The sequence below is a fragment of the Streptomyces sp. NPDC030143 genome, from assembly GCF_055573695.1.
The window spans coordinates 1-115,343 of record NZ_JBVIAY010000019.1; the positions used below are offsets into that span (position 1 = coordinate 1).

Here is a 115,343-nt window from a genome sequence, read left to right on the forward strand (position 1 = left end):
AATCCTCTGCGGCCTCTTCGCCGACACCCTCACCCTCCCCCACCTCACCATCGACGACAACTTCTTCGACCTCGGCGGACACTCCCTCCTCGCCACCCGACTCACCAGCCGCATCCGCACCACCCTCGGCACCCACCTCACCGTCCGCGACCTCTTCGAAGCACCCACCGTCGCCGCACTCGCCGCACGTCTGGGCACCTCAGGTGAGGTACAGGCCGCACCGAGCCGGATGCCGAGGCCGGAGCGGCTGCCGCTGTCCTTCGCCCAGCAGCGGCTGTGGTTCCTGCACCGGCTGGAGGGCCCCAGCGCCACCTACAACGTTCCGCTGCACCTCCGGTTCGCCGGCGCCCTGGACACCGTCGCCCTGCGCACCGCGCTGCACGACCTGGTCGCCCGGCACGAGACCCTGCGCACCGTCTTCCCCGAGGCGGACGGCACCCCCTACCAGCGCGTCCTCGACGCCTCCGAGGCCGCGCCGGCCGTCGACATCGTCCGGACCACCGCGGAACGGCTGGACGACGACGTGGCCGCGGCCGCCCGCCACGCCTTCGACCTCACATCGGAAGTACCGCTGCGGGCCACCCTGTTCAGCCTGGGCCCGGAGGAACACGTCCTGCTGCTCCTGGTGCACCACATCGCGAGCGACGGTCTGTCGACAGGGCCGCTCGCCCATGACCTGTCGGTGGCCTATGCGGCCCGCCGGTCGGGTGGTGCCCCTGAGTGGGAGCCGCTGCCTCTCCAGTACGCGGACTACACGCTGTGGCAGCGGGAGGTGCTCGGCGACGAGACCGACCCCGACAGCGTGATCTCCCGGCAGATCGAGCACTGGCGCACCGCCCTGGCCGGCCTGCCCGAACAGCTCCAGCTGCCCACCGACCGGCCCCGCCCGGCCACCGCGAGCCATCACGGCGCCACCGTGCCCATCGCCTGGGACGCCGACCTGCACGAGGGCGTCGTCCGGCTGGCGCGGGAGCACCAGGTCACCGTGTTCATGGTGCTGCACGCCACGCTGTCCGCGCTGCTCACCCGGCTCGGTGCCGGGACCGACATCCCGATCGGCACCCCGGTCGCGGGCCGCGCCGACGACGCGCTGGAGGACCTGGTCGGGTTCTTCGTCAACACGCTGGTGCTGCGCACCGACACCTCCGGCGACCCGACGTTCGCCGAGCTGCTCGCCCGGGTGCGGGAGACGAACCTCGCCGCCTACGCCCACCAGGACGTGCCGTTCGAGCGGCTCGTGGAGATCGTCAACCCCACCCGCTCGCTCGCCCACCACCCGCTCTTCCAGGTGGCTCTGGGTCTGGAGGAGGCCTCCGACGGCGGCATGGCCATGCCCGGCCTGGTCGTGGAGGGCCGCAGCGTGGAGACGGGGGCGGCGAAGGTCGACCTCGCGGTGAACCTCCAGGAGACGTTCGACGCGGTGGACGGCGCGGCCGGCATCCACGGGGTGCTGGAGTACGCGACGGACCTGTTCGACCCGCAGACCGCGGCCGCCATCGCCACCCGCCTCGAACGCGTCCTGCGCGCCGCCACCACCGAGCCCGCACAACCGCTCAGCCGCCTCGCCCTCCTGTCCGCCGACGAGCGACGCCGCATCCTCACCGACTGGAACGACACCGGCCGGGAGGTGGCCGAAGCCACCTTCCCGACGCTCTTCGAAGCCCGGGCCGTCCGCACACCGGACGCCCCCGCCGTGGAACACGGCACCCACACGCTCACCTACGACCAGCTCAACACCCGCGCCAACCGGCTCGCCCACTACCTGATCGGCCAGGGCGTCGGCCCCGAGCAGCACGTCGCCCTCGCCCTGCCCCGGTCGACCGACCTGGTCGTCGCCATCCTCGCCGTCCTCAAGGCCGGCGCCGCCTACCTGCCCCTCGACCCCGATTACCCCGGCGACCGCATCGGGTACATGCTCCAGGACGCCCGTCCCGCGCTCCTGATCACCACCACACAGCTCACCGCCACCCTCCCCGCCACCGACACACCGTTGCTCACCCTCGACACGCACCGACTCGACGACCGGCCCGGCCACGCGCCGACCACCCGCCCGCACCCCGACCACCCCGCCTACCTCATCTACACCTCCGGCTCCACCGGCCGCCCCAAAGCCGTGGTCGTCTCCCACCGGGGCCTGGCCAACCTGTCGGAGCACCAGCGGGTGCGGCTGGGCGCGGGGCCGGGGTGCAGAGTCTCGCAGTTGGTCTCGCTCAGCTTCGACGCGTCGGTGGCCGAGCTGTGCATGGCCCTGCTGTCGGGTGCCTGCCTGGTGCTGCCGGACCGGACGCTGGTCGGTGAGGAACTGGGCGACTTCCTGGCGGACCGGGCGATCACCCACGCGCATCTCCCGCCGGCGCTGCTGGCGGGGGTCCCCCGCCGTCCGCTGCCCGCGCTGCGCTCCCTGATGGTCGGGGCGGAGGCGTGCCCGCCGGACGTGCGGGCGTTCTGGTCGGCGGGACGGCTGATGGTCAACGCCTACGGTCCCACGGAGGCGACGGTGGACACCTGCTTCGCCGTCTGCGGGCCGGACCTGGGTACGGGTCCGGCGCCGATCGGCCGTCCGGTGTTCAACACGCGGGTGTACGTGCTGGACGCGGCGCTGAGCCCGGTGGCTCCGGGTGTCCCCGGCGAGCTGTACATCGCGGGCCCGGGTCTCGCGCGCGGCTATCTGGGCCGACCGGACCTGACCGCGGGCCGCTTCGTGGCCGACCCCTTCGGCCCGCCCGGCGGACGCATGTACCGCACCGGCGACCTCGTCAGGTGGCGCCGCGACGGCCGGCTCGACTTCGTCGGCCGTGCCGACGACCAGGTCAAGATCCGCGGGTACCGCATCGAACTCGGCGAGATCGAAGGTGTGCTCACCGGCCACCCGGACGTCGCCCGCGTCGCCGTCGTCATCCGCGAGGACCGGCCCGGCGACAAGCGCGTCGTCGCCTATGTGGTGCCCTCGGCGGCGGCGCCGCAGGACGGGTTCGACACCACCGGTCTGCGGGTCCGGGCGGCGCGGGAGCTGCCCGAGTACATGGTGCCCTCGGCGTTCGTCGTCCTGGACCGGCTGCCGCTCACCCCCAACGGAAAGCTGGACCGGCGCGCTCTGCCCGTGCCGCGGACCGTCGGGGCGGACGGCGGCAGGGGCCCGCGCGACGCGCGCGAGGAGGTGCTGTGCGGGCTCTTCGCCGACGTGCTGGGGGCGGAACGCGTCGGCATCGACGACAACTTCTTCGATCTCGGCGGGCACTCGCTGCTCGCGACCCGGCTCACCAGCCGCATCCGGGCCGCCTTCGCCGTGGACCTGAGTCTGCGGGACCTGTTCGGCATGCCGTCGGTGGCGGAGGTGTCCGCCTGGCTCGGCCGCGCCGCCGACGACGACGCACGGGCGGGCGGCGCGGACCGGGGCCTGGAGCCGCTGTTGCGGCTGCGGTCCACGGGCGGCGGAGTCCCGCTGTTCTGTCTGCATCCGTCGGTGCCCCTGTGCTGGGCCTACAGCGGGCTCGCGGGTGAACTGGACTTGACGGCACCGGTGTTCGGGCTGCAGAGCCCGGCGCTCACGAACGACGGTCCGCTGCCGGCCGATGTCGACGCGCTGGTGGAGGACTACGCCACCCGCATCCAGGAGGCCTGGCCCACCGGGCCGTACCGGCTGCTGGGTTACTCGCTGGGCGGCTCGCTCGCCCACGCGATCGCCGCCCGGCTCCAGGAGCGGGGCGAGGAGGTGGATCTGGTCGCCGTGCTCGACGCCTACCCGGGCGTGGAGGCGCAGGGCGGCCCGCTCGACGAGGAGCAGGTGCTCGCGCGCCTGTACGCGGACCTGGTCCAGGACGCGACGGGCGTCCAGGACGCCTCGGGCACCGGCCCGCGGGCGCCCGGTGCCACCGCGTCCGGCTCCGTTCCCGCCCCGGCGGGCTCCCTTCCCGCCCCGGCCGGTCCGGGCGACCTCGCGGCACGGCGCGCGGCGGTGCTCGCCGCCCTGCGTGAGGGCTTCCCGGAGGGCTTCACCGACGCGCAGTTGTCCCGGATGCTCGATGTGATGGTGCACGCGGTCTCGGTCAGCAGCCGCCGGGAGCCCTCGCCGTTCAAGGGCGACCTGCTGCTGTTCACCTCGACGGCGGGCCGTGAGAACCCGGGCGCCATGGCCGACGCGTGGCGGCGGGTGGTGACCGGCACGGTGGACAGCCATCAAGTCGTCTGCACGCACGACGAGTTGCTCGGCGGGGAGCCGCTGCGGGCCGTGACCGCGGTGCTCGGCCGGCGGCTGCGGGACCTCGACACCGGTGCACCGGCCGGGAACGACGGTCGTCGATAACGAAACGGAAGCCCGCCCTCGTACGGTCTCTGCCACCTGTCGAACATCGATCCAGAGAGCGTGACGATGGCTGCTCGGAAATACCTCTCCGCGATACCCGAGATTCACCGCCGCAGGCTGCTGGGGCTGGGGGCGGCGGTGGCCGCCCCCGCCCTGCTCGGCGTGGGCACGGCCCGTGCCGCGGCCACCACCGAGCCCAGGGCGGGCCTGCGGTCCGGACGGTCCATGAGCCGGGGCGGGGGCGGGCTGGAGGAGCTGAGCCTGACCGAGCTGCGCGACCGGCTGGCCTCGGGGAAGCTCACGTCGGTGGAGCTCACCACCTTCTACCTGAACCGGATCGAGGAGCTGAACCACAAGGGACCGGGGCTGCACGCGGTCATCGAGACCAACCCCGACGCGTTGAAGCTCGCCGCCCAGCGGGACGCCGAGCGGCGGGCGGGCCGGATCCGGGGAGTGCTGCACGGGGTTCCCCTGCTGATCAAGGACAACATCGCCACCGCGGACCGGATGCACTCCACCAACGGCATGCGGGCGCTGCTGGGCGTCCGGCCGTCGCAGGACGCGACGGCGGTGGCGCGGCTGCGCGCGGCCGGCGCGATCCCGCTGGCCAAGGGCAATCTGACCTCGCTGGTCAGCGCGTCCAGCGGGTACAGCCAGCGGGGCGGGCAGACCCGCAACCCGTACAAGCTGGACCGCTCGCCCAACGGTTCCAGCGCGGGACCCGCCGCGGCGACCGCGGCCGGGCTGTGCGCGGCGGCGATCGGGACCGAGACCATCGGGTCGATCCTGGGCCCGTCGGGGTGCAACGGCATCGTGGGCATCCGGCCCACGACCGGGCTCACCAGCCGCGCGGGCATGTTCCCGGGCGCCCGCAGCTTCGACACCGTCGGCCCGCTGTGCCGTACGGTCGGGGACGCGGCGCTCCTCCTCGGGGTGCTCACCGGGGTGGACCCGGCGGACCCGGCCACGGCGGACAGCGAGGGTCACTTCCACCACGACTACACCCCGTACCTGAAGCCGGGCGGACTGCGCGGCGCCCGGATCGGCCTGCCCCGCACGGTCTTCACCGGGTACAGCGCGCACGCGGACGCGGTGGCGCAGCAGGCCGTCGAGGTGCTCCAGGACGCGGGTGCGGTCGTCGTCGACGGCGCCGACATCCCCACCGCCGAGAGCATGGTGTCGGACCTGGACGCGGCGTTCCTCGTGCAGATCACCGAGATGAAGAACGACGTCGAGGCGTACCTGGCGCGGACCCCGGGCGACCACCCGCGCAGTCTCGCCGAGCTGATCGCGTACAACGAGGCGCACGCCGACACGGAGCTGGAGTATTTCACCCAGGACATCCTGCGCATGATGGCCGACTTCCCCGGCACCCTGTCGGACCCGGACTACAAGGAGGCGGTGGCCACCGTGCGGCGGGTGGCCCGCGACGAGGGCGTCGACGCGGCGCTGAAGAAGGACCGGCTGGACGCGCTGATGATGCCGACCGGTGCGCCCGCGTGGAAGGTCGACCTGGTCAACGGCGACCCGGCCATCATGGGCAGCGCCATCGCCGTGGGCTACGCGGGCTACCCGGCGATCAGCGTTCCCGCCGGCCATGTGCACGGCCTTCCCGTGGGCGTCACCTTCGCCGGCACGGCCTGGAGCGAGCCGCAGCTGATCCGCTTCGCGAGCGCCTTCGAGCGTGCGCACCCGGTCCGGCGGGCGCCCTCGTTCACCCCGGCGAGTCCGGGTCTGTGAGCTGCCGGTGGTGGGGTTTTCCCCCAGGGATTTACGGCGTGTGAGTGGCTCGTGCGGGTGCCCCGCGCCGCCCTAGGGTCGCTGGTGTCGGCGCGCTCCGCCCCTCGGGGCGGACGGGCCGGCCCGCGCCCCCGAGATGGAGAGGAAGCCCCATGTTTCGTCGTTCCCGGCAGCCGCACCCCGAAGGTGGGGGGCGTGCCGCGACCGAGCCCGCGCTGGGCGGCGGGCGGGGCGCACGGGCCTTCGACGGCCCGCTCTCCGGCGCGGCGGTGACCCTGCGGGACGTGCACCGCAGCTACGGCCGGGGCAGTGCCGCGGTGCGTGCCCTGCGCGGCGTCAGCATCGCCCTGCCCCGGGGCAGTTTCACCGCGGTGATGGGGCCGTCGGGCTCCGGCAAGAGCACCTTCCTGCAGTGCGCCGCGGGGCTGGACCGGCCGACGTCCGGGACGGTGCTGCTCGGGGACACGGAGCTGACGAAGCTGCGGGAGAGCAAGCTGAGCGACATCCGGCTGAACCGGCTCGGATTCGTCTTCCAGCACTTCAACCTGCTGCCCGCGCTGAACGTGCACCAGAACGTGGAGCTGCCGCTGAAGCTCGCGGGCCGGCCCGTGGACCGGGCCCGGACCGAGCACATCCTCTCCCGGGTGGGGCTGCCCGACCGGGGGCGGCGCCGCCCAGGTGAGCTGTCGGGCGGTCAGCAGCAGCGTGTGGCCATCGCCCGCGCCCTGGTCACCGATCCCGATGTGATCTTCGCGGACGAGCCCACTGGGGCCCTGGACACCACCACGGCGGCGGAGGTCCTGGCGCTGCTGCGGGAGGCGGTGGACGACTTCGGCGCGACCGTGGTGATGGTGACGCACGAGCCGAACGCGGCGGCCTGGGCGGACCAGGTGCTGTTCCTGGTGGACGGTCAGAACACCGACGAACTGTCGCTGAGCGACCCGCAGGAGATCTCCGCCCGGCTGCGGGCGCTGACCTCGGCGGCCGACCGTCCCCGCTCGGCCGGCAGGATGCGGGGCCAATCATGAGCACCGGACTCGCGCGCGCCCAGATCCGCTCCCGCCCCTCCGCGTTCATCGGCACGTTCGTCGCCCTGCTCTTCGGCGCCCTGGTGATCATCTGCTGCGGTCATCTGATGTTCGCCGCCCTGGACGCGGACCAGGCGCCCGAGCGTTACGCGGCCGTGCCGGTGCTCGTCGTCGGCGACGACGAGGCGGGCGGCCGACCGGTGACCGACCGGGCCCGGGTGGACGCCTCCCTGGCGGCCCGGGTGGCGGCGCTGCCCCAGGTGAAGGCCGCTGTCGCGGACACGGCGTTCCCGGTGAGCGTGTCCGCCGGGAACCGTACGCCCGTGGTCGCGGACGGCCAGCCGGCGTCCACGGTCCGCTTCGCCACCGAGCGGGACACGACTGCGCCCGCGCTCGCCGCGGGCCGGGTGGCACTCGACGCGGGCACGGCGCGGGCGCTGGGCGTGGCGCCGGGGGCCGCGGTGCGGGTGACCGGCGCCGACGGCACCGTCTCGTACCGGCTCGCGGCCGTCGTCGACGCCCGGCAGCCCGGAGTCTGGTTCGCGGACGCGGAGGCCTGGCGGTTGTCCGGCCACCCGGGCCGGGCCGACGCGATCGCGGTGCTGCCCGAGCCCGGCGTCCCGGCCGAGCGGCTCGCCGACCAGGTCCGCACGGTGGCGGGCTCGGCCCGGGTGCTGACCGGCGCGGGGGACCGCAACGCCGTGGAGAATCCCGACTTCTCGACGCTGCAGGAGAACACCGTCGGCATGTTCGGGGCGATGGCCGGCCTGAGCCTGTACGTCGCGATCTTCGTGGTGGCGAACACCATGGCGCTGTCCATCTCGCAGCGCCAGCGGGAGACCGCCCTGCTGCGCGGCATCGGCGCGCGTCCCGGGCAGATCCGGCGGACGGCGGCCGCGGAGGCCTCGCTGGTGGCGGTGCTGGCCGTGGCCGTGGCCGTCGCGCCGGGGTATCTGCTGGCGCGGGTGCTGTTCGACGCCATGGACGCACGGGCGCTGATGCCGCCGGGCTCGCGGCTGGAGCTGAACTGGATCCCGGTGGCCGTAGCGGCCTTCGCCGGTCTGTTCGCCGCTGTGCCGGGCAGTCTGATCGCCTCCTTCCGGGCGTCCCGCAGCCGTCCCGCACAGGCCCTCGGCGAGGCCGCGGTGCCCCGGCGCGGCATCGGCCCGATCCGTCTGCTGGTCGGACTGGCGGCCCTCGGCGGCGCCGTGCTGCTGACCGTCACCGTGCTGGCCGACGGGGGCACGACGGCGAACAACGCCGCCCCGTTGGTCCTGCTGCTCTTCCTGGTGGCCGTGTCGCTGCTCGGTCCGCTCCTCGCCCGCTTCGCCACCGAGGTCCTGGGCCTGCCGCTGCGGCTGACCGGTGTCACCGGCGAACTGGCCACCCTCAACGGCCGGGCACGGGCGCGCCGCCTGTCCTCGGCGATCGTGCCGGTGGCGCTCGTGGTGGCCTTCGGGGTGACCAAGGTGGGCCAGCAGACCTCGCTGACGCACGAGTCCCGCGTCCAGAGCGAGGCGGCGCTGACCGCCGACCGTGTCGTGGAGGCGCCCGGCGGACTGCCGGACCGGATGGCGGAACGCGCCGCCCGGGCCCCCGGCGTGGGCGCGGCGACCGCCATCACCGACATGACCGTGCTGGTGGGCTCCGGCGAGAAGGACGCCCGGCCCGAGAAGGACGCCGTGCGGGGCCGCGCCTTCACCGGCGAGGGCGGGCGGCTGGCCCGCACCCTGGACCCGGGTGTGGTCACCGGATCGCTGGCCGGAGTCCGTCCGGCGGGCGGCGGGTCCCTCGCCGCCGGTACCGTCGCCGTCGAGCGGCGGGTGGCCGACCGGGTGCACACCGCGGTCGGGCGGCCGATCACCCTGTGGCTGGGCGACGGCACGCGGATCCGTCCCGTGGTCGCGGCGACCTACGAGCGCGGCGCCGGCATCGGTGACGTGCTGCTGCCCCGGGCCACCGTCGAGGGGCATCTGACCTCGCCGCTGGCCGACCGGATCCTGGTGCGCGCCGCCGCCGCGCCGTCCCCCGCGTTCGACCGGGCGCTGGCGTCGGTCGTGGCCGGCACCCCGGGGGCGAGCGTGCACACCGCGCGGGCGTTCACCCAGGCCGCGGAGGAGTCGACGAAGCAGTTCACCTGGCTGGAGACCATGGCGCTGGGCGTCATCACCGGTTTCGCCGGCATCGCCGCGGCGAACACCCTCACCATGGTGACCTTCGAGCGGCTGCGGGAGGTGTCGATGCTGCGGCTGATCGGCATGAGCCCGCGCCGGCTGCGCCGGGTGGTGCGACTGGAGGCGCTGACCGTGGTGCTGGCCGGGCTCGGCATCGGAACGGCGATCGCGCTGGTCATCCTTCGCCCGCTCGTCCAGGCCGCCACCGGGGCCTCCTTCCCCTACCTGCCGCTCGCGCTGCCGGCCGTGGTGACGGCGGTCGCGCTGGTGGTGGGGCTGTCGGCCACGATGCTGCCGCTGCGGCGACTGCTGCGGGTCCGGCCCACGGAAGGGGTCACGCGGCGCGCCTGACCACCGCGGGCGCGGGGCCGGTGGGGGCCGGGTGCCACGACGTGCGGGGCCCCCGGGACGCGTGTCCCGGGGGCCCCGCACGTTCCCGCGGGTGCGGACCGGCCGTCAGGTGCCGTCCGCCCGCGCGCCGAGGACCACGGCGGACAGTTCGCCGCCGTCCTCGACGGTGCGCAGGACGAGCCCGGCGTCCGCGGCCAGTTCGGCCCACTCGGCGCGGGTGCGCTCCCGGCCCCCGGTCATCGCCATCATCCACATGTCGCCCATGCGGCGCGGGTCGGCCCCGCTGTCGTCGAGCACCCGTTCCAGCAGGACGACGGTGGCGTCCGCGGAGGTCCGGCGGGCCGCTTCGGCGCAGCGGGCGAGGATCGCGGTGGCCACGTCGTCGGGCCAGTCGTGCAGGACGCTGCCGAGCACGTAGGTGTCGTACCCCTCGGGGACGAAGGTCCGCATGTCGCCGGGTTCGGCGCGGAACCGGCCGGGGTACCGGCGGAGCAGGTCCGCGGGGACGAGGTCGACCACGTCCGGCAGGTCGGTCAGGGTGACCCGGAGCCGGTCGTCGCCGGCCAGCAGCAGGTCGCCGAGTCCGCCGGTGCCGCCGCCCACGTCCAGCACGCGGGCGCCGCAGTGCCGCAGCAGCGCCGGGACGAGGGGCCGGTACAGCTGGAGGGCACGCATGCGCATGTGCTCGTGGAAGGTGCGCAGGGCCTCGCGGTCGTCGCCGAGTCTGTCGAAGACGGCGACGCCGTGGGCGAGTTCGTAGCCGGGGCGGCCGTCGGTGATCGTCTGCGCGAAGGGGGCCCAGGCCGTGAAGAGGGAGTTGTCGGAGAACTCGGCACGCAGGCTGCCCGGTCGGTCGGAGCGCAGCAGGGTGCCGGCGGGGGTGAGGCGGACCGTGCCGTCGGTGTCGACGCGGAGGACGCCGAGTGTCTCGGCGGCGCGGACCAGGCGGGTCAGGCGCTCCCGGTGCAGGCCGAGCGCGTCGGCCAGGGCGCCGGCGTCGATGCCGTCCTGCGGCACCTGGTCGGCGACGCGGAGGGCGCACAGCGCGTACAGCACGCGGCTGGGCGCGATGTCGAACAGTTCGGTGAGGCGGCGGCGCTCCTGCTCGAGCGGGTCAGACGCGGGCACGGGCGTCCTCCCCCGCCTGACCACGGGCAGGCTCCCCCGCCCGGCCGACGGCGCCGTCCCCGGCCGGGGCGGCGAGGTCCTCGCCCGCCCGGCCGCCGTGTTCCCGCTCGGCCTGCGCGCGGGCGCTCTCGTACAGCGCCGCCCAGGGGGCGACGGCCGAGTCGCCGAACCGGCTGTGCCAGACCTCGAGGTAGGCGAGCCGGTCGGCGGGCGGGATCGACGGGAAGACGAGGAAGAGGATGTCCGTGATGACCATGGCCCGGACGGCGAGCAGCGGGTGCGGGGCGGCGAGCGGCCGGAAGGACGGCTGGTGAATGCCCGGCATGGGATGGCCGGGATAGAACTCGCCGACCATCTTGCCGGCCGCTATCGCCTCCGCCTTCAGCTCCTGCTGGACGTCGAGCACCACTGCGGCACGGGTGCTTTCGTCCGCGCCGACGGGGACCATGACGAACGAGTTGTAGACGTTGTCGCCCGCTGCGTCCTCACCGAGCCGGGCGAGCGCGGAACGGGCTGTCGTCTCCAGTCGGCGCTGCCCCCGGGGGCCGCTGACGTCGACGGAACTCAGCGCCGTACGGCCTAGTTTCAGGGACTGTTCCATGAAGGGGCACACGGCTCCCTTGCGGCCGAGATCGGCATGTGGCCGCGTGAGAAAGGACCGCAGCCACGCCGCCGTCTCGCCGACGAGATCGCTCTGACTTTCCATCGCATTCATGACGAGTGCTGCACCCCATACGGACATCGGTTTCGGAACGTGGAACAGCCCGGGCTATTCACGCTTTCGAGGACGACGCTAGAAGGTGCCTTTATCGACGAGGTATCACTGATTTCGGCGGAACGCACCGGATCCGCGACGGGAATCGCCTCCGGGCGGGCCGCGGCGCGGTGTTCGTCGCGCCGCGCGCCGACCCCGGGCGCCTCTCCTGCGGCAGGGTGGTCCTGACCTCGCGGGGCCGCGAGGGAGCGGGGGCTCGTCCTCGGTCGGCGGGAGCGGCAGCCCGGTCGGCGCGACACCGTCGGTCAGGTGGGGCACGGGGACCACCGCGCGGCCGCTGCGGAGGCCGGCGTGGCGCCCGGCAGGTCGGCGCGGGCCTGCCCGAGGGCGGCGACGGCGTCCGGGATCGCGGCGCCGGGAACCGCCGCGCAGCCGATGACCAGGGCGGGCGGGGCGGGCCGGGTGCCGTGGCGGAAATGGGCGCCGCCCCGGATCAGGACCGAACGGCGCAGCGCGGCGGCGACGAGCCGGGGCTCGTCGACGTGCCGGGGCAGTTCGACGTAGGCGTGCAGCCCGGCCGCCGCGCCGAGGATGCGGGCGTCCGGGAGATGGGTGCGGACCGCGCGCTCCAGCAGGGCGCGGCGGGCCCGCAGCCGGACGCGCCGGCGGCGCAGGTGGCGGTCGAAGGCGCCGGAGGTGAGCAACTCGGCGAAGGCGAACTGGGTGAGGACCTCGGATCCGAGGTCGCGCCGGGCGCGCGCCCGCTCCAGTGGGGCCGTCAGGCGGGGCGGGAGGGCGATCCAGGCCAGCCGCAGCGCGGCCGACAGCGACTTGCTCGCGGTACCGGCGTACAACACCCGGTCCGGGCAGAGCCGTTGCAGGGCGAGCGGGCGGGGTGCGTCGTCGCACCAGAGGTCGCCGTCGTAGTCGTCCTCGATGACGAAGCCGTCGACGTCGTCCGCCCAGCGGACGAGGGCGGCCCGGCGCTCGGCGCTGAGGGTGACCCCGGTGGGGAACTGGTGCGCGGGGGTGACGAGCACCGCCCGGGCGCCGGTGCGGGCGAGCGCCGCCACGTCGATGCCGTCCTCGTCCACCGGCACGGAGCCGACCCGCAGACCGGCCTCGGCGACGAACTGCCGCTGCCGGTGGTGGCAGGGGTCCTCCATCACCAGCCCGTCGATGCCGAGCCGGGGCAGGGCCTCGCCGAGCAGGCTGAGGACCTGGGCGAAGCCGGACGTCACCATGATCTGCCGGGGTGTCGTGCGCACCCCCCGGGTGCGGCCGAGGTAGCCGGCCAGTTCGGTGCGCAGGACGGTCGCCCCCGACTGCGGGGGGTAGCCGAGCTCCCGCCGTCCCGCGCCGGCCAGCGCCCGCTGGTAGGCGGTCAGCCACTCCCGGTGGGGGAAGGCCCCGGGGTCGGTGGTGCCGGCCCGCAGGTCCCAGCGGACGTCGGGTACGACGCCGTCGTCGAGGAGGGTGGGGACGGCGGTGGGGGGCAGGTGCGGGGAGATGTAAGTGCCCGAGCCCCTCAGCGCCTCCAGATAGCCCTCTGCGATGAGCTGTCCGTAGGCCTCCACGACGACGCTGCGAGAGACGTTGAGGTCCTCCGCCAGCCGGCGGCTCGAGGGGAGCCGGGCGCCCGGGCGGAGGGTGCCGTCGGCGATCTCCTGCCGGATGGTGGACTGGATCTGCGCGGTGAGCGGCACCGGGGCGCCCCGGGTGACGTCGATCAGTGTCTGCCAGGGCACGCCGTGGCCTCCCGTCCCGGGGTGTCCGCCCGCGGCCGGTCAGCCGTGGTCACCGCCGGCCCGACGATGCTTCCGATCATGATGACCCCCCGAAGCGGGCCGGCTCCGGGTCTTTCCGAGGACGCCCGGCACTGCCCTCACGGAAAGAAAGACGATTCTGCGGGGATGCTATGGAGCCCCTTTATCGAGTCCGCATCGGCTGAACATCCGGCGGCCCCCGGGACGGGGCGGGAAATGCGGTGGTGTCAGTTCCGCATCATCTCTGCGACCGCGAAAGCGATTTCGAGGGACTGGCTGCGGTTCAGCCGCGGGTCACAGGCCGTTTCGTAGCGGCGCGGGAGGTGCTGTTCGAGGATGCCGACGCCGCCGCCGACGCACTCGGTGACGTCGTCGCCGCTGAGTTCCAGGTGCAGGCCCCCGGCGTGCGTGCCCAGGGCGCGATGAACGTCGAAGAAACCCCGCACCTCGGCCAGGACGTCGTCGAACCGGCGGGTCTTCAGGCCGCTGCCGGTGGTGACGGTGTTGCCGTGCACGGGGTCGCACACCCAACCGACCCGGATGCCCTCGGCGCGGGCTCGCTCCACCAGCGGTGGCAGCACGTCGCGCACCCGGTCCGCGCCGGCGCGGACGACGAACGTCAGCCGTCCCGGTTCCCGCCGCGGGTCGAGCCGGTCGGCGTAGGCGAGGACCTCGTCGGGGGTGGCGGTGGGTCCCAGTTTCACCGCGACGGGGTTGGCGATCCGCGCGGCGTGGGCGAGGTGAGCACCGTCCAGCGCCCGGGTGCGTTCGCCGATCCACAGCAGGTGGCCGCTGGTCGCGTAGTGGGCACCGGTGCGCTCGTCGCGCCGGGTCAGCGGCTCCTCGTAATCCAGCAGCAGGCCCTCGTGGCTGACGAAGAACTCGGCCGTGCGCAGTTCGGCGGGGGCGGCGCCGCTGGCGCGGAGGAACCGCAGCGCGCGGGTGATCTCGTCGGCCAGGCGCTCGTACCGCCGCCCCGCCGGGCCGGTGACGAAGCCGCGGCTCCAGCGGTGCACCTCGTGCAGGTCGGCCGGCCCGCCCGTGGAGTACGACCGGACCAGGTTGAGGACGCCGGCCGAGGCGGTGTACGCGCGCAACAGCCGCCCGGCGTCGGGGCGGCGGGCCTCGGCGGTGAAGTCGGTGCCGTTGACCGCGTCGCCCCGGTACACCGGCAGTGTCGTGCCGTCGCGCGTCTCCGTCGGCCGGGAGCGCGGCTTGGCGTACTGGCCGGCCATCCGGCCGACCTTGATCACCGGCACCCCGGCGCCGTAGCTGAGGGTCACCGCCATCTGCAGGAGCGTGGCGAGTTTGCCGACGACCGCGTCCGCCGTCGAGTCCGCGAAGGTCTCGGCGCAGTCGCCGCCCTGGAGCAGGAAGGCCTCGCCCCGGGCGACCGCCGCCATCCGGTCGCGCAGCCGGTCGCACTCGGGGGCGGCCACGAGGGGAGGCAGGACGGACAGTTCGCCCCGCACCCGGGCCAGATGCTCCGGGTCGGGCCAGTCGGGCTGTTGCTCCGCGACGGGCGCCGCGGGGCCGGGCCGCCGGTCGGGGCTCGCCGCGCGAGGGTCCGCGGGGGTGAGGACCGCGGGAGCGGGAGCGTTCATGGTGACCTCCAGGGGCCGGTACTCGGTACGGGACGTGTGCGGGCCGTCGGCCCGTCGGCCGGGCGGTGCGCGGACGGGTGGTAGGGCGTACGGGACGTGTGCGGGCCGTCGGCCCGTCGGCCGGGCGGTGCGCGGACGGGTGGTAGGGCGTACGGGGCGTGGGCGGGGCGCCGGCCGTCGGCCGGGCGGGGCGCGGGCGGGTGGGTGGGTGGGTGGGACGGGCGTACGGGGCGTCGGCCGGGTGGTACGCGGGCGACACGCGGGCGTAGGGGTGCCGGAACGCACCGGACCGTCGTTCCCGGCGCGCACGGCCGTGGCGGGGTCACCGAGGGCTGCCGGCCCGGAGGCCGGCCGTGCCGTGCCGGGAGGGGTGGCACGGGGGTGCGCGCCGAAGTGGTGCCGGCCCGCCCGGAAGGCGGTCGCAGGTGCCGTACCCGGCGGCTGGACGGGCCACGGCACGGGCGGGGCCGGCACGCGCGCCGGGACCGCTCGGCCCCGTGGCCCGGCGGCGACGGCGCCGACGGGGCGCCCCTCCCGGCACGGCACCGCCGGCGCGGGCCGGGTACGGCGATTGCACCGGCCGACGCACGAAAGCGTCAAGTAATTCCCGAGTGGTCCGGTGAAGCGGTGCCGAAGTGGTGTGGTCGCGGCCGCTCCGCGGCTGCTTTGCTGGGCCGGATCCTCCCTTCCTGACGATCTCGGACGGCTCACATGACGACCCATCCCGCCCCCGTCGCCCCCGCACGCGCCGCCCCGGCCCGCTCCCGCGGCCACCTCGCCGACCGGCGCCGGGTGGCCGAACCCCGCGGCGCGGACAGCCGACGCGGCCCGGACAGCCGACGCGGCCGGGACCCCCGCACCGTGTCGGACCGATGGCCGGGCGCGGACCCCCGCACCGCGTCGGCCCGACGGCTCGGCGTGGACCGGCCGTTCCCGCGGGAGGGCCTCTCCGGCGTCGGCCGGCCCGGCGGAGGCCCCGACCGGCCCGGCGGCGGTGCGGGGGGCTCCGCGGCCGGCCCGGTGTACGACGCCGTCCCGGCCGGTGCCGCGCCTGCCGGTGCCGTCCGCGTCCGGCGAGCGGGCAGAGCGGTGAGCAGATGGAGCGGGCGATGACCACGCGGCACGCGGAGCGGTCCTGGCCCGCGCTGGTCGACACGCTGCTCGCCGGGCGGGACCTGACGCCGGAGGACACCGCGTGGGCGCTGCGCCAGGTGATGTGCGGAGAGGTCCCGCCCACCCGGTTGGCCGGCCTGCTGGTGGCGCTGCGGGCGAAGGGCGAGGCACCCGGTGAGGTCGAGGGCCTGCTCCGGACCCTGGACGAACACGCGGTGCCGCTGCCGGTGGCGGGCCCGGTGCTCGACATCGCCGGCACGGGCGGGGGCCGCTCGGACCGGGTGAACATCTCGACGACGGCGGCGATCGTCGCGGCCGGCGCCGGGGCGCGCGTGGTCAAGCACGGCGGCCGCTCGGCGTCCTCCGTCTGCGGCTCGGCGGACGTGCTGGAAGCGCTCGGTGTCGTGCTGGACCTGCCGCCCGCGTGCCTGCCGGAGCTGCTCGAGGAGACCGGCATCGTCTTCTGTTTCGCCCCGGTCTTCCACCCGGCGCTGCGGCACGCGGCGCCGGTCCGCCGGGAGCTCGGCGTGCGGACGGTGTTCAACCTGCTCGGCCCGCTGGCCAACCCGGCCCGTCCCAGCGCCCAGACACTCGGCGTGGCCGATCCGCCGTGCGGTCCGCTCGCCGCCCGGGTCCTGGCCCGCCGCGGCACGTCGGGCCTGGTGTTCCGCGGCGACGACGGCACGGACGAGCTGAGCGTGGTCACCACCTCGACGGTGTGGACGGTTTCCGAGGGCCGGGTGGCGACGTCGGCGTTCGACCCGCGGGAGGTCGGCATCCCGTACGCGGCCGCGGGTGCGCTGCGCGGTGGCGACCGGGAGTACAACGCGCGGGTGGTGCGGGACGTGCTGGCCGGTGCGCGCGGGCCCGTCCGGGACGCGGTGCTGCTGTCCGCCGCGGCCGGACTGGCCGCGCTGCTCCCGGACGACCGCCCGGTCGCCGCACGGATCGCCGCCTGCCTGCCCGACGCGGAGCTGTCCATCGACTCCGGGGCGGCGGCGGAACTGCTGAACCACTGGGTGCGCATGTCGCGCGCGAAGGCCTCCGAGCGCCACACCGCCGTGTACGGACCGAGCTGACGCGACCGGCGTGCCGCCGCGCACGGCTGCCCCGACGCACCCACCGCATCACGGCACAACTCCCCCGACACACCCGCCGCGCCACCGCTCACGGGAGGACCCGACGCGCCCCGCACCACCGCGCACGGACCGACCCCCGGCACACCCCCGCACCGGCCGTTGCGTACCGCGGCTATTGGCCCCGTATTGGCCCCCGCGAGGCACATCGATAGGGCGGCGATAAAGACACCTCCTAACGTCGTCGACGCTCAGCGTGGAATCGGGTGAACGGTTTCACGGTCCGACGGACTTCCGGTGTGGGGGCAACGCTTGTGAGTGACAGCGCGACGGGCGCTACAGGCCATGGAGAATCACGGCCCGGATTTCTCCCCGCCGTGTCCGCGGACCTCGCGGCCGCTATCGGCCGCGTCGCCGGGGAATGCGGTGTCGGCACCGAAACGGTGTGGCTCGCGGCACGAGCCAAAGTGGCGGCCACGGTCACCGGTTTCCACGAGGGCGCCGTCGCCGAGGGCACCTGGCGGGACCTGATCGCCCGCACGGCCACCCCGGCCGGCCGGACGGAGGCCCTCGTGGCCTGGCAGGGCGCCGAGGCACAGCGTTACGTCTCCCCCGAGCGGGTCGCCGGTTACCTGCGCACGGCGCTCGGGCTGCTGACCTCCACCCCGGACGCGTCGCACCACGCGCGCGGACTGCTCCCGGCCGACGAGACGCGGACGCTGCTGGAGGAGTTCGCGGGGCCGGTCCGGGACCTGCCCGACCGCCGGTTCCACGAGCTCTTCGAGGAGCGGGTGCGCCGGCATCCCGACGCGGTCGCCGCCGTCCGGGGCGAGCACCGGTGGACCTATCGCGAGCTGAACGCCCGGGCCAACCGGATCGCGTGGTCGCTGCACCACCGCGGTCTGCGCCCGGAGGACGTGGTCGCGGTGGTGACCGAGCGCACCCTGGAGTGGCTGGCGGCGGTGATCGGCGTCTTCAAGGCCGGCGGCTGCTACCTGCCGCTGGAGCCGTCGTTCCCGGCCGACCGGATCGCCACCGTGCTGGCGCGCAGCGGCAGCCGCTGGGTGCTCTCCGAGCGCGGCGTGCCGCACCTGGCCGCGGCCCTCGCCGAGAGCCCCGGTGTCCGGCGGGCGTACCTGGACGAGGTTCTGGACGAGGACCGCTCCGAGGACGACCTCGGGCTGCCGGTCGCCGCCGGCGGGCTCGCGTACATCTACTTCACGTCCGGTTCCACGGGCGAGCCCAAGGGCGCGATGTGCGAGCACGCCGGCTTCCTCAACCATCTGTACGCCAAGATCGAGGACCTCGGCATGACGGAGGGCGAGGTGGTCGCCCAGACCGCCCCGCAGTGCTTCGACATCTCGCTGTGGCAGCTGCTGTCGGCGCTGCTGGTGGGCGGCCGGACGCACATCGTCGAGCAGGAGGCCGTCCTCGACGTGCACCGCTTCCTGGACACGCTGGAGAGCGGCGGGGTCCAGGTGGCGCAACTGGTCCCCTCCTACCTGGAGGTGGTGCTCTCCGCGCTGGCCGAGCGGCCACGCCCGCTGCCCCGGCTGCGCTGTGTGTCGGCGACCGGCGAGGCGCTGAAGAAGGAGCTGGTGCAGCGCTGGTTCGACGTGCTGCCGTCGGTGCTGCTCGTGAACGCCTACGGGCTCACCGAGACCTCCGACGACACCAATCACGAGGTCATGGACCGGGTGCCCGACGGCCGCTCGGTGCCGCTCGGCCGGGCGGTGCGCAACGTCCGGGTGTACGTGGTGGACGAGCGCCTCGCCCTGGCGCCGTTCGGCGTCCCCGGTGAGATCGTCTTCTCGGGGGTGTGCGTCGGCCGCGGCTACGTCAACGACGAGGCCCGCACCAAGGCCGCCTTCGGGCTCGACCCCCACCGGCCCGGCGAACGCCTGTACCGCTCGGGCGACTTCGGACGCTGGCTGCCCGGCGGCACCCTCGAGTTCCTGGGCCGGCGCGACGCCCAGGTGAAGGTCAACGGCTTCCGCATCGAGATCGGCGAGATCGAGAACCGGCTGCTGCAGGTCCCGGGCGTCCGGGACGGCGCGGTCGTCGTCGCGGGCCCCGACGGGCGGCCGTACCTGGCCGGCTTCTACACCGGCGGCGAGGCGGTGACCGCCGACGACGTGCGGACCGCCCTGGCCGCGGTGCTGCCGGGCTACATGGTGCCGCAGCGCCTGTACCGGCGCGCCGCGCTACCGCTGACGGCGAACGGCAAGACCGACCGGAAGGCGCTGGCACGGCAGGCCACCGAGGCGGAGCGGACCGCGGGTGCGGACGGCTTCGAGGCCCCGGTGACGGACGCCGAACGCCGGGTCGCCGCCCTGTGGGCGCAGTTGCTCCGGGTTCCGCCGGAGCGGATCGGGCGCGGTTCGAGGTTCACCGACCTCGGCGGCACCTCCCTCACCGCCATCAAGCTCGCCGTCGCGCTGGACCGGGTCGTGTCGGTGGGGGAGCTGGCGCGGACCCCGACCGTCGCCGAGGTGGCGGCGCTGCTGGAGCGCAAGACCGCCGAGAGAGGCATATGAGATGACTTCCCTGTCCGTGCACGAACCCTCCGCCCCCGCGGCGGACCCGACCGCCGCCGGCCCGGCCGCGCCGGCGCGCGCCCTGCCGGTGCTGTCGGCGGTCCCCCCGGCGGGCTCCGCCGCCCGGTGGGCGGCCCAACGCCGGGACGAGGTACACGCACTGGTCGCCGAGCACGGCGCCGTGCTGCTGCGCGGCCTCGGCATCGGCTCACCTGCCGAGGTGGCCGAGGCCGCGGCGGCCCTGGGCATCGAGCCGATGACCGAGCGGGAGCGGTTCGCACCGCGCCGGTCGCACGCCCCGGACGTCTACACGTCGTCCGAATGGCCCGCCGACGAGCCGATGTGCATGCACCACGAGCTGAGTTACGCGGCCGAGGTGCCCGGCCTGATCCTCTTCGGCTGCGTCACCGCGCCGGCGCGCGGCGGCCTCACCCGGGTCGCCGACTCGACGCGGGTGCTGCGAACGCTGCCGCCGGAACTGGTCGCGCGCTTCGAGCGGGACGGCTGGCTGCTGACCCGGATGTACCACGACATCGGTGTGCCCTGGACGGAGGCGTTCGGCACCGAGGACCGGGCGGAGGTCGACGCGTACTGCGCGGCGGCCGGCCTGGACCACGAGTGGCTGGCGGACGGACGGCTGCGCACCCGGCAGCGCCGGGCCGCCGTGCTGCCCCATCCGCGCACCGGGGTCCCCGTCTGGTTCAACCAGGCCGCTTTCCTGAACGAGCGGACCATGGACCCGGCCGTCCGCGACTACCTGGTCGACGTGTACGGGCCCGACGGCCTGCCGTTCAACACGGCCTACGGGGACGGCACGCCGCTCACCGCCGAGACCGTGGAGACGATCAACGCCGCCTACCGGGCGGCCTCGGTCGGGGAGCCCTGGCAGAGCGGCGACCTGCTGCTGGTGGACAACCTCCGCATGGCCCACAGCCGCGATCCGTACGAGGGGGACCGCGACGTCGTGGTGATCCTCGGCGATCCGGTCCGGCTCACCGGTCACGTTCTGCCCTGACCCCCTTCCTGCCCCTTCTTCACCCCTCTCGTGGAGCTTTCATGTCCGTTTCCGACGCCGCACCGTCGTTCGCGGTGATTTCCGGCAGCCAGGTGCAGCGTGCCCTCACGGGGCGGCATCGGGATGTCGTCGGCCTGGTCGAGGCCGCCTACCGCGCCCATGGCGCGGGCGACACCGTCAATCCGCCGTCCTACTTCCTGCGCTTCCCCGACCGCCCCACCGCCCGCATCATCGCGCTTCCCGCGTCGTTGGGCGGCGACACCGGGGTGGACGGTCTGAAGTGGATCTCCAGCTTCCCGGAGAACGTGGCCGCCGGGATCCCGCGCGCCTCGGCCGTGCTGATCCTCAACGACCGGGACACGGGCTACCCGCTGGCGTGCCTGGAGAGCTCCATCATCAGCGCGAGCCGTACGGCGGCCTCGGCGGCACTGGCCGCCGACCGGCTCACCGCGGACGGGCAACGCCCGGTGCGTGTCGGCATCTTCGGCGCGGGGCTCATCGCCCGGTACGTGTACGACTATCTGGCGGGCACCGGCTGGTCGTTCGACGAGATCGGCGTGTACGACCTGTCCGCGGAGCACGCCGACGGGTTCGCGCGGTATCTGCGGGACGCGTCCGGCGGGGCGGCGAAGGTGACCGTGCACGACCGTGCCGAGGACGCGGTCCGCGGCTCGGACCTGCTGGTCTTCGCGACGACGGCGGCCACGCCGCACATCACCGACCCCGCCTGGTTCGCCCACCGCCCGCTGGTGCTGCACCTGTCGCTGCGAGACCTGTCGCCCGAGGTGATCCTCGCCTCGTCGAACATCGTCGACGACGTCGAGCACTGCCTGAAGGCGAACACCTCCGTGCACCTGACCGAACAGCGGCTGGGCCACCGCGACTTCGTGGACGGCACTCTCGACGACGTGCTGGCCGGCCGGGTGCGCCCGGACCGGGACCGGCCGGTCGTCTTCTCCCCGTTCGGCCTGGGAGTGCTCGACCTGGCGGTCGGCAAGCACGTGTACGACACGGTACGCGCCGCCGGGGAGCTTGCCGTGGTCGAGGACTTCTTCCACGAGATGCGTCGGTACGGCTGAGCGGACCGCATCCCCCCAACCGTGCACACCCGCGGGAGGCACAGTGCCGATCATCTCGGCTCCGCATGAATTCAACGAGGACGATCTCTACGTCGATCTGGGACCGTCCGTCGGCGTCCCTCTGTATCTCAAGTGCGAGGGGTTCAATTTCTCGGGCTCGATCAAACAGAAGGCCGCTCTCGAAATGATCGAGAACGCCGAGAAATCGGGCCTGCTCACCTTCGATTCGATCCTGGTGGAGTCCTCCTCGGGCAATCTCGGGGTCGCGCTCAGCACGATCGCCGCGAGCAAGGGCCTTCGGTTCGTGTGCGTCACCGACTCGCGCTGCAACATCACCGCCCGGCAGACGATGGAGGCGCTCGGCGCCGAGGTGCACATCATCACCGAGCCCCATCCCGAGGACGGTTACCTCGGGGCGCGCCTCGAACACGTCCGGAAGCTGTGCGCGGGCGACGACCGGTACGTGTGGCTGAACCAGTACGTGAACGCCGACAACTGGCGGGCGCACCACCGGCTGACGGCGCCGCAGATCGCGCGGCGGTTCCCCGATCTGGACGTGCTGTTCGTCGGCGCGGGGACCACCGGCACGCTGATGGGCTGCGCGCGCTGGTTCCGGGTGCACCGGCCCGAAGTGCGGATCGTCGCGGTGGACAGCGTCGGCTCGGTCATCTTCGGCGGCACCCCGCAGACCCGGATGATTCCCGGGCTGGGCGCCGGGGTCCGGCCGCCCCTGCTGGACGAGTCGTTCGTGGACGACGTCGTCCACGTGCCCGAGATCAGCACCATCCGGGCCTGCCGGCGGCTGGTCGAGCGGGGGTTCTTGTTCGGCGGCTCCACCGGGACGGTGGTCGCGGGCGCGCAGCGCTGGTTCGCCGAGCAGGACCGCGACCGTCGCGGCGGCACCGCCGTGGCGATCGCTCCCGACCTCGGCGAGCGCTATCTCGACACGATCTACCAGACCACGTGGGTGCACCGGCTGTACGGCGCGGACGCCCTCGACCTGGACGGGGCCATGGCCGCCGGGGCGCCCTGACCCCCCGCCGCCGCCCGCCCCGCACGGGGCGGCCCCAGGCCTCGTTCCCCGGGAGAAATCCCCGGTCCCGCCCCTGCGGGGCCACTCGCGAAAGACCCGAGAGCATCACGGAAAGAGGTACCCCCATGACCAATCCGTTCGAGAACCCGGACGGACGCTACCTGGTCCTGATCAACGACGAGGGCCAGTACTCCCTGTGGCCGGCCTTCGCGGAGGTCCCGGCCGGCTGGACGGTGGCCCAGCAGGAGGCCGGCCACGCGGAGAGCCTCGCCTACATCAACGAGCACTGGACCGACATGCGCCCGCGCAGTGTCGTCGAGGCGATGGGCTGACCGGGATGACGACGACAACGGCGAGTGACGCGCAGCCGGTCGTCCTGACGACGGGCGCCGACGACCGGCTCCTGACCGAGCGGCTGGCGGGCTGGCTGGCCGACCGGCCGGGCGGCGGCGTGGACGACCCGGCGTGGCTGGCCGCGGCCCGGCGGGCCTGGCCCGAACTGCCGGCCGGACTCATCAACGGGGTGCGGGAGTTCCGCCGTGACTCCGGCCCGACCGGCACCATGGTGATCCGGGGACTGCCGGTCGGCGAGGAGACCCTGCCGCCGACGCCCTCCCGGCCCGGATCCGTGCAACGGGAGCCCACCCTGGGCGCCGCCGTGCTCACCCTGATCGCCGGCGGCCTCGGGGATCCGGGGGCCTTCCGGGCGGAGAAGAGCGGCGCGATCGTGCAGGACGTCGTCCCCGTACCGGGGAAGGAGGAGGACCAGAGCAATGCGGGATCGGTGGTGCTCAGCTTCCACACGGAGAACGCCTTCCACCCGCACCGGCCGGACTTCGTGCTGCTGCTGTGCCTGCGGGCCGACCACGAGCGGGTGGCCGAGCTGCGCACCGTCTGCGTCCGGCAGGTCCTTCCGCTGCTGACGGAGGAGTCGCGGGAGGCCCTGTTCAGCAGGGAGTTCGTCACCGCGCCGCCGCCGTCGTTCGGCGTGCACGGCGGCGGCGCGGAGCCGCACGCGGTCGTGTACGGCGCCCGGGAGGACCCGGACCTGTGCGTCGACCTGGCGGCCACCCAGCCGCTGACGGCGCGCGCCCGGGCCGCCCTGGCCGAGCTGGGCGAACTCTTCGCGCGCACGGCGCGCGGCGTGCGGCTGGTCCCGGGCGATCTGGCGATCGTGGACAACCGGGTCACCGTGCACGGACGGTCGTCGTTCCGGCCCCGGTACGACGGCGGGGACCGCTGGCTCCAGCGCACCTTCGTCTTCACCGATCTGCGCAGGTCGCGCGGTCACCGAAGGGACGACGGCCACGTGCTGGACTGAGGACGCCGGGGAGCCCCGGAGCGGCCGCCGCGGGCGGCTGCTTCCGGGGCACCCCTGCCCGGCGTGCGGGCGCGCGCCGACCGGTGCGGCCGGGCCCCGGTCAGGCGGCGGGGGCCTGCGGTGGGCATCCGCCGGCGACGCACGTCTCGGGACGGTCCAGCATCAGGGCGGAGAGCGCCTTGCCGACCCCGTCCATGCCGTGCCGGGTCGCCTGGTCGATGACCGAGATGAGGGCCTGCCGCTCGGCGCGCAGCCAGTTCGACGGGGACCGCGTCAGCCTGCCGTACAGCGTGGCGTCGGCGGGGCCGCCCGGCACGGTGCCCTGGGTGAGGGGAACCTCGACGCCGCGCCCCGCGCGCCGGGCGTGCTCGGCGAAGGCGAGCCAGCCGTCGAAGGCCCGGCCCAGCGCCTCGCGCCGGTCCCGGACGCTCTCGTGCCGGTGGGCGAGCTCCTTGGCGTACAGCCGGGAGAGGGTCCGCAGGCGGTAGCGGGGCTCTCCCGTGGCGTCGAACCCCGCGACGGCGAGGAGCTGGGCGGCGAGGAGCTCGTCGATCAGCGGCTCGGTGCCGGCCGGGGCCCGGCCCAGCAGCGCCGCGCCGACCCAGGTGGCGAAGTCCGGTACCTCCAGCAGGCCGAGTCTGCGGTAGAGGACGGCGGCGTCCGGGGACAGGGCACGGCAGCTGAGTGCGAAGGCGGAGCGGATCTGCGTGCCGGCGATGCTGAGTTCGTCGAGCCGGGACTGCTCCGGGGAGAGCCGGGAGACCAGATAGCCGATCGGCCAGTGCGGTTTGGCCGCCAGGCGGGCGGCGGCGACGCGGACCGTCAGGGGCAGCCGGTCGCACAGCTCGACGAGCTGGACGGCGTCGGAGCGGGCGGCGTTGACCCTGGCCTCGCCGATGACGCGTCCGAGCAGGCTGACCGCCTCCTGTACCGGCAGGGCGTCGGTGCTGATGCGGACGGCGCCGTGCCGGACCAGGAGCTGTTCCAGCTCCCCCCGGCTGGTGACCAGGACGCAGCAGCGCGAGCCACCGGGTATGAGGGTGCGGATCTGGTCGAAGGTCTGGACGTTGTCGAGCACGATCAGGACCCGCCGGCCGGCGAGGACACTGCGGTAGAGGGCGACCCGCTCGGCGGGAGCGGTGGGGATCTCGTGGGCGGAGACGCCCAGGGAGGACAGAAACCTGCCCAGCACGGCGTCGGCCGTGGGCGGTTCCTGGTGTTCCTGCTGGGGGTCCAGGTCGGCGAAGAGCAGCCCGTCGGGGAAGCGCTCGGCGATCCGGTAGGCCCAGTGGACGGCCAGGCCGCTCTTGCCGGCGCCCGCGGGGCCGGTGACGAGTCCGACGGCGAGCGGGGTGTTGGCGTCCCCGTCGTCGCCGACCAGCCGGTCCAGCGCCGCGAGCTGCGGGCCGCGGCCGACGAAGTCGGGGATGTCGGCGGGCAGTTCCATCGGCATGCGGCGTTCGACGGCGGGCGCCTTGGGGACGGTGGCGGCAGGAGTGATCAGGCCGGGGTCGTCCTGCAGGATCGCGGTGTGCAACTCCTGGAGATCCGGGCCGGGTTCCAGGCCGAGCCCCTCGACGGACTGCTCCCATCCCTCGCGGAAGGTCTCCATCGCCTCAGCCCGCCGGCCGACCCGGTACTGGGCCAGCATCAGGGCGTGGCGGGAGCGTTCGCGCAGGGGGTGGTCGCGGACCACCGAGACGAGTCCGGGGATGATGTCACGGTGGTGGCCGAGCTCCAGCTGGACCTCCACGTAGCTGTCGTAGGTCGCGAGGCGCAGCTCCTCCAGGCGCCGGATCTCGTCCTCGACCTGGGTGCCGACAACGCCCGCCAGCGCGAGCCCCTGCCACAGGCCGAGGGCCTCCTCGTAGAGGGCGGCGGCGTCGGTCAGCCGCTGCTGCCGGACGGCGTCCTGGGCGTCGGCGACGAGCCGGTCGAACTCCGTGACGTCCAGGTAGTGGTGGTCGAGGGCGAGGACGTAGCCGGGGTGGGTGGTGAGGATCACCTCCTCGTCGCAGCCCTCGGCCTTGAACCGCTTGCGCAGCGCGGCGATGCAGATGGCCACCTGGGTGCGCGCCGTGGCCGGTGGTCTGCCGTTCCACACCGCCTCCACCAGCGCGTCGACGGAGACGACGTTGCCCGGATGCAGCAACAGCATCGCGAGGATGGTCCGCTGCCGTGAGCCTCCGATGGGAATCGGTCGGCCCCGCACCGAGATGGAGAGGGCGCCGAGTATTTTGAAGTGTAGTTGCTCTGTTTCTGAGCCCATATATCCCCCGTTATTCCCTACTTTGTTTCTTCTGCGGCGGCCGGCAGCCGGTGCCGCGGCGGAGTCACCCGCCCTGAAGAGATTGTTCAACCCGTGCCGGACCGGCACCCGTTAGTCCACCGGTCGGGCATCGGTCGGTAAGTGCTTCTCAGGTCGATCGAAGCAGCGAGAATTTTACGACATGCCACCGAGGTCCGCGCCCCCGGTTTACCCCGGGCGGCAGTGCGCGCACCGGGCGTCAGGTGCGGCGCGCGTACCGCCGCACGGCCAGTGGTGCGAACACCAGCAGGATTCCGCATGTCCACGCCAATGCGCCCAGCAGATTACCGGCGACCGGCCCTCCCACCAACAGTCCACGACAGGCGTCGACCACCAGCGTGGTGGGGTTCACCTGGGCGAACGCCTGGAGCCAGCCGGGCATCGTCCCCGGATCGGCGAACATCGAACTGCCGAATTGCAGGGGGATCATCCACAGGAATCCCATCGACTGAACGGCCTGGGGGCTCCGGATGACCAGACCGACGAAAGCGGCGATCCAGGACAGCGACAACCCATAGAGCATGAGCAGTGCAAGGGCACCCAGGACGGACAAGGGATTCGTATGCGTCCGGAACCCGATGACGAATGCGAAAATCAGGATGACAGCCTGACCGAGCACCAATCGGCACAGGTCGGCGAGAATCCGCCCGGACAGTACCGCCGAGCGCGCAATCGGCAGAGAACGGAACCGGTCCATGACCCCGGTGCTGAAGTCCAGGTTGAGCGCCACTCCGGTGACCTGGGCGGCGAAACCGGCCACTTGCACCATGATACCGGGAATCAAATACTGCCGGTATTCGGCCTGATTTCCTCCGATGGCCCCACCGAAGACGTACACGAATATCAGCGTGAACACCATCGGCATCAACGTGGCGTCGAGCAGCTGCGAGGGGTCGTGGCGCAACTGGAGGAGATTGCGTCGGGCGATCGCCAGGGCCTGGCCGACGGCCGCCCGCGGCTTCACCCGGCGGGCTCCGGCGCGGGCCCCCTCCTTCCCGGCTCGGTCCTGCGAGGGCAGCAGCGTCGCGGTCATCCGGCCGTCCGTTCTTCCCGGGGGCCCCCGGTGAGGGTCAGGAACACCTCGTCGAGGCTGGGGGTGTGGGTGTCGAGGGCGTCCACGGCCACGCCCGAGGCGGTGAGGGCGTGGACGGCGGCCGTCAGGTCGCCCTCACGGGCGAGCGGCAGGCACACCAGCCCCTCCGCGTGGTCCACGGTGGCGGTGCCCTCCCCGGCGGCGCTGAGCCGCCGGGCGACCTCGGCGAGGTCGGCGCCGCCGCCCGGACGGACCCGCAGCATCTGCCCCCCGACCCGCGCCCGCAGTTCGGCGGCCGTGCCGCCGGCGATCATCCGGCCCCGGTCGATCACGGCGATCCGGTCGGCCAGGGCCTCCGCCTCCTCCATGTACTGCGTGGTGAGCAACACCGTCGTCCCGCGGGCGACCAGCTCGCGGACCATGTCCCACAGTTCGTTGCGGCTGCGCGGATCCAGTCCGGTGGTGGGCTCGTCCAGGCAGAGCACCTCCGGTTCGCCGACGAGACTCGCGGCGAGGTCGAGGCGGCGGCGCATGCCCCCGGAGTAGTCGCGCGGAAGCCGGCGCGCCGCTTCGGTCAGCCGGAACCGCTCCAGCAGCTCGTCCGCCAGGGCCCGGGCACGCTGCCGCGGAAGCCGCAGCAGACGGCCGATCAGATAGAGGTTGTCCCAACCGGGGATGCCCTCGTCCACCGAGGCGTACTGGCCGGTGAGGCCGATGCGGGTCCGCACCTCGAGCGCGTCCTCGACCACGTCGTAGCCCGCGACGCGGGCCCGCCCGCCGTCCGGGCGGACGAGCGTGGCGAGCATGCGGACGATGGTGGTCTTCCCGGCACCGTTGGGCCCCAGCAGGCCGAGCACGGTGCCCGCCGGTACCGCCATGCTGACGCCGTCCACGGCCCGGTTCCCGTCGAACTCCTTGATGAGGCCGTCGATCTCGATGGCAGCGGTCATGGGGATCTCCTGACGGACGGCCGGGTCTCGGGTCCGTCCGAAAGATCACGAAGGCGCATCTGCATGCCTTTCAGACATCCTTCGAACTTGCTGGCGACGCTAATTGACACTCTTATCGCCGCTCTATTGAGCCTCTTTCACTCGGTGCACTCCCGTCCCACCCGCCCCCCGACGCGCCCCGGGACGTGGGGGAAACCCCACCATCAAGCCTCTACCTAGCCCCGCTGCGGTCGGGACCCCGACTCGCCTGGAATGAAAGGGTGTCCATACAAGACAGCAGCAGGGCAGGGGCGGGGTCCGCGGCACGTTCCGGCCACCGCTGGAACATCGGGGTGACCCGTCGGTGGAGCCGACGGGCGGTATGGGTGACCGGCTGGGCGCTCGCCGCCGTGTGGGCCGGCTTCTTCCCCCTCATCTCCGACAAGGCCGCACACCGCGCCTGGGGCCTGTGCGCCGCCGTGGCCTACCTGTGCGCGGCGGGCGCCGCGTGCCTGCTGCCCCGGCCCAGCGCCAGAGGGCTGTCGGTGGCCCTCGCGCTGACCGGAGCAGTCGCCCTGCCGCTCGGGTACCTCTCGCTGACCGGCCAGGCGCAGAGCGAGGTAGGGGTGATCGAGCGGGCGGGCGCCCTGCTGCTGCACCACGGCACCCCCTATCTCCCCCACCCCCGCACCGTCCTCGACTACACCCCCTACCTGCCGGGCATGGCGCTGTTCGGGATGCCCCGCACGCTGCTCGGCGACCACCACGCGGCGGCACGGCTGTTCGGGGACGCGCGCCTGTGGTGCGCTGCCGCGTTCCTCCTCTGCCTGTACGCGGGCCGCGTGGTCCTGCGCGGCCCGCGTCCCCGGACCGGTCCCGGCCCCCGCGAGGGCGGCGGCCCCTCCCCGTACACGACGGGCATGGCGGTGCTGACCGCCTCCCCCGTCGTCGCGATGCCCCTGTGCGTCAGCGGGGTCGACCTGCCGCTGATCGGACTGTGCTGTCTCGCCCTGGCGCTCGCCGCCCGCGACCGCCCGGCCGCGGCCGGTCTCGTGCTCGCTGCCGCGTGCTCCCTGAAGTGGACCGCACTGCCCGCGATCGCGGTCGCGGTGGTGCTGCTCGCCCGGGTCGGGGGCGGCCGGGCCGCGGTGCGCGGCGGGGTCACGGCGCTCGCCGGGACGGCGGCTCTCGTCCTGCCGTGCGCGCTGGTCTCGCCGTCCGCCATGGTCCAGCAGGTACTGGCGTTCCCCACCGGCCGGGGCGCCCTGCCCACTCCGGCGGCCGGCCCGATGCCCGGTCAGCTGCTGGCGGGCGCGGGGCCGGTCGGCTGGTACCTGGCCGTCGGTCTGCTGCTGTGCGGAGGGCTGGCCGTGAGCGCCTGGCTCGTGCTGCGGCCGCCCGCCGGCACGGTCGCAGCGGCCGACCGGCTGGCCACCGGGCTGTGCGTGGCGTTCCTGCTGGCTCCGGCCGGACGGTTCGGGTACTTCGCGCTGCCGCTGGTCCTCGTGCTGTGGACCCGCGGCGCCGACCCCGCGCACTCCGTCGCGGCCCGCCCGGCCACCCTGCCGGTGGCGTTCTCCGCGCGCCCCCGCCCCCTGCCCACCGCATCCCTCACCCACGACTGAAGGCGGCGCCTCCCGTGAGCACCACCCTGGTCATCACCAACGACTTCCCGCCCAGGCAGGGCGGCATCGAGACCTTCGTGCACGAGGTGGCCACCCGGCTCCCCGGTGACCTCGTGGTGTACACGTCGAGGGAGCCGGGCGCGGCGGCCTTCGACCGCGGCCTGCCCTTCCCGGTGGTCCGCGATCCGTCCCGGACCCTGCTGCCCACACCCCGAACGACCCGGCGCGCGGTGGAGCTGGCCCGCGCCCACGGCTGCGACCGGGTGTGGTTCGGCGCGGCGGCCCCGCTCGCCGCCATGGCGCCGGACCTGCGCCGCGCCGGTGTCCGGCGGATCGTGGCCACCACGCACGGGCACGAGATCTGGTGGGCCCGCACGCCCGGGGCGCGTCGGCTGCTGCGGCGGATCGGCGACAGCGCGGACACCGTCACCTTCCTCGGCGAGTACACCCGGTCGCGGATCGCGCCGGCGCTGGGGCCGCACGCCCGCCTCGCCCGGCTGACCCCGGGAGTCGACGCCGGGCAGTTCCGTCCCGGACGCGACGCGCCGAGCCGGCGCGCCGTCCGCGAGCGGTACGGGATCGGGGAGGACCGCAAGGTCGTGCTCTGCGCCGCGCGCCTCGTGCCGCGCAAGGGACAGGACGCCCTGCTGCGCGCTCTGCCGCACATCCTGCGCGTGATACCCGAGGCGGTGCTGCTGATCGTGGGCCGCGGCCCGGACGAGCGGCGGCTGCGCCGCCTGGCGCGCTCCCTCCCGTCGCGCTCGGTCCACTTCGCGGGCGGCGTGAGCCATGCCGAGATGGCGGACCACTACGCCGCCGCGGACGTGTTCGCGATGCCCTGCCGCACCCGCAGGGGCGGCCTGGAGGCGGAGGGGCTCGGCATCGTCTTCCTCGAGGCGGCGGCCAGCGGCCTGCCCGTCGTCGTCGGGAACTCCGGCGGCGCCCCCGACACGGTGCTGGACGGACGGACGGGACACGTCGTCGACGGCCGCGACGCCGTGGCCGTGGCACGGGCGGTCACCTCCACCCTGCTGTCGGCGGACCGGGCGGCGATGGGCGAGGCGGGACGGCGGTGGGTCGAGACGGAGTGGTCCTGGGACCTGACGGTCCGCCGTCTGACGCGGCTGCTCACCCCGGAGCCCGATCGACACCCCGAGTCCACGCACCACGGCTGAACCGGCCGCCCGGGGAAACACCCACGTCCGGGAAGACCCCCGGCTCGTGCGCGCAGGGGTCGCCGCGCTCCCCCGCCGGGCGACGCCCCCGCCCGGGGAGACGTCCTACTCGGGCGAGCCGCCCCGCAGATGGGCGAGTACGGCGAGAACGCGCCGGTTGCCCGCGGTCGGGTCGAGGTCGAGCTTCATGAAGATGTTGCTGGCGTGCTTGACCACGGAGGACTCGGTGATGGTGAGCCGCCGCGCGATCGCCTGGTTGTTGAGTCCCTCCGCCATCAGCCCGAGCACTTCCTTCTCCCGGGAGGTGAGCCGGCGCAGTGTCTCGGCCTCCGCCTGCTGAACCAGCAGCACACGCACCACCTCCGGGTCGATGACCGTGTGCCCGTCGGCGACGCGGGCCAGCGCGTCCAGGAACTCGGACACCTCGCCGACCCGGTCCTTGAGCAGGTAGCCGAGCCCGCCCGTGCCCGCGCCGCCGCCGCTGAGCAGCTGGGTCGCGTAGACGGTGGCCACGTACTGGGACAGGACCAGCACGGGCAGGTCGGCGTAGCGGCGGCGCAGCGCCAGGGCCGCTCTGAGGCCCTCGTCATGGTGGCCCGGCGGCATCCGCACGTCCGTCACCACCACGTCCGGGCGGTCCTCGTCCACCGCCCGGACGAGCGCCTCGGCGTCTCCCACGGCGGCGACCACCTCGTGGCCGCCGCTGGTCAGCAGCTCGACCAGCCCCGCACGCAGCAGTACGGAGTCCTCGGCGAGAACTACTCGGAACACGGAACCTCCACCCTGAGTTCGGTAGGCCCCCCGACAGGGCTGACGACGGTGAGCCGGCCTCTGAGGATCGCCACCCGGTCGGCGAGCCCCCGCAGACCGGCCCCGCTGTCGGGGTCGGCGCCGCCACGGCCGTCGTCGGTGACGGCGAGGTGCAGCCGGTCGTGGCGGAGCCGGCCGGTGATGGTGATGCGGGACGCTCCGCTGTGCTTGACGGCGTTGGTGAGGGCCTCCGTGACGGTGAAGTACGCCGTGGTCTCCACCGGGGCGGGCAGCCGGTGCGGCAGGTCGATGTCGACGGCGACGGGGACGGGGTTGCGCAGCGCGACCTCCGCCACGGCCGCCGCCAGCCCGTGATCGGTGAGCACCTGCGGATGGATGTCGCGGACCAGTCGGCGCAACTGCTCGAGGGCGAGCCGGGCCTCGCCGCGCGCACGTGCGATCAGCTCGCGGGCGCGGGCGTTGTCCTCGCGGACCTGCAACTCGGCGAGTCCGAGCGTCATGGACAGTGCGACCAACTGCTGCTGGGCGCCGTCGTGCAGGTCGCGTTCGATGCGGCGCCGCTCGGCCTCGAAGGCGTCGATGAGCCGGGCCCGGGACCTCGTGAGCTCGATGACACGGGTGCTGAGGCCCTCGTCGCGGGGTGAGAGCAGGAAGCGGGCGCCCTTCGCCTGGGCGCCGGCGAGGCAGCCCGCCGCGTACGCGGACAGGACCAGACCGACGAGCCCCGCCGCACTGGCGGGCAGGGCCTCGCCGGGGCTGCCGACCGGGCTGCCGGGCAACAGCGTCACCATGTCGGGCGCGACGGCCCAGACCAGCAGGGGCGCCGCCGTCAGGAAGGCGGAGAAACCGAGCAGCAGGGCGAGGCCTGCGCCCGAGGCGGTGCCGAGGACACCGAGTGCCACCGCGTATCCCAGTTCGCGCCAGGTGGCCCGCTCCTCCAGCCGGGCGCGGAACCAGCCCTTGATCCCGACGCCGGACAGCAGGATGTGCGGGTCCGCGATCGGTTCCGGTTCGACGAGCCGGAGCCGGCGCCGCTCCAGGGCCGCCACGGGCACCCCCGACGCCGCGGTGGCCACCAGGATCAGCAGCCCGACACCGAACACGGAGAGCGTGACGCCGGCGAGGAGGAGGACGGTCAGGAGCATCAGCACCGCGTAGCCGAGGAGGGCCCCGCTCAGTACGTACGCCAGGCAGCGCAGCGGCCAGGGCGACAGCAGGTAGCGCAGTGGCCGGTCGCGCAGGACGTCCCAGACTCTCACGCCGTGCCGTTCGTGATCCTCCGCCGGCATCCGGCCGTCTCCCGCAGCCTCCGGCCGCCCGCTCTCGTCGCTCCACTGTTCCGGCATGGTCCCCCCGGTCGCCCACGCCCGGTCCGAGGCCGGTCCCCCCGCCGGACGCGGTCACCAACATACCTGTTCGGGCGGGCCGGGCCGGCGCGGCCGAGCTGAGCCGCGGGCACACGTGTCCGGGCCGCGTGAGCTGGGCGGAAGGCGGCCCACCGGGCCCGTCGCCGGTCACGCGACGCCTGGTCCGCCCCCCGGCCCCGGCGGTCCGCGGTCCCCGGACGCCCAGTGCGCACCGGTGGTCAGGGAGCGCGCAGGAGAGATGCCCGGTCGACCTTGCCGTGCGCCGTCATGGGAATGCTGTCCATGAAGACGTAGTGCTGCGGCACCATTTCGGAGGGAAGGTTCCGGCGGACGAACTCCCTCAGTGCCGAGGGCGAGCGAGGGTCGTCGCCGTTCACCTCGCCGACGACGTAGGCGGTGAGGCGGGCCGCGTCCTGGTCCCAGTCGACCACGACGTCGTCCACGCCGGGATACCGGCCCAGCACTCCCTCGATCTCCCCCGGCTCCACCCGCACGCCGCGGACCTTGATCTGCCGGTCGATGCGTCCGAGGAACTCCAGCTCGCCCTCGTCGTTCCGGCGCACGAGATCACCGGTGCGGTACCACCTCCGGGCGTCGCCGGCGACGCGCACGAAACCGCGCTCGGTCGCCGCCCGGTTCCGCCAGTATCCGAGGGCCAGGCACCCGCCGCCGACGAGGAGTTCGCCGGCCGCGCCGCTCACGGTCTCTCGCTCACCGTCGAACACCAGGGTCCGGGCCGGGCCGATGGCCCGGCCGATCGGGACGGGGCCGGTGCTCGTCGGTGCCACCTCATGGCTGGTGGCCACCACCGTCGTCTCCGTGGGGCCGTAGTGATTGACGAAACGCCGCAGGGGGTGCCCGTCCCGCAGGCGCAGCCGGTCCCCTCCGGTCAGCAGGCAACGGAGCTGTCCGAAGTGGGTACCGTGCCGCAGATACGCCTCGGCCAGCGGTGTCGGCAGGAACGACAGGTCGATGGCCTGCGCCCGGTACCAGTCGCCGAGTTCCCACGGCGCCAACTTCAGTTCCGCGGGCGCGAAGTGGACCGAGGCGCCGTGGCAGAGGTACGGCCAGGTCTCCCACATGAAGGCGTCGAACGACATCGCGGCGATCGACGAAGCCCTGTCCCCGGGCGTCACGCCGTAGGTGTCGCCGTGCCACCGCGCGAGCAGCGCGAAGGAATCGTGCCCGACGAGCACGCCCTTGGGGACGCCCGAGGATCCCGAGGTGTAGATGAGGTACGCGCTGCCGCCGGGCGCGGGCCGGCCCGGCCCGGGTGCCGGCGCCCCGGGCGTCGGCGCGGCGAGCACGTCCGGCTCCACCGCGGCGCATGCCGCCAGGTCGATCACCTCGGACAGGCGGGGCAGGCCGGCTTCCGCGACGCCGGAGGAATCCCCGACGACCGCCTCCGGAGCGGCATCGGCCACCATCGCCTCCAGCCGACCACGCGGCATGCCGGGAGGCAGCGTGAGGCAGATGCCTCCCATGAGCCAGACGCCGAGCTGGGCCACCGGTACGCCGATGCCGCGCTCCATGTGGATCGCGACCACCGCGCCCGGCCGGACCCCGCTCCGGGTCAGGGCGAGGGCGACGCCGGCGGCCCGCCTCACCAGCTCGCGGTAGGTGACCCGGTTGCCGGCGCACTCCACGGCCTGCGCGTCCGGTCGCCGCCGCGCCTGGGCCAGGACCATCTCGGGAACGGAGCTGACGCCGTCGAGACTCGTCACGGCGCTCACTCGCTCTCGGCTGCCACACAGGCCGCGGCCACAGCCTCCGCGCGGGCGTCCGTCAGGAACTGCCGGGCGGGCACGCTCATCCCGTACTCCGTGCGCAGATGCGCGATGACCTCCATGACCAGAAGGGAATGGCCGCCGATCTCGAAGAAATCGGACTCCGCGCCGACCTCGGCGGTACCGACGACCTTCCCGTAGGTGTCGATCACCGCGACGAGCATGTTGTCCATTTCGTTTCTCTCTTCCTTCGCTTTTCTCGGGCGGGGTTCAGCCAGGCTTGACGAGGGCGGATTCGAGCCTCCGGTATCCGGTACCGACCGCCCATCGAACGGTTTCCGGTGAGAGCCGGGCCGCGGGGAAGGCGGTCACCCACTCCGCAATCGCCGTCATGGCGGCCCCACGCGCTATCGGAGCGCCGAGGCAGTAGTGAATTCCGACCCCGAAGGCCATGTGCCTCTGCTTCCGGGCGAAGTGGAAGACGTCGGCGTCCTCCGTGTTCTGCCAGTCCCGGTTGGCCGCGGCGAGGATCACCAGGATGCGGTCGCCGGCCCGAATGGTGTTCCCCTCCACCACCAGGTCGGCGAGTGCGACGCGGGGGACCTGCGGTACGGGCGTGTCGAAGCGCAGCAACTCCTCGACGACTGCCTCGAGTTCGGCCTGTCCGGCGGCCACTTCCTTGTAGAGGACGGGTTCGCGCAGCAGGTGCAGCAGCCCGCTCGCGATGAGCCCCGCCGTGGTCTCCTGGCCGGCGAAGGAGAGGAGGTGGGCCGTGTGCAGGTAGGTGTCCCGAGGTGTTGCCGGGTCGTCGCCGACGAGCGGGGACAGGGCGCTGTCCGGCGAGAGTTCGACGGCGAGCGCGCGGTACAGGTCGTCGAGCCGGCCGACCGCGGCGGCGGCCTGTGCGGCGAATTCCCTTTTGTGTGGCTGGGCCAGGAAGCTCGCGATCGCGGCCATGTGCACGGCAGCCGCCGATATGACGTCGACCGGCACATCGAGCACGCGGGCGAGAACGCCACTGGCGACCGGGCTCGCGAAGTCGTGCGCGACATCCACGTCGTCGAGCGGGCGGATCAGCTCCAGTTGCTGTCGGACGATGTCCTGGAATTCCTCGGCCAGGCCCTCCACGCGGCTGCGGGTGAAGAAGGACTGCATGGTCCGGCGCAGCGCTGTGTGATCCGGTGGGTCCATGAGCATGAACCAGCCGCGCAGCATCCGCTCCAGGGCGGGGAACTCGCGCGAGGTTGACTCGCCGATGTTCAGCCTGAGCCAGTCCGAGGACACCGCCGGAGAACGCAGAACGGTGTTCACTGCGTTTCTTCCGGTGACCACCCAGACTTCCAGCATCTCGTCCCAGAAAACGCCGGAGCGTTTCTGAAAGGATCTGTAGACAGGATAAGGATCTTCCCAGAACGAAGCCCCCACGGCCGCTCCTCCCTAATGCGCTGTGTCACGTCGTGCGGTGGTCTCCGATGCGGCGACCACCCTGGTGAGGAGTTGCTGGAAAGCCGTCCGCACCGCCTGGACGGTCTGCGCGCTGACGCGTTCCGGCTGCCAGGCGAACGTGACCTCCACGGTGCCGTCGGGCCGCGGCCAGGCCTCCGCGACGAGCTCGTGCACGGAACGAGGGTGTTCGACGTCGATGCCGGTGACCTCGCAGTCCAGGAGGTCGAGGCCCTCCTGGTCGACGTCCTGGAGGGCGAACATCGTCTGGAACAGCGGGTTGCGGTCCGAGCGTGCCGTCCGGACCGTTCCGACCACCTCGGAGAACGGCACGTCCTGGGCGGCGAACGCCTTCATGACGGTGTCGTGGGTGGCGTGCAGCACCGAGGGAAGGTCGTGGCCCAGGCCGCCGAACGGGATGCACAGCGTGTTGATCAGGCAGCCCACGAAGTGATCGGCGGAGGGGATGTCGCGCTTGGCGACCGGGACGCCGATGCCGAATCGGTCCTGTCCGAGGGTCCCGTGGAGTGCGGAGGCGTAGGCGGCGAGGAGCACGGTGAACAACGTCGTGCCGGCGTCGACCGCTGCCTTTTCGAGCGTGGTGACGTCCGGTGCCGTCAGCGAGAAGGACGCCTCGGCGCGGCTGAGGGCGTGGCCCGACGATGTCGGCCGGGGGCCGAAGTCGAGCGGGGGAAGGTCCGCGAGCGCCTCCGCCCAGAACTCGAGCTGCCGGGTCAGCCGGTGCGGGGCGAGTTGCAGCGTGCGTTCCCGGACGACGTCCGCGAGGAGGGCCGGGGCCCGGCCGAAGTCCGGCTCCACCCCCGCACGGCGGGCCGCGTACGCGAGGCCCACCTCCCTGACGAGGATCCGCTGCGACCAGGCGTCGAAGGCGACGTGGTGCACACAGAGCGCGAAGAAGGTCGTGGACGCGCACGAGACGGACGCGCTCCTCCACACCTCCCCGCTCTCGATGCGCAGCGGAGTGAACAGGTACTCGCTCAGGAGACGGACGGCCTCCTCCTCGTCGGCCGCCGGGGGCAGGACGCGCAAGGTCGCCGGTGAACCGTGGGCGCGCACGCGGGCATGAGGCCGGGGGACGGCCAGGTAGGCGGCGCGCAGGGCGTCATGACGCAGCCCCACGTCGTCCAGGGCCTGGGCCAGGGCATCGAGGTCCAGTGGGCCGTCGATCCTCCAGAAGGAGGGGCACAGCGGTGCCGGATCCTCGGGGTGGAACTCGTGCGCCATCGCGAACGCCCCCTGCATGCCGACGAGTTCCACCTCCTGATGGGAGGCGGGGTGCGGACCGGCCGGCGCGGGACGGAGCGGGCCCGGGCGTGAGCGGCGCAGTTCGTCCAGGAAGCCGCTGAGCGTGGGGTGCCCCATGAGCAGCGAGATGGGGACCGGCGCCGCCAGGAGCAGCCCCAGTTTGGTGCACAGCCGGCCGGCGTCCAGGGACGTGCCGCCGAGCGCGAAGAACGACGTGTCGGGCGGCACGCTCTCGCGGTGGAGCACCTCCGCGAAAGCGGACCGCACGACGGCTTCCAGCTGGTCGCGGGGCTCCCCGTCGTCCACCGCGGAGGGTGCTTCGGACGCTTCCCAGGGCGGCAGCGAGGCGGCGAGTCGCCGGTGGTCGACCTTGCCGTTCGCGGAGAGCGGGAACCTCTCGACGTGTGCGAAGTGGTCCGGGACGAGGTATCCCGGAGCGCGAGCGACGATGTCGCGCCGGAGCTCGCCGGAGCGCGGGCCCTCCGGGTGGTCCGTGGTGTAGAAGACCACGATGCCGTGGCAGGTGCCATCGCCGTCCGTGCGCGGGAGGGCGACGCAGTCCGTCACACCCGGCACCTGCCGGACCGTCGCCTCCACGCCCTCGAGTTCTATGCGGTGCCCGCGGAGTTTCACCTGACGGCCGATGCGTCCGTGGAAGTGGAGCAGTCCGTCCGCGTCGGCGGAGACCAGGTCGCCCGTTCTGTACATGCGGCGCGCGGGCCCCGGGCCGTCGACGTGGACGAACCTCGCCTCGGTGAGCTCGGGTTGCCCGAGATAGGACAGCGCCAGGCCGTCGCCGGCGACGAACAGCTCGCCGGGCTGTCCTGGCGGGCACGGCTTCCCCTCCCGGAGCACCTGGACCTGTCGGCCGGCCACGGCTCTGCCGATGGGGATTCCGCTCTGGCGTGCGCAGTCCTCGAACGTGATCTCGTGCACCGTCGCGAAGACCGTGCTCTCGACGGGCCCGTAGCCATTGACCAGGGTGATGCCGGGGTGCGCTTCCAGGAAGGTGCGCACATGCCCCGGCGAGAGCCGTTCGCCGCCGATGAAGAGATGGTCGAGGCCGCTGAAGCAGCCCGGGTCCTCCTCGACGAACATGTTGAAGAGCGAGGCGGTGAGCCACAGGACGTTCACCCGGTGGGCGGCGGTCAGCTTCCGGAGGGCGGGGGGAAGCAGGTAGGGGCCGTCGATCAGAACGGAGGTCCCGCCGGACAGCAGCATGCCCCACAGCTCGAGGCTGAAGGCGTCCCAGGGGAGCGCCGCGGCCAGCGGCATGACGCTTCCCGGTGCGAAGCCCCGGAACACCGGATCGCCGAGGAGGCCGACGGTCGCCCGGTGCGGTGACACCACCGCTTTCGGCTCACCCGTACTGCCGGAGGTGAAGAACACGGTGGCGGGCGCGTCACCGCGGACGGCGGGTGCGCCGGGGAACGCGCGCTGCCGCTCCGCCCGCTCGACGGGCGGGGGGACGAACGCGGGAAGGTCCCACTGCGCCGGCTCGGTGGTCATGACGACCGGGGCGGCCAGCAGCTCCACCAGCTCCTCCTGCCGGGCGCGCGGCCATTCCGGAGCGATGAGCGAGTACGCGGCGCCCGTCTTGAGGAGGGCGAGTATCACCGCGACCAGCTCCGCTGAACGCGGCATGATCACAGGAACGACGTCGCCCGCCGTCACGAGGCGGCGCCGGGTCAGCTCCTTGGCCCAGGCATTCGAGACCTCGTCCAGGGTGCGGTAGGAGTACCGCCTTCCGCTGTCGATCAGCGCGGTGCGCTCTCCGTGATCCCGTGCCCGCACGGCGAAAGCCCCGTGCAGGGTGGTGGGCGCCTCCCGCAACGTGTCGTTCCCCGCGGCCGGCACCTGAAGATCCACGCCCGGCGGTGGCGAACCGTGCCTCGATGTTCCAGCCATACCGCTGACTCCTCGTGCAGTCGCTAGTGATGCTCGTGGTGAGCCGAGCCGGACCGGCCCGCCGCGGCGCCCACCCGACGCCCCCGCACCTCCGCCTCGTGCTCACTCGCCCGGCGGGGCGGACAGTTCGGGGACCGGCGCGAGCACGCGGGGAAACCGGCGGCGGGCGAGAGGGGGTCCGTGCCGCCCGGGCCCCCTGACCACCGTCATCACGCCAGCTCAGAAGGTAGGTCGCGCAGCTTTCGTCTCGTTATCGCACACGCTTCGCACCGCGCCGCCCCCAGGGCGCGCGGGGCCACGGCTGCGGGTTGAGGACCTGATACGGCGTCGATAAGGCGCGCCTCTAGGGTTCCGCCCGTGTCCCCTTGCTCCGCCCCGTGGGGATCCCTCAGCCCTTCCTCGATCCCATACCGAGTAGTGGATGGACATGTCGAACGCTCACCCCGAGACCTCTCGGTCCGTAGTCCTGCGTGAATTCAACAAGCCCCTGGCCCTGGAAGAGCTCGACGTCCCCGCGGTCGGCCCCGGCGAAGTGCTGGTCAAGGTGGAGTACGGCGGTGTCTGCGGCACCGACGCCCACCTGTGGAGCGGGCGGCTGAACGTCCCCACGCCGGTGGTCCTCGGGCACGAGGGACTCGGCACGGTGGAACGGATCGGCTCCGACGGGCTGAGCGACGCCAACGGCGACCGGTTGGCTGTCGGCGACACCGTCATGTGGGCGTCCTCGATCTCCTGCGGATCCTGCGTGCCCTGCCGTATGCACGAGGAGCCGACGCTGTGCGAACGGCGCACCACCTACGGCGTCAACATCCCCGCGTCGGACTCCCGCGGGCCGTCCGGGTCGTGGTCCGAGCGCATGCTTCTGCGCACCGGGACCAGCATGGTCAAGATCCCCGCGGGCGTGGACCCGGTGTCGGCGATGTCCCTGGCCTGCGCCGGCCCCACCATGGTGCACGCCCTCTACGGCCGACGGCCCGTCAGGCTCGGCGAGACGGTCGTGGTCCAGGGCAGCGGACCCGTGGGCCTCGCCGCGGCCGCCATGGCCCAGGTGGCGGGGGCGGCCCGCGTGATCGTGGTGGGCGGACCCGAGGCCCGTCTCAAGGTCGCCGAACGACTGGGCATCGGTGACCATCACCTCGACATCGTCGACGGCCGGGGCGCCGCCGCCGTGCTCGACGAGGTGCGCGCCCTGACCGGCGGATACGGCGCCGATCTCGTCATCGAGTGCGCGGGAGCCCCGAACGCCATACCCCAGGGCATCGCCATGGCGCGGCGTGGCGGCTCCTACCTGGTCGTGGGGCAGTACACCGATCGTGGCGAGATCGACGTCAACCCGCACCAGCTCGTCCATCGCCAGTTGTCCCTCTTCGGCTCCTGGGGGTTCACCGGTGCGCACCTGGTCTCCTACGTGAATCTGATGCCGGCGCTGAGCGAACGGTTCGACCTCGCGAGCCTGGTGACCGAGTACCCGATGACCGGGTGCGAAGAGGCCCTGGCGCACGTCGGCGCGGGCTCCGTCCTCAAGGCCGTGCTGCGTCCGTAGCCGCCGTGCCGCCCCGCAGCACGCACCGCCACGGTCGGCGCACCGCGGAGAAGACCCCACCGGTCGGCCCCGCGGCGCTGATCTCCCGGCCGAACGCGGACCACGTCCGAAGGGAAGAACGCCTCCATGCGGCTGAGCACCGTCATCCTGCCCGTCCAGCGCTGGACCGAGGGCGGCAGCCGCAGATGGCGGCAGGCCGAGGAACTCGGCTTCCACGCTGCCTACACGTACGACCACCTGTCGTGGCGCAGCCTGCGCGACCGTGCCTGGTTCGGGGCCGTACCCACGCTCGCCGCGGCCGCGGCGACCACCCGGACCATCCGGCTGGGCACCCTCGTCGCCTCTCCCACCTTCCGTCACCCGGTGCCGTTCGCCAAGGAGCTCATGTCCCTCGACGACCTGTCAGGGGGGCGCACCGTCCTCGGGGTGGGTGCCGGGGCGAACGGGTTCGACGCGACGGCCCTGGGGCAGGATCCGTGGCCGCCACGTGAACGGGCAGCCCGCTTCGCGGAGTTCCTCGAGCTCCTCGACCGGCTCCTGAGGGACTCCGTCGTCTCGTACGACGGCGCCTTCTACCGCGCCCACGAGGCACACAACCTGCCCGGATGCCTCCAGCGTCCACGGCTGCCGTTCGCGGTGGCCGCCACCGGGCCGCTGGGCATGAGGCTGGCGGCACGGTACGGGCAGGCCTGGGTGACCTTGGGCGACCCCAGGCTGCCCGACGACGAGCAGCGGTTCCACTCCGTGATCGTCGAGCAGGTCGAGAACCTGGACAAGGCGCTTGCGGAGCAGGGGCGTGCGGCGCAGGACATCGACCGGATCCTGCTGACGGGCTTCACCGGCGGCGACCCGCTGCGGTCCGTGGACGCGTTCGTCGACTTCGCCGCACGCTACGCCGAGCTGGGCTTCACCGAGATCGTCGTCCACTGGCCCGTGGACGATTCCGTCTTCTCGGGCGACGAGAAGATCTTCGAGCGCATCGCGTCGGAAGCCCGGCCGCAGCTCGCCGCCTTCGCCGACCGGCGCGAGCGTGGGTCCGGGCCGCAGGACGCGGTCGGCTCGGACGGGCACGGGCCGGAGTGAACGATGGACGCGAAGAGAACCAATCCGATGACCGCCGAGAAGCAGGGGTTCGCCGTGCGCGATGACGTCCTCGGTCGACTGCCGTGCGCAGCGACCCACTTCGGCCACAGCGAGGTGGGTCGTGCCTGAGCCGCGCCGCGCAGACCCGGACCTCTCCTACACCCGCCGGGGCGCGGGCGAACCCGTCCTGCTCATCACGGGCAGCGGTGGAAGGGCCCGGACCTGGGACGCGTACCAGGTGCCGGCCCTGGTGCGGTGCGGCTACGAGACGGTGACCTTCGACAACCGGGGCAGTACACCGGGGCCCGTGGAGCCCTTCGGCCTGGACGACATGGTCGAGGACGCCGCCCACCTCATCGAGACCCTCGATCTGGCCCCCTGCCGGGTGGTGGGCGTGTCCCTGGGCGCCATCGTCGCGCAGGAACTCGCCCTGCGCCATCCCGGTCTGGTGCGTCAGGCCGTGTTCATGGCCACCCGCGGACGCACCGACGCCATGCGCCGGGCCATGGTGACGGCGGAGATCGAGCAGAGCCTCGGCCACCCCACCGTCTCGCCCGCCCACCGCGGAGTACTGCGGGCGATGCAGAACCTGTCCCAGTTCACCCTCGGCGACGACTCCCGGGCGCGGGACTGGATGGCCCTCATGGAGGGGCCGCTCGACACGGGAGACGGCTACCGGTACCAGCTGGAGAGCACGCTCATCCCGAACCGGCTCAAGGACTACGAGGGCATCCGGGTGCCCTGCGCGGTGATCTCCTTCGGCGACGACCTCGTCACCCCGCCCCACCTGGGCCGGGAGGTCGCCGACGCCGTCGCAGGCTGCCACTACGTCACCGTTCCGCGCTGCGGGCACTACGGGTACCTGGAGGACCCGAGGTCGGTGAACGACGCACTGACCGCGTTCTTCGCCGAGCAGCGGGAGCGGACGAGGCACTGAACGCCCGTTCAGCGCCCGGCACCGGCCGGCGCTGATCCCCTGGGGGTGAACCCTCCGGATCAGGCCTTTTTTCCGGCCTGCCGGCCAAGCTCCGCAGAGCCGACGAATGCCAATTGAGCGTCATTATTGATCATGCTTGTCCCCTGTGTTTCGAGCACCGGCCGTTCTTGTCCGTGACTCCTTGATCAGCGTCCGGGCCGACATCGCCCAGGTGCCGGGCGAGCCGCCGGAACACGCAGTGAGGTCGAGGCACTCGTATCCGGCCACCGATCGGCGGCAGGCTCAAAGCTTGAACACAAATTGCACACATCCTCTCTGCATACCGGCCCTGATGGTCTAGATTGACCGTGCTTCAGCTGTTCGGGCACAAGGCGACCAATAAATGATCTTCAGGTCCGGCGCCATGGAAAGCCAGCAGTCGCGTCTTCGGCGCCAGACGCGGAACTGATCGATTCTCGGAGCCCGGGAGAGGCATCGGGTGCGGGGAGCACCCGAGGTTCGACGGGATCCCACGCACCTCGCGAGTCTGGCAGGACAGGCGTGTCCGCTGCCGCCGGGGTGGGTTGTTCACGCGGCTCCGGAACAGCTGCGCGGTACGGGGGGCGGGGGCCTCCCGAGGGGAGGGACGGTACGGGGGGCGGGGGCCTCCCGGGCGGAGAACAGTGTGAGGCGAACACGTCGAACCACTGGGAACCTGGGGGGTTCTGTGCGGCAAGGGGGATTAGTCAGCCCGTTTCCGTCGGCCGGCGAGCGTGCGGCGAACGGGGCGATCAGCCAGACCGCGATCGACTGGGAACAGCGGTACCGCCGTACCGTGATCATCAGCGATACCGTCGCCACCGCCGTCGTGGTGGGGGCGATCGGCAACTTCTTCGGGGCCCGGGACGCGGCCAACTGGCACGAGAAGTGGGGAATTCTCGCATTCGGCACCGAATTCCTGGTGCTGGGGGCGCTCGCGGTGAGCCGGTCGTGGACTCCGGCCGTACTCGGGCAGGGCGCCGAGGAATTCCGCCGGCTCGGACGCTCACTGTTCACGGCGACCGTCGTCCTGGCACTCGGCGGGATCGCCCTCACCTCGCGCAACATCAAACTCTGGATCTTCGTCGCGATTCCCGCGATCGCGATCACCACCATGATCGCGCGATATCTGCTGCGCCTCTGGCTGCACAGACAGCGAAAGGAAGGACGGTGCCTGAGACCGGTGCTCGCCGCCGGGAGCCCGGCCACCGTACGCGACCTGATCACCCGGACCCGCAAGTTCCCGCATCTCGGCTGGCGGGTGGACGCCGTGTGCACGACGGACGGTGTCGGGCTCGACGGTGACCAACTGGACGGCGTTCCGGTCGTCGGCCGGCTGGCGGACGTCGCGCGCCACGTCCGCCGCGACGGCTACCGTGTCGTCGCGGTCACACCGGACCCGCACTGGTCACCGGACCGGCTGCAGCGGCTGGCCTGGAACCTCGAGGGAAGCGACGCCGAGATGATCGTCGCCCCCGTGCTGATGGAGGTGGCCGGCCCGCGGCTGCACGTCGACGCGGTGCTCGGGATCCCGCTGCTGCGGGTCAGCATGCCGGCCTTCACCGGTGGCCGCCGGGCGGTCAAAGAGGTCGTCGACCGGGTAGGCGCAACGATTCTGCTGATGCTGTTCGCGCCGCTGATGGTGGTCGTCGCACTGCTCGTGCTGGCGGACAGTCGGGGTGGGGCGTTCTACCGCCAGCGCAGGGTCGGCAAGGACGGCCGCGAGTTCACCATTCTCAAGTTCCGCACCATGGTCGCCGGGGCCCACGGGGCACGCGCCGAACTGGCCCATCGCAACGAGGGCGCCGGTGTGATGTTCAAGCTCCGCCGGGACCCGCGGGTGACCCGGTTGGGAGCAGTGCTGCGCCGGTACTCGATCGACGAGCTCCCGCAGCTGTTCAACGTGCTCACGGGATCGATGTCGCTCGTCGGTCCGCGGCCCCCGTTACCGGAGGAGTCCGCCGCGTACGGCCCGGACATCCGGCGCCGGCTGCTGGTCAAGCCCGGACTCACCGGTCTGTGGCAGATCAGCGGACGCAGCGATCTGTCGTGGGAGGAGGCGGTCCGGCTGGACCTGCGGTACGTGGAGGACTGGTCGCTCGCCCTGGACACAGTGATCTTGTGGAAGACGCTGCGTGCGGTGCTCCACGGGCAGGGCGCCTACTGATGCGCGGGGGTCGTCGTCCGGCCGACGCGCGGACCGCAGGCCGCGAGGGCCTGCCTGGGGGGAGGAACGGGTCATGAGAGTCAGCGTTTTCGGGCTCGGCTACGTGGGCTGCGTGTCGGCCGCGTGCCTGGCCAGCATGGGGCACGAGGTCATCGGGGTGGACGTGAACCGGGTGAAGGTCGACCTGGTCAACGACGGCAAGGCCCCGGTGGTCGAGGAGCGGATCGGCGAACTCATCGCCGACGTCGTGCGGACCGGGCGGTTACGCGCCACCGGCGACGTCCGCGAGGCGATCGAGGACAGCGAGATCTCGCTGGTCTGCGTGGGCACGCCGTCGGAGCCCAACGGCAGCCTGTGCACCACGTACTTGGAGCGGGTCACCGAGCAGATCGGCGCAGCGCTGGCCGAGCGGGGCGGCCGGCACACCGTCGTGTTCCGCAGCACCATGCTCCCGGGCACCTGCCTGAACCTGCTGGTGCCGATCCTGGAGAAGTACGTCGGCGGCACCGCCGGGGTGGACATCGGGGTCGCGGTCAACCCGGAGTTCCTGCGCGAGGGCACGAGCGTGCGGGACTTCTTCGACCCGCCCAAGACCGTGATCGGCGAGCTCGACCCGGCGAGCGGTGAGGCGGTGACGGCGCTGTACGACGGCCTGCCCGGCGAGGTGTTCCGGGTGCCGATCCCGACGGCCGAGGCGATCAAGTACGCGGACAACGCGTTCCACGGCCTCAAGATCGGCTTCGCGAACGAGCTGGGCGCGGTGTACCGGGCGCTCGGGGTGGACTCGCACCAGGTGATGGACGTGTTCCTGGCCGACCGCAAGCTGAACATCAGCTCCGCCTACCTGCGGCCCGGCTTCGCCTTCGGCGGGTCCTGCCTGCCCAAGGACCTGCGCAGCCTGGTCCACGCGGCGCGGCGGGCCGACGTCTCGGTGCCCATCCTCTCCCATGTGCTGCCCTCCAACTCCGACCACCTGCAACGTGCGGTGGAGCTGGTCGAGCGCACCGGCAAGCGCCGGGCGGGCCTGTTCGGGCTGTCCTTCAAACCGGGCACCGACGACCTCCGCGAGAGCCCGCTCGTCGAGCTGGCGGAGAGGCTCTTCGGCAAGGGCTACGACCTGAAGATCTTCGACGCCAACGTGAGTCTCTCCCGGCTGCTCGGCGCGAACCGCGAGTACATCGAGACCCGGCTGCCGCACCTCGCGCAGTTGCTCGCGGACTCCGTCGAGGAGGTGCTCGAGCACGCCGAGGTGTGCCTGGTGGGGACAAGGGACCCGGCCGTGCTGTCGGCGCTGCCCCATGGCGACGGCCCGCTGATCGTCGACCTCGTCCACCTTCCCGACGCCGAGGCGCGTCAGGCCGGACCGGGGTACGTGGGCCTTGCCTGGTGACGCGACAGGCCGCGACCGGCCGGGCCGGCGCGCGCTGATCCTGGTGGAGAACCTGTCGGTGCCGTTCGACCGGCGGGTGTGGCAGGAGTGCACGACGCTGCGCGACGCGGGCTGGGAGGTGCACGTCATCTGTCCCCGGGGGGAGAAGCGGGACACGGAGCCGGAGGCGGTGATCGACGGGGTGCGGATCCACCGCTACCCGTTGCGCGCGGCCACCGGAGGACCGTCCGGCTACCTGCGAGAGTACGGATCGGCGTTGTGGCACACCGCCCGGCTGGCCCGCAAGGTCGGCCCGGTCGACGTGGTCCACGCCTGCAACCCGCCCGACCTGCTGTTCCTGCCGGCACTGTGGCTGAAGCGGCGCGGAGCGCGGTTCGTCTTCGACCAGCACGACCTGGTACCCGAGCTGTACCTCTCCCGGTTCAGCCGCGGCGAAGACCTGCTCTACCGCGCCGTGTGCGCGCTGGAACGGCGGACCTACCGGGCCGCGGACATCGTGCTCGCCACGAACGAGAGCTACCGGGACGTCGCGGTGCGCCGTGGTGGTCGGCGGCCGGAGGACGTCTTCGTGGTGCGCAGCGCACCCGCGATCGACCGGTTCCGACCGGTGCCGCCCGAGCCGGAGCTGAAGCGCGGCAAGCCCCATCTGCTGTGCTACCTCGGCGTCATGGGCCCGCAGGACGGCGTCGACTACGCCTTGCGGGCCCTCGCGAAGCTGCGCGACGAGCTCGGGCGGACCGACTGGCATGCGGTGTTCGTCGGCGCCGGCGACGCCTTCGACGCGATGGTGGAGCTGTCCCGGCGGCTCGGGCTCTCGGAGCAGGTGCAGTTCACCGGGCGGATACCGGACGCCGACCTGGTGCGCTACCTGTCCACCGCGGACGTGTGCCTCTCCCCCGACCCGCGCAATCCGCTCAACGACGTGTCGACCATGAACAAGGTCCTGGAGTACATGGCGATGGGCCGTCCCATCGTCTCGTTCGACCTGAAGGAGGCGCGCGTCTCCGCCGGTGACGCCGCCGTCTACACCCCCGCCGACGACGAGGCCGAGTTCGCGGGGCTCATCGCGCTGTTGCTGGACGATCCGGAGAAGCGGGCCCGGATGGGCAGGATCGGCCAGGAGCGGGTCAGCGGACCGCTCTCCTGGCGGAACTCGCAAGCCGCCCTGCTCGCCGCCTACGCCGCTGCCTGCCGAGACCACGCTCCGGTGTCGGCGGTCCACCCGGACCGGGCAGCGAGGAGGCCTCGCCGTTGAGCGACGACACGATACGCCTGGTCACGATCGGGCGGCTGATCCGCCGGCGCCGGCGGCTGCTCACCTTCCTCGCCGTGCTGGGCGCGCTCGTCGGCTACGGCACCTCGTTGCTGTTTCCGCCGCGGTACACGACGTCGGCATCGGTTCTGCTGCCGGGGGCGTGGGAGGAGCGCGAGCTGCTGACCCAGGTGGAGATCGCGACCAGTTCGGTGGTGGTCGACCGCGCTGCCGCCACGCTCGGCTGGAGCGGGGTCGGCGGCAGGGAGCTGCGGGATCGGGTGAGCGCCGCGGCCGCCGACGGGAACATCGTCGAGATCTCGGGCACGGCCGAGACCCCGGAGCGCGCGCAGCGACTCTCCGACCAGGTGGCCCAGCAGTTCGTCACCTTCGCCGCACAGGTCGCGGGCGACGACACCGACCCCGAGACGGCGGCGCCGCCCGAGGCACTGCGGCAGACGGTGGCGCGGGCCGGCCGCCGCATCACGGAGCTGGCCGACGCGGCCGGTCCGGGGCGGACCGTGGAGAGCGTGCAGACCCGCACCGAGCTCGCGAAGCTGCGCACCGCGCTGCAGGAGGCCATCACCAAGCTCGACCGGGCCGACCCGGCTGCCCACCGGGCCCACATGGTCGTCATGGGGCCGGCGGCCCGGCCGGCCGGCGAGGCACCGCCCACGCGGGTGCAGCTCATCGCCGCCGGTGCGCTGCTGTTCTTCCTGCTCGCGGTCGTCGGCCACCTCACCGCCGCACGGATGAGTCGCCGACTGCGCACCGAACCGGAGATCGCCGCGGCGCTGGGCTCGGCGCTGCTGGGTGCCGTCGACGTACCTGGTGAACCGCCCGCGCACCGGCCGGAGGGCCGTGACCCGCGGGCCCGGATCCGCCGGCTGCTGGGCGTCGACGTCCGGTGGGACGTACCCACCCCGCGGACGTCCGGCGACGACGTCGGCAGCCGGATCCGCTCCCGGCGGGTGTGCGCCCGCCTCCGGGACCGGCTGCCGGCCCCCCGGCAGCTGCTGGTCGTCGTCCCGGACGGCGACGAGATCGCCCGCCGGGCCGCCGGGCAGCTCGTCGCCGAGGCCGGGAGCGACCCGCTGCTGCGGGTGGTGGGGGTTTCGGTGTCCCGTCCGATGGTGCCGGACCGCGACGACGAGTCCGGTGCCCTGGTCGTGCTCAGCCCGGGCGGCTGGACGGCGGGGGAGCTCGCCGGCATCGCGGAGGCGTGTGCGGACGCCGGGCACGAGGTCGTCGGCATCGTCCTCGCCGGCCCGGTCCGGGCCCGACCGACGCGGTCCGCCGGCCCTCCCCGGGACGCCGCCGCGCCCGCGCTCGCGGTCGGCGTCGACGCGACGGGAGGTCCGGGGTGACGACGAGCGCGATGTCGGAGTCGTCGGCCGCCGCTCCGCTGCTGGACCTGCAGGCACTGGTGGTGGCGGTGCGCAGGCGGCGCCGCCTGTGGTGCTCCGCGGCGCTGCTGGGGCTGCTCGTCGGCACGGCGGTCGCCGTCCTGCTGCCCCCGCCGCCGACCGCGGTGACCAAGGTGCTGGTCGCGCACCAGGAGGACCAGCCGAACGACCCCGGAACACTCATCCGCACCGACGTCGCGCTGCTGCAGACCACGCGCATCGCCGGCAAGGCCCTGCGCTCCCTCGGGTCCTCGCAGAAACCGGAGGACTTCATGCGGGACTACGAGGGTGTCGGCCTGACCAACAACCTGCTGCAGATCACGGTGACGGGTGACAGCGACGCGGAGGCGGTGGCCCGCGCCGGGGCGCTGGCCGACGCGTTCGTCGCGGACCATGTGCGGCGGATGCAGGAAGCCGCGAACGCCGAGGCCGAAGCCCTGCTCGACCAGCGTGACCGCATGCGGGGCGACCTCGCCGAGGTCGACGAGGCGATCGGAGACGGATCGTCGGAGAGCGGGCCGAAGGCGTCGGCGAACCTGGAGTCGCTCTTCGCCCGCCGGGCCGAGCTCACCTCGCGGATCGCCGACTTCGGCCGGCGCGCCGAGGAGGCGCGCGTCGGCACGCCCCGGCTCATCGCCGGCACACAGATCGTGGACGCCCCGCGCGCGGTGCGGCACTCCCTGCCCAGGACCGCTGCCACCAACGCCGCCCTCGGGCTCGCCCTCGGGCTCGCCCTCGGGCTCGCGGTCGCCGCGGTCGGCACGGTGGTGGCGGACCGCCCCGTGCTGCGCCGGGACATCGCGGCGAACCTCGGCGCCTCGGTCGTCGCGGAGCTTCCCCTCCGCTCGGCCACTCCGTGGCAGCGCCGACGGACCCGGGCGGCACGCGAACGGCTCTCCGCGTCCCTGGCCCGCACCGTGCGCGGCTGCGCGGAACCGGTGTCGCTGCTGGAACTGGGCTGCGCGCGCAGCACCAGCGTGATCGCCCTGGATCTCGCCGGGGCACTGGCGGCGGAGGGGCCGGTGGTCGTCGTCGACGGTCTGCCCGGCCCGCAGCTCGCGGGCGGCCGCGCCGAGGGCTCCGATCAGAAGGCGAGACCGATCGGCCGGCGGGGGCCGGTGCGTGCGATCGCCAGGCGGCGAGAACTCCTCGCGGCTGAGCTGCCGGGGGCTTCCGGCGACGCGGTGAGCGTGCGTGCCGGGCGCCGCGGGCCGGGCTCCCCTTCCGTCCGGAGCTCTGAGCCGGGGGATCCGACCGTGGTCGGCGGCGAGCGTGCCTCGGCCGTGGCGCACCAGGAGCGCCGCCTCGGCGTCGGCTCGGTGGCACCCGGCGCGGCGTGGACCGACCTCCCGCACCTCGGCACGTCGACCGTGCTCGTCGTGCGTGCCGGGCACAGCAGCGCCGCATGGCTGCACACCGTGGCGCGACACCTCGCGGACCAGCGCGTTTCGGTGATCGGCGTGGTGCTGATCGACCCCGATCCGCGTGACCGGACCGACGGCACGCTGTGGGACGGGCCGCACACCGTGCCGCGCGGCGAGAACGAGCGGCCGGCCCGGCCGAACGGCGGGGGTACCTCCCACGCCGTCCAGGCAGTGGAGGAGGGCCGGCGGCGGACGGAGCGGCTGCCGATGTGGGCGGCACGGGTCCCGGACAGCGACCAGGAGGCGCGGTAGGACATGTGTGGCATCGCAGGCACGTACCGATGGCCGGACGGAAAGGCCGTGACCGACCGGCTCACCGACACCCTCGCCCACCGCGGTCCGGACGGGGCGGGCCGGTACGGCCACCCGGCCGGTGACGGCGAAGTGCACCTCGGGCACCGGCGGCTGGCCGTCGTCGACCTGTCCGAGACCGGCGCCCAGCCGATGGTCTCGGACGGCCTCGTCCTGACGTACAACGGTGAGCTGTACAACGCGCCCGAGTTGCGTGCCGAGCTGGCAGCCGCCGGGGTGCGCTTCCGCGGTACCTCCGACACGGAGGTGCTGCTCGAGGCCTGGCGGCGCTGGGGCACGGACTGCCTGCCCCGGCTGCGCGGCATGTTCGCGTTCGGGATCTTCGACGAGCGGACCGGTGAGCTGGTGCTCGCCCGCGACCAGCTCGGCGTCAAGCCGCTGTTCCTGCTCCGGCGGGGCGAGGGCCTGGTGTTCGCCTCCGAGCTCAAGGCGCTCGCCGCCGTGACCGGCGGGTCGTTGCAGGTGGACCATGCGGCGCTGGTGGCCTCGCTGCTGTACTACTGGGTGCCGGACTCACGGTGCGCGTTCCGCGAGGCGGAGAAGCTGCCGCCGGGGACCTGGCTGCGGTGCCGGCCCGACGGCCGGGTGGAGCGCGGTCGGTACTGGCACCTGAGGGACGTCGCCGCCGAGGGGCGGGAGCGGGCCCGGAGCGGCGAACAGCCGGATCTGGCTGCCGTCGTCGAGGAGTCGACCCGGCGCCATCTGCTCTCGGACGTGCCCGTGGCGACGTTCCTCTCCGGCGGGCTGGACTCCAGCTACCTGACCGCGCTGGCGGCCCGCGACCGGCCCGGGATCTCCGCGTACACGATCGGGTTCCGCGCCGAGGACGCCAGGTTCGAGGCGATGCCGGACGACCTGCGCTACGCCCGGCAGGTGGCCGAGCGGTTCGGTGTCGACCTGCGGGAGATCGAGATCGCTCCGAACGTGCTCGACCTGCTGCCGCGGATGACGTACCACCTGGACGAGCCGATCGGCGACCCCGCCGCGATCAACACGTTCCTGATCTGCTCGGCCGCCCGGGAGGCCGGGGTCAAGGTGATGCTCTCGGGGATGGGTGCCGACGAGCTGTTCGCCGGGTACCGCAAGCACCTGGCCAACCTGATCGCGCTGCGCTACCAGCGTGTCCCGCGGCCCCTGCGGCGCGGCCTGTCCCGGGCCGTAGACCGGCTGCCGGTCGCGACGAGCCGCCGGGGGTACCGGTCGGTGCGCTTCGCGAAGCGGTTCCTCTCCTTCGCCGATCTGCCGGAGGAGACCGCGTTCCGGCGCAGCTACACCCTGTACGACCGGGACGAGCTGCTCGCCCTGGTCGATCCGGACCTGGCCGGGACGGTGGACGACGTACTGACCGAGCATGCGGACGTCTACCGGGACAACGACCTCGACGACTTCGTCAACCGCATGTGCCTGGGCGACGCCCGGATGTTCCTCCCGGGCCTGAACCTCGCCTACACGGACCGGTCGAGCATGGCCGCGTCGACCGAGGTGCGGGTGCCGTACGTGGACGTCGAGGTGGTCAGGGCGGCGTTCGCCGTGCCCGGTGATCGCAAGATCGTCGGACGGCAGGGCAAGGCCGTCCTCAAGGAGGCGGCCGGCTCGGTCCTGCCCCGGGAGGTCGTGTACCGGCCCAAGGGCCTGTTCAGCGCCCCGCTGCGCGCCTGGATGAGCCGGGATCTGGCACCGCTGGTGCGCGAGGTGGTGAACGACGGCGTGCTCGTGAAGTCCGGGTTGCTGCGCCGCGACGCGCTGGCGCGGATGGTCGCCGAGGACGCCGCCGGCCACCGGGACTTCTCCAAGCACCTGTGGCATGTGCTGACCCTCGAGTACTGGTACCGCGGCGCGACCTGCGGGTCCGGCCCGGCACTCGGTTGACGGCTTAGGAATGCAGAGGAGTTCGGGTGAAGCAGGTCGTACAGAACTACAAGAGCGGCGAGCTGGCGGTGCTCGACGTACCGGTGCCGGGGTGCAGGCCGGGCGGTGTGCTGGTCCGCAGCGCCTACTCGCTGATCTCCACCGGGACCGAGCTCATGAAGGTGTCCGAGGCCGGCATGTCGATGCTGGGCAAGGCCCGTTCCCGGCCGGACCAGGTGGCCAAGGTGGTGCAGAGCGTGGCCACCAACGGGGTGCCCGCCACCTACCGCAAGGTGATGGGCAAGCTTGACTCCTACACGCCGCTGGGCTACTCGCTGTGCGGGGTGGTCGAGCAGGTCGGCGCCGGGATCGACGACGTGAAGGTCGGCGACCTCGTGGCCTGCGCCGGCAACGAGCACGCGCTGCACGCCGAGCTGAACTGGGTGCCGAAGAACCTCTACGCCCCGGTGCCGGACGGCCTCGCGCCGCGGCACGCGGCCTTCGGCACCGTCGGGTCGATCGCGATGCAGGGCGTCCGCCAGGGCGGGTCACAGCTCGGCGAGGTGGCGCTCGTCATCGGCCTCGGGCTGATCGGGCAGCTGGTCGTGCAGCTTCTCGCCGCCTCGGGCGTCCGCGTCGTCGGGGTCGACCCCGACCCGGTGCGCTGCGAGCTCGCGGAGCGCCTGGGCGCGGCGGCCTGCGGCGATCCCGCCTCCCCGGCCGTCGAGAACTGCGTCGCCGAACTCACCGGCGGCCACGGCGTGGACCAGGTGTACCTGGCCGCCGGCGGCGGCAGCAACCAGCCCGTCGAGCTGGCCGCCCGGCTCTGCCGTGACCGCGGCCGGGTCGTCGACATCGGCAAGTGCCGCCTGGACCTGCCGTGGAACGCGTACTACGAGAAGGAGCTCGACGTCCGCTTCTCCCGCAGTTACGGCCCCGGGCGCTACGACCCGGAGTACGAGCTCGAGGGGCGGGACTACCCGATCGGCTACGTGCGCTGGACCGAGCGCCGCAACCTGGCGTGCTTCCTCGATCTCCTCGCCCGCGGCCGCGTCGACGTGGAGCCCCTGGTCTCCCACACGGCCGACTTCGACGACGCCGTCGAGACGTACCGGCGCCTGAAGGACGGCGACCTGAAGGCCGTGGCCGTGCTGTTCCGGTACCGCGAACACCCGGCGGAGGCGGCGGCCCCGGCGGTGGCCGTGCCCCCGGTGAAGCGTCGCGGCGGCGCGCGGTCCACGCCTGCCGTGGCCGCCGGGACGCCGGTGCGGCTCGCGTTCGTCGGCGCGGGAAACTACGCGACGTCCATGCTGCTGCCGCACCTGGCACAGCGCGACGGCGTCGCGTTGTCCGCGGTCGTCACCACGACGGCGCTGTCCGCGGCCAACGCGCAGCGGAAGTTCGGCTTCGCCCGGGCGACCACCGACCTCGACGCCGTGCTCGGCGACCCGTCCGTCGACGCGGTGTTCGTGGTCACCCGGCACAGCTCGCACGCCGAACTGACCCGACGGGCACTGCTGGCCGGCAAGACGGTGTTCGTGGAGAAGCCGTTGGCGCTCACCGAGGACGAGCTGGCCGGCGTGCTGGCGGCGGTGGAGGAGTCCGGCAACGACCGGTTGCAGGTGGGCTTCAACCGCCGGTTCGCGCCGCTGTTGCAGGAGGCCAGAAAGCAGTTCGGCACCCGCACCGGGCCGGCGAGCCTTCGCTACCTGGTCAACGCGGGCCGTCTCGATCACGGCAGCTGGTACCTCCAGCAGGGCACCGAGGGCTCGCGGTTCGCCGGCGAGGGCGGGCACTTCATCGACACGGCGAGCTGGCTGCTCGGGGCCGACCCGGTCTCGGTGTACGCGGTCGCCCCGTCCGGCAACGAAGACCTCCAGGTCGTGCTGCGCTACCCGGACGGGTCCACCGCCACCGTCAGCTACGTCACCACCGGCCCGGCCGGCTTCCCCAAGGAGACGCTGGACCTGGTCGCGGACGGCAGGGCGCTGCGGCTCGACGACTTCGTCCGGGCCACCGTGTACGACGGCCGCCGCAAGCGGTGGGTCGGTTCGCGCCTGCCCCGGGCGCGGGACAAGGGCCAGTCCGCCGAGCTGGCCGCGTTCGTCCGGGCCGTGCGGACCGGCGGGCCGATGCCGGTGCCGCTGGAGTCGCTGGTCGCCACCACGGCGGCCACCCTCGCCGTGCCGGCCGGACTGGCCGGCGGTGTGCCGGTGACGTTGGCGGGGGCGCGATGACCATGAGCGCGGGCTGGTACCTGCGACGACTGTCCCGGATGGGACCGCGCGAGGTCGGCGGCCGGGTGGGCGACGCGGTGCGCAGACGGCGGTGGCGGTCGGCGCGGCCCGACTGCCCGGGCGTGACCGGCGCCCGGTTCACCGCGGTACTGCCCGCGGGGGCGGTCGCCGCGGTGCCGCCGGACGCCGCGAAACGTCTCGTCGCCGAGGCGGACCGGCTGATGGCCGGGCACGCCGAGTACTTCGGGGTGGTCCGCGACGACCTGGCCGACCCGGACTGGTGGTACGACCCGAGGACCGGGCGCCGGGCCCCGTGGGGTTACGCCTTCGACGTGCCGTACCGGAACGAGGACGCGGTCGGGGACATCAAGCAGATCTGGGAGCTTTCCCGGCACCAGTACCTCACCGTGCTCGCCGCCGCCTACGCGGTCACCGGGAACGAGCGGTACGCCGAGCGCGTGGCCGAGCACCTGCGGTCGTGGTGGGCGGCCAACGCGCCGCTGCGCGGAGTGCACTGGACCAGCGGCATCGAGCTGGGGATCCGGCTGCTGTCCTGGGTGTGGATCCGCCGGCTGCTCGACGGCTGGCCGGGCGCGTCCGCGCTGTTCGAGGACAATCCGGTGGCGCTGAACCAGATCTGGCACCACCAGCGCTGGCTGGCCGCCTTCCCCAGCCGGGGGTCCTCGGCGAACAACCACGTCATCGCCGAGGCCGCCGGGCAGTACGCCGCGGCCTGCGCGTTCGGGTGGTTCCCCTCCTCGGCGCGCTGGCGGGCCGACGCGCTGCGGTCGCTGGAGCGGCATCTGCGGAGCAACACCTTCCGCTCCGGCCTCAACCGCGAGCTGGCCACCGAATACCACGGACTGGTGCTGGAACTCGGCCTGGCCGCGGTGGCCGAGGCGGATGCCGCAGGCAGACCGGTCCCCGCCTCGATCCGGCTGGTGCTGCTGCGGATGACCGACGCGCTCGCGGCCGTCGTGGACGGCCGGCTGCGGCCGCCGCGCCAGGGGGACGCGGACGACGGGCACGGTCTGGTCGTGGACGGCGCGGGCACCGACCGCTGGGCCTCTCTGCTGGCCACCGGGGACGCCGTGTTCGGCCGGCTCGCCTGGTGGCCGGCGGTGACCGGCACCGATGTGCGCACGCCGCTGCTGGCCGCGCTCATCCGGCCGTACGCGAACAGGGGAACCGCACCGGCCGTGTCCCGCCCGGCGAGCCGACCGGCCCACTTCGCCGACGCGGGCATGACCATCCTGCGCGGTCCTGGGGAGATCTGGTGCCGCTGCGACGGTGGTCCGCACGGCTTCCTGTCCATCGCCGCGCACGCCCACGCGGACGCGCTGTCCGTGGAGGTCCGGCACGACGGGGTCGACGTGCTCGCCGACCCGGGGACGTTCTGCTACCACGGGCAGCCCGCGTGGCGGCAGTACTTCCGGTCGACCCTCGGCCACAACACCCTGCAACTGGACGGCGGTGACCAGTCCGTCTCCGGCGGCCCGTTCCTGTGGACCCGGCATGCCCGCAGCCGCGTCCTGGCCGCGGACACCTCCGGCACCTCCGACAGGGGGACGGCCCGCTGGTGCGCCGAGCACGACGGTTACCGGCCCTCCGTGCACCGCCGCCGGGTGGAGCTGACGGCCGCGCGCCGGGAGCTGCGGGTGGTCGACGAGGTCCGCGGCCGACACGGTCCGCGCCGGGCCGTGCGCCTGGCGTTCCACCTCGGCCCGGCGATCGCCGCGGACCTGGTGGGGAACCGGGCGGTGCTCACCTGGACCCGGGACGGCGAGGACCGCTCCGCGGCGCTCGACCTGCCCGGGCAGCTGTCCTGGCGGGCGCACCGCGGCGAGAACGACCCGCCGCTGGGCTGGTACTCCGCCGGCTTCGGCCGCAGGGAGCCCGCCACCACGCTGGTCGGCACCGGCTTCGCCGACGGCACGGCGGAGTTCACGACCGTACTCGGGTTCCACGGCTAGGGAGGGAGGGCGCGTGGGGATCACGTGGCGGCACCGGGCGTTGCCGGCGGCACCGCTGGCGCTGGCCCTGCTGGCGGCGACCGGCTGTGAGAGCACGCCGGGCACGCGGCCGAAGCCGGCCGCTGCGCCGTCCTCGTCCGTGGCCCGGGTGTGCGCGGGGCCCGCGGCCGGGCCGGCGAAGGCGCCGGCGGGCGCGGTGACGGTCGACCCCTCGGTGGCCGGTGACCTGGCCGCGAAGACGAAGAGCAGCCCCCCGCACACCACGTTCTGGCTTCGACCGGGCGAGCACAGGCTCGAGCCGGACCGCTACGCCCAGGTCATCCCCAAGGAGGGGAACAGCTACCTCGGCGCGCCGGGCGCGGTGCTCGACGGCCGCAGGACCAACCAGTACGCGTTCGGCGGCACCGCCCGCGACGTCACCATCCGCCACCTGACCGTGCAGGGTTTCGTCGCGCCGCACGACGAGGGCGTGGTCAACCACGACTCGGCCGACGGATGGGTGATCGAGCACGCGACGATCCAGCACAACTCCGGCGCCGGGCTGATGGCCGGTGCCCGCCAGCGGGTCCGCGCCAGTTGCCTGCGCGGCAACGGCCAGTACGGCATGAACGCGTACAAGGCCACCGGCCGTATCAGCGGCCTGGTGGTCGAGGGCAACGAGATCGTGGGCAACAACACCGGCGACTGGGAGCGGCGGCGGCCGGGCTGCGGCTGCACCGGGGGCGTCAAGTTCTGGGCCGTGGACGGCGCCGACGTACGCGGCAACTGGGTGCACGACAACCGCGGAGCCGGGTTGTGGGCGGACACCAACAACAACGACTTCCGCATCGAGGACAACCTGCTCGAGGCCAACGACGGGGCCGCGCTGATCTACGAGACCAGCTACAACGCGGTGATCCGCAGGAACACGGTCCGGCGGAACAACTGGGTGGAGGGCCGCAGGAACGCCGAACGCGGCGACACCTTCCCGTTCGCGACCGTCTACCTGTCCGAGTCCGGCGGCGAACCACGGATCCGAGCGCGCACGGACAAGATCGACATCTACCGGAACGTGCTGGAGAACAACTGGTCCGGGATCACCCTGTGGGAGAACGCCGACCGGTTCTGCAACAGCCCGGCCAACACCTCGTCCGGTGACTGCACGCTGCTGGTGAAGCACACCGGCCGCTGCGCCCGGCCGGCGATCTCCGGCGCACCGCTCTACGCCGACTGCCGGTGGAAGACCCAGCGGGTGGACATCCACGGCAACCGCTTCGTACTGGACAAGTCCGTCGTCGGCTGCACGGCGAAGTGCGACCGGATGGCGGTGCTGGCCAACTACGGCACCTACCCGGACTGGTCGCCCTACCAGGGCGAGCGGGTGGCCGAGGCGATCACCCACAGGCAGCACAACCGCTGGCACGACAACGTCTACCTCGGACCATGGAGGTTCGTCGCCCACGACCCGAGCCGGACACTCGACCGCGGGCAGTGGCAGGGCGCGCCGTACCGGCAGGACGCGGGCAGCACCTTCCGCGCAGGGGACGGTGGTTGAGATGGGCGCGGACCACACGTCGAAGACCGTCGGGACCGTCTGGGGGCTGCTGGTCCTCAACACGCTCGGCTCCGCCGGGGCGAAGACCATCGTCCCGCTGCCCCGCTCCCTCATCCAGATGGTCACCATGGGGGCGCTGGTCGCCGCGTTCGCGCTGGCGCTCGCGGTCAACCTCCGGCTGCGCGTCCGGCCCAGCGCCTACCTGTTCCTGCTGACCCTGCTGCTGGTGCCGAGCGTGATCTCCAGCGCGGACCTGGGGTCCGGGTTCGGCGCGCTGTTCCGCTGCGCCCGGCTGGCTCTCTTCGTCGGCACGCTGTGGCTGCTCAGCCGCTGGTGGGACGGCGGACCGACGTTCGTCCGGCACCACATCCGGATGTACTTCGCGGTGCTCGGGTCGGTGGCCGCCGGCCTGGTCGTCTCACCGGGCGCGGCCCTGCCCGAGCTCTACGGCGGGCGGCTGGTCGGCGCGTTGTGGCCGCTCACTCCGCCGCAGATCGGCCAGTACGCCGCGGTGGTCATCGGGCTCACCGTGCTGCTCGTCCTGGGCCGGCGGACCGACAGGACCAGCGCGGCGGTGGTCATCGTGCCGTCACTCGTCCTGCTCGCGCTGACCCATACCCGGACGGCCACCCTCGGCCTGCTCATCGGGCTGTTGTCGGCGATCGGCTCGCTGGTCCTGACCAGCGCCGCCGCCCGCCGGTTCTTCGCCTGGGCGATGCTGTGCGCCGCCGTGGCCGCGGTGGCCTTCGGTTCCGCTCTGCGCGCGTGGTTCCTGCGCGGACAGAGCCAGGAGAACTTCACCAGCCTCACCGGTCGTGCCAAGGTCTGGGACGCCCTGCTGGCAGCGCCCCGGACGACCTCGGAGCACCTCTTCGGCGCGGGTCTGGGCGACAAGTCGTTCGGCGGGCTGCCGATCGACAACAGCTGGCTGGCCGTCTACCACGAGCAGGGCATGACCGGCGTCGTCCTGGTGGCGGCCTTCATCCTCGTGCTGGGCTGCGTCGCGGTGCTGCGGCCACCGTCGTTGCAGCGGGCCTGCGCGATCTTCCTGATCAGCTACTGCGCGATCGCGTCGTACACCGAGGCCGGACTGGGCGACGCCTCGCCGTATCTGCTGCATCTGGCCGTGGCCGCCTCGCTGCTTGCGGCACCTGCCGCGGCCACTCCCCTCCCGGCGCCCGACGTCCCTCGACGACGCGTTCCGCGATGGGCCCTGAGATCGGAGGTGACCTGAGCATGCACGTCCTCGTGGTGCACAACCACTACGCCTCGGCGCAGCCGAGCGGGGAGAACAAGGTCGTCGACCAGGAGGTGGCGCTGCTGCGCGGGGCCGGCCACCGGATCGAGGTGTTCGAGCGGCGCAGCGACGACATCGCCGCCCGGTCCCTGCCGGGCAAGGCCGCGCTCCCGCTGCTGGTGCCGTGGAACCCGGCGGTCCGTCGGGAGCTCGCGGGCCGGCTGCGCGCCGAGCGGCCGGACGTGGTGCACGTCCACAACGTCTTCCCGCTCCTGTCGCCGGCGGTGCTGGCCGCCTGCGCCGACGCCGGTGTGCCCGCCGTGGCCACGCTGCACAACTACACCCAGGTCTGTCCGCCCGGCACGCTGCAGCGGGACGGCCGGCCGTGCACCGAGTGCGTCGGGTCCGCGCCGCTGCCCGCCGTCCGGCACGGCTGCTACCGCAACTCCCGGCTGGCGACGGTGCCGCTCGCGGTCAGCCTGTCGGTCAACCGGCGGCGGTGGTGGTCCGGCGTGGAGCGGTTCTTCTGCATCTCCGCGGCGCAGCGCGACGTCCTGGTGCGGGCCGGCATGCCGGCCGAGCGGCTGGCGGTGAAGCACAACTTCGTGCCCGACCCGGGCGCCCGCCGAGAAGGCGCCGGTGAGCATCTGCTCTATCTCGGCCGGCTCGCCGAGGCCAAGGGCGTGCGGCTGCTCATGGCCGCGTGGGACGAGATCGCCGCTCACGGTGGGGTGGGCGTGCCGCTGGTGGTCGCCGGCACGGGGCCGCTGGAGCGGGAGGTGGCCGCCTGGGCGGCGGGCCGGGACGACGTGCGCTACGTCGGCCTGTACGACCCGGCGCAGTGCCGGCGGGCCGTCGCGCGGTCGGTCGCCGTGGTGGCCCCCTCGACTTGGCTGGAGGCGTTCGGCCTGGTCGTCGTGGAGGCGATGGCGGCGGGGGTCCCGGCCGTCGCCGCCGGTCACGGCGCCTTCGTCGAACTGGTCGAGGACGGGGTGACCGGGCTGCTGCACCGGCCGGGCGAGCCCGCCTCGCTCGCGTCCTGCATACGCCGGATCACGGCCGAGCCGGACCTGGGCCGGGAGATGGGCCGGGCGGCCCGGCTCCGTTACGAACGGGGTTTCAGCCCGGCCGTCGGGCTGGAGCGCCTGGTGGAGGGGTACCGCACCGCGATCGCGGGTCGGTCCGGCGGCCGGGACAGCCCGCCGCCGGTTGGGGACGCAAGCACTGGCTCGCGGCGGGGGCACCCGCGCGAACGGGATGGGGGCAGTACATGACAGGATGCCGACTCTGCGGATCGTCGGCGCTGGTGAGCGTCGTCGACCTGGGGGCGACCCCGCCGTGCGAGAGCTTTCTCGCCGCGGACGCGGTGGACCAGCCGGAGACGACGTACCCGCTGCACCTGCGGGTGTGCACCGACTGCTGGCTGGCGCAGATCCCTCCGCTGATCACACCGGAGGAGACGTTCGAGGAGTACGCGTACTTCTCCTCGTTCTCGACCTCCTGGGTGGAGCACGCACGCACCTTCGTCGCCGACGCCGCGGACCGGGTGGGCCTCGGCCCCGACGCCTTCGTGGTCGAGGTCGCGAGCAACGACGGGTACCTGCTGAGGCACGTGGTGGACCGGGGGATCCGCTGCCTCGGCATCGAGCCCTCGGTGAACGTGGGCGCCGCGGCACGGGACGCGGGTGTGCCCACGCTCACGGAGTTCCTGAGCCCGGACACCGGGACGGCCGTCCGCCGCGAGCACGGCCCGGCGGACCTCGTCGTGGCCAACAACGTGTACGCGCACATCCCCGACGTGGTCGGGTTCACCCGGGGGCTGCGCGCCCTGGTCGCCGACGACGGCTGGGTCTCCATCGAGGTGCAGCACCTGCTGACCCTGATCGAGGAGAACCAGTACGACACGATCTACCACGAGCACTTCCAGTACTACACGGTCGCGTCCGCGACCCGGGCGCTCGCGAGCGGCGGACTCACACTCGTGGACGTCGAGTTGCTGCCCACCCACGGCGGCTCCCTCCGGCTGTGGGCCCGGCCGGCCGAGGCGGCGGGCGAGCCGACCCGGCGGGTGGCCGACGTGCTGGACCGGGAGAAGGCCGCCGGGCTGCAGGAGCTGTCCGGGTACACCGAGTTCTCCGCCCGGGTGGCCAAGGTGCGCCGTGACCTGCTGCGGTTCCTCGTCGAGGCGGCCGAGCGCGGGGAGACGGTCGTCGGCTACGGCGCCCCGGGCAAGGGCAACACCCTGCTCAACCACTGCGGCATCCGGCCCGACCTGCTCCCGTACACGGTCGACCGCAACCCCTACAAGCACGGCAGGTTCACCCCGGGCACCCGCATCCCGATCCTGCCGCCCGAGCGGATAGCCGCCGACGAACCGGACTACGTCCTCGTCCTTCCGTGGAACCTGCGGGCCGAGCTGGTCGAGCAGTTGTCGTTCGTGCACACCTGGGGCGGCCGCCTGGTCTTTCCCATACCGGAACTCAGCATTGTCGAGGTCGAACGATGAAGGTCGTACTGTTCTGCGGCGGATACGGGCTGCGCATGCGCAACGGAGCCGCCGACGACATGCCCAAGCCGATGGCGATGGTCGGACCGCGGCCGCTGATCTGGCACGTCATGCGCTACTACGCGTACTTCGGGCACACGGAGTTCATCCTGTGTCTCGGGTACGGGGCGCGCCACATCAAGGACTTCTTCCTCAACTACGAGGAGACGGCGTCCAACGACTTCGTGCTGCGGGGCGGGAAGACCGAGCTGCTCTCCACCGACATCGCCTCCTGGACGATCACCTTCGCGCAGACCGGCGTCGATTCACCGATCGGGGAGCGGCTTCGCCGGGTGCGGCACCACCTGGACGGCGACGAGATGTTCCTCGCCAACTACGCCGACGTGCTCACCGACGCCCCGCTGCCGGAGATGATCGACCGGTTCGCCCGGCGCGACGCCGGTGCGTCGATGATGGTGGTGCCGCCGCAGTCCTCGTTCCACTGCGTGGACCTGGGCGACGACGGCCTGGTGGGGGGCATCACCGCGGTGAGCGAACTGCCGCTGTGGGAGAACGGCGGCTACTTCGTGCTCCGCCAGGAGGTCTTCGACCACATCCCGGAGGACGGGGACCTGGTCGCTGACGCGTGTGCCCAACTGGCCAAGCGCGGCCGGCTGGTGGCGCACCAGCACCGCGGCTTCTGGAAGCCCACGGACACCGTGAAGGAGCGGGCCGCGCTCGACGACGCCTACGCCCGGGGCGACCGCCCGTGGGCCGTGTGGGAGCGGGACGGCGCAGCGGCGAACGCCGGGGTGAGGACCGCGTGATCCGGCTCGGCGCCGGACGCCTGGACCGGGTCGTCGCGGTGGGCGCGCACTGCGACGACATCGCCATCGGCGCCGGCGGCACGCTGCTGACCGTGTGCCTGGCGCGGCCGGGTGTCCGCGTCGACGCGCTGGTGCTCTGCGGCGGTGGCAGCGAGCGGGAGCAGGAGGAGCAGGCCGCGCTCGCCGCCTTCTGCCCCGGTGCCGACCTGCGGCTGACCGTGCTCAAGCTGCCGGACGGCCGGCTGCCGGCGCACTGGGACGAGGCCAAGGCCGCGGTCGAGGAGCTGCGGGGGCGGACCGAGCCGGATCTCGTGCTGGCGCCGCGCACCGAGGACGCGCACCAGGATCACCGCGGCCTGGCCGAGCTGGTGTCCACCGCGTTCCGCGACCACCTCGTGCTCGGCTACGAGATCGTCAAGTGGGACGGTGATCTCGGCCGTCCCACGGCCTACCAGCCGCTGTCGCCGGAGATCGCCGACCAGAAGGTGCGGCTGCTGCAGGAGCACTACCCCTCGCAACGGCACCGGCCCTGGTACGACCGGGAGGCCTTCCTCGGTCTCGCGCGGATCCGCGGCATCGAATGCCACGCGCGCTACGCCGAGGCGTTCGCCGCCACCAAACTCACGCTCGACCTGGGGGAATGAACCGTGCGTGTACTGCTGACCGGACACCAGGGATACCTGGGCACCGTGATGGCCCCGGTCCTCGCGGCCGCCGGGCACGAGGTCGTCGGTCTCGACGCCGGCCTGTTCGCCGACTGCGTGCTGGGCCCGCCGCCCGCGGACCCGCCGGGGCACCGGGTGGACCTGCGCGACGTCACGGCGGACCACGTGGCCGGGGTGGACGCCGTGATCCACCTGGCCGCGCTGTCCAACGACCCGCTGGGAGCACTGGCACCGGACCTCACCTACGCCATCAACCACCACGCGTCCGTGCGGCTGGCCCGGCTGGCCCGCGACGCCGGGGTGCGGCGCTTCCTGTACGCGTCCACCTGCTCGGTCTACGGCGCGGCCGGCGGGGACGACCTGGTGGCCGAGGACGCCCCGCTGCGCCCGGTGACGCCGTACGCGGAGTCCAAGGTGCGGGTGGAGGACGACCTGCACGCGCTGGCCGACGGCGACTTCAGCCCGGTGTACCTGCGCAACGCCACCGCCTTCGGCCACTCGCCCCGGCTGCGCGCCGACATCGTGCTGAACAACCTGGTCGGCCACGCGCTCCTGTCCGGCGAGGTCCTTGTGCTCTCCGACGGCACCCCCTGGCGGCCGCTGGTGCACGCCGCCGACATCGCACGGGCCTTCGCGGCCGCGCTGACCGCGCCGCGGGAGGCGGTGCACGACCGGGCGTTCAACATCGGCAGCGAGACCAACAACGTCACGGTCGCCGAGATAGCCGGGCAGGTCGCCGAGGCGGTGTCCGGCTCGAAGGTGGTGATCACCGGGGAGACCGGTGCCGATCCGCGGTCGTACCGGGTGGACTTCTCCCGGTTCCGCGCCGCGGTGCCCGGCTTCGACTGCGAGTGGACGGTGAAGCGGGGCGCGCTCGAACTCGCCGACGCCTACCGCGAACACGGTTTGACCCGGGAGGACTTCGAGCGGCGCTTCACCCGGCTGGCCGTGCTGCGGGCGGCGTCCGACGCCGGCACGGTCGACGACACCCTGCGGCGGCGCCGGTGACCGCGGCCGGCGGACAGCCGGTGACCGCGGCCGGCGCGGAGACGCACGCGGCCGGCGCGGAGATGCACGCGGCCGGCGCGGAGATGCACGCGCTGGTGGAGCGGCTGTACCCGCTGTGCCGGAGCATCACCGGCGACGGGGTGCGCGCCACCCTGGAGATCGTCGGCGAGTACATCCCGCTGCGGGTGCACGAGGTGCCGACCGGGACCCAGGTGCTCGACTGGACGGTGCCGCAGGAGTGGAACATCCGCGACGCGTACATCGCCGACGGCGCCGGCCACCGGGTCGTCGACTTCGCCGCGTCCAGCCTGCACGTCCTCGGCTACAGCGTGCCGGTGTCGGCGACCATGCCGCTGTCCGAGCTGCGCGCACACCTGCACACCCTGCCGGACCACCCGAGCTGGGTGCCGTACCGCACCAGCTACTACAAGCCGGAATGGGGGTTCTGCCTGTCCCAGGAGACCCTGGACGCGATGCCGGACGGCGAGTACGAGGTGCGCGTCGACTCCACACTCGCCGACGGACACCTCACCTACGCCGAGCACGTGGTCCCCGGTCAGGTCGCCGACGAGGTGATCGTCTCCTGCCACGTCTGCCACCCGTCGCTGGCCAACGACAACCTGGCCGGCATCGCGGTGGCGACGTTCCTGGCCCGGGCGCTGGCCCGGCGGACGCCCTACTACACCTACCGGTTCCTGTTCGCGCCCGGCACCATCGGGGCGATCACCTGGCTGGCCCGCAACGCGGGGCGGGTGGACCGGGTCAAGCACGGCCTTGTGCTGGCCTGCGCCGGCGACACGGGCCGCCTGACGTACAAGCAGAGCAGGCGCGGCGACGCCGAGATCGACCGGGTGATGCGGTACGTGCTGGCCGCCTCCGAACGCCCGCACCGCGTCACCGAGTTCACTCCGTACGGCTACGACGAGCGGCAGTTCTGCTCGCCCGGGTTCGATCTCGGCGTGGGCTCGCTCAGCCGGACCCCGTACGCCGGCTACCCCGAGTACCACACCTCGGCGGACAACCCGGACTTCGTCTCCCCCGAGGCGATGGCCGACACCCTGGCCGTCTGCCGCGAGGCGTTCGACGTGCTGGACCGCAACCGGCGGTACGTCAACCTCAGTCCCCACGGCGAACCGCAGCTGGGCCGGCGTGGGCTGTACGACTCGCTCGGCGGCCGCAGCGACGCCCGGCAGGCCCAGATGGCCATGCTCTGGGTGCTCAGCCTCTCCGACGGCGAGCACGGTCTGCTGGACGTCGCCGAGCGGTCCGGGCTGCCGTTCGACGCCGTCGCCGCCGCGGCCGGCGCCCTGCACGGCGCCGGGCTGATCAAGGCATGACGCCGATGGCCACCGAGGGGGAGAAGACGACGACACCGGCCGGGTCCGCCCGGCGGGCCGTCGTCGGCCGGTTGTCGTGGGGACTGGCCGACCAGGCGGCCTCCAGCATGACCAACTTCGCCGTGGGGATCTACGTGGCACGCTCGCTCGGGCTGACCGCGTTCGGCGTGTTCAGCCTGGCCTGGGTGACCTACGGCGTGGTGCTCAGCGTCTCCCGCGGGCTGGCCACCGACCCGCTCGTGGTGCGCTTCAGCGGCGTGCCGGAGGCCTCCTGGCGCGCGGCGGTGGCCCGGTCCTCGGGTACCGCGCTCGGCGTCGGTGCCGTCATCGGCGCGGTGTGTCTGGTGGTCGGAGCGGCTCTCGGCGGCCGCGTGGGGCCGGCGTTCGCCTGCCTCGGCGTCATGCTGCCGGGGCTGCTGCTGCAGGACGCCTGGCGGTACTCGTTCTTCGCCGCCGGCACCGGGCGGAAGGCGTTCGCCAACGACGTCGTGTGGGGTGTCGCGCTCGTCCCGGCCATGGTGGTGGCGGCCCGCGTGGGCAGCGTGGCCGCTTTCGTGCTCGCCTGGGGCGCGTCCGCGGCGGTGGCCGCGGTGTACGGCTGCTTCCAGTCCGGGATCCGGCCCCGGACGACCGGAGTGCGCGCATGGGTGCGCGAGCACCGCGACCTCGGCTACCGGTACCTGGTCGAGAACACGTGCGTCAGCGGCGCGAGCCAGCTGCGGGCGTACGGGCTCGGCGCGATCGCCGGGGTCGGCGCGGTGGGTGTGGTCCGGGGCGCCGAACTGCTGCTCGGCCCGTTCCTCGCCGTGCTGATGGGGCTGTCGCTGGTCACCGTTACGGAGGCGGCACGGGTACTGCGGCGGGCCCCGCACCGGCTGGGCGCGTTCTGTCTCCTGCTGGGCGCCGCGCAGGCCGCCGCCGCGCTTCTCTGGGGCGCGGCGCTGCTGCTGGTGCCGGACCGGTTCGGCGAGCTCGTGCTCGGCGGCGTCTGGCACTCCGCCTCGCAGCTCGTCGTGCCGGCCGTGCTCGGCGTCGCGGGCGCCGGTCTCGGCACCGGCGCGACGGCCGGGCTGCGCGCGCTCGGCGCGGCCCGGCGCAGCCTGCGCAGCCAGCTGTTCGCCTCCGCCTGCTACGTCGGCGGCGGGCTCGGCGGGGCGGCCGTGGCCGGCACGGTCGGCTCGGCCTGGGGCGTCGCCGCCGCGACCGTCTGCGGCTCGGCCGTGTGGTGGCTGCACCTGCGGTCGGCCCTGCGCGAGCGCCACCCCGACCCCATCCCCGAAGTGAGGACGTCATGACCGCCCACCCCCGGTTGAGCATCGGCCTGCCCGTGTACAACGGTGAGGAATACCTCGCCGAGGCGCTCGACGCCCTGCTCGGCCAGACGTACGAGGACTTCGAGCTGGTCATCTCCGACAACGCCTCGACCGACGGCACCGAGGACATCTGCCGCCGGTACGCGGCGAAGGACTCGCGCATCCGCTACCTCCGGCTGCCCCGCAACATCGGCGCCGCGCCCAACCACAACCACGTGTTCACCGAGTGCCGCGGCGAGCTGTTCAAGTGGGCCTCGCACGACGACCTGTACGCCCGGGACCTGCTGCTGCGCTGTGTTCAGGCGCTGGACGAGCGGCCGGAGGTGATCCTCGCGCACAGCGGCCAGGCGGTCATCGACGGCGACGGCCGGGTGAAGGTCCCCTACGAGTACGGGCTCGCCACCGACTCGCCGCACGCGCCGGAGCGCTTCCGCAGCCTGCTGTTCGAGCCCGGCGGCGACGACTTCTACGGGGTGATGCGCGCCGACGTGCTGCGCCGGGTGAAGCCGCACGACAGCTACCACCACGCCGACCGCACGTTCGTCGCCGAGATCACCCTGCACGGGCCCTTCCACCAGGTGCCCGAGCTGCTGTACTTCCGCCGCGACCACCCCACCCGCGCCGAGCGGGCGAACCCCTCCAAGCGCTCCCGGTGCGTCAACCTGGACCCGCGCCGGGCAGGCCCGCTGCACCCGACGCCCCGGCTGCTCGCCGAGTACGTCTGGGGCTTCGTCGCCGCGATCCGGCGGGCGCCGTTGTCGTCGGCCGACCGGCGCGCGTGCTACCGCCACCTGGCCGCTTGGATGGCCGGCCGGGTCCGGCCGGGCGCCGGCGAGCGGGTCGAGGACCGCGCCCCGGTCGACCCGGGCCGGCTCACCGTCTCCGTCGACGCCCTCGTCGCCGGCCGCGAGGGGAGGACGGCGTGACCGCTGCCCGCGTCGGGGTGTTCGGCCTGCTCGGCTCCGGCAACCTCGGCAACGACGGGTCACTCGAGGCCGTGCTCGGGTACCTCCGCGCCGAGCACCCGGAGGCGGTGGTGGACGCCCTGTGCGGCGGACCCGAGGTGGTCGCGGCCCGGTACGGGATCCCCGCGACGCGGCTGCACTGGTACCGCGGGGAGTACCGGACCGCGTCACGTGCGGGCGCGGTCGCGGCGAAGGGCGTGGGCAAACTCGTCGACGCCTTCCGCACGGCTGCCTGGGTGCGCCGGCACGACGTGGTGATCGTGCCGGGCATGGGTGTCCTGGAGGCCACACTGCCGCTGCGGCCGTGGGGCTTCCCGTACTCGCTGTTCCTGCTCTGCGCGACCGGCCGGCTGTTCGGCACCCGGGTCGGGCTGGTCGGCGTCGGCGCGGCCCCGATCGGCAGCCGGCCGACCCGGACCCTGGTGCGCTGGTCGGCGCGGCTGGCCGCCTACCGGTCGTACCGTGACGCCCCGTCCCGCGACGCGATGCGGGCGATGGGCGTGGACACCGCGCGCGACGAGGTCCACCCGGACCTGGCGTTCGCCCTGCCGACGCCGGAGGCGGGCGCGCCCCCGGGCGGCCCGCCGGGCCCGGTCTGCGTCGGCGTCATGGACTTCCACGGCGGTGACGACGACCGCGCCCGGGCCGAGGAGATCCACCGGCGATACCTCGACGGGACGATCCGCTTCGTCCGAGCGCTGGCCGAGGACGGCAGGCCGGTCCGGCTGCTCACCGGCGACGCGTGCGATGCGCCGGTGGTCGCCGCGATCCTCGACGCGGTGGACTCGCCGCTGGTCAGCGCCGCCGAGGCGGCCTCGCTGACCGACCTGATGAAGGAGACGGCGGCTGCCGACTCCGTGGTGGCGACCCGGTACCACAACCTGGTCTGCGCGCTGAAGGCCGGCACGCCGACGCTCGCCCTCAGCTACGCGGCGAAGAGCGACGCGCTCATGGCTCGGATGGGGCTGGAGGAGTACTGCCACCCGGCTCGCGAGGTCGACGCCGGCCGGCTGCTCGAGCAGTTCCGGGCGCTGGAGCAGCGGTCGGCGGAGCTGCGGCGGACCCTCACCGAGCGGAACCAGGCCGTCGCCCGGCAACTCGAGGACGGGTTCACCGAGTTGACGGCGGCCCTGTTCCCGACGCCCGGCCACGCCCGAGCCCACGCCCAAGCCGACGCCCACGCCCAAGGCCGCACCCGCACTCGCACCCGCACCACCCGGCAGGAGGCTCCATGAAAGCGACCGAAGTCCCGCGGATCGCGGGCGCGTACCTCTTCGAGCCGACGCCGTACGCCGACGAGCGCGGCTTCTTCTGCCGCACCTTCGACGCCGACGTGGTCCGCTCGGTGGGCCTCGACCCGGACGCCTTCGTCCAGGACAGCGTGTCCCGCTCGGTCCGGGGTGTGCTGCGCGGCCTGCACCTGCGCTCCGGCGCCGGCGAGGCCAAGCTGGTGCGGTGCTCCTACGGGCGGATCTTCGACGTCGTCGTGGACCTGCGCCCCGACTCACCGACATACCGCAACCGGGCCTTCTTCGAGCTGTCCGACGAGACGCAGGCCACCCTGTACATCCCGGCGGGGTGCGCGCACGGCTTCCAGGCGCTGACCGACACCGCCGACACCTCGTACCGGATCGACCGCCCGCACGATCCGGCCGAGGACGTGACGATCGCCTTCGACGACCCGGAGCTCGCCGTTCCCTGGCCGCTGCCGGTCACATCGATGTCCCGGCGGGACCGGGAGGCGCCGGGCCTCGCCGAGGTCCTGAAGCAAAGGGAGAGGTGAAGTCGGCGTGGACCGAGAAGAGTTCATCCTGCCCCGGTCGCGGACGGCGAACGAACGGCTGCACGCCCTGATCCCCGGCGGCGCGCACACCTACGCCAAGGGCGACGACCAGTACCCCGAGAACCTGGCCCCCGTCATCAGCCACGGCCGCGGTGCCCACGTGTGGGACGTCGACGGCAACCGCTACGTCGAGTACGGCTCCGGCCTGCGGTCGGTCAGCCTCGGCCACGCCCACCCACGCGTGATCGAGGCGGTGCGACGGGAACTCGACCGCGGCAGCAACTTCGTCCGGCCGTCCGTCGTGGAGGTCGAGGCGGCGGAACGCTTCCTGGCCACGGTGCCGACCGCCGACATGGTGAAGTTCGCGAAGAACGGCTCCGACGCCACCACCGCCGCGGTGCGTCTCGCCCGCGCCGCCACCGGGCGCCCGCGGGTGGCGATCTGCGCCGGCCACCCGTTCTTCTCCGTCGACGACTGGTTCATCGGCACCACACCGATGTCGGCCGGTGTCCCGGTGGCGACCACCGAGCTCACCGTGTCCTTCCCCTACGGGGACCTGGCCGCCACGGAGGAGCTGCTCACCCGGTACCAGGGCGAGATCGCCTGTCTGATCCTGGAACCCGCCACCCACACCGAGCCGCCGCCCGGGTACCTCGCCGGCCTGCGCGGGCTGGCCGACCGGCACGGCTGCGTGCTGGTCTTCGACGAGATGATCACCGGCTTCCGCTGGTCCGAGGCGGGCGCCCAGGGCCTGTACGGCGTCGTCCCCGACCTCTCCACGTTCGGCAAGGCGCTGGGCAACGGGTTCGCCGTCTCCGCGCTGGCCGGGCGCCGCGAGCTGATGGAGCGGGGCGGGCTGCGTCACTCCGGCGACCGGGTGTTCCTGCTGTCCACCACGCACGGTGCGGAGACGCACTCGCTGGCCGCCGCGATGGCCGTGCAGACCACCTACGTCGAGGAGGGCGTCACCGCGCGGCTGCACGCCCTCGGCGAGCGGCTGGCCGCCGGGGTCCGTGACGCCGCGGCGAGCATGGGCGTCGGCGACCACGTCGTCGTCCGGGGCCGGGCCAGCAATCTGGTCTTCGCCACCCTCGACGAGCACCGGCAGCCGTCGCAGCGGTACCGCACCCTGTTCCTGCGCCGGCTCCTCGAGGGCGGGGTGCTGGCCCCGTCGTTCGTGGTGAGCAGCGCGCTCGACGACGCCGACATCGATCACACCGTCGAGGTGGTGGCCCAGGCGTGCGCGGTGTACCGGAAGGCACTGGACGCCGCCGACCCCACCCCCTGGCTGGCCGGACGACCGGTGAAGCCCGTGTTCCGCCGCTTGGCGTGACCTGACGTCAGCGAGGTTCCCGCCGACCGGTTTCGGACGGCCGGTCGGCCAGCCGGTCGGCCGCCCGGTCGGCCAGCCAAGCGGTCGCCGGTACCACCGCCAGCGCGGTGCACCAGCCGCCGAGGACGTCGGTCGCGTAGTGCGCGCCCAGGGCGACCTGCGCCCAGCCCATGGCGGCGCCGGCGACCAGCGCCGCGGCGAGCACGAGTGACGTGCCGGCCGTCCTGCCGAGGCCGAGCCGGCCGGTCGCGAGCAGCGCCACCACGAGGGCGAGAGCGGTGAGGAAGGCGGTGTGCCCGCTCGGGTAGGACAGGTTGCCGTCGCCGTGGATGGTGCGTCCCACCAGGGGCTTGAGCAGCTTCGTCGTCCCCACGCTCATCCCGGCGCCGGCGACGGCGAGCACCGCCGCGCGAGGACGCCCGAGCAGCAGGCAGCCCGTCACGGCGGCCACGACGAGCGCCGCCGCTCCCCCGGGCTCCCCCAGGAAGTCCGTGGCCAGAGCGACGTGCCGCCACGGCGACCCCACGCCGTCCACCGCCGCCGAGATCCGCGCGTCCACCGCGGCGGGCTCGCCGTCGCCGGCGTACAAGGCCCCGAGCCCGACGACCGCCGACGCGGCGAGGGCCGCGATCAGTCCGAGCCAGGCGCGCAGCGACGGGGGCAGCACCGCGGCCACCGGCCGGCCGGTCACCCGCCCACCGCGTCGCCACGCCAGCGGAACGCTGTTCCGGGACGACCGCGAAGACCGTGGGTCCGGGCCCGCCACGGCCTCCGTGTCACGTCGACACCTCGACTCCCGCCGACGATGCGCTGCACCTCGCCCTCCCGTCGGGGCCGACGCCATGTCACCCGCCGTTACCGCGACGCGCCCCGAGAACCGCTGGCCGGCGCCCGCCGAGACGGCGCGGGACCGTCGGATGTACGGCCCGCGCCACCCTAACCAACAACGCCGGCGGGCACACCGCCGCCGGAGAGCCCGTCCGCGCGAATCCGGTGACGGCTCATCCTCCGCTTCGGGAAGTCATCGTCGGCCCGTTGTTCCGTTGGTGACCTGTCAGCGGGCGTGACGTCCGGTTCTCGGCTCCGCGTGGTCGCGTTCTGCGGTGCCGTGGCTGCGGCCGGGGTCAGGCGGCCGCTGAACCCGACGACCCGGAGGGTGGGCCGCCGGGCCGGAGCAGGCTCGTCGCGCGGTGGGCGGTCTGGTCGGCGTCCTGCGGCAGGAAACGGCTGGCCTTGCCGCTCCATGTGACGATGAGCTCGTCACGAGCGCGGGTGGCGGCCACGAACACCAGGGAACGGGCGCGCTGTTCCTCCTGGCGGTAGCGGTCCGGGTTCGCGAGCCGGTACTGCTCGATGCGCTGATGCGGTACCTGGCCCTCACCGACGGACGTGAGGAAGACGCGCTGGAACTCCAGCCCCTTGAAGCGGTGCATGGTGCCGATGCGCACGGCGTCCCGGTCGGCACGGGGTCCCTCTCGTCCGAGTTCGTCCACCGGGATGTGGAAGGGCTCCCGGGCCAGAACGTTGGCGAACTCCTGAGCGGAGCTCCCGTCGGGCACGCTGACCGCCATCGCGGAGTACGGCGTGCCGTGGGTGTCGTGGCGTTCCCGGATGAGGGTCGCCACGGCACGCATCTCGGTGAGACGGTCGGGAGCACGCCAGAACTGCGGGGCCAGCCCGGTGAGAACGGAGCGGTAGCCGTCAAGGGTGTCCGGACCGTTGTCGAGGTCGTCGAACGTGGCACCGCTGATCAGGCCGTTCGCACTGCCGAGGATCTGCCTGGTCGTACGGTAGTTGAGGGTGAGACGTCGCGAGGCGCGGCCGCGGACCTCGATGCCCTGGTGGCCGAGAACCACCCGGTTGCCGTAGATGCGCTGGTGGGCGTCGCCGACGAGGAAGATGTCGTTCGGGCCTTTGCGGACCATGGCGCGCAGCATCCGCCAGTGCGAGGCGGACAGGTCCTGTGCCTCGTCGACGACGACGTGCTGGTAGCGCGGCTTGAGCCACATCCCGCTGCCCGTCTCGCGGTGGATGAGGTCGCGGCCCCCCACTTCCTCCTTGTACCGGGCCTGCTCCTCGGTCCGGGCCATCCGGCTCTGTTCGATGGCGGCCGCCTTCTCGGCGAGAAGTGCGTACGTGGTCTGCCGCGGCGGGGACTCCAAGTGGGCCTTGTAGGCGAGCACGAGCTGCCAGATGTCGTGGCGTTGGGCGGGGCTGACGCGGGGGCGCCCCGAGCGGCCGACGCGCCGGTAGGTGTCCCACGAGCCGCATCCGCCCGCGACGATCACGTGCTTGAACTCGGTGTCGAGGAAGTCGGCGTCGTACTCGAACCGACGCGTCTCGGTGATCACGGTGTGCCACAGGTTCATGGCGGCGTCGTCGTCGATCGGCCGGCCCAGATCGGCACGGGCCTCCTGGACGATCTCCCGGGCGAGCTGGTCGACGGACTTGACGTCGACACGGCGCAGCAGTTCGTCCCCGCCGAGACGGCTCAGGCGCTCCTTGAGATCGAGCGCGAGGTTGGTGTTGTACGTGGTGAGGAGAATGGGGCGGGAGTGGCCGGGCGGCAGCCTGTCGGCCAGGTGTCGCACGCGGTGGAGGGCCACGACGGTCTTGCCGGTGCCGGGACCGCCGGTCACCTTCGCCGAGCCCTTGAAGTCGCCGGTGGCGAGGCGCTTCTGCTCAGGGTGGAGGAACAGGCGCCAGGCGTCGAAGCTCTTGCCGAGTGCGCCGAGCACCGCGTCGTCGTCGGTCTCGGCCTGGGACACGGCGCGCTGGGCCGCACGGGCCCAGTCGCGGGGATTGACGTCCTCCTCGGGGCGCCACTTGTCCGTGATGTTCTGCCGCACGTCCTTCGGGTCCACGCGGTCGCGCAGTGCGAGGAGGACGTCACGGGTGAGCTCGGGAAGGTTGTGGGTGAGCAGCTGCTCGAACTGCTCGTCGGTGCGGACCTTCCGGAGCGGAGGCAGCAGCGAGGGGACGACCCCGAGGCCGAGGAGGACCTCGTCGTCGTAACGGGCGAAGAGCGGAGTGCGGAGGCTGCTGGTGGGGGTCGGTGCGGCGGCCTCGGGCCCGGGTGCGTCCGCCGTGGCGGCCGTCGCCGCACGGGGCGGCGGTTCATCGCCGGCGGCGGCTTCCGTCCGGTCCGGCAGGGAGACGACGTTGGCGCTGACCTCGCTCTGGTCGACGACCTCGATCGCGCCGGAGACCGGGTTGATCTCGACGGTGAGCCGGGCGAGTTCGGCACCGGCCAGGGCGCCGTCACGCACCGCGAGGACCCGCATCTCGTCCTCGCCGTCGGTCGACAGGAGCAGGACCATGCACTGGGTGTCGGCGTGCGCGAGGTACAGGTCTCCGTTGTCTCCCGCGGCCCTCAGGAAGGTCCGGCGCAGGGCCCGGTTGTTCCGGTCGGAGCGCAGCCGGTGGACGAAGGCCGCGACCGCGTCCCCCACGGCGCCGCCCCGACGCCGGATGTCCTCATGAGCCTGGAGCCCCACCTGGACCCGCGTCCTGGCCCGGCCCGCCGGACGGCCCGCCCCGTAGCTCATTCCGCGACCCCCTTCTCACCCAGCAGCCGGGCGAGTTCCTCCACGTCCCAGTCACCCGGCGCGCGCACGTGCCAGCCGGCTGACGCGCACTGGGCCATGTACTCCGTGTCCTCGGCGTCCTCCCCGAGGACGATGCCGATCTTATGGGCGGGCCAGGCGAGTTCGATGGTGCGGGAGACACCGTCGACATCCCAGCTCGTCTTGCCGGCCGGCACGTCCGCACGGGCCGACAGTTGCTCGGCGAGTGCCGCGACCTGCGGATCTCCCCATGCGGTGAGTTCCCCGACGACCAGCTGCCAAGCGGTTCGCTCTACGGGGGTCATGGCCTCACCCACAACTGGAATCCCTGATTCCGATCGATCTGCGGGTTCCGTCGGGTCGACGCCCCGTGGGCGGTCCCCGGCCTCGTCGTCGGCGTTTTCGGGAAGAGACAGTCCGGTGCCCGCCGCGTCGCTGCGCAGCGCGGGAAGCAGACCACTGCCCGGTCCAGCCGTGGCGGCGAGCAGAGAGGCGTCGAAGGCGTCGAGTGCCGAGCGGGCGAGGGCGAGGCCGTCGGCCTGACCCGCTCCGGTGGGGTCGAGGAACTGGAGGATGTTCCCCCAGCTCAGCCAGGCCTTCCAACGACGCCGGTGGTCGGGCCGGTCCCCTTCGACCGCCTCGGGCCGGTCGTCGAGCACGGCGAGGGCGCTCCACCGCAGCGCCTTGGCGTCGGCGCGCTGTGCTCCGGCGAGGACGAGGGGCAGTCCTGAACCGTCCTGGAACGCGAGCAGTTTGAGCCCCTGTCCCCTGACGGGTGGGGCGGACTCAGCACGGACGGCGGCCTCGATCCACCCGGCCGCGGTGCCCGGGTCGGCGTCGACGAGGTCGTTCCTGCGGAGGAAGGCGGGTGCGCTGACGGCGAGTTGGGCGAGCTGCTGCCACTTGTTCAGCCTCGGGTCGCGCAGGAAGCCCAGCAGGGAGGGGATCGCCCCGCCGTACAGGAGGGCGTCGGCCTCCGCGGGGTCCCGTCGTGCGTTGGCCCACTGCTTGCGCACCATGGCCCCCGGTCCCGCGGGGGAGGTCACGTCGTACGGCGGCCAGGCCGCGTCGGCCTCGGGTCCCGCGATGACGGGTGCCAGCGGGTCGCGGGGCTCGTCCGCGTCCTCGGCCGGCTCGCCCTTCGGAGTCTTCAGGGCCTTCTCCCAGGCCACCACGTCGTCCCAGGTGATCTGCCAGACGAGGATGCCGTCGGCGCGCAGCAGGGCGCGTTTGGCGGCGTCCGCGGCGATCCGGTTGGTGCGGGAGGAGGCGTGCCAGCGGTAGCCGTCGAGGTAGACGGCGATCGGCAGCGGTGGCGCGCCGTCGGTGGTGGTGTCCCCGGCGACCGGGCGGAAGAGGAGGTCGGGCCGGGTGCGGTAGCCGTGCAGGTCCTTCTGGGCCACGACCTCCCAGCGGACCCGGCCGCCGCCGGGCCGGGTGAGGGTGAACTGTTTGCCCTGCCGGCCGGTCGGGGTCTGCTCGTGCTCCGCCGGGGCGCCGTTCTCGGGCACCTCGAGCCAGCGGTCGAGGGCCTCGATGAAGCGCCGCTCCAGGTCGCTCTCCGCCTGAGCGGCGAAACGGATCTCGGCGTCGGCGGACTCCTTGCGGAAGTCCCATCCGCTGTGACCGTCGGCGCCCAGCAGATCGTCGAGCATCCACAGGGCTTCCTGCCGGTCCAGGTCCTTGTAGTCCCGTTCCGGGGCGTAGCCGAGCAGGCAGAGGTGGCAGGCGCGGCGGGTGTCCTTGCAGGGGCAGGCCCGCAGCGCGTCCTGGGCCTCGGCGAGCACGGCGCGGAACTCCTCGCCGTCGCGGTCCACCAGGCGCTGGAGGTACCCGGTGCCGCCGGGCAGGGCGTCGTACAGCACCAGGTAGTTGCGGGTGAGGTCGCTCTCCCGGTCCGGCTCGGTGGCGGGGGCGGAGCGGATGTGCGCGGGGTCGCCGCCGTAGCGCCGTGCCAGGCCCAGGTGGAGCGCGGCCGAGAAGGAGGCGAGGCGCTCCGGCACGTTCAGGGTGGCGGCGGGGAGCAGGATGCGCAGTGCCTCGGTGCGGTGCTCGGTGGCGGTGATCACCGGCACGTCCTCGGGGGCGGCTTGCTTGTCACGGCGGCGGGTGGGGCACCACGGACGGTGGTGCGCGAGCTCGGGCCGGCCGAGCAGGGACTGGCTGAGCGAGTCCTGGGTGGGGGTGTGACCGGGCTCCCGGTCGGTGGCGCCGCCGCACCGCGGGCACACGGTGAACCCGGTGGGGCTCGCCACCTCGGTGCCGGCGAAGTAGGTGTCCTTGGGGCGGCCGTGCCGGGCCTTGCCGAGGTTGAAGCGGCGGATGACCGCCTCGCGGACGTGGTCCACCCCGAAGGTCCTGTTGCCGTGCCGCCAGGTCTCCTTGATGTTCCGCGGGTCCACGTCGACGGCGGTCACGGTGGTGTAGGTGGTCCGGATCCGGTTCTCGTGGTCGTCGACGATCCGGGCGTCGTCCCGCTTGTCGTGCGCGGTCACCTTGCGGGGCACGACGACCTGGAAGACCGCGTTGCGTCCGCCGATGCCGTGGCCGCCGCAGCGCGGGCAGGGCGAGGTGTCCTGCTCGGCCCGCTCACCGGTGCGGACGTGGCCGCACTCCCGGCAGATCCGCCAGGTCCGCAGCCCGACGGGCCTGCCGGTCCGCGAGTCCTTCCTGGTGGGGCCGAGGTCGAAGCCGTCGACGACGTGCCGGTAGCCGCGTACGTAGTAGGCGTTGCCCGGGGCGAGTTCGGTGAGCGCGGCTTCGGCGGGCCGGTCGTAGACGCGCGGTTCGCTGCTCCACCTGGTCGTGGGCGCGTCCCCGGCGTCGGCCTTCTCAGTGGCCGTGCGACGCTTTCGCACGGGTTCCTTGAAGGAGAGCATCGCCTCCAGCCGTACGCCGTCCTCGACGAGGCTGTAGTTGGGCAGCAGTCCGTGCTCGACGAGGAAGCCCTGGGCGCCTGCCTGGGCCATCTCCGAGAGCCGCTTGCTGACGCCGGTCGCCTCCCGGATCAGGGTGCGCTTCTCACGTGCCTCGTCGTCCACGGCTTCCTGGAGCGCGTCCGCCGCGTCGTTGATCATGCTGCGGCGCTGGACGAGTTCCGCACACTCGGCCTGCCAGGCGCGCTCGGCGGCGTCCAGCGCCTGGCCCAGTTTCTCCGCTGCGAACCGCCGCAGCACCTTGCGGGCGTCGCTGGAGGTGCCGGAGCCGGGAACACCCTCGATCTCGGGGAACAGACGGAGGAATTCGTCCGCGAGGTCCAGGCGGCCGGCCGTCGCCTTGCGGAACTGCTTCAGCCAACCACTGCGGCCGACGAGTTGGGTCACCCGGTCCGGCAACGGAATGACACCCTCCAGGACGCCCCGCGCCGCCCGGTCGATCAGGAACGCCGTGTACTGACGGCACAGCAACTCGCCCGCCGAGAGGAAGCAGCCGGGCGGCAGGATCGGGCCGGCGATCAGGTGGCGTGGTTCGGCGAGGTGGTACAGGGCGCGGGGGCTGGTGTCGGCCAGGGACACCATGAGGGCGTTGCCGGTGGCCCGCCCGGCGCGGCCGGCCCGCTGGACGTAGCCGGCCGTGGACGGCGGCAGCGAGGCCAGGATGACGGACTCCAACTGGCCGATGTCGATGCCGAGTTCGAGCGTCGGGGTGCAGGACAGGACGTTCGGGTCGGTGTGCTTGACGCCACGCCGGAACCCCTTCTCCACCTCCTCGCGCTCCTTGCGTTTGAGGACACCGGTGTGTTCGGCGGCGACCACGCTGTACGGCTTGGCCTCCCTGTACAGGCGCCGGTAGTAGTTGGAGCGGGGGTCGCGGGCGGCCCGGCCGCCGACCTCGGCGGAGGGCCGGGTGATGGTTCCCTCGCAGCGCTTGAGCGGGCAGCGGGTGCCCTGCCACACGGAGGCCCGCTCCGGCGGCACGGTCTGCGTCCAGCCGCACTCCCGGCAGGTGAGGACGGCGTGTGGGGTCTGTTCGTCGTCGAGCGGGCGTACGCGCACATGGCCGGGTGTGAGCCCGTACACCCCGTGGCCCTGCTGCTTGTCGGCGGTGTCGGTCCGCCGCCGGGCGAGCGCGCCGACGTCCGCGTGGGCGAGCTGCTCCAGCAGCGCGGCCAGGTACTCCCCCGCGGTCTGCCGGTCCAGCCCCAGACACCGCTGGGTGAAGTCGACGTACCAGCTGTCCCGGGTGTCCACCCGTTCGAAGTCCGTGTTTCCGCTGCGGGCGCCGACCAGCACGAACGCGGGCGCTTCGGAGTTGCGGCCGAACGCGGGCATGCCCGGGGGGCGCCCCGTCCAGACCGGGTAGCGGTTGCGGCCCTCCTCGTCTATGAAGTCGTCCAGCCAGGTGTGGTGGATGCCGCCGATCTGGCGGATGTGCTCGAGGAGTCCGCGGACGTAGCCCTCGAAGTAGCGCAGCCGCTGGGCGTCTCCTCGGGCGGGTGGTCCGCCGGCCGCACCGGCGGCGGCGGGCAGGAGCTGCCCGTTGTGGAAGTCGAACAGGGCCTCGGCCGCCTTGGCGGCCTTTTCGGGCTCGGGCAGGTGAACCTCGGCGGCGACCGTGCGGGTCAGTTCGAGGGTGCGGCCGAGGCGGGAGTGCAGGCCGAACTCCAGCAGCGTGTTGAAGGCGAGGCGCTGGCCGACCAGCTCCCAGGTCGTCTCCGGGATGCGCTTGCGGCCTTCGAGGAGGCGCTTGACCGGGGGCACATCGTGCAGGTCGGGCGGGATGACGGAGGCGAGGACCCGCTTCTCCTCCACGGCGGCCCGGCTCACCAGGGACGCGATCAGCTCGTTGAGCGGGACGCCGTCGGCCGCGAAGGCGGGGTCCGTGCGGACCCGCTCGGACAGCTGCTGGTGGATCAGCGACCGGAGCGAGAACTTCCAGGCGCGGCTGGCCACGAAGCCGGCGCGGTGCGCCGCGTCCTGCACCGAGTCGTTGAAGATCAGCGTCTTGCGGCGGTCGCGCTTCTCCTCGTCCTCGTCCGGCAGTTCACCGCCGGTGAAGAGCTGGGTGACGACGACCGAGGCGAGCGGGGCCACGCCGGCGCCGAGGAAGCGGATGCCCTGGGCCTGTCCGCAGGCGGGACAGCGGTCCTGCTTGGAGTACTCGCTGCGCTCCTGGTGCTCGAACCACGTCCACACGTAGACGCCGTTGTCGGGGGCGGGAGAGACCGCGCCGCCGCCGCGGAGAACCTCGTCGGCGTCCAGCCTGCGCAGTGTCGTGCCGTTGTCCTCCAGGACCATCAGGGTCGCGTCGTGCGCGGCGCCCCGGCGGCCGCGCTGGGCGCGGCGCGCGTGTATGGCCCGGGCCTGTTCGGCGGCCTCCGCCGGGGTGGCCGCGATCATGGCCCGTACCCGGCCCTTGGCGGCGCCGCGCGTGGCGCTGGCGCGGTAGATCTCGTCCGGGGCGTGCACCAGGTTCTGCGGATTGCGGTCGGGACAGATCGCGGCCCATCCGGAGCGCCCGCAGTGTCGGCAGTAGGCGGCCGGGAGCCGCCCGGAGGACCGCGCCTTCCGCCGTCGTTCCGCCTGCGCGGCCACCGCCACCGCCCGCCGCTCGGCGTCCGCGCGGTCCTGATCGGCGAGGGCGGCCTGGTCGGCGTCCGACCAGGAGAACACCGGCTCGGGGCTGACGAACCTGAGCACGCGGGACAGCGCCCGCAGCCACAGGTGCGTCTCCACCAGCAGCAGGGGCCGTTCCTCACCGGCGGGAGCGTCGGGATCGCGGGCCATGGAGATCAGCGCGACGAAGCGCGCGAGGGCGGCGGCGGCCGTGTCCGGGTCCTGTGCGGCGACGGCGCGCCACGCCGACGTGGCGTCGAAGTCCTCCAGCACCTCCAGGGCCGTCAGCGGCGCGTCCTTCGTGCGCAGCAGTGCGCGCGTGAGGGGGTGGGCGAGCAGCCGCCGCCCCAGCTCACGCGGGTCGGCCGTGTCGCACCCGAGCGTGGCGCGCGCCACGGCGTCCATACCGCCGGGCGTGCGCACCGGGTCCGGGAGACCGGCCAGTTCCTCGGGGGACGGCAGGGGCAGCGAATGGTCGACGGGAGAGAGGAACTCGTCCGTGTCCCGCCGCTCCTCCCCCACGACCGCGTCGTCCGGGAACCGCACGCCGAACACCTGCGAGGCCACGTCCAGCATGGCCCGCGCCCCGCCCGCCCCGCCGCCGGAGCCGAGCGTCGCGGAGGTCGCCACGGGACAGATCGGCCCGAGCGGCCGCCCCTTCTCGGCGGCCCCGACCACGGCCGCGAGGCGGCGCAGCAGCATCGCCACATCGGTGCCCTGCGCGCCGTCGAAGGTGTGGAACTCGTCGATCACCACATAGGCGAGGTCGGCGTCCCGCCACAGGGAGGCGTCCTGCTGCCGCTGGAGCAGCAGGTCGAGCATCTTGTAGTTGGTGATCAGGATGTCCGGCGGGTTGCGGCGGATCTCGGCCCGGTCCACCATCACCCGCCCGTACGGCGGCTCCGACCCGCGCGCGGCCGAGGCCTCACCGATGTACAGCCCCGCCGTGACGTCGTCGAGCCGCTCGTCGCGTTCGAACAGGTCACCGAGCCGGCCCGCCTGGTCTCCGGCGAGCGCGTTCATCGGATACAGCAGTACGGCCTTGATCCCCGCCTTCCCCGCTGCCCGTTCGCGACGGCAGTGGTCGAGTACGGGGATGAGGAAGGACTCGGTCTTGCCGGAGCCCGTTCCGGTCGTCACGAGGGTCGGCTGGGGCCGGCGCCCGTCCTTGCTGGTCAGCCGGGCGAAGGACTCCGCCTGGTGCGCGTAGGGCCGGAAGCGCGCCGGAATCCAGTCCAGGTGCCGCTCCCAGCCGTCCGCCGCCGGCCGGAAGGGACGCCGGATGCGGAGGTAGGGGCCCCGGAAGAGCCCGTCGGCCGGGTCGGTGAGGAACTCCTCCAGGGCGTCCTGGGTGTCGGGCTCGGCCAGCGCGAAGGTCGTCGTCAGATACTCGACCGTGGTGTCGCGCAGCGTCCGCGCGGCGAGTGTGGGTCTCATGACGCGCCGTGGCCCCCGTCTCCCGTGTCCCGGCACCCGTCACCGCCTGGACTGATCACGTTCCACTCTACGACCGGCCACCGACAGTGGCCCTGGTTCCGCATGATCCGGCAGCGGAGCTCAGGGGATCTGCCGGCAGACCTCGCGCGGGTTGCCGACGGCCAGGACCCACACGATCAACCGGCCGTCCTCGACGGTGTGGACGACGCGGTGGTCACCGACCCTGAGCCGCCATCGGGCGCTGTGGCTCCGGAGGTCCGTGACGTCGAACGCCGTGGTGTCGCCCGCGTCGATGGCTTTCCGCAACTCGGCGAGGCGGTACAGGAGGCGCAGGGCGTGCGGGCGCGGGGCCCCGCGAGCATGTCGCGCTGCGCGTGGGGCGTGAAGCGCGTGACGCACCCACGGGTCAGCCCTGATCGGCGCGGAGCGGGGCGGCCATCTCCTCGAGCGAGACCGACCCTTGCGTGCCTTCGGACTCGGCCTCGTCGGCCGGCCGGTCGAGCCAGGCCTCCTCGGCGTCTTCGGCGATCCGACGCAGCCGCCGGTACTCCTCGACGTCGATCACGACGGCTTCCTGCTTGCCGCGCCGGGTGATGATCGTCGGGGTCCCCTCCCGGCGGGCACGGTCGATGACGTCGGCCCGGTGACTGCGGACCTCGGCCATCGATTCGACGATCGGCTCACTCATGTCACACATGTCGCAGATGTACATGTAGGCGCTTCGGTCAGTGCGTGTTCGGCCCAGACCGTCTTGCCCGGACCGTCGGGCCGGAGGTGCCAGCCCCAGCGGGTGGCGAGGCCGGCGACGAGGAGCAGACCCCGGCCGCCGGCGTCGTCGGCGGCCGGGGTGGGCAGGGCGTCCGGGCGGGGCGGCAGCCGTTCGGCGCGGGTGTCGGTGACCTCGATCCGGACGGTCTGGGTGTGGGCGGTCACCTGTAGGCGGAGGTGGAAGTCCCGGCCGGGCACGTGACCGTGCCGTACCGCGTTGGCGGTCAGCTCGGCGAGGACCAGCACGATCGCGTCGTGCCGGTACGTCTCGTACGGGATCCCCCAGGCGTCGAGCCGGTTCGCGGCGAGCCTCCGGGCGAGGCGGGCGCCGCGCGGGGTGGAGGTGAAGCACATCTCGAACGCGCGGTCGAGCGGAGCGTGAGGGGTGATCAAGTAGTCGGCGGGGCGGGTGGGTTGAGCGGTGCCGGTGGGGGCGCCGGGTTTGTTCGTCATGCCGACAACGGTGTCGCCGGTCGCGTAGCGTGACCAGTGGTGACGCACCGACGCGGGCCGGTTGTACGCGCGTTGTCGGTAGCAGTACGAGACACGCGGCGTGACGGCGCTCCTGGGCGGGCGTTGGGCCAGGGAGGCGGTAGTGGTGACCGACGGTGCGGGCGCGGAGGCGGGGACCGTGACAGCGGGCGAGGAGGTGACGGTGAGCTTCGGCGACAGCTGGGAGAACGACGGCGGCGACGCCGGCGGCGGTGGACAGGCCGGGGCGGACAAGTCCGGGCAGGGTGTCGTCACCGCGTTCGGGCAGAGCATGAAGACGCTGCGGGTGCGGGCGGGTCTTGAGCGGGAGGAGTTCGGGCGGCGGATCGGGTACTCGGCGTCCACGGTCGCGTCGTTCGAGCAAGGGCGGAGGATTCCGTCACCGAGGACGATCGAGCAGGCGGATGAGGCGTTGGGGGCGGGCGGGTTGCTGGCCTTGTGGAAGGAGCAGGTGGAACGGGCTCAGTATCCGGTCCGATTCCAGGGGATGGCGAAGCTGGAGAAGGAGTGCATCGAGCTGCTCATGTACGACGCGCTCGTCGTCAACGGCCTGCTTCAGACCGAGGAGTACATGCGGGCCCTGCTTGCCATGAGGCGTCCGCCCCTGGCGCAGGAGACGATCGATCAGCGGGTGACCGCACGGCTGGCCCGGCAGGACATCTTCGACCGGCAGCCCGCGCCACTGCTGGGGTTCGTGATGACCGAGGCAGTGTTGCGGCAATGCTATGGCGGCAAGGACGTACTACGCGGCCAGCTGGAGCACCTTCTTCTGATCGGGCAGAAGCGGAACGTCGAGATGCAGGTCATGCCGCTCCACTGCGAGGACAACGCGGGCGTGAACGGGCCTTTCACCGTCGTCACTCGGAAGGACGGCAAGAAGTTCGTCTACTCCGAAGCGCACGCAATCAGCACACTGGAGGCCGACCCTGAACAGGCGGTTCTCGCCGCCGCGCGCTATGGGATCATCCGATCACAGGCTCTCAGTCCGCGAGAGTCCTCGCAGTTCATCGAAAAGTTGCTGGGAGAGCTATGAACGCCACCGAGTCCGAACTCACCTGGTTCAAGAGCAGCTACAGCGACACTGAGGGTGGTCAGTGCGTCGAGGTCGCGGCCGGTACGGGAGTTGTGCACATCCGGGACTCCAAGGCCGTGGCCGGACCGGTCCTCCATGTGTCACGCGAAGCGTGGGCGGGCTTCGTCGGGGAGGCCTGACGGTCGTACGTACGCGGGAGCCCTGCCGGTCCTTGTCGGGCGGCAGGGCTCTCGCGCGTCAGGCTTCGCGCATGCGGCGGGTGAACTCTGCGTGGGCCGCACTCATCTCTTTCTTGCGGCGGGCCTGGTAGAGGGGGTCGGTGTAACCGTCGGGGAGTGTGTACTCGTCCGGGAACGCCTCATGTGAACTCAGGGTCTTCCAGGCATCCTTGGGCTGTCCGTAGCCGTGCTGCTGGTGCGCCTTCGCGATACGGCGGCCGGCCGCGTCGAACCACATGTTCTCCTCGTACTGCTGGAGTACGGGGAACCGGGCGTCGTACATGGCGACGAGTTCATCAGCGCTGATGCCTAGCCACACGGCGACCAGGGCGTCGATCTCGACGAGCGCCGCGCGACGGGCGAACTCCGTGCGGAGGGGGGTGTCTCGGGTCCAGGTACGGCCTACGCCTTCGGCGAGCGGGGGTGTGGACTCGGGCCAGGTTCCGGAGGCGGCCCAGGTGTCCTGCTCCCAGGCGGAGTCGTACAGCTCTTCCCAGAGGGGGGCATAGGCGTTGGTCTGGCAGTTGAGGCGGAGAGTGCGGAGAAGGAGGGCTGCTTCCAAGGGGTGGCCTGACGTGGGGACGGGGAGTCTCCTCGCCTCCGATGCATCGAGATTAGTCCTGTTCGTTGCGCGCAAGAAATAGTCGATCGGCAGTGCCGCAAAAAATCCCGAAACGAGCACGGTTTCACGATTCCCTACCAACGCGGCACTCCGGATTCCGTGAATGTGAGTGGGCCCTGGAGGAACGATGCAAGCAAATAGGCTGCGCTCGGTGTTTTGCGGGATCATTTGACGCCACGCCACTCGATAGAAATCCGAGTAAGGCCGTGTACTTGCCGCCCTCAGCCAAAGATGGACTGCCCGGTCGAGGTCGCTGTTCAGCTCAAGGGTCCCTGCCTTGACATCATTCTCCGCCGCCGAGATCGCTGCCGGGGCGCCGTAGAGTTGAGTGAGCCGGTCGTGATCAACCCAGCGATCCTGCGCCCCAATGAACCGCGAACGAGCTCCTGATCTGCGGTAATTGGTGGCTGGCACTGCGTCAACCTCCAGGCCTAGGTGATTCCAAGGCTCCATCTGAAGCGACGTACGGGCGCCCTCGGTCGGCCGCTTAGCGAAGGCTGTCGCAATGCCGATGAAGGGCCCCTGAAGGATCACGTCGTCCCACGTGTCGGCCGGTCCGGAGTCCCAAGTGAAGTAGCCCGCTGTGCGATCGTTCTTCTCATGGAAACCCGGGCTGATACGGGGCTTCAGTGCGGCAAGCCGGTGCGGCCACTTCGCAAGAGCATCGATGGCCGCGTCCTCGGCAGCAGTGACCGGAAACAGGAGTTTGGCCTGCTCGACCGGCGGTGGATTCTGCTCGCCTGCCAGAGCACGCCACTTCGTGAGTCGAGTCTTGTCTACTATGACAATCCGGTCCCGATGCGGACGCAAGTCCCACTTGCCCCCGTTCTTCACGCCCGGTACAGGACCTTCGCCAGCGTGACGCACTGAATTGACCAGCACACTGGGATGCAAGAGCCAGCTCACGTGTTGGAAGCAGACGTCGTCCTGCTCCCTTCCGTAGACGTTGAGGCTGAAATGCGTGCTGTGATCAACAGGCTTCGCGAAGAGATATAGCTCATTGACGAAGTCGGCGTGGAGCCGCAGATGCGCATATGCCCTCTTGCGAAGCACCCCTTCCTTCGGCCCCGTCAGATGCGTGGACGGATGAATGATTCCAGCCGTACCTCGTTCCCCAACAGCCCTCCACGCCAACAGCATGAACGCCCGATACAGATCCGGCTGCGTCCCCACAAGCTCCGGATAGGTGTCCACCGACGCAAGGAACCCGGACATCGCCGCATGGTCAGCCAACTCACCCAAAAACGTCGACCGAACCCCCGGCCACCCCACAACCTCGGCCTTACGCTCATCCCAGGCTTCATTGCTCGGCTTCTCCGCCAACTCGAACCACGGCTCGAACTCGGCGAGGACCCCACTCTCCTTCCACTCCTGCTTCACCCACGGCGGATTCCCCACCATCAAGTCGAACCCGCCCTCGGCAAACACATGGGCGAAGTCCAACTCCCAGTGGAAGAAGCCCCGTTCCTCCGCGATCCGCTGCACGGACTCGTACCAAGGGAACGTGTCCCCGAGATCCGCCGGCCGGGACCACGCCGTGGCCTCGGTCATCTTCTCGTCGAGTTCGGCTTCCTTCTCATCCAGCTCACGGAGGCCCTTCACACCCTCGAAGGACAGCAACGACACCTGCTGCCCTTCCCCGGTGTCCACATCCACCCGCCCGAGCACGGCCTCGGCGAACTCGATCCAGTCGTCGAGGGACTTGAGCGCGACCTTCCGCCTGGCGTGCCCCTTGGGCAGAGCCGTGCGGTCCTCCCCGTTCGGCCGGTATTGGAACTCGTCCGTGCCGTCGAGCAGCCCGATCTCCTCCAGCGGCCAGAACCACAGCGCGCACCAGGCGTCCATGACCTGCTTGAGCCGCCAGTACGGGGTGCCCTTCCGCTGGAGTGCCTTCAGGACGGCGTCCCGGTCCATCGCGGGACGACGACGACCCGCGCCGCCCTCCCCCTCCCGGGGAGCCGAAGCGCCCCACACGTCCACCTGCCGCGAGATCTCCTCCTCGGAGAGCCTCAGCCGCATCACGACGAGGTCCCACAGGTACTCGACCCGTCGGGCGAGCCCGATCAGCCGCCCGGTCTGCGTCCGAGCACCGGGCTCCTCCTCATCGTCCTGCGCGGACTTGGCCGGAGCCGCAGCCGCCGCACCCCTCGACGCACCGCCACCGCCGCCACTGCCCGCCGCCGCCGCTGAGGAAATCCCCAGCGTCGGCTGCTCCCAGATCTCCAGCCCGAGATCGAGCGTGCCCTGCCCCAGCGCCTCATCCCTCTCCGCCTGCTTCTCCGGAGTCGGCGCAGCCTTCTTCTTCGGCGCGGGCGCCCGCCGGGGGTCGCCCTTCGGGTTGCGCCGCATCGCCGACCGCCACTTGCGCAGCGCCTCGACCAGCTCCGGCTCCAGCCAGTCGACGGCCTTCCCGTCGACCACGGCCTTGACCGTCTCCTTTGAGGTCCCCTTGTTCAGCGTCCGGACGGAGACCTTCTCCCCGATCGCCCCCCACCCCATCGCGGGCAGCAGGAACTGGTGCACCTCCCGCGCCTTCAGCTTCTCCCCCAGCGGCACGTGCCGGGGCTTCTGCGGCTCCTTGGACGTCAGCCAGCCGCCCTTGCTCAGGCTGTTGCCGGGGTACACCTTGCGCGCGGCGCCGATCAGCGAGTTGCCCCGGTGGAGGTGAAGGCCGTACCAGGGTGCCTTCATGCCCCGGTGCATGGTGTTCAGCCACAGGGAGATCTCGGCGAGCTCCACCGCCGTCTCGTTCAGGTCGACGCCGTACGCGTTGTGCAGCGCGATGTACGCCTTCACCTTCTGCAGTTCGCGCTGGTAGTCCTCGGGGTCGATCTCCACGCCCCGCTCGCGCTGGGCGAGCTTCAGGTACAGCTCGGCGAGCTGGTTGACGGCCTCGTTGAGGAACGCGCCGGAGCCGAGGGCCGGTTCACACACCCGCCACTTCAGGACGTCCGCGGCATTGATCCAGGCCTTCTCCGGCTCCTTGGGGTCGACCTCGCCCTTCTCGTCGAGACGGAAACGCAGGGTCTGCTCGACCGTCGCCTCGGTGAGGGACTTGGGCGTGTAGTACGAGGCGCTGGTCTCGCGGTCACGGCCGGCGAGACGGTAGACGTACGAGTCGACCTTGCGCGGCACCGGCACCAGTTCGTTGCTCTGCGGGTCGCGCTCCGTCCCCACGAACACCTCGTTCGGGTAGCGCCCCGAGGCGACCTGACTCGCCTTGATCAGCCAGGAGCCGCCACTCGGGTCGCCGCCCTTGGCGACCTCGTACAGCGGCTCGTCGGCGATGAACCCGGTGTACGACATCAGGCCCTCGTACACCGCACCCAGGTGGTTGATGTCGAGGTTGGCGTACGAGATGAACCCGCCGCGCCCGCCACGGCCCCGGCCCTCCACCACCGTCAGGTTGCGCAGCACCTGGTGCAGGACCTTGTTCCGCAGGCGCAGGTCGAGGCGGCGGGCGGTGTCGGGGATCGTGCCGTCAGGAGCCTTGTCGGCGGGGTGGACGATGATCTGGTCGACGAGCTTGATCGACGCCGGGTCGAAGAGCCGGGAGCGCAGGGCCTCGATGCGGACACCCGCGTAGCCGTCGTCCTCGGCCAGCTCCGGGATCTCGCTGTCGACGCCGGCCGCGGAATCGCGCGAGGTGACCGTCTCGGCGACCGGATGTCCGGTGAAGACCTTCTCGAACAGCAGCGCCAGCGAGTCGTGGAAGTGGTGGCGGTCGCGCGAGGCGCTGGACAGCTTCTCCTGGACCACCAGTTCACGCAGCCGGCCCACGCTGTACCCGGAGGTGTACTCCGGGCTCTTCATCGGGAGGATGTCCAGCTCGGGGCGGGCCTCGGCGTAGAGGAGGAAGAGGATGCGGTACAGGTAGCGGAGCGACTCGTTGGTGAGGAGGCGGGGCAGGGCGCCGGGGTCCGCGAGGGGGCCCGGGAGCCACTCGGGGAGGTCGTCGGGCCTGACCCCCTTCTTCCCGGCCAGTTCCAGCACCTCGTTGGCGATCAGGTGGACCGACTTCTTGAGCCCCTCGCGCAGGTCGGAGGTCACTCCCACGGAGTGGTCCCGGGACTCCGCCACCAGGCGGGCGATGTCGTCGTCCCCGCCGTCCTCGGCCGGACGCAGCGACTGCGCCCCGAAGAGGGCGGCTATCACGTCCAGTTCGCCGGCGGTCGCGCCCTTGAGGCCCTTGCGGGGCAGCGCCACCTCCAGGCTGACGGCGAGGTGCCGGCCCCGGGCGAAGTTCTCCCGGTCCGCGAGGACGACGACCCCGCCGAAGAGGAGCAGCGCGTAGCGGGGCGCGTCGTCGGCGGACAGCAGCCAGGCGGCCAGGTCCGTGACCGTGGTGAGGGTCTTGCCGGAGGCCACCCGGACGGGGACGGCCAGGCGGTTGGCGGAGCCCTCGCCGCGTGTGGCGGCCACGTCGTCGGCGAAGCCGCCGGTGAGGACGACGATGCCGGGCTCGCTGTGGGCCACGGGCACCGCGACCGGGGCGGCCGCGCCGTGCACGGTGAGGTGCCCGGGGGCGGGGGTGAATCCCAGCGCCTTCAGGACCCGTGCGTGCCAGGCGTTCAGGTCCGCCCGCCAGGCGCCCTCCGGGGTGTCGTCGTAGACGCGCGGCGCGGTCGCGGGCTGGAACGCGGGCGGCCCGTCCGGGCCCGGGTGGGCCTTGAGTGCCTCCGTCGCCGACCGCTGGGCCGCGATCGCCCCGGCGTCGGGCAGCGGGTTGTACTTCTCGGCCTCGCCGCCCACGGTGAGGCGTACGTCGAGGTACGGGCCCGTGAGGTCCCGCAGGCCCTGGCGGGGGGTGGGCCGGCCCTGCCGCTCGTCGGCCGTCCACTCCTTCAGGCGGCCGGTCCTGAGCTGCTTGGGCAGGATCTCGTCCAGGTAGAAGGGCGGGAAGTACTCACCCTCGTTGGTCAGAGCGTCGAACTTCACCCGTGCTGCTCCTGCTGGATCGCGTCAGTGGTGGTGGACCGGTGGGAACGGGACGTCGTCATGAGCTCGGCTCCAGGGCTGCCAGGACCCGCACCATCGGCTCGCCCGTCGTACGGAGCCGGGCCGCCGCCTCCTCGAGGTTCTCGGCGGCGCGGTCGCGGGCGGTGCGGCCGCCGCTGAAACCGGGGAGGGTCTGCGCGCGCCAGAGGCCGACCCTCTTCTCGTACTCCAGCAGGGGGCGGTCGACGAGTTTCTCCGCGTCCTCGCGGCGCAGCCTCATCTCGCGGCGGGTGGCCTCCACGGCCTCGCGCACGTGGCGGCGGAGCGCCGCCGGGTCGCCCTCGGCGAAGTGGTCGGGCATGTCCGGGCCCAGGCCCAGGTCGGCGAGGAGAGCGCGGGTCAGCTCCCTGACCCGGGGCTCCCCGTCCGGGCGGCCGAGCCGGTCGACGGCCAGCCAGGCGACGACCGTGGGACGTCCGTCCTTGTTGGACCACACGCCCTGCGTGAGGAACACCGGCTCGGGCAGGCGGGTGCGGTCCACCTGGATCACCGGTGCCTGCTGACGGCCCAACTGGACCAGAACCTTGTCGGTGATCCACTCCATGACCGGGTGCAGCTCGCCGACGTAGTGCGCGTCCGGCCACAGCGAGGACGAGTCGGCGTCCTCACGGGCCCGCTTCAGGGAGTCGGCCGCGTCCCTCTTGCTGAAGGTGAGCTTCATACGGCGGGTGATGCCCTGGTCGCGCAGGTAGCCGGCGGGCAGCACGTCGAGCCGGTCGGCGAGGTCGTCCGGGGTGTCGAAGCTGAGGTCGGTGCCGTTCACGGTGGTGTCCAGGCGGAAGGGCTCCAGGTCCGCCAGTTCCGCGAGGCCGGCGAGGACGTACTCGCGGCGGTCCTCGAACAGGCGCAGTTCCTCGACATGGTGGAGGGGAGCCAGGGCGGCGGCCTGCGCGGCGGGGGCCGGCTCCTCCTGCGGGGCGCCCGTGGTGTCGGGGGCTTCGTCGAAGTCGAAGCCCGCGTCGCCGTCGTAGTCCGTGTCGAAGTCGAAGCCGGCGTCCTCGAACGGATCGCCGTCCGCGCCGAACTCGGCGTTCAGCTGTTGCGCGAGCGGCAGGTTCGCCGCCGTGACGCCCTCGTCCAGGGGAACGGACTCCAGGTCCGCGACGGCCTCCCGCGGCGCCTCGCCCTTGAGCAGCGCCTCCATGACGCGCTTCTCCTCCAGGTCGCCGTCGTTCTCCTTCGTCGCCGCCTCCACGGCGCCGAGGACGGCGTGCACCCGCGCCTCGCGGGCGAGAACCTTCTCGGCGATGTCGGTGTCGTCGAGCGCGCCCTCGACGGAGGACTCGAGGATCATCGCGCGGAACTCGGGCGGCTCGGTCTGCCCGTAGCGGTCGATGCGGCCGTTGCGCTGCTCGACCCTGATCAGGCTCCAGGGCAGGTCCCAGTGGATCAGGTGGTGGCACTGGCGGTGCAGGTTGACGCCCTCGGAGGCGCCGTCGCCGGTGAGCAGCAGACGGACGTCGCCGCCCGCGCGGGCGAACTCGTCGACGTACTCCATCTGCACCTTGTCCGAGACGCCGGTGCTGTGCAGCACCTTGACGGCGGCCTTGGCGTCGTCCTTCTTCTTCCAGCCCAGCAGTGGGGGGAGCACCTCGCCGAGCCAGTCGAGGGTCTCGCGGCGCTCGGAGAAGACGACCGCCCGGGGCGCGTTGCCCGCCCCCACGCCGATGCGGCGCAGCTCCTCGACCAGACCCGCGAGTTTGGAAGTGGCGGTCAGCCCGTTCTCCCCGCCGGCCGCGCGTTCGATGGCACGGGCGAGCTCCATGAGACGCAGGAGGGAGGCGGCCTCGGGCGTGCGTACCGCGATGTCGGCCGGGGGCGCGTCGAAGATCTTGTGTCCGTCGGGGAGGCGGTGCCCCGTCCTGGCGAGCCGCTCACGCACCGTGGAGAACAGGGCGCGGTGCGAGGAGAGGAACGACTTGAGCAGGACGTACGGGAAGAGCCTGTCCTCCGTGCCGGTCTGCGCGTCGGGCTGCTCGAGCCAGTGCCGGGCCAGCTCCTGGAAGACCTTCTCCTCCAGTTCGTTCGCCCGGCAGCGCACCGGGTGGGAGCCGCCGCGCGGGGCCCAGTGATCCTTCAGCTGGTCCGCGACCTCGGCGCTGACCTTGGTCCGGCGCAGCATCAGGTGGTCCAGCTCTTCGGCCTTGGGGTGGCGCGGGTCCTTGACCGCCATGGGATCGAGGAGGCGGATCAGGCCGGTGAAGGCCTGCATGTCGCCGTTGTGCGGGGTCGCGCTGGCCAGCACGAGGGCGTCGGTGCGCTCGGCCAGGAGGTCGGCGAGGGCGCGACGGTCGCTGCCCTGGTTGATGAGGTTGTGGGACTCGTCGATGACCACCGCGTCCCAGCGGATGTGCTCCAGCCACGGGCGGTAGCGCTTGGGGTTCTTGAGCGTGTCCATGGAGATGATCACGCGCTTGAAGTACGTGAACGGATTGCGTCCCGCCGGGATCTTCCGCTCGATCCGGGCGATGCCGGCGCTGTCGAGCCGCACCAGGGGCAGCGAGAAACGCGTCCACATCTCGTGCTGGAACTGTTCGAGCACCGGAGCGGGCGTGACCACGAGGATGCGCTCACCCCGGCCGCGCCGGATCAGCTCGCTGAGCAGCACCCCGATCTCCAGGGTCTTGCCGAGCCCCACGACGTCACCGATCAGCAGGCGCGGCCGCAGCGGGTTCGCCAGGGCCTTCGCGGCGGGCCGCAGCTGGTAGTCCATGCGGTCGAGGAGGAAGCCGTCGGCGAGTGCCAGACGGCGTTCGGTCTGGGGCAGCGGAGTCTTGCGCAGCACTGCCTCCAGGAAGAGGCGGCTGCGCCGGAAGTGCGGCGAACGGTCGCCGACGAGCTCGGTGTCCTCGGGGAGCAGGACCCGCGGCCGGTCCATCGTCGGCACGAGGAAGCGGGCCTCCTGGCCGCGCACCAGCTCGGACGCTCCGACCGCCTCGATCACGAACTCGCCGGGCCGCACCTCGTCACTGCTGCGGACCATCCACTCCTCGTCCCGCACCTCGATCACCGTGCCGGCGGGCGGAGCCCCCTCGGGGTGCGCCACGGCCTGGACTGCGGGGCGGTCCTCGGTGCTGCCGGGCACGGTGTCGCGCATGGTGTGCGGGTCCTTTCGGGTCGTACGGGGACGCCTGCGGCGACGAGTCGAGTGGTGGCCGATACCGCCGGGGCGCGGCGTCCCTCTGAAGCCTAGGGCTCCGGAGAGGTGAGGTGGGAGCATACGGAGGATGGCGTGGGGCATCGGCGACCGGCCGGGCCCCGCCTGAGCGTCCTCCCGTCGAGGCGGCTCCGCCCGCCCCCGGCCGCGCCGTCTCCGCTGCCTACAGCCTGCCGCTGTGCGCGTAGGCCTTCCGCAGCCGCTCCGCCACGCGCAGGGCGGCGGGGGGCGGAGCGGCAGCGGGCCGCTCCTCGGCCGGCCGCGGGGGCTGGAGGGGGTAGCTGGTGGGCTCGGGGGCTCTGACCGGGGGCGCCTCGGGGGTCACGCCGGACGGAGCCGGGGCGGGAAGCGTTGCGGCCGGCTGCGCCTGGGGCTGGTCGACGACCGTCGGCGTGTACCCGGCCGGCACGTCGGCCTCGGCGCCGCCCTCGGCCGGCTCCATGTCGTCGGCGTCGACGAGGCCGAAGAAACCCGCGCCACCGCTCGACAGGTCCACGGGCACGCCCCCGGCCCACGGGGCGTCGGGTGCCACCCCCGCGTCGACCGCGCGCTGGGCCAGGTCCCGGACCGCCGGATCGACACCGCCCGAGCGTGCCTCGGGGGGCAGTTCCGGAGCCAGGCCGGCCTCCGCCACGAGCACCCGCAGCTGCTCGAACGCCAGGTCCTGGGTCAGCCCCGCTTCATGGAGGAGGGCCCGCACCCCCATCTCCACCCTGTCCAGGTCCGGACGGAGGCCGGGGACGTCCACCAGTATCTGCGCGAGCAGCGGGCGGAAGTCCGCGCCGACACCGTTCCAGTTCGGCGGGGTGAGCAAGGGCTCCTTCGGGTAGGGCGGCCTGCCCGTCAGCGCGAAGAACAGCGTGGCGCCGAGCGCGTACACGTCCGTGGGTTCCTTGGCGCTGGGGAAGTCGTGCAGCTGCTCGTAGGACATGAACGGCTTGGTTCCCCACGCTTCACCGGGTCCGGTGATCGCCTGGCTGGTCCGTCGCTCGATCAGTGTGGCCAGCCCGAAGTCCAGGACGACCGGCCCGTCCGGGCCGAGCACCACGTTGTCCGGCTTGAGGTCCCGGTGCAGCAGTCCCGTCCCGTGGATGGCGCGCAGCGCGTCGACCAGGTGGAGAGCGAGGGCGGCGTACGGGCCCACGGAGAACGTCCCGGATCCCTGCACCATGCTGTGCAGCGACGGACCCTCGATGTAGTCCATCGCGAACCACGGTTCGGGCGCGTCGGTGTCGGCCGCGAGGAGTGCCGGTACACGGTCGCTGACCACGGCCCGGACGGTGTCGATCTCCCGGTCGAACCGCTGACGGGCCCCCGGCTGGTCCAGCAGGTGCGGCTGGATCATCTTGACCACGGCGAGCCTCGGTTCCGCGGCGCCCGCGCCCTCGTCGGGGTCGACCAGGTGGTACGTCGCGGTCAGTTCGTCCGTGAGGCCGTCCAGCGGGATCCGGCGAGCCAGATACGCCACGCCCATGCCGCCTTCTCCCAGCCGGGCGAGCAGTTCGAACGGCCCCAGCACACGAGGGTCCTTGTCGGCGTCCAGCGGCTTCATCGGCGCTCTCGTACCCCCACGCTCACGTTACGGCCCCCCGGCCGCACTGCTGTCGATCAGTTTACGGGCAGTGCCACGGCGGAGGCGGTCGGCGAGGGAGAGCCGTGGCCCTGTTCCTGACCTGGGCGGTCTTCGGGAGACCGGACGACATCGTGGTCCTGCTCGACGAAACCGGCGCCTGACGTTCGCCGGAACCCGGGCCATGGCTTGCCAGGGGTCGAGGGGCCGCGTACGCCCCGGTCGTGACGTGGAGCGCCCCGGCCTCCGTGGTCGTCCGGGCCGGGACCCGGCCGAGTCGGCGGGGCGCGGTGGGTGCCGGTCACTCCCTCCCCCCTGCCCTGCACGGACACCTCACAGATCAGGACCTGCGGCTGCCGTGTCCGTGCGCCCCGGTCTACAGCTGGACCGAAGGATCGACCGCCCTCACCACATGGCCGCCCGCAGGCCCGCCACCGCATTTCCAGACCGCGGTGTCGCGGACGTAATCCACGTGCAGACCGAAGGTGTGGAGGCCACAGACGGGCCAGACCGTCGAGTAATAATCCATGACGAATTCCTGCACCCCTTCCGCCACGACGCCCAGAACCTCCGCCCAATCCGGCGTCGCGACTTCCGTGGACTTGAAGCGGACTACTCCGACCGGCCCGAAATCCGGGTCGCGGAAATAATTGACGTAGTCAAACTCACCTCCGGTGATCCTTTTCCCTGTTTCATCGAAGACGGACTTCTCGATCACCTCGAAGGCTGATCTCGCCATGGAGAAGGTCCGCTCGGTCCAGAGTTCGCAGAATTCACCCTCGGACATTTCCCCGGATTGTGCATGCACCTCGGCCATCCAGGTCAGCACCTCCTCCGGGACGGACTCTCCTTGCCGCCAGACAGCTTGCAGCATCCTGTCCCGCCAGTCCGGGAAATTCGACATCTTCGCCAGCCCTCCGATGGGACTCACCTTCACTCATTGAAAGTTCGGCCCACAAAATAACATATCGCCGGAAGGGATTCCCTCCGGCGATATGTTATTTCATGTGATCACGTGGATCGAACCGGGGATCCTCAGGTGAACAGTGCGTAGATGCTCAGCCTCGGATTCCTCACGCAAATGTTCTGAACAGTGACGGTGCCGGCCCATTCGACATTGTCCGTCCAGTCGAACCATGTCGTGATGCCCATGACACTGTACTTCCCCCGCTCGGCCTCCGATCTGCCTCTCCCGTTGGGAACCCCCCAGGAGCCGTGGAAGAAGTAGTCACCCGCCTCGGCGTGGCCGTAGCTCTGGTTTCTCACGATCTCCTTGCCGGGAATGGTGATACTGAACACCAGTTTCACGGCGCCGTACTTCTTCCATACGCTCTTCAGCTTCAGGCGCCAGGCGAGACTGCACTTGGAACGCCCCGTGCAGGACCGCCTGAGATAGAGCGTGTAGTTCTTCGTCGCCTTCTGCTGATCGCGATAGTTCAGTCGACTGCCGGTGGTGTCCAGTTGCGAGATCGGATCGGCGGGGTAGACGTAGGCGTTGGCGTTGCCGCCGTAGACCGGGTCGGCCTGGAGGAAGCGGCCGGTGGTCGGGTCGTAGACGCGGACACCCATCAGGGTGTACCCGGCCAGGCCGTCGGTGGCGCGCTGGTAGGCGCCCAGGGATCCGTACTGTGCCGCGGCGGCTGTGACGTCCAGCGGGTTGCCGTACTCGTCAAAGCGTTGGACCGTGGCGGTGCTGCTCCCCAGATCCAGCTGGACGGAGATGTCACCGTGCAGGTTGGCCAGTTGGAGCACCGCGTCGCCGGTGGCGCTGGTGGTGACGGCCAGCCCGCCGGAGAGGTCGGAGACGTTGCGCCTGACGGTGGGAGCGGAGCCCGCCTGGGTGGTCACCGCCCACGAACTGGTGTCGCAGCCACAGCTGTAGTGGTTCACCGTGGTGCTCGTGGTCGACCACGTGGCGCCGCTGTCACTGGTGGTCGCGGCGGTCGAGGAGGCCAGCCGGCCGGCGGCGTCCAGGTCGAAGGTTTTGCGGCCGGCGCCGAGGGTCTCCGAGGCGACCAGGTCGTTGGTGTAGTAGGTGAGGCCGGTGTTGCCGCTGGTGGTGGTGCGGCCGAAGGCGTCGTAGGCGTAGCCGGAGTTCACCAGGCGGTCGACCGTGTCGTACGTGGACGACGTGGTGGCCGTGGTGGTGTCGGCGGTGCTGCTGTCGCAGTCGTCCGAACTCGCGGTCAGGGCCGTACGGTTGTTGTTCGCGTCGAAGGTGTAGGCGCGGGTGGTGCAGCCGTTGGCCGTGGTGTCGGCGGCCTTGGTGAGTCTGCCCTTGCCGTCGTAGGTGTAGTCGGCCTGGGTGGTGGTTCCGTCGGTCTGGGTGTGACCGGCCTGCTTCTCGTTGATCGTGTAGGTCGCGGCATCCGACAGCACGACGACGCCTGCGGAGTCCGTGTAGGTCACCAAGGTCTGGTTGCCCACCGTGTCGTAGGTCGTGGCCATGGTGTAGCCGCCGGGAAGGGACTGACCGATGAGAGCGCCGTCGGCGTCGTAGGCGGTGGCGGTGGCCGTACCGGCGACGGAGTCGGTGGCGGACAGGACCCGGCCGGTGGTGCCGTCGTAGGCGTAGGTGGAGGTGGAGGGCACCGAGTCGGACATCCTGACCACGCGGTCGAGGAGGTTGTACGCCGAGGTGGTGGTGTTGCCCGTGCCGTCGTTGTACGACGTCTGGCGCCCCAGGGCGTCATAGCCGTACGTGACGGTCTGGCCGTTCGACGTCTGGGTGGCGAGCTGTCCGGTGGTCGCGTCGTAGGTGTACGTGGTGGCGGGGGTGGCCTTGCCGGTGCCGCCGGTGACCGCCGTCTTCGTCGTGCGTCCGACGGCGTCCACCGTGTTGGTGGCCGTGCGGGTCACGCCGTTGGCGGTCTCCGTCTGGGTGGCGATCCGGCCCCAGCGGTCATAGGTGTACACGGTGGTCACCGACTGGGCGGGGTTGGCCCCGCCGCCGGTGATGGCGGCCGCGGGCGTGATCCGGCACAGCAGCCCGTCCCACTCGACGGAGGCACAGGCGCCGGTGGCGGCCGCGTCGTAGTACGTGTACCGCAGCGTGCCCGCGTCCGAGCCGGAAGAGCGGACGGTCCGGGTGCTGGCGACCTGGCCCGCGTCGTCGTACGACGTCACCAGGAAACCGGGCTCGGCGCCTTCGGTGGCCTTCACCTGGCCGGTCGACCAGTCATAGGTCGTGGTGACCGTGGTGGTGTCGGCGTCAGTGGCGTAGCCCAAGATGGCGGCGCCGGAGACCGTGGAGGTGACCAGGTCGGACACCGGCGCATCGCTGGGCCGGTTCTCGTCGTAGGTGTACGAGGTGTGGGCGCGAGCGGGGATCACGGTGCCGGCGGCCAGGGTGGACTCGGTCGTGGTGCCGGTGAGTTGCTTGGTGAGCGTGATCTCGTGCAGCGGACCGTACTCGTCGGTCAGGCGCTTCCCGTCGGAGGAGTACTCGGAGATCGAGCTGAGGAGCTGGGCACGTTCGGCCGTCGACAGGTTGGCCAGGCCCAGGGCCGTCAGCTGGTCGGAGCTGCTGCTCAGTGCCAGCTCACGGTTGCCGGCGGTGAGTTCGGAGACGATGTTGCCGGTCTCGTCGTACTCGGTCGCGGTGATCGAGCCACCCGGGCTCGCGCTGTTGATCTCCTGCCCGTTGGCGTTGATGTAGGTGATGGTGGCCCGGTCGTAGGCGGCGGCCGTCAGAGCGCTGCCGGTGTGGGAGGCGGGGACCGAGTTGGCCGGGAAGACGGCGGTCGCGTCGGTGGGTGCCTCGTCCTGCGCCCAGGTGGCGACGGTCGTGGCGTCCAACTGGTACGGCGCGGCCGTGCCGGAGAGCGGCACGTCGTAGACGACCGAGGTGGCCGCCGTACCGGACGTGGTGCTCGCGGAGCCCTCGGCCAGACCCGGACGGGAGGCCTTGAGCAGCATGCCCGCGCCTGCGGTCAGCGCGGAGCCGGCCGTGCCGTAGGTGAACGTCCAGGGCAGTTGACCCGGCTGGGTGAAGGTGACGACGCGGCCGTTGGTGTCGTAGGTGTACTCCTTCTTCAGCGCGGGGCTGATCCGGGGGTCCCAGACCTGGCGCAGCTGGCCGGAGGCGTTGTAGGCGTAGGAGGCGACCGTCTCGGCGGTTGAGGCGGAGGCGCCGGGGGTGGTGGCCCACAGCTTCACCGACGCGACCTGGTTCAGGTAGTCGCCGAGCGCGCTGGAGGTGGCGGTGGTGGCCGTCGCGTAGACGTACTCCAGGACGCGGCAGCCCTTGGTGGCCGGGGTGGCCTGGCAGGTGGCCGCGGTGACCGCGCCGGTCGGCGATATCACGTACTTCGGACGGGCCAGCGTCTTGCCGCCGACCGTGACCGTCTCCGAGGCGACGGTGACGGTGGTGTCGTCGACGGCGGTCGCGGAGGAGGCGAGCGTCCAGGTCGTCGCGGCGGCGGCCGCCTTGGTGAACACCGTGGTGTTCGCGCCGGTGTCGGTGAGCGTGAAGGACGTCCCGGACAGGGTGCCCGTCAGGGTCAGCGTCTCGGCGCCGGTCTCCGGCTGCCAGCCACCCGCGCTGTTGGCGGCGAAGGCGACCGAGCTGCCGTCCGAGGACAGCAGTTCCACGGACGTGTCGGAGGTCTTGCGCAGTTGCGTGTAGTCGCTGCCGGACGCGGTGACCGAGGAGGTCCAGCCGGGTCCGAAGACCGGCGCCTGACCCTCGGTGTCGGTGCTGTTGGCACGCGAGGAGTACGTCCGGTCCACACTCGCCGAGAAGGCGGAGGCGTCGCCGGCCGACAGGGTGTAGTCACCGGTCAGCTGGTTCACGTTGCCCGGACCGACCTGGGCGGTGGGTGCGGTGCCCGCGTCACGGTCGAGGGTGACCTCCGCGGTCTGGGAGTAGCCGGTGGTGGTGCCGTTGGTGAAGGCGGCCCGCAGCTGGATGACGCCGTCCTCGGTGAGGCTGTTGACGGTGTTCCACACGAGCTTGGTGGCGGTGCCGCCGCTGACGGCGACGGGCCAGGCGGACACGGCGGCGCCGGCGGCGGTCACGTCACCGACCGGTACGGTGCGCCAGGAGTCGGTCTCGCCGCGGCGGTACTGCCAGGTCACACCGGTGTAGGAGGTGAGGCCCCTGGCGGCGAGGGTCAGCCGGCGGGCGGTGTCGTCGCCGTCCTGCGGCGAGAGGATCGCGGCCCCGTCGGCACCGACACCGAAGCTGTAGGCGGTGGTCGCCGTCGAGAGGTTGCCGCCGGAGTCGATGGTGCGCGCGTACAGCGTGTGCCAGCCGTTGGCCGGGTTGATGCCGACCGTCTGCGCGTCGCCGCCGCTGCCGTCCGTCGTGTCCAGCTTCGTGTTCGGCAGCGAGGAGTCGTCCAGGCCCCACTGGAAGCCGGCTCCGTCGGTGGCGGCGGTGTCGAGGGTGCAGTTCACGGCGGCGGAGGCCTTGGCGGTCCAGCCGTTCTGCGTGTACGTGTCGCAGGTGACGGTCGGCGCGGCCGGCTTGGCCGTGTTCAGCACGAACGTCGTGTAACCGGACCAGGCGCCGAAGTCGGTGCCGTCGTAGGCGCGGGCCCGGTAGCGCAGATGACTGCCGGCCGGGAACGCGGACGCCGTCGGGATGGCGAGGGTCGAGGTGCTGCCCGAGGCCACCGTCGTGCCGTAGGCCGTGTACGCGTACGTGGTGTCCGCGTAGGCCGGGTCGGCGGTTATCTCGTACTGCGCCTGCGTTTTGGACCCGTCCGGATCGGTCACCTTCGACGACAGGGTCGGAGTGAGGGAGGTGACGTACCGCTTGCCGTTGTAGGAGTTGACCTGTGACGGGGCGATGGCCGTCGAACCGGGCACCGCGGGGTAGGAGTTGTAGGTGACGGTCAGGTGGGGCTCGGTGGAGCCGTCACCGGAGACGTAGTTGGCGGAGCGGAAGCGGCGCCAGGTGGTGGAGTCGGTCTCCGAGGCACCCGCGATCCGCACGCCCTGGTTGGTGGCACCGTCCGCCCATGCCTGCACGATGGCGTCGATGTCGAAGTTCATGGTGCCGGCCGGGCAGGACGTGTTGTACCCGAGCGCGGCCTTGTTGATGACGGCGCCGGTGGTCGTGGTGGCGGGCTGGACCGCCCAGGTGATGTCGGCCGACGTCCACGTCCCGGTGATCCGCCGTACCTCCGTGCCCGCGCCGGTGGTGTCGCAGGTCGAGGAGTAGTACGAGTACAGGGCGAGGTTCGTGTCGGTGATGTGCTTGCCCTTGAAGGGGGCGACATCGAACTTCATGTAGGAGCGGGCCTTGGTGGTCCCCGCGTCGTACGTACCCGACTTCAGCTCCTCGGAGGAGACCTGCGAGTCGGTGTAGTTGGTGGCCACCCAGGTGTCCGTGGTCACGGCGAGGGTGGTGGTCGGATCGACGGTGACCGGATAGACCAGCTCGTGGGTGGTGAAGTAGCCGGCGTCCGGGGTCAGGACGAGCGTCTGCGACCCGTCCTTCGCCGTCTCGACCTTCGACGCGATCCTGGCCTGATGCTTCGACTCACCGGACTTGCGGTCCTTGGAGGAGTCCCACATCATCGGCGCGGGCGCCTCCGCGACCAGCTTCCCCGCCGAGTCCTTCAGCAGGAGGTGACCGGAGGCGGCCACGGACAGCACAAGTCCCTTGAGCCGCATCGGAATCCGGTACTCCAGCGGACCGGTGGGCGCCTTGTCCAGGATCACGTTCTGGCTGAAACCCTGCGACAGCGCCGTGACCGTCAGCTTCTGCCCGTCACCCAGCGCGTAGGAGGCGGTGTCGTCCTTCACCGACGGTGTCGGCAGCTTCGACTTCCAGCCCATCCCGAACGACCGCGCGCCCTTGGTCACCGACGCCAGCGCGGTGTCCCCGCCGTCGGAGAGGGCGATGTCCGCCGCCGCCACCTCCGGCTCCAGCGACGCCCCCGCGTCCGACAGCGAGGTGTCGATGTTCCGCCAGGTGCCGTCGACCTTCTGCCGGATCGGCGCCACATACGTCGACGTCTGCATCTGCCCGTTCGGCAGCGCATACGTCGTCGAACTGGCCGAACGCTCCGACAGCACCTCGATCTTCCGGCCCTGCATCCGCGCCATCAACAACGCCGCAGCAGCCGAATCCGCCGACGACGCGGCCGACTTGGCGGCCGGCGACGTCACCTTCGCGGTGGCGAAGTCCGCGGCCGCGAAGGCCTGCCCGGTGCCCAGCGACACCAGCACCGTCTCGGCCGCCAGCACGACGGCGACCCCCAGCGCGGTCCGCCTGCGCGAGCCGGCAAACGCCGGCCTCCCCCGCTTTTTCGAGTGAGGGATCCCTCTCCCGGTAAGCCTCAAAGTACATCCCTGTGTTCAACCCGTCACGCAGAGTGCGTGACTTATGCGTAATTACACAGGAGAATTTGTGAAGCATATATGGCTGAATTCTTGCCGTTACCGGAAGGTAGCCCGAACGCGCCGCAGGCGGTCTTGACGGCTGCGGCCACCCCCTCCCGCCGGGCGTCCGGGTGAGGTGTCGACCGGTTCGTTTCGTCGGCGTATGCGCTTACACCGGGCAAAACGCCTGCCAGCGCATGTGTCGCCACCCTGGTTGCGATTGGGGTAGTTGTGATGGGGTTGTTATATCGAAATACCGCTGATAGGGGCCTTGTCGCCCGCGCGGCCCTTGTCGCCCGCGGGACTCGAAGGGGGCTACGGCGATCCCCACGCCCCGAGCAGCATCGTCCTGCCGCCGTTGCCCGGGCGGGCTGCCCAAGCCCTCGAGCTGGTCCAGGGTCAGCGGCCCGGGCACCGGCGCCGTCGTCATCGCCGACCGCTCCTCGGCCAGGACCTTCTACTCCCTGTGGGGCGCCATCGGCGGCGTCGGCGTCATCACCGGCGACCCCGACACCTACGGCCGCGTCTACGTCGGCACCGACGGACGCGGCCTGCCGTACGGCGCCCCGTCCCGACCCCGAGCGGGGCCGCAGGCACTACCGCCCGCGGCCCCGCCATGGCAGAGGTACCTCGTGGACCTGTCAAGCCGGCCCTGCGCGGCGCCGGGTGACGGGCTACGGGCTACGGGCTACGGGCTACGGGCTACGGGCTACGGGCTACGGGCTACGGGCTACGGGCTACGGGAGCGTGGTCCACTTCTGGTTGCTCTGGCCGTTGCAGCTCCACAGGATGACCGGGGTCCCGTTGGCGGAGCCGGCCTCCTTGGCGTCGAGGCACAGCCCGGCGCGGACGTTGCGGACCGACCCGTCGGAGCCGATCGTCCACTTCTGGTTGTCCTGGCCGTTGCAAGGCCAGATGACGACCGGCGTGCCATTGGTGGTGCCCTGGCCGGAGGCGTCCAGGCACTTGTCCCCGTAGACGCGGATCTCGCCTCCGGCCCAGCTGGTCCAGAGCTGGTTGGCGGCGGTGTGGCAGTCCCACAGCAGTGTCTTCGACCCGGCCGCGGTGGCGGCGCCGTCCACGTCCAGGCAGCGGCCGGAGCCGGTACCGCGCAGGCGGGCGGTGGTGGAGGCCAGCGGGCTTCCGCCGGTCATCTTGAACACGGCGACACCGTGTGCCGGGACGCTCGCGGAGATCTGCCCGGAGGTGCTCGACGTGCCGCCGGTCCACAGGTCGGTGAGGGTGAACGACCCTCCGGTCAGGCCGACCTGGGCGGCCGTGGCCGAGATCGTCGTGGTGCTGCTCCCCCGGTTGAACAGGCCCACGGCGACCGAGCCGTCGGACAGGCGCTTGGCGAACACCTCGGTGTCGCCGTCGTCGCGCACCCGGCGACCGCCCGCGCCCAGCGAGTCCTGGTTCACCGCCAGCAGACGCGGGTTGCGCAGGATCGCGCTCACGTCGGCGGACATGGTGCGGATGTCGTTGCCCGCGATGAGCGGGGCGCCCATCAGCGCCCACAGCGCGAAGTGGGAGCGGGACTCGGTCAGTGACAGACCGGGGCGGCCGACGACGAGCATGTCGGGGTCGTTCCAGTGTCCCGGGCCCGACTGGGCCGCCAGTGGCGCGGTGATGTCCAGGACGTTGCCGACGCCCATGGGGTAGCTGTTGGTGTTTCCGTTCTGCCAGATGTCGAGCAGGTCCTCCGTCGTCCGCCACAGGTCGGCGACCTGTCCCCAGTCGTAGGTGGCGCCGGTGGGGGCGTGGAAGCTGTTGGGGTTGATGCTGTAGACGATGGGACGGCCGGTGGCGCGCAGGGCGTCGCGCATGGTCGTGAACTGCGCGATCTGCTCGCTGAGGGTGCCGCTGCCGGAGCACCAGTCGTACTTGAGGTAGTCCACGCCCCAGGAGGCGAACGTGTTGGCGTCCTGGGCCTCGTGGCCCTTGCTGCCGGTGGAGCCGGGGTAGGTGCCCACGCCCTGGGCGCACGTCTTCTCGTTGGGCGCCTGGTAGATGCCGAACTTCAGGCCCTTGCTGTGGATGTAGTCCCCGAGGGCCTTCATCCCGCTGGGGAACTTGGTCGGATTGGACCGCAGGTTGCCCGCCGCGTCGCGCTGGGGGTCGAACCAGCAGTCGTCGACGACGACGTACTGGTAGCCCGCGGCCTTCATGCCCGAGGACGACATGGCGTCGGCGGCCTCGCGGACCTGCGCCTCGGTGATCCCGCACCCGAAGCTGTTCCAGCTGTTCCAGCCGAGCGGCGGGGTGAGCGCGGGGCTGCCCGGCGCGGCCTGGGCGGTGGTGCCGGCGGAGGCGGTGACGCAGGCGCTGAGCGTCAGTGCGGTGGTCGTGAGGAGACGCAGGAGGCGTCTGTGCACGGGGACCATGGGTAAGGGGTTCCTTCCTGGCCCGCACAGCGGAAGCCGCTGTGCGGGCCTTGTGTATACGGGCAGGAGCGCGTGACCAGGTGTCGCGGGTCAGCGCTTCGGGGTGAGCAGGCCCGGCCCCCTTGAGTGAGCGGTTCCGGTCGGCCTCGTCGGAGGCCGTCCGGACTGTCGATGCGCCACGACCCGACCTTGGCGGTCGCCCCGTCGAACGACTATGTTCGTCATTTCGAACAATGGTCGAAGTGGTGCGCAAGGGAGTGGGGAGGGCGATCACAATCTGCTTCCGGCGGGCGTCAGTTCCGCTGTGCCGATGGAGGAACCGGTGGCAGAGGTGGCGGCCGTGGCCCCGGCTGCTTGCAGGAGACGCCGTCTGCTGACGGGGGAAGGCATCTCGCACCTTTCGGCGGGGAAAGGTGACTGCTCGGTCTTCGGTGCGTTCGCTCACAGGTCACCGCTGCCGATGTTCTTCGGGATCCGAACCCCCGGAAAGGGCGCAGATCCCGGAGCGGGGTCATCCGGCGGTCAGAGTGGTCCACTTCTGGTTGGAGCCGCCGTTGCAGTCCCACAGGTGGAGCTGCGTGGCGTCGGCCGTGGAGGAGCCCGGAACGTCGAGGCAGCGGCCCGAAGCGGGGTTGCGGTAGCCGCCGTTGTAGGGCTGCCAGACCTGGTTGGCGCCGCCGTGACAGGACCAGAGCTGCACCTTGGTTCCGTTCGCGGTGCCCCAGCCGGCGGCGTCGAGGCACTTGCCCATGGAGCGCAGCGTGCCGTCGGTGTAGGCGGACCACAACTGGTTGGCACCGCCGCCACAGCTCCACGTCTGGACGGCGGTCCCGTCGGCTGTGGCGGCGCCTTTGACGTCCATGCACTTGCCGGCGATGCCGGACTGTACGCGTGCGGGGGCGGGGGCGGGGTTCTTCAGCCATCCGGCGCTGTCCGCGGCCCGGACGCCGCGGTGGAAGGCGTCGGCCATCTTCTGGTAGCCCGAGTCGTTGGGGTGCAGGGGGTCGGCCAGGTCGGCCGTGGTCAGACTGCTCATGTCGACGTGGGCGACGTGTTTGCCCGCCGCTTGTGCGTCGCTGACGATCTGGCGGGTGGCCTGGTTGTACGCGCCCCGGAACCGTTCCTCCGAGCTGCTGGTGGACACGACCAGGGAGGCGACGAGGACGGTTGCGTCGGGGACGTCGGCGGTGATCTGGTTGACCAGCGACTTCAGCCGGGCGATGGCGGTGTTGACCTCGGAGGCCCCCTGGAGGTCGTTGGTGCCGATATGCAGCGTGACGACATTGGGCCGGTAGCGGGTGAGCGAGGCGTCGGCGAGTGCGGCGATCTGGTCGATGCGGTACCCCGAGTGACCCTCGTTGTCGGGATCGGACATCGAACCGGCCCGCCCGGTGCCTACGAAGTCCAGCGGGTGGCCGTCCGCAGCGAGTCTGTCCCACAACGGCGCCCGGTAGCCGTTGCCCGTGCTGCTTCCCACACCCCAGGTTATCGAGTCGCCCAACGGCATGACCCGCAAAGGCGTGTCGGAGGCGGCGGAGGCAGGGGTCACACCTGCCGCCGTCAGCCCGAGCACGGCGGAGACAAGCGTGACCAGGGGTAGGATCCGGGACTTTTTCATGGAGTTCCTTCCTTTCTGCGAGTGATTGCTGTTCAGCGGGGCTGATCGCCGCCGCCCGGCGGGCATCAGGGCGCGGTGCGTCACGGCGATCCGCTCGGCGTGCGGATCGCCGGACACGAGGGCGCCGCGTCGGCCGTTGCCGCTGAGGAAGGCGGTCTCCCACCGGGTGGCCGGGTGCGGCCGTCAGTCAGGTGCCGTGGACGGTGAGGACGACGCCGATGCCGCTGTCGCGCGTCAGGCGGGCTCCCCGTACTGCACGCCGCGTCCGTTGGTGGCGACATAGACCCGTCCGTACACGCGGGGATCGCCGGTGATGGCGGCTCCGGTCCAGCCCCACTGGTGACGGTCGTCGTTGATCCGTGTCCAGGTCTTCGCCTCGTCGTCGGAGCGGTATACGGCGGTGATGGTGTCCGTGGCGCCGACCATGTAGAGCGCCGGGTAGGAAGCGCCCCTGGCGGCCTTGCCGAAGCCCAGGGTGTGTGAGGCGTGGCAGCTGCTGACCTTGGTGAAGGTCGCGCCGCCGTCGGTCGAGCGGAAGAGCCCGTTGCCCTTGAGGCTGAGCCACAGGTCGCCGGTGCGGCCGGGTGCCGCGACCAGCTGGAACTCGGTGTCGCCCGAGCTGAGGCCGGTGGCCCGCGCGGTGAAGGTCTGGCCGCTGTCGGTGCTGGCGAAGAGTGTGCCGGTGGTGGTGTCGAAGGCGTAGCAGCGGGTGGGGTCGAGGGGGTCGGCGACGGGTGCCGCTCCCCTGGGGAAGGTGGGGATCTCGGTCCAGGTGGCGCCGTTGTCGATCGAGCGGTGAGCGGGGTTGGCGGTGCCGAAGGACCAGAGCAGCACGCTGGCGTCGGCGTTGGTGGCGATCGGACCGGGTGCGCTCTTGGCGGGATCCGGTTGGGTCTCGAAGGGGGTCCAGGTCTTGCCGCCGTCGTGGGAGGAGGCGCCGTTGCCGTGGTCGCCCCAGCCGGCCCGGACCACGTAGGAGGGTTCGGCGGTGGCGAGGGACAGGCCGGTGCTGGTGCCGAAGACGGGGTTGGAGGCCATGCCGCTTGAGGGTGAGGCCGTGAGCCGTTCGTGGTACATCACGCCGATGTCGCCGGAGCCGCTGAGCAGGTGGGCCTGTCCGGTGGGGGGCGAGATCAGCTGGCGTACGGACGCCTCTTCCACACCGCGGATCTGGGGGGCGAAGTGCTTGAGGTCGCGGGTGCCGTAGAGGGTGGCGCCGGTGCCGTGGACGACGTGCCGGGAGTCGAACGGGTCCAGTCCGACGGCCTGGATCCACCAGCCGAACTTCGGCTTGTCGGCACCCCACTTGAGGTAAGGCGTCTCAGACACGTCGAGCACGGCCGTGTCCTTCAGGGACGTCCAGGTGCGGCCACCGTCGGTGGTCCGGTACAGGGTGTCCACCAGCGACCAGCGGTTGTTGGTGGAGACGACGAGCGTGCCCGGGCGGCGGGCGTCGACGGCGACACCGCCGTAGCCGAAGGAGTCAGCGGAGCCGTCGGCCGTCGTGCCCCCCGGCTTCACCGGGGTGACCTCGGTCCACTTCCCGCTCGTCGTGCGCAGCTTGTGCACACTGCCGTCGGACTGCCCGTTCGGGCCGGGGGCGTTGGCGTACGTCACGTACAGCTCGCGCGTGTGCCGGTCGTAGGCGGCCCGGATCGGGACCTTGGCGGCGGTGCCGGTCGGCTGCCCCGGGACGGCCTCCCAGGTGACGCCGTCGGACGTGCGGTAGAGGTTCGCGGAGGTGCCGTCGGAGTCGCCCCAGCCGGCGTAGACACTGCGGCCCACGGCGACCAGGAGCGTGACGCCCTGGCCGGTGGCGCTCGGGGTGGCCGGGAAGCTCACGGCCTGCCAGTGGGCGCCCCGGTCGGTGGACTTGAGCAGCCCGTCGTGCCGGGTGCCCAGCCACAAGGTGTCGCTGTCGCACGGGTCGACGAGGAGGCGCTCCCCGCAGCCCCGGCCGTCCTCGTTGGCCCCGAGCTTCACGCTGAGATCGGTGCGCTTCCAGGTCGCACCGCGGTCCTCCGAGCGGAGCACGGCCCCGTTTCCGGCCCAGGGCTGCGTGTACGCACCCAGGGACAGGTATACGCGGTTCGGATGCACCGGGTCGACGGCCATGGCCTCCACGCCGAGCAGGTTCCAGTCGTCCCAGCCGAGGTGGTCGGTCAGCGGGATCCACCGGTCGGTCCGGTCGTCCCACCGGTAGGCACCGCCGATGTCGGTCCGCAGGTAGGCCAGCCCGCGCACGGAGGGATGGAACAGCACCCCGGTGATGAACCCCGTACCGCCCTGGACCACGTTGCGCCAACGGTATCCACTCTTCGCGGGAGTGGCGGCGGCCTGCGCACGTCCCTGGCCGAGCGGCAGGGAGACGGCCGCGGCTGCGGCAGCGGTCCCGGCGAGTACGGCTCTTCTGCTGATGTGGGGCGTGCGCATGACATACCTCTTTCTTGTGCGAAGGAGACGGAAAGAGCGACGCCCCTGAGGGGCGCGGGGACCTTGCCGGTGCAGTCGGCCGCCGAGCCTTCTCCGACGGAAGGTCCGGCTGTGCCACATCGCCGGCAATGCGCGTCGGGAGCAGCTTGTCGGCGGCCTTGCTGCCCTAGGGCCGCTCGCGCGCTCCACTGTCCGACCTGCCCGAGGCGGTGAGCGGCGACATCCCACCGGCCACCGCTGCGGTGGCGAACGCCGTGGAGGCGAGGAAGCCTCTCCGGCATGGTCCGGAGCAGGCGGAGACGGCATTCGGCGTCATCGCGTCAACCCTTCATGGCGCGCCAGGACACCCGGCGCAGGGCCGTCGGCTGCGGTGTCGTGACTGGAACTGGCTGAGCTGAAAGCAGACATCCCATTACTGCGACGTGATGCACAGTCGAAGCGCTTCGATGTTGCTGCGAGGTTAAGTGAAGGCACGAGGGCGCACAAGGGTCGCTTCCAAGATGCCTCCGGGGTACAACAAAGGGGTCCGCGCGCTTTGTCAACGCGGCGAGGCCGATCTCTTGACACTGCCCCGGACCTCTGACGAGCATCGAAGCGCTTCACTCTTCTTCTCGAGTCCATCTCAGGGGAATCCCATGCGCCTGCCCACGCGCCGCACACAGCACCGTCGTTGCGCGGTCGCAACGACCGTTCCGGAAGCACATCGACAACCTTCCGTCGCGGCTCCGCCTCGACGAGAAGATGGGATCTGAGCCGGCTCCCGCCCGCCGTCGATCGCCTGAGCGTCGACGGGTCACACGCCGGCCAGGAGCCCGGCACGGCTCGCCCGGAGGGGCCAGGCAACCGTCTGGCCCAGGCGGTCGGGTCGGCGAGGCGATCTCCAAGCCGGTTGGGCAGACAGCGTGTTCACTTCACCGTCGCCGCGACGCAGTGCGGCGACCCGGGCTTTCGTCAGGGCGGGTGACCCTCGCCCGTACCCGCGAGGCCTGATGTCAGAGCCTGGAGCGACCCACCGCCGGACCAGGCCGATCCCGCTGGTCGGCATCCAGTCGAAGCCGTTCACCGCAGCACGCGGGCCTGTCGAAGCGCTTCACCACCCGGTCTTCGTCCCGGCCGTGCTGGATTCCAGAAAGGACAGCGTCATGTCCCCGAAGTCCAAGAAGAGAAGCGTCAAGGATGTACTCGTAGCCCTGCTGATGGCGGTCTCGCCGCTGATCGCGGCGCTCGTCCTGACCGGCGCCTCGGCCACCACCGCGTCGGCCGCGTCGCTGAAGGAGGTGACCAACTTCGGCAGCAACCCCGGCAACCTGCGGATGTACGTCTACAAGCCCGACAGCGCTCCGGCACGCCCGGCGGTGCTGGTGGCGGTGCACTACTGCACCGGCACGGGGCCCGCCTTCTACTCCAACACGGAGTTCGCCCGCCTCGCCGACCAGCACGGGTTCATCGTCGTCTACCCGGACGCGAACGTCAGCGGGCAGTGCTTCGACGTCTCCTCGCCCCAGGCGCTCAAGCACGACGGGGGCAGTGACCCCACGAGCATCGCCCAGATGGTCCGGTACACCCTGCAGAACATGAACGCCGACGCCGGCCGGGTCTACGTCACGGGCGCCTCGTCCGGCGCGATGACGACCAATGTCATGCTCGGCTCCTACCCCGACCTGTTCAAGGCCGGTGCGGCGTTCTCGGGCGTGCCGTTCGGCTGTTTCGCCACCACCGACGGCTCCGGCTGGAACAGCGCCTGCGCCACCGGCAAGATCAGCAAGACCCCGCAGGAGTGGGGCGACCTCGTCCGGAACGCCTACCCGGGGTACACCGGCCCCCGGCCGAGGATGCAGCTGTGGCACGGCACCGAGGACGACGCGCTGTACTACGCGAACTTCGGTGAAGAGATCAAGCAGTGGACGAACGTGCTGGGAGTGAGCCAGACCCCGGTCTTCACCGACTCCCCGCAGTCCAACTGGACCCGCACCCGCTACGGCTCCGCCGGCACGCAGGCACCGGTCGAGGCGAACAGCTTCCAGGGGGTCGGGCACAGCCTGCCCGAAAGCGGTATGGCGGCCCGGGCCATCGCCTTCTTCGGACTCGACGGCTCGGGAGGTTCCGGCGGCACCACCACGGGTCCTCTCCACGCCACCGGTTCCGGCAAGTGCCTGGACGTACCCGGCTTTTCGCAGACCAATGGCGCCCAGACGCAGATCTGGGACTGCAACGGCCAGACGAACCAGTCCTGGACCAGTACGCCGGCCAAGCAGCTCACCGTCTACGGCGGCGCGAAGTGCCTCGACGCGACCGGCACCGCGGCCGGCGCGAAAGTCGCGATCTGGGACTGCAACGGCGGCACCCACCAGCAGTGGAACCTCAACTCCAACGGCACCATCACCGGCGTCCAGTCAGGGCTGTGCCTGGATGTGGCCGGCGCCTCCACCGCCAACGGCGCACCGGTCAAACTGTGGGACTGCAACGGCGGCAGCAACCAGCAGTGGCGCCTCGGCTGACACCACCGCCCCAAGGCTGAGAGGCTTCCGCGCTTGCCTCTGCCGCGCCGACGGCCACCTCCGCACACTCGCTGACCAACTCTCGGGCACCCGTGCCTTCGACCTCGACCCGGTCGGCCGCGCCACCGTCGTCACCGCTGACGGCCGGTTCCCCGCCCGGGTCACGAGGCCACCGGCCACCGGACGTACGAGGGCCGACCCGGTCGGCCGCGCCACCGTCGTCACCGCTGACGGCCGGTTTCCCGCCCGGGTCACAAGGCCACCGGCCACCGGCCACCGGACGTACGAGGGCACCGCCCTCACTCGCGCCGGAAACGTCCGCTGTGCATATGACCCCTTGGCCGGGTGACTCTGCGCCAGAGGACCCGCCTGTCCCGCAAGGCGGACACGTGGCGTTTCACACGGGACACCGAAGGGCGCATGACCTCCGTCGTCACCCTCGCGGGACGCGGTGGCGGCACCGTTACGACGCGCTGGGCCGCCGCACTGCCGAGCAGCGCCTCGCCGCCCACGGCAAGACGACCGTTGAGGAGGATTGTCCACACGTGGGACGGTGCGGCACCGTGCGAACAGACCACGGTGTCTCAGGACATGCCCCCCTCCGGTGGCCCTCACGTGGGATCACCGCGGCCTGGCGCCGCTGGCTCGGACCGAGCGTATCCTCAGGACTCACGAATCGCCCGCTGCGAAGAGGCTCACGGCATACCGCTCGGCACCGGAGTCACCAGCCCCCGCCCCGACGCCGTCACCGTCGTGCCGCGCGCGGGCCACGCTCCTGTTCTGCACCGACGGACTGGTCGAGTCCCTTCACCACTTCCATCGATCACGGCCTTGACCGGTTGCGCCGACCCCCGGCCCCCCTCGCGCACCGCTCCCTGGACTCCTTCTGCGACTTGCTGCCGGACCAGGTCCGCCCGAGCGACAACGACGCCGCCGTGAGGTCAGTGACCGTTTCGCGCCCCTGCACGAAGGCTCACAGGGCCTCGAGCGTCGAACGAGCGTCACGGGCATTCCCCATCCGCACTCCCTTTTCGGAAGAAGGCGGGTAGGGGCCGGCTTCGTCGCGTGTGGCCGGCCCACGGTCGACAAGTGCGGCCAGAAGAGGAAGTACCGCTGAAGTCCGCGCGCCCTCCTGGTGGAGGTGGTGCGCGAGGCGAGGGACCGGGCCGCTCACGGGGGTGGGGTCACCAGCGAGCTCCACCTGAGCACCACGGCCAAACTGACGCCGCATGTCGGAGGTCGGGCCCCGCCCTCGACCACGGCTGCCGATTCAGGGCCCGCCGCGAGCGACAGCTCGTGGGTGACCAGCGGCAGCCCGGCTGACCACGGAACCGTTGCCCAACGAGCCTCTCCGGTCACTTCGGACACACCGGATCTCGCCTCCTCCTCGCCTCCTCCTGGCCCGTTCCTCTCTCCCGGTCTGTTTCAGGACCGTTCCCGGACCCCGTTGACAACGGCTGCCACTCCCTTCCATCATCATTCCACTAATCGAGTAGTGGAATGATGATGGAAGGGAGTGGTGGCCGTGGAGTACCGCATCGACAGGCGGAGCGGGGTCCCCGCCTTCCAGCAGATCGTGCAGCAGACCAAGCAGGCCCTGCGGCTGGGCGTACTGGTGCCGGGCGACCGGCTGCCCACCGCCAAGGAGGTCTCCGAGACGAGCGCGGTCAACCCGAACACCACCCTCAAGGCGTACCGCGAGCTGGAGCGCGAGGGCCTGGTCGAACCACGACCGGGCCAGGGCACCTTCGTACGCCGCACGCTGGGCCGCCCCGAGACGGGCACCGACTCTCCGCTGTACGGGGAGCTGGTGGCGTGGATGTCGAAGGCGGCCGGGGCCGGTCTGGAGCAGGAGGACGTGGCCGCGCTGGTCGCGTCGGCGCTGGAGAAGCAGTACGCCCCCGGGACCACGGCGGTCACGGGGGCCACGACAACGAGGAGCACAGGTGAGTGACGCCATGTATGCGGGGGATCCGGCGCTCGAGGCGCACGGACTGGGGATGCGCTACCGGCGGGGCTGGGCCCTGCGGAACTGCACCTTCCGGCTTCCGGCGGGCAGGATCTGCGGGCTGGTCGGCCCCAACGGGGCGGGCAAGACCACGCTGCTGAACATCGCGGCCCATGTCCTGAAGCCGACGCAGGGCTCGCTCAGTCTGTTCGGCGAGGCGCCGGGCTCGGTGGAGTCCGGTCGGCGTACGGCCTTCCTCGCGCAGGAGAAGCCGCTGTTCCGTCGCTTCACCGTGGCGGAGACCCTGCGGCTGGGGCGGGAGCTGAACCCCGGCTGGGACCAGCGCGCCGCCGAGGACATCGTCCGCGCGGGCAACGTGCCCTTCGACGCGAAGATCGGCACCCTCTCCGGTGGCCAGCGCACCCGCGTCGCCGTCGCCCTCGCCTTCGGCAAGCGCCCCGACCTGCTGCTGCTCGACGAGCCGATGTCGGACCTCGATCCGGTCGTGCGCCACGAACTCATGGGCACCCTCCTCGCCGAGGCCGGCGAGCGCGGCACCACCGTGCTGATGTCCACCCACGTCCTCGCCGAACTGGACAACGTGTGCGACTTCCTCGTCGTCGTCTCCGGCGGCGGAGTGCGCCTCGCCGGCGACGTGGACGACCTGATGACCGTGCACGCCGTGGTCACCGGGGTCAGGGAGGGCGAGAGCCTGCCCGCCGCCCTCGGTTACCACACCCTCGTCGAGTCCCGGAGCAGCGGACGGCAGTTCACCGCGCTGATCCGCCCGGAGGGCCCGGTCACCGGCCCCTGGGAGGTGACCGCCCCGAGCATGGAGGAACTCCTGCTCGCCTATCTCCGCTCACCCGACGCACCACCGCTGATCACCCCCACCGCCCAGGTCCAGGGCCAGGCGTTCGGCACCGGGACGGTGGCGGCATGAGCACCTTCGCCCGCCCCTCGACCGACGGCAAGAACAGGACAGCGAACCGGACGATGAACGGCACGATGAACGCGACCACGAACGGACCCAGGCACGGGGCCAGGAACGCCACCACCACGCAGGCCACCCGGCGCCCCCGCCTGAGCGGTATGACCTGGCTGGTCTGGCGCCAGCACCGGGCCGCGTTCTGGACCATGATCGCCGCCACCGTGCTCTGCGTGGCTTGGATGGTCTACCAGCGCGCCCAGATGATGGACTTCCTCGACGCCTACGGCTTTCCCGCCAAGAACCTCGACAACGCGGAAAAGGAGTTCGCGCCGTACATCGGCGCGTTCACTTCCGTCACCACCGGTCTCACGGCGATACCCGTCATCCTCGGTGTCCTCCTCGGCGCCCCGCTGCTCGCGGGCGACCTGGAGAGCGGCACGGCCAAGCTGATCGCCGCCCAGTCCGTGAGCCGCAACCGCTGGCTCGTCACAAAGCTGGCGCTGACCGGGCTGGTGGTGACGGTGACCACGGTCACGCTGTCGGCTGTGTTCGCCTGGTGGTGGAACCCCATCAAGCCCCATTACGCGGACATCGACTGGACCTCCAGGGAGTTCTTCAACACCACGGGCCCGGTGCCCGTCGCCCTCTCCCTCCTCTCCGTGTTCGGCGGGGTGCTGATCGGTGTGATCCTGCGCCGCACGCTGGTGGCCATGGTCGTGACCCTCGGTTTCGCCGTCGCCCTCCAGACGGTCTGGGGCTACTTCAAGCTGTCGCTCGGCGACATCGTCACAGTCACCAGCAAGCCTGCCAGCCCGGGCGGCATATTCACATTTCCGGAGGTGCCCCGCACCGCGGCCCAGCTCGACACCTCTTATGTCACCGGCAGCGGAAAACTGCTCGACTTGAACACCTGCACGGATGCGCCGACGGCTGAGGCGACTGAGCTGTGCATGAAGAAAGCGGACATCGTCGGCTCGTCGATCGATTACATCCCCATATCGCAGATGAGCAGCATGCAGTGGTTCGGGGCGTCGATTCTGTTCGCCCTGACGGCCGGCATCGTGGCGTTCCTCTTCATCTGGGGACGCAAGCGGCTCGTCTGAGGAGCCGGTCGTGCCCCCACAGGGGCACTCGCTCTTCACCATCCCACCGGAGGAGGCGAGCGGGT

The 115,343-nt window shown here is 72.2% G+C and carries 72 protein-coding genes; 44 read left to right on the forward strand and 28 right to left on the reverse strand.

What is annotated here, in order from left to right:
* The 4 genes from ACZ4YY_RS27810 to ACZ4YY_RS27825 all read left to right on the forward strand — a co-directional run.
* Window positions 1–4,303, forward strand: a 4,303-nt coding sequence (locus tag ACZ4YY_RS27810; protein ID WP_468295922.1) for a non-ribosomal peptide synthetase, incomplete at its 5' end; no start/stop codon positions are given.
* 66 nt (window positions 4,304–4,369) lie between these two features.
* The gene (locus tag ACZ4YY_RS27815; protein WP_468295929.1) at window positions 4,370–6,043 is read left to right on the forward strand and encodes an amidase family protein; all 1,674 of its coding nucleotides are present in this window, start codon (window positions 4,370–4,372) and stop codon (window positions 6,041–6,043) included.
* Between the two features lie 152 nt (window positions 6,044–6,195).
* Window positions 6,196–7,071, forward strand: a complete 876-nt coding sequence (locus ACZ4YY_RS27820) for an ABC transporter ATP-binding protein (RefSeq protein WP_468295932.1) — start codon at window positions 6,196–6,198, stop codon at window positions 7,069–7,071.
* Window positions 7,068–9,596: an ABC transporter permease gene (locus ACZ4YY_RS27825; protein ID WP_468295935.1), complete on the forward strand. Its 2,529-nt coding sequence runs from the start codon at window positions 7,068–7,070 to the stop codon at window positions 9,594–9,596. Before ACZ4YY_RS27820 ends, ACZ4YY_RS27825 begins: the two co-directional genes overlap by 4 nt.
* A gap of 105 nt (window positions 9,597–9,701) precedes the next feature.
* Here ACZ4YY_RS27825 and ACZ4YY_RS27830 read toward each other — a convergent pair whose 3' ends face one another.
* The 4 genes from ACZ4YY_RS27830 to ACZ4YY_RS27845 form a co-directional block, all read right to left on the reverse strand.
* Window positions 9,702–10,724: a methyltransferase gene (locus ACZ4YY_RS27830; RefSeq protein ID WP_468295938.1), complete on the reverse strand. Its 1,023-nt coding sequence runs from the start codon at window positions 10,722–10,724 to the stop codon at window positions 9,702–9,704.
* Window positions 10,711–11,466: a DUF6875 domain-containing protein gene (locus ACZ4YY_RS27835; RefSeq protein WP_468295944.1), complete on the reverse strand. Its 756-nt coding sequence runs from the start codon at window positions 11,464–11,466 to the stop codon at window positions 10,711–10,713. Before ACZ4YY_RS27835 ends, ACZ4YY_RS27830 begins: the two co-directional genes overlap by 14 nt.
* A gap of 278 nt (window positions 11,467–11,744) precedes the next feature.
* A complete protein-coding gene (gene pdxR / locus ACZ4YY_RS27840; RefSeq protein ID WP_468295947.1) occupies window positions 11,745–13,187 on the reverse strand; it encodes a MocR-like pyridoxine biosynthesis transcription factor PdxR in 1,443 nt (480 codons plus the stop codon).
* Window positions 13,188–13,432: 245 nt separating this feature from the next.
* Complete coding sequence (locus ACZ4YY_RS27845; RefSeq protein WP_468295950.1) at window positions 13,433–14,809, reverse strand: class II 3-deoxy-7-phosphoheptulonate synthase; 1,377 nt, start codon at window positions 14,807–14,809, stop codon at window positions 13,433–13,435.
* 1,109 nt (window positions 14,810–15,918) lie between these two features.
* Between ACZ4YY_RS27845 and trpD the strand changes: the two genes are divergently transcribed.
* From trpD to ACZ4YY_RS27880, 7 genes are all read left to right on the forward strand, one after another.
* Window positions 15,919–17,001: an anthranilate phosphoribosyltransferase gene (gene trpD / locus ACZ4YY_RS27850; protein WP_468295952.1), complete on the forward strand. Its 1,083-nt coding sequence runs from the start codon at window positions 15,919–15,921 to the stop codon at window positions 16,999–17,001.
* 464 nt (window positions 17,002–17,465) lie between these two features.
* Complete coding sequence (locus ACZ4YY_RS27855) at window positions 17,466–19,535, forward strand: non-ribosomal peptide synthetase (RefSeq protein WP_468295955.1); 2,070 nt, start codon at window positions 17,466–17,468, stop codon at window positions 19,533–19,535.
* A 1-nt stretch (window position 19,536) separates the two neighbouring features.
* Entirely contained in the window at window positions 19,537–20,550 is a 1,014-nt protein-coding gene (locus tag ACZ4YY_RS27860) for a TauD/TfdA family dioxygenase (protein WP_468295956.1), read from the forward strand.
* Between the two features lie 41 nt (window positions 20,551–20,591).
* A complete protein-coding gene (gene sbnB, locus ACZ4YY_RS27865) occupies window positions 20,592–21,629 on the forward strand; it encodes a 2,3-diaminopropionate biosynthesis protein SbnB (RefSeq protein ID WP_468295959.1) in 1,038 nt (345 codons plus the stop codon).
* Window positions 21,630–21,672: 43 nt separating this feature from the next.
* Window positions 21,673–22,662: a 2,3-diaminopropionate biosynthesis protein SbnA gene (gene sbnA / locus ACZ4YY_RS27870; protein ID WP_468295963.1), complete on the forward strand. Its 990-nt coding sequence runs from the start codon at window positions 21,673–21,675 to the stop codon at window positions 22,660–22,662.
* A 125-nt stretch (window positions 22,663–22,787) separates the two neighbouring features.
* On the forward strand, window positions 22,788–22,994 hold the full coding sequence (locus ACZ4YY_RS27875; RefSeq protein ID WP_468295968.1) for an MbtH family protein: 207 nt from the start codon (window positions 22,788–22,790) through the stop codon (window positions 22,992–22,994).
* A 5-nt stretch (window positions 22,995–22,999) separates the two neighbouring features.
* Window positions 23,000–23,983 carry a TauD/TfdA family dioxygenase gene (locus tag ACZ4YY_RS27880; protein ID WP_468295971.1) on the forward strand — a complete coding sequence of 328 codons (984 nt, stop codon included), beginning with the start codon at window positions 23,000–23,002 and terminating at the stop codon, window positions 23,981–23,983.
* Between the two features lie 100 nt (window positions 23,984–24,083).
* Here ACZ4YY_RS27880 and ACZ4YY_RS27885 read toward each other — a convergent pair whose 3' ends face one another.
* The 3 genes from ACZ4YY_RS27885 to ACZ4YY_RS27895 form a co-directional block, all read right to left on the reverse strand.
* Window positions 24,084–26,252: an AfsR/SARP family transcriptional regulator gene (locus ACZ4YY_RS27885; RefSeq protein WP_468295973.1), complete on the reverse strand. Its 2,169-nt coding sequence runs from the start codon at window positions 26,250–26,252 to the stop codon at window positions 24,084–24,086.
* Between the two features lie 238 nt (window positions 26,253–26,490).
* Window positions 26,491–27,324, reverse strand: coding sequence for an ABC transporter permease (locus ACZ4YY_RS27890; protein WP_468295976.1), 834 nt, complete (start codon window positions 27,322–27,324; stop codon window positions 26,491–26,493).
* A complete protein-coding gene (locus tag ACZ4YY_RS27895; protein ID WP_468295979.1) occupies window positions 27,321–28,274 on the reverse strand; it encodes an ATP-binding cassette domain-containing protein in 954 nt (317 codons plus the stop codon). The genes ACZ4YY_RS27890 and ACZ4YY_RS27895 overlap by 4 nt, the downstream gene beginning before the upstream one ends.
* 260 nt (window positions 28,275–28,534) lie before the next feature.
* On the opposite strand from ACZ4YY_RS27895, the gene ACZ4YY_RS27900 reads away from it, so the two are divergent.
* Together ACZ4YY_RS27900 and ACZ4YY_RS27905 are read left to right on the forward strand one after the other, a co-directional pair.
* The gene (locus ACZ4YY_RS27900) at window positions 28,535–29,878 is read left to right on the forward strand and encodes a glycosyltransferase 87 family protein (RefSeq protein ID WP_468295982.1); all 1,344 of its coding nucleotides are present in this window, start codon (window positions 28,535–28,537) and stop codon (window positions 29,876–29,878) included.
* A 14-nt stretch (window positions 29,879–29,892) separates the two neighbouring features.
* A complete protein-coding gene (locus ACZ4YY_RS27905; RefSeq protein ID WP_468295985.1) occupies window positions 29,893–31,053 on the forward strand; it encodes a glycosyltransferase family 4 protein in 1,161 nt (386 codons plus the stop codon).
* A 105-nt stretch (window positions 31,054–31,158) separates the two neighbouring features.
* Here ACZ4YY_RS27905 and ACZ4YY_RS27910 read toward each other — a convergent pair whose 3' ends face one another.
* From ACZ4YY_RS27910 to ACZ4YY_RS27935, 6 genes are all read right to left on the reverse strand, one after another.
* Complete coding sequence (locus ACZ4YY_RS27910) at window positions 31,159–31,824, reverse strand: response regulator transcription factor (protein ID WP_468295988.1); 666 nt, start codon at window positions 31,822–31,824, stop codon at window positions 31,159–31,161.
* Window positions 31,812–33,113: a sensor histidine kinase gene (locus ACZ4YY_RS27915; RefSeq protein WP_468295991.1), complete on the reverse strand. Its 1,302-nt coding sequence runs from the start codon at window positions 33,111–33,113 to the stop codon at window positions 31,812–31,814. Before ACZ4YY_RS27915 ends, ACZ4YY_RS27910 begins: the two co-directional genes overlap by 13 nt.
* A 296-nt stretch (window positions 33,114–33,409) precedes the next feature.
* Window positions 33,410–34,915: an amino acid adenylation domain-containing protein gene (locus ACZ4YY_RS27920; protein WP_468295994.1), complete on the reverse strand. Its 1,506-nt coding sequence runs from the start codon at window positions 34,913–34,915 to the stop codon at window positions 33,410–33,412.
* A gap of 5 nt (window positions 34,916–34,920) precedes the next feature.
* Window positions 34,921–35,151, reverse strand: coding sequence for a phosphopantetheine-binding protein (locus tag ACZ4YY_RS27925; RefSeq protein WP_468295997.1), 231 nt, complete (start codon window positions 35,149–35,151; stop codon window positions 34,921–34,923).
* A gap of 37 nt (window positions 35,152–35,188) precedes the next feature.
* On the reverse strand, window positions 35,189–36,343 hold the full coding sequence (locus ACZ4YY_RS27930) for a cytochrome P450 (RefSeq protein ID WP_468296000.1): 1,155 nt from the start codon (window positions 36,341–36,343) through the stop codon (window positions 35,189–35,191).
* A gap of 12 nt (window positions 36,344–36,355) precedes the next feature.
* Window positions 36,356–39,535: an amino acid adenylation domain-containing protein gene (locus ACZ4YY_RS27935; RefSeq protein WP_468296003.1), complete on the reverse strand. Its 3,180-nt coding sequence runs from the start codon at window positions 39,533–39,535 to the stop codon at window positions 36,356–36,358.
* A 421-nt stretch (window positions 39,536–39,956) separates the two neighbouring features.
* On the opposite strand from ACZ4YY_RS27935, the gene ACZ4YY_RS27940 reads away from it, so the two are divergent.
* The 25 genes from ACZ4YY_RS27940 to ACZ4YY_RS28060 all read left to right on the forward strand — a co-directional run bounded on the left by ACZ4YY_RS27940 (window position 39,957) and on the right by ACZ4YY_RS28060 (window position 71,612).
* Window positions 39,957–41,078 carry a zinc-binding dehydrogenase gene (locus tag ACZ4YY_RS27940; RefSeq protein WP_468296006.1) on the forward strand — a complete coding sequence of 374 codons (1,122 nt, stop codon included), beginning with the start codon at window positions 39,957–39,959 and terminating at the stop codon, window positions 41,076–41,078.
* A gap of 126 nt (window positions 41,079–41,204) precedes the next feature.
* Entirely contained in the window at window positions 41,205–42,161 is a 957-nt protein-coding gene (locus ACZ4YY_RS27945; protein WP_468296009.1) for an LLM class flavin-dependent oxidoreductase, read from the forward strand.
* 3 nt (window positions 42,162–42,164) lie between these two features.
* Window positions 42,165–42,290 carry a hypothetical protein gene (locus ACZ4YY_RS27950; RefSeq protein WP_468296012.1) on the forward strand — a complete coding sequence of 42 codons (126 nt, stop codon included), beginning with the start codon at window positions 42,165–42,167 and terminating at the stop codon, window positions 42,288–42,290.
* Window positions 42,283–43,098: an alpha/beta fold hydrolase gene (locus ACZ4YY_RS27955; RefSeq protein ID WP_468296015.1), complete on the forward strand. Its 816-nt coding sequence runs from the start codon at window positions 42,283–42,285 to the stop codon at window positions 43,096–43,098. The genes ACZ4YY_RS27950 and ACZ4YY_RS27955 overlap by 8 nt, the downstream gene beginning before the upstream one ends.
* Window positions 43,099–43,804: 706 nt before the next feature.
* On the forward strand, window positions 43,805–45,283 hold the full coding sequence (locus tag ACZ4YY_RS27960; RefSeq protein ID WP_468296018.1) for a sugar transferase: 1,479 nt from the start codon (window positions 43,805–43,807) through the stop codon (window positions 45,281–45,283).
* Between the two features lie 73 nt (window positions 45,284–45,356).
* A complete protein-coding gene (locus ACZ4YY_RS27965; protein WP_468296021.1) occupies window positions 45,357–46,673 on the forward strand; it encodes a nucleotide sugar dehydrogenase in 1,317 nt (438 codons plus the stop codon).
* Window positions 46,663–47,928 carry a glycosyltransferase family 4 protein gene (locus ACZ4YY_RS27970; protein WP_468296024.1) on the forward strand — a complete coding sequence of 422 codons (1,266 nt, stop codon included), beginning with the start codon at window positions 46,663–46,665 and terminating at the stop codon, window positions 47,926–47,928. The genes ACZ4YY_RS27965 and ACZ4YY_RS27970 overlap by 11 nt, the downstream gene beginning before the upstream one ends.
* Window positions 47,925–49,292: a YveK family protein gene (locus tag ACZ4YY_RS27975; RefSeq protein ID WP_468296027.1), complete on the forward strand. Its 1,368-nt coding sequence runs from the start codon at window positions 47,925–47,927 to the stop codon at window positions 49,290–49,292. The genes ACZ4YY_RS27970 and ACZ4YY_RS27975 overlap by 4 nt, the downstream gene beginning before the upstream one ends.
* The gene (locus ACZ4YY_RS27980) at window positions 49,289–51,007 is read left to right on the forward strand and encodes a Wzz/FepE/Etk N-terminal domain-containing protein (protein ID WP_468296030.1); all 1,719 of its coding nucleotides are present in this window, start codon (window positions 49,289–49,291) and stop codon (window positions 51,005–51,007) included. Before ACZ4YY_RS27975 ends, ACZ4YY_RS27980 begins: the two co-directional genes overlap by 4 nt.
* A gap of 3 nt (window positions 51,008–51,010) precedes the next feature.
* Window positions 51,011–52,936 (forward strand): asparagine synthase (glutamine-hydrolyzing), encoded by a 1,926-nt coding sequence (gene asnB / locus ACZ4YY_RS27985; RefSeq protein WP_468296033.1) that lies wholly within the window; start codon window positions 51,011–51,013, stop codon window positions 52,934–52,936.
* A gap of 26 nt (window positions 52,937–52,962) precedes the next feature.
* The gene (locus tag ACZ4YY_RS27990; RefSeq protein WP_468296036.1) at window positions 52,963–55,152 is read left to right on the forward strand and encodes a bi-domain-containing oxidoreductase; all 2,190 of its coding nucleotides are present in this window, start codon (window positions 52,963–52,965) and stop codon (window positions 55,150–55,152) included.
* On the forward strand, window positions 55,149–57,125 hold the full coding sequence (locus tag ACZ4YY_RS27995; protein WP_468296040.1) for a heparinase II/III family protein: 1,977 nt from the start codon (window positions 55,149–55,151) through the stop codon (window positions 57,123–57,125). The genes ACZ4YY_RS27990 and ACZ4YY_RS27995 overlap by 4 nt, the downstream gene beginning before the upstream one ends.
* Before the next feature lie 13 nt (window positions 57,126–57,138).
* Window positions 57,139–58,659: a right-handed parallel beta-helix repeat-containing protein gene (locus ACZ4YY_RS28000; protein WP_468296043.1), complete on the forward strand. Its 1,521-nt coding sequence runs from the start codon at window positions 57,139–57,141 to the stop codon at window positions 58,657–58,659.
* Window position 58,660: 1 nt separating this feature from the next.
* Window positions 58,661–59,893, forward strand: a complete 1,233-nt coding sequence (locus ACZ4YY_RS28005) for an O-antigen ligase domain-containing protein (protein WP_468296047.1) — start codon at window positions 58,661–58,663, stop codon at window positions 59,891–59,893.
* Window positions 59,894–59,895: 2 nt separating this feature from the next.
* Entirely contained in the window at window positions 59,896–61,170 is a 1,275-nt protein-coding gene (locus tag ACZ4YY_RS28010; RefSeq protein ID WP_468296050.1) for a glycosyltransferase, read from the forward strand.
* Entirely contained in the window at window positions 61,167–62,402 is a 1,236-nt protein-coding gene (locus tag ACZ4YY_RS28015; protein ID WP_468296054.1) for a methyltransferase domain-containing protein, read from the forward strand. Before ACZ4YY_RS28010 ends, ACZ4YY_RS28015 begins: the two co-directional genes overlap by 4 nt.
* Complete coding sequence (locus ACZ4YY_RS28020; protein ID WP_468296058.1) at window positions 62,399–63,208, forward strand: glycosyltransferase family protein; 810 nt, start codon at window positions 62,399–62,401, stop codon at window positions 63,206–63,208. The genes ACZ4YY_RS28015 and ACZ4YY_RS28020 overlap by 4 nt, the downstream gene beginning before the upstream one ends.
* Entirely contained in the window at window positions 63,205–63,852 is a 648-nt protein-coding gene (locus ACZ4YY_RS28025; protein WP_468296060.1) for a PIG-L deacetylase family protein, read from the forward strand. Before ACZ4YY_RS28020 ends, ACZ4YY_RS28025 begins: the two co-directional genes overlap by 4 nt.
* A 3-nt stretch (window positions 63,853–63,855) precedes the next feature.
* Window positions 63,856–64,881 (forward strand): NAD-dependent epimerase/dehydratase family protein, encoded by a 1,026-nt coding sequence (locus tag ACZ4YY_RS28030; RefSeq protein WP_468296063.1) that lies wholly within the window; start codon window positions 63,856–63,858, stop codon window positions 64,879–64,881.
* 62 nt (window positions 64,882–64,943) lie between these two features.
* Window positions 64,944–66,218, forward strand: coding sequence for a DUF4910 domain-containing protein (locus ACZ4YY_RS28035; protein ID WP_468296245.1), 1,275 nt, complete (start codon window positions 64,944–64,946; stop codon window positions 66,216–66,218).
* Window positions 66,215–67,513 (forward strand): hypothetical protein, encoded by a 1,299-nt coding sequence (locus ACZ4YY_RS28040; RefSeq protein ID WP_468296067.1) that lies wholly within the window; start codon window positions 66,215–66,217, stop codon window positions 67,511–67,513. The genes ACZ4YY_RS28035 and ACZ4YY_RS28040 overlap by 4 nt, the downstream gene beginning before the upstream one ends.
* Window positions 67,510–68,457: a glycosyltransferase family 2 protein gene (locus ACZ4YY_RS28045; RefSeq protein WP_468296070.1), complete on the forward strand. Its 948-nt coding sequence runs from the start codon at window positions 67,510–67,512 to the stop codon at window positions 68,455–68,457. Before ACZ4YY_RS28040 ends, ACZ4YY_RS28045 begins: the two co-directional genes overlap by 4 nt.
* On the forward strand, window positions 68,454–69,731 hold the full coding sequence (locus ACZ4YY_RS28050; RefSeq protein WP_468296073.1) for a polysaccharide pyruvyl transferase family protein: 1,278 nt from the start codon (window positions 68,454–68,456) through the stop codon (window positions 69,729–69,731). The genes ACZ4YY_RS28045 and ACZ4YY_RS28050 overlap by 4 nt, the downstream gene beginning before the upstream one ends.
* Entirely contained in the window at window positions 69,728–70,279 is a 552-nt protein-coding gene (gene rfbC, locus ACZ4YY_RS28055; RefSeq protein ID WP_468296076.1) for a dTDP-4-dehydrorhamnose 3,5-epimerase, read from the forward strand. Before ACZ4YY_RS28050 ends, rfbC begins: the two co-directional genes overlap by 4 nt.
* A 7-nt stretch (window positions 70,280–70,286) precedes the next feature.
* Entirely contained in the window at window positions 70,287–71,612 is a 1,326-nt protein-coding gene (locus ACZ4YY_RS28060) for a glutamate-1-semialdehyde 2,1-aminomutase (protein ID WP_468296079.1), read from the forward strand.
* 7 nt (window positions 71,613–71,619) lie between these two features.
* On the opposite strand, the gene ACZ4YY_RS28065 is transcribed toward ACZ4YY_RS28060, so the two are convergent.
* The 6 genes from ACZ4YY_RS28065 to ACZ4YY_RS28090 all read right to left on the reverse strand — a co-directional run bounded on the left by ACZ4YY_RS28065 (window position 71,620) and on the right by ACZ4YY_RS28090 (window position 83,391).
* Window positions 71,620–72,303 (reverse strand): phosphatase PAP2 family protein, encoded by a 684-nt coding sequence (locus tag ACZ4YY_RS28065; protein WP_468296082.1) that lies wholly within the window; start codon window positions 72,301–72,303, stop codon window positions 71,620–71,622.
* A gap of 433 nt (window positions 72,304–72,736) precedes the next feature.
* Window positions 72,737–75,160 carry a UvrD-helicase domain-containing protein gene (locus tag ACZ4YY_RS28070; RefSeq protein WP_468296085.1) on the reverse strand — a complete coding sequence of 808 codons (2,424 nt, stop codon included), beginning with the start codon at window positions 75,158–75,160 and terminating at the stop codon, window positions 72,737–72,739.
* On the reverse strand, window positions 75,157–82,170 hold the full coding sequence (locus ACZ4YY_RS28075; protein ID WP_468296088.1) for a DEAD/DEAH box helicase: 7,014 nt from the start codon (window positions 82,168–82,170) through the stop codon (window positions 75,157–75,159). Before ACZ4YY_RS28075 ends, ACZ4YY_RS28070 begins: the two co-directional genes overlap by 4 nt.
* A 120-nt stretch (window positions 82,171–82,290) precedes the next feature.
* Window positions 82,291–82,476 carry a type II toxin-antitoxin system RelE family toxin gene (locus ACZ4YY_RS28080; protein ID WP_468296091.1) on the reverse strand — a complete coding sequence of 62 codons (186 nt, stop codon included), beginning with the start codon at window positions 82,474–82,476 and terminating at the stop codon, window positions 82,291–82,293.
* 100 nt (window positions 82,477–82,576) lie between these two features.
* The gene (locus ACZ4YY_RS28085; RefSeq protein ID WP_468296094.1) at window positions 82,577–82,858 is read right to left on the reverse strand and encodes a type II toxin-antitoxin system Phd/YefM family antitoxin; all 282 of its coding nucleotides are present in this window, start codon (window positions 82,856–82,858) and stop codon (window positions 82,577–82,579) included.
* Window positions 82,855–83,391 carry an ATP-binding protein gene (locus ACZ4YY_RS28090; RefSeq protein WP_468296097.1) on the reverse strand — a complete coding sequence of 179 codons (537 nt, stop codon included), beginning with the start codon at window positions 83,389–83,391 and terminating at the stop codon, window positions 82,855–82,857. Before ACZ4YY_RS28090 ends, ACZ4YY_RS28085 begins: the two co-directional genes overlap by 4 nt.
* Window positions 83,392–83,536: 145 nt before the next feature.
* On the opposite strand from ACZ4YY_RS28090, the gene ACZ4YY_RS28095 reads away from it, so the two are divergent.
* On the forward strand, window positions 83,537–84,463 hold the full coding sequence (locus tag ACZ4YY_RS28095) for a helix-turn-helix domain-containing protein (RefSeq protein WP_468296247.1): 927 nt from the start codon (window positions 83,537–83,539) through the stop codon (window positions 84,461–84,463).
* Entirely contained in the window at window positions 84,460–84,642 is a 183-nt protein-coding gene (locus tag ACZ4YY_RS28100) for a DUF397 domain-containing protein (RefSeq protein WP_468296099.1), read from the forward strand. The genes ACZ4YY_RS28095 and ACZ4YY_RS28100 overlap by 4 nt, the downstream gene beginning before the upstream one ends.
* Before the next feature lie 58 nt (window positions 84,643–84,700).
* Here ACZ4YY_RS28100 and ACZ4YY_RS28105 read toward each other — a convergent pair whose 3' ends face one another.
* The 9 genes from ACZ4YY_RS28105 to ACZ4YY_RS28145 form a co-directional block, all read right to left on the reverse strand.
* The gene (locus ACZ4YY_RS28105) at window positions 84,701–90,241 is read right to left on the reverse strand and encodes an Eco57I restriction-modification methylase domain-containing protein (protein ID WP_468296102.1); all 5,541 of its coding nucleotides are present in this window, start codon (window positions 90,239–90,241) and stop codon (window positions 84,701–84,703) included.
* Window positions 90,242–90,299: 58 nt separating this feature from the next.
* Window positions 90,300–93,398, reverse strand: a complete 3,099-nt coding sequence (locus tag ACZ4YY_RS28110) for an SNF2-related protein (RefSeq protein WP_468296105.1) — start codon at window positions 93,396–93,398, stop codon at window positions 90,300–90,302.
* A 223-nt stretch (window positions 93,399–93,621) separates the two neighbouring features.
* Window positions 93,622–95,010 (reverse strand): serine/threonine-protein kinase, encoded by a 1,389-nt coding sequence (locus ACZ4YY_RS28115; protein ID WP_468296108.1) that lies wholly within the window; start codon window positions 95,008–95,010, stop codon window positions 93,622–93,624.
* A gap of 394 nt (window positions 95,011–95,404) precedes the next feature.
* Window positions 95,405–95,959 (reverse strand): hypothetical protein, encoded by a 555-nt coding sequence (locus ACZ4YY_RS28120; RefSeq protein ID WP_468296111.1) that lies wholly within the window; start codon window positions 95,957–95,959, stop codon window positions 95,405–95,407.
* A gap of 104 nt (window positions 95,960–96,063) precedes the next feature.
* Window positions 96,064–102,228: a DNRLRE domain-containing protein gene (locus ACZ4YY_RS28125; protein ID WP_468296115.1), complete on the reverse strand. Its 6,165-nt coding sequence runs from the start codon at window positions 102,226–102,228 to the stop codon at window positions 96,064–96,066.
* An 872-nt stretch (window positions 102,229–103,100) separates the two neighbouring features.
* Complete coding sequence (locus tag ACZ4YY_RS28130) at window positions 103,101–104,747, reverse strand: glycoside hydrolase family 27 protein (RefSeq protein WP_468296119.1); 1,647 nt, start codon at window positions 104,745–104,747, stop codon at window positions 103,101–103,103.
* 270 nt (window positions 104,748–105,017) lie between these two features.
* A complete protein-coding gene (locus ACZ4YY_RS28135; protein WP_468296123.1) occupies window positions 105,018–105,137 on the reverse strand; it encodes a twin-arginine translocation signal domain-containing protein in 120 nt (39 codons plus the stop codon).
* A 121-nt stretch (window positions 105,138–105,258) separates the two neighbouring features.
* Window positions 105,259–106,365: a ricin-type beta-trefoil lectin domain protein gene (locus ACZ4YY_RS28140; RefSeq protein ID WP_468296126.1), complete on the reverse strand. Its 1,107-nt coding sequence runs from the start codon at window positions 106,363–106,365 to the stop codon at window positions 105,259–105,261.
* A 234-nt stretch (window positions 106,366–106,599) separates the two neighbouring features.
* Window positions 106,600–108,798 carry a WD40/YVTN/BNR-like repeat-containing protein gene (locus ACZ4YY_RS28145; protein ID WP_468296129.1) on the reverse strand — a complete coding sequence of 733 codons (2,199 nt, stop codon included), beginning with the start codon at window positions 108,796–108,798 and terminating at the stop codon, window positions 106,600–106,602.
* A 1,142-nt stretch (window positions 108,799–109,940) separates the two neighbouring features.
* Between ACZ4YY_RS28145 and ACZ4YY_RS28150 the strand changes: the two genes are divergently transcribed.
* From ACZ4YY_RS28150 to ACZ4YY_RS28165, 4 genes are all read left to right on the forward strand, one after another.
* A complete protein-coding gene (locus ACZ4YY_RS28150; protein WP_468296132.1) occupies window positions 109,941–111,296 on the forward strand; it encodes an extracellular catalytic domain type 1 short-chain-length polyhydroxyalkanoate depolymerase in 1,356 nt (451 codons plus the stop codon).
* Window positions 111,297–112,821: 1,525 nt separating this feature from the next.
* A complete protein-coding gene (locus tag ACZ4YY_RS28155; protein ID WP_468296137.1) occupies window positions 112,822–113,250 on the forward strand; it encodes a GntR family transcriptional regulator in 429 nt (142 codons plus the stop codon).
* 4 nt (window positions 113,251–113,254) lie between these two features.
* A complete protein-coding gene (locus ACZ4YY_RS28160) occupies window positions 113,255–114,187 on the forward strand; it encodes an ABC transporter ATP-binding protein (protein WP_468296251.1) in 933 nt (310 codons plus the stop codon).
* Entirely contained in the window at window positions 114,184–115,278 is a 1,095-nt protein-coding gene (locus ACZ4YY_RS28165) for an ABC-2 transporter permease (protein ID WP_468296140.1), read from the forward strand. Before ACZ4YY_RS28160 ends, ACZ4YY_RS28165 begins: the two co-directional genes overlap by 4 nt.
* Window positions 115,279–115,343 lie beyond the last annotated feature (65 nt).

What these genes read in the sequence shown, in the direction of transcription:
- ACZ4YY_RS27815 (WP_468295929.1), top strand. Translation starts at nt 4,370, where the DNA reads ATGGCTGCTCGGAAATACCTCTCCGCGATACCCGAGATTCACCGCCGC.
- ACZ4YY_RS27820 (WP_468295932.1), top strand. Translation starts at nt 6,196, where the DNA reads ATGTTTCGTCGTTCCCGGCAGCCGCACCCCGAAGGTGGGGGGCGTGCC.
- ACZ4YY_RS27825 (WP_468295935.1), top strand. Translation starts at nt 7,068, where the DNA reads ATGAGCACCGGACTCGCGCGCGCCCAGATCCGCTCCCGCCCCTCCGCG.
- ACZ4YY_RS27835 (WP_468295944.1), bottom strand. Translation starts at nt 11,466, where the DNA reads ATGTCCGTATGGGGTGCAGCACTCGTCATGAATGCGATGGAAAGTCAG.
- ACZ4YY_RS27845 (WP_468295950.1), bottom strand. Translation starts at nt 14,809, where the DNA reads ATGAACGCTCCCGCTCCCGCGGTCCTCACCCCCGCGGACCCTCGCGCG.
- trpD (WP_468295952.1), top strand. Translation starts at nt 15,919, where the DNA reads ATGACCACGCGGCACGCGGAGCGGTCCTGGCCCGCGCTGGTCGACACG.
- ACZ4YY_RS27860 (WP_468295956.1), top strand. Translation starts at nt 19,537, where the DNA reads ATGACTTCCCTGTCCGTGCACGAACCCTCCGCCCCCGCGGCGGACCCG.
- sbnB (WP_468295959.1), top strand. Translation starts at nt 20,592, where the DNA reads ATGTCCGTTTCCGACGCCGCACCGTCGTTCGCGGTGATTTCCGGCAGC.
- ACZ4YY_RS27875 (WP_468295968.1), top strand. Translation starts at nt 22,788, where the DNA reads ATGACCAATCCGTTCGAGAACCCGGACGGACGCTACCTGGTCCTGATC.
- ACZ4YY_RS27880 (WP_468295971.1), top strand. Translation starts at nt 23,000, where the DNA reads ATGACGACGACAACGGCGAGTGACGCGCAGCCGGTCGTCCTGACGACG.
- ACZ4YY_RS27885 (WP_468295973.1), bottom strand. Translation starts at nt 26,252, where the DNA reads ATGGGCTCAGAAACAGAGCAACTACACTTCAAAATACTCGGCGCCCTC.
- ACZ4YY_RS27890 (WP_468295976.1), bottom strand. Translation starts at nt 27,324, where the DNA reads ATGACCGCGACGCTGCTGCCCTCGCAGGACCGAGCCGGGAAGGAGGGG.
- ACZ4YY_RS27895 (WP_468295979.1), bottom strand. Translation starts at nt 28,274, where the DNA reads ATGACCGCTGCCATCGAGATCGACGGCCTCATCAAGGAGTTCGACGGG.
- ACZ4YY_RS27915 (WP_468295991.1), bottom strand. Translation starts at nt 33,113, where the DNA reads ATGCCGGCGGAGGATCACGAACGGCACGGCGTGAGAGTCTGGGACGTC.
- ACZ4YY_RS27925 (WP_468295997.1), bottom strand. Translation starts at nt 35,151, where the DNA reads ATGGACAACATGCTCGTCGCGGTGATCGACACCTACGGGAAGGTCGTC.
- ACZ4YY_RS27935 (WP_468296003.1), bottom strand. Translation starts at nt 39,535, where the DNA reads ATGGCTGGAACATCGAGGCACGGTTCGCCACCGCCGGGCGTGGATCTT.
- ACZ4YY_RS27940 (WP_468296006.1), top strand. Translation starts at nt 39,957, where the DNA reads ATGGACATGTCGAACGCTCACCCCGAGACCTCTCGGTCCGTAGTCCTG.
- ACZ4YY_RS27945 (WP_468296009.1), top strand. Translation starts at nt 41,205, where the DNA reads ATGCGGCTGAGCACCGTCATCCTGCCCGTCCAGCGCTGGACCGAGGGC.
- ACZ4YY_RS27950 (WP_468296012.1), top strand. Translation starts at nt 42,165, where the DNA reads ATGGACGCGAAGAGAACCAATCCGATGACCGCCGAGAAGCAGGGGTTC.
- ACZ4YY_RS27965 (WP_468296021.1), top strand. Translation starts at nt 45,357, where the DNA reads ATGAGAGTCAGCGTTTTCGGGCTCGGCTACGTGGGCTGCGTGTCGGCC.
- asnB (WP_468296033.1), top strand. Translation starts at nt 51,011, where the DNA reads ATGTGTGGCATCGCAGGCACGTACCGATGGCCGGACGGAAAGGCCGTG.
- ACZ4YY_RS27995 (WP_468296040.1), top strand. Translation starts at nt 55,149, where the DNA reads ATGACCATGAGCGCGGGCTGGTACCTGCGACGACTGTCCCGGATGGGA.
- ACZ4YY_RS28005 (WP_468296047.1), top strand. Translation starts at nt 58,661, where the DNA reads ATGGGCGCGGACCACACGTCGAAGACCGTCGGGACCGTCTGGGGGCTG.
- ACZ4YY_RS28010 (WP_468296050.1), top strand. Translation starts at nt 59,896, where the DNA reads ATGCACGTCCTCGTGGTGCACAACCACTACGCCTCGGCGCAGCCGAGC.
- ACZ4YY_RS28015 (WP_468296054.1), top strand. Translation starts at nt 61,167, where the DNA reads ATGACAGGATGCCGACTCTGCGGATCGTCGGCGCTGGTGAGCGTCGTC.
- ACZ4YY_RS28020 (WP_468296058.1), top strand. Translation starts at nt 62,399, where the DNA reads ATGAAGGTCGTACTGTTCTGCGGCGGATACGGGCTGCGCATGCGCAAC.
- ACZ4YY_RS28035 (WP_468296245.1), top strand. Translation starts at nt 64,944, where the DNA reads ATGCACGCGGCCGGCGCGGAGATGCACGCGCTGGTGGAGCGGCTGTAC.
- ACZ4YY_RS28040 (WP_468296067.1), top strand. Translation starts at nt 66,215, where the DNA reads ATGACGCCGATGGCCACCGAGGGGGAGAAGACGACGACACCGGCCGGG.
- ACZ4YY_RS28045 (WP_468296070.1), top strand. Translation starts at nt 67,510, where the DNA reads ATGACCGCCCACCCCCGGTTGAGCATCGGCCTGCCCGTGTACAACGGT.
- rfbC (WP_468296076.1), top strand. Translation starts at nt 69,728, where the DNA reads ATGAAAGCGACCGAAGTCCCGCGGATCGCGGGCGCGTACCTCTTCGAG.
- ACZ4YY_RS28070 (WP_468296085.1), bottom strand. Translation starts at nt 75,160, where the DNA reads ATGAGCTACGGGGCGGGCCGTCCGGCGGGCCGGGCCAGGACGCGGGTC.
- ACZ4YY_RS28075 (WP_468296088.1), bottom strand. Translation starts at nt 82,170, where the DNA reads ATGAGACCCACACTCGCCGCGCGGACGCTGCGCGACACCACGGTCGAG.
- ACZ4YY_RS28085 (WP_468296094.1), bottom strand. Translation starts at nt 82,858, where the DNA reads ATGAGTGAGCCGATCGTCGAATCGATGGCCGAGGTCCGCAGTCACCGG.
- ACZ4YY_RS28090 (WP_468296097.1), bottom strand. Translation starts at nt 83,391, where the DNA reads ATGACGAACAAACCCGGCGCCCCCACCGGCACCGCTCAACCCACCCGC.
- ACZ4YY_RS28100 (WP_468296099.1), top strand. Translation starts at nt 84,460, where the DNA reads ATGAACGCCACCGAGTCCGAACTCACCTGGTTCAAGAGCAGCTACAGC.
- ACZ4YY_RS28110 (WP_468296105.1), bottom strand. Translation starts at nt 93,398, where the DNA reads ATGCGCGACACCGTGCCCGGCAGCACCGAGGACCGCCCCGCAGTCCAG.
- ACZ4YY_RS28115 (WP_468296108.1), bottom strand. Translation starts at nt 95,010, where the DNA reads ATGAAGCCGCTGGACGCCGACAAGGACCCTCGTGTGCTGGGGCCGTTC.
- ACZ4YY_RS28130 (WP_468296119.1), bottom strand. Translation starts at nt 104,747, where the DNA reads ATGGTCCCCGTGCACAGACGCCTCCTGCGTCTCCTCACGACCACCGCA.
- ACZ4YY_RS28135 (WP_468296123.1), bottom strand. Translation starts at nt 105,137, where the DNA reads ATGCCTTCCCCCGTCAGCAGACGGCGTCTCCTGCAAGCAGCCGGGGCC.
- ACZ4YY_RS28140 (WP_468296126.1), bottom strand. Translation starts at nt 106,365, where the DNA reads ATGAAAAAGTCCCGGATCCTACCCCTGGTCACGCTTGTCTCCGCCGTG.
- ACZ4YY_RS28145 (WP_468296129.1), bottom strand. Translation starts at nt 108,798, where the DNA reads ATGCGCACGCCCCACATCAGCAGAAGAGCCGTACTCGCCGGGACCGCT.
- ACZ4YY_RS28150 (WP_468296132.1), top strand. Translation starts at nt 109,941, where the DNA reads ATGTCCCCGAAGTCCAAGAAGAGAAGCGTCAAGGATGTACTCGTAGCC.
- ACZ4YY_RS28160 (WP_468296251.1), top strand. Translation starts at nt 113,255, where the DNA reads ATGTATGCGGGGGATCCGGCGCTCGAGGCGCACGGACTGGGGATGCGC.
- ACZ4YY_RS28165 (WP_468296140.1), top strand. Translation starts at nt 114,184, where the DNA reads ATGAGCACCTTCGCCCGCCCCTCGACCGACGGCAAGAACAGGACAGCG.